114 protein-coding genes and 2 tRNA genes (2 of these 116 cut by a window edge) are annotated in these 113,154 nt (G+C 56.0%); 84 read left to right on the forward strand and 32 right to left on the reverse strand.

What is annotated here, in order from left to right; translation table 11 throughout:
* The 5 genes in view from HNR64_RS13240 to HNR64_RS13260 are tightly spaced (at most 51 nt apart) and all read left to right on the forward strand, a layout consistent with a single transcriptional unit that may run on beyond the window.
* A protein-coding gene (locus HNR64_RS13240) for an oxidoreductase (protein WP_204996922.1) crosses the window boundary here: on the forward strand, positions 1–1,235 show its 3' portion. The gene continues 904 nt to the left of window position 1, outside the view; the window shows 1,235 of its 2,139 coding nt (coding positions 905–2,139); the start codon falls outside the window, past its left edge; it ends in the stop codon at positions 1,233–1,235.
* A gap of 51 nt (positions 1,236–1,286) precedes the next feature.
* Entirely contained in the window at positions 1,287–3,014 is a 1,728-nt protein-coding gene (locus tag HNR64_RS13245; RefSeq protein ID WP_204996923.1) for an amidohydrolase, read from the forward strand.
* Between the two features lie 27 nt (positions 3,015–3,041).
* Entirely contained in the window at positions 3,042–3,827 is a 786-nt protein-coding gene (locus HNR64_RS13250) for an SDR family NAD(P)-dependent oxidoreductase (RefSeq protein WP_027872923.1), read from the forward strand.
* Positions 3,824–4,444: a nuclear transport factor 2 family protein gene (locus HNR64_RS13255; protein ID WP_204996924.1), complete on the forward strand. Its 621-nt coding sequence runs from the start codon at positions 3,824–3,826 to the stop codon at positions 4,442–4,444. Before HNR64_RS13250 ends, HNR64_RS13255 begins: the two co-directional genes overlap by 4 nt.
* Positions 4,444–5,508 (forward strand): alkene reductase, encoded by a 1,065-nt coding sequence (locus HNR64_RS13260; RefSeq protein WP_204996925.1) that lies wholly within the window; start codon positions 4,444–4,446, stop codon positions 5,506–5,508. Before HNR64_RS13255 ends, HNR64_RS13260 begins: the two co-directional genes overlap by 1 nt.
* Positions 5,509–5,566: 58 nt before the next feature.
* Here the strand turns inward: HNR64_RS13260 and HNR64_RS13265 are convergent, their stop codons facing one another.
* The 5 genes from HNR64_RS13265 to HNR64_RS13285 form a co-directional block, all read right to left on the reverse strand.
* The gene (locus tag HNR64_RS13265; RefSeq protein WP_275587365.1) at positions 5,567–6,331 is read right to left on the reverse strand and encodes a putative porin; all 765 of its coding nucleotides are present in this window, start codon (positions 6,329–6,331) and stop codon (positions 5,567–5,569) included.
* A gap of 220 nt (positions 6,332–6,551) precedes the next feature.
* Positions 6,552–7,202 carry a class II aldolase/adducin family protein gene (locus HNR64_RS13270; protein ID WP_204996927.1) on the reverse strand — a complete coding sequence of 217 codons (651 nt, stop codon included), beginning with the start codon at positions 7,200–7,202 and terminating at the stop codon, positions 6,552–6,554.
* A 2-nt stretch (positions 7,203–7,204) separates the two neighbouring features.
* Positions 7,205–8,092, reverse strand: coding sequence for a protease HtpX (htpX, locus tag HNR64_RS13275; RefSeq protein WP_204996928.1), 888 nt, complete (start codon positions 8,090–8,092; stop codon positions 7,205–7,207).
* Between the two features lie 84 nt (positions 8,093–8,176).
* On the reverse strand, positions 8,177–8,461 hold the full coding sequence (locus HNR64_RS13280) for a hypothetical protein (RefSeq protein WP_204996929.1): 285 nt from the start codon (positions 8,459–8,461) through the stop codon (positions 8,177–8,179).
* A 168-nt stretch (positions 8,462–8,629) separates the two neighbouring features.
* The gene (locus tag HNR64_RS13285; RefSeq protein ID WP_204996930.1) at positions 8,630–9,115 is read right to left on the reverse strand and encodes a DnaJ domain-containing protein; all 486 of its coding nucleotides are present in this window, start codon (positions 9,113–9,115) and stop codon (positions 8,630–8,632) included.
* 124 nt (positions 9,116–9,239) lie between these two features.
* On the opposite strand from HNR64_RS13285, the gene HNR64_RS13290 reads away from it, so the two are divergent.
* The gene (locus HNR64_RS13290) at positions 9,240–10,175 is read left to right on the forward strand and encodes a type II secretion system F family protein (protein ID WP_204996931.1); all 936 of its coding nucleotides are present in this window, start codon (positions 9,240–9,242) and stop codon (positions 10,173–10,175) included.
* On the opposite strand, the gene HNR64_RS13295 is transcribed toward HNR64_RS13290, so the two are convergent.
* A complete protein-coding gene (locus tag HNR64_RS13295) occupies positions 10,150–10,332 on the reverse strand; it encodes a hypothetical protein (RefSeq protein ID WP_204996932.1) in 183 nt (60 codons plus the stop codon). The genes HNR64_RS13290 and HNR64_RS13295 overlap by 26 nt on opposite strands.
* A gap of 177 nt (positions 10,333–10,509) precedes the next feature.
* Between HNR64_RS13295 and HNR64_RS13300 the strand changes: the two genes are divergently transcribed.
* Positions 10,510–11,673, forward strand: a complete 1,164-nt coding sequence (locus tag HNR64_RS13300; RefSeq protein ID WP_204996933.1) for a type III PLP-dependent enzyme — start codon at positions 10,510–10,512, stop codon at positions 11,671–11,673.
* A 71-nt stretch (positions 11,674–11,744) separates the two neighbouring features.
* Here HNR64_RS13300 and HNR64_RS13305 read toward each other — a convergent pair whose 3' ends face one another.
* The 5 genes from HNR64_RS13305 to speD all read right to left on the reverse strand — a co-directional run bounded on the left by HNR64_RS13305 (position 11,745) and on the right by speD (position 19,680).
* Entirely contained in the window at positions 11,745–13,430 is a 1,686-nt protein-coding gene (locus tag HNR64_RS13305) for a ShlB/FhaC/HecB family hemolysin secretion/activation protein (RefSeq protein ID WP_204996934.1), read from the reverse strand.
* Positions 13,431–13,486: 56 nt separating this feature from the next.
* Entirely contained in the window at positions 13,487–15,469 is a 1,983-nt protein-coding gene (locus tag HNR64_RS13310) for an OmpA family protein (protein ID WP_204996935.1), read from the reverse strand.
* A gap of 488 nt (positions 15,470–15,957) precedes the next feature.
* Positions 15,958–18,222, reverse strand: a complete 2,265-nt coding sequence (locus HNR64_RS13315; RefSeq protein WP_204996936.1) for an Orn/Lys/Arg family decarboxylase — start codon at positions 18,220–18,222, stop codon at positions 15,958–15,960.
* Positions 18,223–18,377: 155 nt separating this feature from the next.
* Positions 18,378–19,232, reverse strand: a complete 855-nt coding sequence (gene speE, locus HNR64_RS13320; RefSeq protein WP_204996937.1) for a polyamine aminopropyltransferase — start codon at positions 19,230–19,232, stop codon at positions 18,378–18,380.
* A complete protein-coding gene (gene speD / locus HNR64_RS13325; protein WP_027872911.1) occupies positions 19,225–19,680 on the reverse strand; it encodes an adenosylmethionine decarboxylase in 456 nt (151 codons plus the stop codon). Before speD ends, speE begins: the two co-directional genes overlap by 8 nt.
* Positions 19,681–19,894: 214 nt before the next feature.
* On the opposite strand from speD, the gene msrA reads away from it, so the two are divergent.
* A complete protein-coding gene (gene msrA / locus HNR64_RS13330; protein ID WP_204996938.1) occupies positions 19,895–20,536 on the forward strand; it encodes a peptide-methionine (S)-S-oxide reductase MsrA in 642 nt (213 codons plus the stop codon).
* A 77-nt stretch (positions 20,537–20,613) separates the two neighbouring features.
* Here the strand turns inward: msrA and HNR64_RS13335 are convergent, their stop codons facing one another.
* Positions 20,614–21,801, reverse strand: coding sequence for a lipid-transfer protein (locus tag HNR64_RS13335; RefSeq protein WP_204996939.1), 1,188 nt, complete (start codon positions 21,799–21,801; stop codon positions 20,614–20,616).
* A 28-nt stretch (positions 21,802–21,829) separates the two neighbouring features.
* A complete protein-coding gene (locus tag HNR64_RS13340; protein ID WP_027872908.1) occupies positions 21,830–22,264 on the reverse strand; it encodes a Zn-ribbon domain-containing OB-fold protein in 435 nt (144 codons plus the stop codon).
* Between the two features lie 248 nt (positions 22,265–22,512).
* Here HNR64_RS13340 and HNR64_RS13345 point away from each other — a divergent pair, with 248 nt between their 5' ends.
* The 3 genes from HNR64_RS13345 to HNR64_RS13355 all read left to right on the forward strand — a co-directional run bounded on the left by HNR64_RS13345 (position 22,513) and on the right by HNR64_RS13355 (position 25,418).
* Positions 22,513–23,700, forward strand: a complete 1,188-nt coding sequence (locus tag HNR64_RS13345) for an acyl-CoA dehydrogenase family protein (protein ID WP_204996940.1) — start codon at positions 22,513–22,515, stop codon at positions 23,698–23,700.
* 51 nt (positions 23,701–23,751) lie between these two features.
* Complete coding sequence (locus HNR64_RS13350) at positions 23,752–24,888, forward strand: acyl-CoA dehydrogenase family protein (RefSeq protein ID WP_204996941.1); 1,137 nt, start codon at positions 23,752–23,754, stop codon at positions 24,886–24,888.
* Positions 24,889–24,977: 89 nt separating this feature from the next.
* Positions 24,978–25,418 (forward strand): hypothetical protein, encoded by a 441-nt coding sequence (locus tag HNR64_RS13355; RefSeq protein WP_204996942.1) that lies wholly within the window; start codon positions 24,978–24,980, stop codon positions 25,416–25,418.
* A 79-nt stretch (positions 25,419–25,497) separates the two neighbouring features.
* Here the strand turns inward: HNR64_RS13355 and HNR64_RS13360 are convergent, their stop codons facing one another.
* Complete coding sequence (locus tag HNR64_RS13360; protein WP_204996943.1) at positions 25,498–26,301, reverse strand: acyl-CoA thioesterase; 804 nt, start codon at positions 26,299–26,301, stop codon at positions 25,498–25,500.
* 207 nt (positions 26,302–26,508) lie between these two features.
* On the opposite strand from HNR64_RS13360, the gene HNR64_RS13365 reads away from it, so the two are divergent.
* The 4 genes from HNR64_RS13365 (at position 26,509) to HNR64_RS13380 (ending at position 32,177) form a co-directional block, all read left to right on the forward strand.
* Positions 26,509–28,053: an acyl-CoA synthetase gene (locus HNR64_RS13365; RefSeq protein ID WP_338061858.1), complete on the forward strand. Its 1,545-nt coding sequence runs from the start codon at positions 26,509–26,511 to the stop codon at positions 28,051–28,053.
* A gap of 106 nt (positions 28,054–28,159) precedes the next feature.
* On the forward strand, positions 28,160–30,073 hold the full coding sequence (locus HNR64_RS13370; RefSeq protein ID WP_204996944.1) for a TonB-dependent receptor plug domain-containing protein: 1,914 nt from the start codon (positions 28,160–28,162) through the stop codon (positions 30,071–30,073).
* Entirely contained in the window at positions 30,073–30,624 is a 552-nt protein-coding gene (locus HNR64_RS13375) for a YfiR family protein (protein WP_204996945.1), read from the forward strand. Before HNR64_RS13370 ends, HNR64_RS13375 begins: the two co-directional genes overlap by 1 nt.
* Positions 30,624–32,177 (forward strand): ATP-binding protein, encoded by a 1,554-nt coding sequence (locus HNR64_RS13380; RefSeq protein ID WP_204996946.1) that lies wholly within the window; start codon positions 30,624–30,626, stop codon positions 32,175–32,177. The genes HNR64_RS13375 and HNR64_RS13380 overlap by 1 nt, the downstream gene beginning before the upstream one ends.
* A gap of 15 nt (positions 32,178–32,192) precedes the next feature.
* On the opposite strand, the gene HNR64_RS13385 is transcribed toward HNR64_RS13380, so the two are convergent.
* On the reverse strand, positions 32,193–32,891 hold the full coding sequence (locus HNR64_RS13385) for a hypothetical protein (RefSeq protein ID WP_204996947.1): 699 nt from the start codon (positions 32,889–32,891) through the stop codon (positions 32,193–32,195).
* A gap of 117 nt (positions 32,892–33,008) precedes the next feature.
* Between HNR64_RS13385 and HNR64_RS13390 the strand changes: the two genes are divergently transcribed.
* On the forward strand, positions 33,009–33,797 hold the full coding sequence (locus tag HNR64_RS13390) for an SDR family oxidoreductase (protein WP_204996948.1): 789 nt from the start codon (positions 33,009–33,011) through the stop codon (positions 33,795–33,797).
* Positions 33,798–33,888: 91 nt separating this feature from the next.
* A complete protein-coding gene (locus HNR64_RS13395) occupies positions 33,889–35,043 on the forward strand; it encodes a helix-turn-helix transcriptional regulator (RefSeq protein WP_204996949.1) in 1,155 nt (384 codons plus the stop codon).
* Here HNR64_RS13395 and HNR64_RS13400 read toward each other — a convergent pair.
* Entirely contained in the window at positions 35,040–35,618 is a 579-nt protein-coding gene (locus HNR64_RS13400) for a hypothetical protein (RefSeq protein ID WP_204996950.1), read from the reverse strand. The two genes, HNR64_RS13395 and HNR64_RS13400, sit on opposite strands and share 4 nt — an antisense overlap.
* 105 nt (positions 35,619–35,723) lie before the next feature.
* On the opposite strand from HNR64_RS13400, the gene HNR64_RS13405 reads away from it, so the two are divergent.
* The gene (locus HNR64_RS13405) at positions 35,724–36,029 is read left to right on the forward strand and encodes a DUF1244 domain-containing protein (RefSeq protein ID WP_420853751.1); all 306 of its coding nucleotides are present in this window, start codon (positions 35,724–35,726) and stop codon (positions 36,027–36,029) included.
* 6 nt (positions 36,030–36,035) lie between these two features.
* On the opposite strand, the gene HNR64_RS13410 is transcribed toward HNR64_RS13405, so the two are convergent.
* Positions 36,036–36,437, reverse strand: coding sequence for a hypothetical protein (locus HNR64_RS13410; RefSeq protein ID WP_204996951.1), 402 nt, complete (start codon positions 36,435–36,437; stop codon positions 36,036–36,038).
* A 102-nt stretch (positions 36,438–36,539) separates the two neighbouring features.
* On the opposite strand from HNR64_RS13410, the gene dinB reads away from it, so the two are divergent.
* Complete coding sequence (gene dinB / locus HNR64_RS13415; protein WP_239547852.1) at positions 36,540–37,640, forward strand: DNA polymerase IV; 1,101 nt, start codon at positions 36,540–36,542, stop codon at positions 37,638–37,640.
* Positions 37,641–37,687: 47 nt separating this feature from the next.
* Here dinB and HNR64_RS13420 read toward each other — a convergent pair whose 3' ends face one another.
* From HNR64_RS13420 to flgA, 3 genes are all read right to left on the reverse strand, one after another.
* Positions 37,688–38,080 (reverse strand): flagella synthesis protein FlgN, encoded by a 393-nt coding sequence (locus HNR64_RS13420; RefSeq protein ID WP_204996952.1) that lies wholly within the window; start codon positions 38,078–38,080, stop codon positions 37,688–37,690.
* A complete protein-coding gene (flgM, locus tag HNR64_RS13425) occupies positions 38,077–38,382 on the reverse strand; it encodes a flagellar biosynthesis anti-sigma factor FlgM (RefSeq protein WP_204996953.1) in 306 nt (101 codons plus the stop codon). Before flgM ends, HNR64_RS13420 begins: the two co-directional genes overlap by 4 nt.
* Before the next feature lie 78 nt (positions 38,383–38,460).
* Complete coding sequence (gene flgA, locus HNR64_RS13430; protein ID WP_204996954.1) at positions 38,461–39,156, reverse strand: flagellar basal body P-ring formation chaperone FlgA; 696 nt, start codon at positions 39,154–39,156, stop codon at positions 38,461–38,463.
* 328 nt (positions 39,157–39,484) lie between these two features.
* Here flgA and flgB point away from each other — a divergent pair, with 328 nt between their 5' ends.
* The 39 genes from flgB to HNR64_RS13625 all read left to right on the forward strand — a co-directional run bounded on the left by flgB (position 39,485) and on the right by HNR64_RS13625 (position 74,496).
* Positions 39,485–39,889 (forward strand): flagellar basal body rod protein FlgB, encoded by a 405-nt coding sequence (gene flgB, locus HNR64_RS13435; RefSeq protein ID WP_204996955.1) that lies wholly within the window; start codon positions 39,485–39,487, stop codon positions 39,887–39,889.
* A gap of 3 nt (positions 39,890–39,892) precedes the next feature.
* Positions 39,893–40,294 (forward strand): flagellar basal body rod protein FlgC, encoded by a 402-nt coding sequence (gene flgC, locus HNR64_RS13440; protein ID WP_204996956.1) that lies wholly within the window; start codon positions 39,893–39,895, stop codon positions 40,292–40,294.
* Positions 40,295–40,301: 7 nt separating this feature from the next.
* Positions 40,302–40,970 (forward strand): flagellar hook assembly protein FlgD, encoded by a 669-nt coding sequence (locus tag HNR64_RS13445; RefSeq protein WP_204996957.1) that lies wholly within the window; start codon positions 40,302–40,304, stop codon positions 40,968–40,970.
* 55 nt (positions 40,971–41,025) lie between these two features.
* Positions 41,026–42,243, forward strand: coding sequence for a flagellar hook protein FlgE (gene flgE / locus HNR64_RS13450; protein WP_204996958.1), 1,218 nt, complete (start codon positions 41,026–41,028; stop codon positions 42,241–42,243).
* A gap of 30 nt (positions 42,244–42,273) precedes the next feature.
* Entirely contained in the window at positions 42,274–43,014 is a 741-nt protein-coding gene (locus tag HNR64_RS13455) for a flagellar basal body rod protein FlgF (protein ID WP_027872890.1), read from the forward strand.
* A 12-nt stretch (positions 43,015–43,026) separates the two neighbouring features.
* Positions 43,027–43,812, forward strand: coding sequence for a flagellar basal-body rod protein FlgG (gene flgG / locus HNR64_RS13460; RefSeq protein ID WP_027872889.1), 786 nt, complete (start codon positions 43,027–43,029; stop codon positions 43,810–43,812).
* Positions 43,813–43,824: 12 nt separating this feature from the next.
* Positions 43,825–44,508, forward strand: coding sequence for a flagellar basal body L-ring protein FlgH (gene flgH, locus HNR64_RS13465; RefSeq protein ID WP_204996959.1), 684 nt, complete (start codon positions 43,825–43,827; stop codon positions 44,506–44,508).
* A 65-nt stretch (positions 44,509–44,573) separates the two neighbouring features.
* Complete coding sequence (locus tag HNR64_RS13470) at positions 44,574–45,638, forward strand: flagellar basal body P-ring protein FlgI (RefSeq protein ID WP_420853752.1); 1,065 nt, start codon at positions 44,574–44,576, stop codon at positions 45,636–45,638.
* Positions 45,639–46,055 (forward strand): rod-binding protein, encoded by a 417-nt coding sequence (locus tag HNR64_RS13475; RefSeq protein ID WP_204996961.1) that lies wholly within the window; start codon positions 45,639–45,641, stop codon positions 46,053–46,055.
* A gap of 1 nt (position 46,056) precedes the next feature.
* On the forward strand, positions 46,057–47,943 hold the full coding sequence (flgK, locus tag HNR64_RS13480) for a flagellar hook-associated protein FlgK (RefSeq protein ID WP_204996962.1): 1,887 nt from the start codon (positions 46,057–46,059) through the stop codon (positions 47,941–47,943).
* Positions 47,944–47,955: 12 nt separating this feature from the next.
* Entirely contained in the window at positions 47,956–49,149 is a 1,194-nt protein-coding gene (gene flgL / locus HNR64_RS13485; RefSeq protein ID WP_338061859.1) for a flagellar hook-associated protein FlgL, read from the forward strand.
* 241 nt (positions 49,150–49,390) lie between these two features.
* On the forward strand, positions 49,391–50,824 hold the full coding sequence (locus HNR64_RS17410) for a flagellin (RefSeq protein WP_204996963.1): 1,434 nt from the start codon (positions 49,391–49,393) through the stop codon (positions 50,822–50,824).
* A gap of 127 nt (positions 50,825–50,951) precedes the next feature.
* Positions 50,952–51,401: a flagellar protein FlaG gene (locus HNR64_RS13495; protein WP_204996964.1), complete on the forward strand. Its 450-nt coding sequence runs from the start codon at positions 50,952–50,954 to the stop codon at positions 51,399–51,401.
* Positions 51,402–51,536: 135 nt separating this feature from the next.
* Positions 51,537–52,931: a flagellar filament capping protein FliD gene (gene fliD, locus HNR64_RS13500; RefSeq protein WP_204996965.1), complete on the forward strand. Its 1,395-nt coding sequence runs from the start codon at positions 51,537–51,539 to the stop codon at positions 52,929–52,931.
* 106 nt (positions 52,932–53,037) lie between these two features.
* The gene (gene fliS, locus HNR64_RS13505; protein WP_204996966.1) at positions 53,038–53,469 is read left to right on the forward strand and encodes a flagellar export chaperone FliS; all 432 of its coding nucleotides are present in this window, start codon (positions 53,038–53,040) and stop codon (positions 53,467–53,469) included.
* Positions 53,470–53,826, forward strand: coding sequence for a flagellar protein FliT (gene fliT, locus HNR64_RS13510; RefSeq protein WP_204996967.1), 357 nt, complete (start codon positions 53,470–53,472; stop codon positions 53,824–53,826).
* Positions 53,827–54,095: 269 nt separating this feature from the next.
* A complete protein-coding gene (locus tag HNR64_RS13515) occupies positions 54,096–55,160 on the forward strand; it encodes a sigma-54 interaction domain-containing protein (protein WP_239547853.1) in 1,065 nt (354 codons plus the stop codon).
* Positions 55,161–55,469: 309 nt separating this feature from the next.
* Positions 55,470–55,646 (forward strand): hypothetical protein, encoded by a 177-nt coding sequence (locus HNR64_RS13520; RefSeq protein ID WP_204996968.1) that lies wholly within the window; start codon positions 55,470–55,472, stop codon positions 55,644–55,646.
* Entirely contained in the window at positions 55,643–56,593 is a 951-nt protein-coding gene (locus tag HNR64_RS13525; RefSeq protein ID WP_204996969.1) for a sigma-54 interaction domain-containing protein, read from the forward strand. The genes HNR64_RS13520 and HNR64_RS13525 overlap by 4 nt, the downstream gene beginning before the upstream one ends.
* A gap of 12 nt (positions 56,594–56,605) precedes the next feature.
* Positions 56,606–56,947: a flagellar hook-basal body complex protein FliE gene (fliE, locus tag HNR64_RS13530; RefSeq protein WP_027872879.1), complete on the forward strand. Its 342-nt coding sequence runs from the start codon at positions 56,606–56,608 to the stop codon at positions 56,945–56,947.
* A gap of 36 nt (positions 56,948–56,983) precedes the next feature.
* Positions 56,984–58,609, forward strand: coding sequence for a flagellar basal-body MS-ring/collar protein FliF (gene fliF, locus HNR64_RS13535; RefSeq protein ID WP_204996970.1), 1,626 nt, complete (start codon positions 56,984–56,986; stop codon positions 58,607–58,609).
* Positions 58,602–59,630 carry a flagellar motor switch protein FliG gene (fliG, locus tag HNR64_RS13540; protein ID WP_204996971.1) on the forward strand — a complete coding sequence of 343 codons (1,029 nt, stop codon included), beginning with the start codon at positions 58,602–58,604 and terminating at the stop codon, positions 59,628–59,630. Before fliF ends, fliG begins: the two co-directional genes overlap by 8 nt.
* 24 nt (positions 59,631–59,654) lie before the next feature.
* On the forward strand, positions 59,655–60,344 hold the full coding sequence (locus HNR64_RS17220) for a FliH/SctL family protein (RefSeq protein WP_204996972.1): 690 nt from the start codon (positions 59,655–59,657) through the stop codon (positions 60,342–60,344).
* On the forward strand, positions 60,325–61,722 hold the full coding sequence (fliI, locus tag HNR64_RS13550) for a flagellar protein export ATPase FliI (RefSeq protein ID WP_204996973.1): 1,398 nt from the start codon (positions 60,325–60,327) through the stop codon (positions 61,720–61,722). Before HNR64_RS17220 ends, fliI begins: the two co-directional genes overlap by 20 nt.
* A gap of 31 nt (positions 61,723–61,753) precedes the next feature.
* Positions 61,754–62,203: a flagellar export protein FliJ gene (fliJ, locus tag HNR64_RS13555; protein ID WP_204996974.1), complete on the forward strand. Its 450-nt coding sequence runs from the start codon at positions 61,754–61,756 to the stop codon at positions 62,201–62,203.
* Between the two features lie 242 nt (positions 62,204–62,445).
* A complete protein-coding gene (locus HNR64_RS13560; RefSeq protein WP_204996975.1) occupies positions 62,446–63,636 on the forward strand; it encodes a flagellar hook-length control protein FliK in 1,191 nt (396 codons plus the stop codon).
* Between the two features lie 344 nt (positions 63,637–63,980).
* Complete coding sequence (locus tag HNR64_RS13565) at positions 63,981–64,433, forward strand: flagellar basal body-associated FliL family protein (RefSeq protein WP_204996976.1); 453 nt, start codon at positions 63,981–63,983, stop codon at positions 64,431–64,433.
* Positions 64,434–64,443: 10 nt separating this feature from the next.
* Positions 64,444–65,397 (forward strand): flagellar motor switch protein FliM, encoded by a 954-nt coding sequence (locus HNR64_RS13570; protein ID WP_204996977.1) that lies wholly within the window; start codon positions 64,444–64,446, stop codon positions 65,395–65,397.
* Between the two features lie 9 nt (positions 65,398–65,406).
* Positions 65,407–65,676 (forward strand): flagellar motor switch protein FliN, encoded by a 270-nt coding sequence (gene fliN / locus HNR64_RS13575; RefSeq protein ID WP_051170889.1) that lies wholly within the window; start codon positions 65,407–65,409, stop codon positions 65,674–65,676.
* Positions 65,673–66,104, forward strand: coding sequence for a flagellar biosynthetic protein FliO (fliO, locus tag HNR64_RS13580; RefSeq protein ID WP_204996978.1), 432 nt, complete (start codon positions 65,673–65,675; stop codon positions 66,102–66,104). The genes fliN and fliO overlap by 4 nt, the downstream gene beginning before the upstream one ends.
* Positions 66,094–66,840 carry a flagellar type III secretion system pore protein FliP gene (gene fliP / locus HNR64_RS13585; RefSeq protein WP_204996979.1) on the forward strand — a complete coding sequence of 249 codons (747 nt, stop codon included), beginning with the start codon at positions 66,094–66,096 and terminating at the stop codon, positions 66,838–66,840. The genes fliO and fliP overlap by 11 nt, the downstream gene beginning before the upstream one ends.
* Positions 66,841–66,847: 7 nt before the next feature.
* Positions 66,848–67,117 carry a flagellar biosynthesis protein FliQ gene (gene fliQ / locus HNR64_RS13590; protein WP_027872870.1) on the forward strand — a complete coding sequence of 90 codons (270 nt, stop codon included), beginning with the start codon at positions 66,848–66,850 and terminating at the stop codon, positions 67,115–67,117.
* A 7-nt stretch (positions 67,118–67,124) separates the two neighbouring features.
* The gene (fliR, locus tag HNR64_RS13595; RefSeq protein ID WP_239547870.1) at positions 67,125–67,901 is read left to right on the forward strand and encodes a flagellar biosynthetic protein FliR; all 777 of its coding nucleotides are present in this window, start codon (positions 67,125–67,127) and stop codon (positions 67,899–67,901) included.
* A gap of 1 nt (position 67,902) precedes the next feature.
* A complete protein-coding gene (flhB, locus tag HNR64_RS13600; RefSeq protein ID WP_204996981.1) occupies positions 67,903–69,027 on the forward strand; it encodes a flagellar biosynthesis protein FlhB in 1,125 nt (374 codons plus the stop codon).
* A gap of 32 nt (positions 69,028–69,059) precedes the next feature.
* Complete coding sequence (flhA, locus tag HNR64_RS13605) at positions 69,060–71,162, forward strand: flagellar biosynthesis protein FlhA (RefSeq protein ID WP_204996982.1); 2,103 nt, start codon at positions 69,060–69,062, stop codon at positions 71,160–71,162.
* A 27-nt stretch (positions 71,163–71,189) separates the two neighbouring features.
* Complete coding sequence (gene flhF / locus HNR64_RS13610) at positions 71,190–72,407, forward strand: flagellar biosynthesis GTPase FlhF (RefSeq protein ID WP_204996983.1); 1,218 nt, start codon at positions 71,190–71,192, stop codon at positions 72,405–72,407.
* Between the two features lie 98 nt (positions 72,408–72,505).
* Positions 72,506–73,333 (forward strand): MinD/ParA family protein, encoded by an 828-nt coding sequence (locus HNR64_RS13615; RefSeq protein ID WP_204996984.1) that lies wholly within the window; start codon positions 72,506–72,508, stop codon positions 73,331–73,333.
* Positions 73,330–74,055 (forward strand): RNA polymerase sigma factor FliA, encoded by a 726-nt coding sequence (locus HNR64_RS13620; protein ID WP_204996985.1) that lies wholly within the window; start codon positions 73,330–73,332, stop codon positions 74,053–74,055. The genes HNR64_RS13615 and HNR64_RS13620 overlap by 4 nt, the downstream gene beginning before the upstream one ends.
* 15 nt (positions 74,056–74,070) lie before the next feature.
* Positions 74,071–74,496, forward strand: coding sequence for a DUF2802 domain-containing protein (locus tag HNR64_RS13625; RefSeq protein WP_204996986.1), 426 nt, complete (start codon positions 74,071–74,073; stop codon positions 74,494–74,496).
* Here the strand turns inward: HNR64_RS13625 and HNR64_RS13630 are convergent.
* Together HNR64_RS13630 and fliK are read right to left on the reverse strand one after the other, a co-directional pair.
* The gene (locus tag HNR64_RS13630) at positions 74,493–74,831 is read right to left on the reverse strand and encodes an EscU/YscU/HrcU family type III secretion system export apparatus switch protein (RefSeq protein ID WP_204996987.1); all 339 of its coding nucleotides are present in this window, start codon (positions 74,829–74,831) and stop codon (positions 74,493–74,495) included. The genes HNR64_RS13625 and HNR64_RS13630 overlap by 4 nt on opposite strands.
* Positions 74,828–76,072 (reverse strand): flagellar hook-length control protein FliK, encoded by a 1,245-nt coding sequence (gene fliK, locus HNR64_RS13635; RefSeq protein WP_204996988.1) that lies wholly within the window; start codon positions 76,070–76,072, stop codon positions 74,828–74,830. The genes HNR64_RS13630 and fliK overlap by 4 nt, the downstream gene beginning before the upstream one ends.
* A 263-nt stretch (positions 76,073–76,335) precedes the next feature.
* Here fliK and HNR64_RS13640 point away from each other — a divergent pair, with 263 nt between their 5' ends.
* Positions 76,336–76,818, forward strand: a complete 483-nt coding sequence (locus HNR64_RS13640; RefSeq protein ID WP_204997067.1) for a glutathione peroxidase — start codon at positions 76,336–76,338, stop codon at positions 76,816–76,818.
* 11 nt (positions 76,819–76,829) lie between these two features.
* Complete coding sequence (locus HNR64_RS13645; RefSeq protein WP_204996989.1) at positions 76,830–77,303, forward strand: MarR family winged helix-turn-helix transcriptional regulator; 474 nt, start codon at positions 76,830–76,832, stop codon at positions 77,301–77,303.
* Positions 77,304–77,403: 100 nt separating this feature from the next.
* Here the strand turns inward: HNR64_RS13645 and HNR64_RS13650 are convergent, their stop codons facing one another.
* The 3 genes from HNR64_RS13650 to HNR64_RS13660 are packed head-to-tail and all read right to left on the reverse strand — an operon-like array spanning position 77,404 to position 80,202.
* Positions 77,404–78,771: an NAD(P)(+) transhydrogenase (Re/Si-specific) subunit beta gene (locus HNR64_RS13650; protein WP_204996990.1), complete on the reverse strand. Its 1,368-nt coding sequence runs from the start codon at positions 78,769–78,771 to the stop codon at positions 77,404–77,406.
* A gap of 3 nt (positions 78,772–78,774) precedes the next feature.
* On the reverse strand, positions 78,775–79,059 hold the full coding sequence (locus HNR64_RS13655) for an NAD(P) transhydrogenase subunit alpha part 2 (RefSeq protein ID WP_204996991.1): 285 nt from the start codon (positions 79,057–79,059) through the stop codon (positions 78,775–78,777).
* A gap of 9 nt (positions 79,060–79,068) precedes the next feature.
* Positions 79,069–80,202, reverse strand: a complete 1,134-nt coding sequence (locus HNR64_RS13660) for an NAD(P) transhydrogenase subunit alpha (RefSeq protein ID WP_027872857.1) — start codon at positions 80,200–80,202, stop codon at positions 79,069–79,071.
* A gap of 360 nt (positions 80,203–80,562) precedes the next feature.
* On the opposite strand from HNR64_RS13660, the gene HNR64_RS13665 reads away from it, so the two are divergent.
* Entirely contained in the window at positions 80,563–82,947 is a 2,385-nt protein-coding gene (locus HNR64_RS13665) for a CHASE domain-containing protein (RefSeq protein WP_204996992.1), read from the forward strand.
* Positions 82,948–82,967: 20 nt separating this feature from the next.
* Here the strand turns inward: HNR64_RS13665 and HNR64_RS13670 are convergent, their stop codons facing one another.
* Positions 82,968–83,591, reverse strand: a complete 624-nt coding sequence (locus tag HNR64_RS13670; RefSeq protein WP_204996993.1) for a TetR family transcriptional regulator — start codon at positions 83,589–83,591, stop codon at positions 82,968–82,970.
* A gap of 112 nt (positions 83,592–83,703) precedes the next feature.
* On the opposite strand from HNR64_RS13670, the gene HNR64_RS13675 reads away from it, so the two are divergent.
* Positions 83,704–84,954 carry an efflux RND transporter periplasmic adaptor subunit gene (locus HNR64_RS13675; RefSeq protein ID WP_204996994.1) on the forward strand — a complete coding sequence of 417 codons (1,251 nt, stop codon included), beginning with the start codon at positions 83,704–83,706 and terminating at the stop codon, positions 84,952–84,954.
* On the forward strand, positions 84,951–88,073 hold the full coding sequence (locus HNR64_RS13680; RefSeq protein ID WP_204996995.1) for an efflux RND transporter permease subunit: 3,123 nt from the start codon (positions 84,951–84,953) through the stop codon (positions 88,071–88,073). Before HNR64_RS13675 ends, HNR64_RS13680 begins: the two co-directional genes overlap by 4 nt.
* Positions 88,074–88,103: 30 nt before the next feature.
* On the opposite strand, the gene HNR64_RS13685 is transcribed toward HNR64_RS13680, so the two are convergent.
* From HNR64_RS13685 to HNR64_RS13695, 3 genes are all read right to left on the reverse strand, one after another.
* Positions 88,104–88,550, reverse strand: a complete 447-nt coding sequence (locus HNR64_RS13685; protein ID WP_204996996.1) for a pyridoxamine 5'-phosphate oxidase family protein — start codon at positions 88,548–88,550, stop codon at positions 88,104–88,106.
* Positions 88,547–89,407 (reverse strand): CvfB family protein, encoded by an 861-nt coding sequence (locus tag HNR64_RS13690; RefSeq protein ID WP_204996997.1) that lies wholly within the window; start codon positions 89,405–89,407, stop codon positions 88,547–88,549. Before HNR64_RS13690 ends, HNR64_RS13685 begins: the two co-directional genes overlap by 4 nt.
* An 88-nt stretch (positions 89,408–89,495) precedes the next feature.
* Positions 89,496–90,515 carry a GlxA family transcriptional regulator gene (locus HNR64_RS13695; RefSeq protein WP_204996998.1) on the reverse strand — a complete coding sequence of 340 codons (1,020 nt, stop codon included), beginning with the start codon at positions 90,513–90,515 and terminating at the stop codon, positions 89,496–89,498.
* Between the two features lie 121 nt (positions 90,516–90,636).
* Between HNR64_RS13695 and HNR64_RS13700 the strand changes: the two genes are divergently transcribed.
* The 8 genes from HNR64_RS13700 to HNR64_RS13735 all read left to right on the forward strand — a co-directional run bounded on the left by HNR64_RS13700 (position 90,637) and on the right by HNR64_RS13735 (position 99,125).
* Positions 90,637–92,517, forward strand: a complete 1,881-nt coding sequence (locus HNR64_RS13700) for a beta-ketoacyl synthase N-terminal-like domain-containing protein (protein WP_204996999.1) — start codon at positions 90,637–90,639, stop codon at positions 92,515–92,517.
* Positions 92,518–92,631: 114 nt separating this feature from the next.
* Positions 92,632–93,054: a PilZ domain-containing protein gene (locus tag HNR64_RS13705; protein ID WP_204997000.1), complete on the forward strand. Its 423-nt coding sequence runs from the start codon at positions 92,632–92,634 to the stop codon at positions 93,052–93,054.
* 149 nt (positions 93,055–93,203) lie between these two features.
* A complete protein-coding gene (locus HNR64_RS13710; RefSeq protein WP_204997001.1) occupies positions 93,204–93,716 on the forward strand; it encodes an SRPBCC family protein in 513 nt (170 codons plus the stop codon).
* Positions 93,716–94,279, forward strand: a complete 564-nt coding sequence (locus tag HNR64_RS13715; RefSeq protein WP_204997002.1) for a nitroreductase family protein — start codon at positions 93,716–93,718, stop codon at positions 94,277–94,279. Before HNR64_RS13710 ends, HNR64_RS13715 begins: the two co-directional genes overlap by 1 nt.
* Entirely contained in the window at positions 94,276–95,106 is an 831-nt protein-coding gene (locus HNR64_RS13720; protein ID WP_204997003.1) for a crotonase/enoyl-CoA hydratase family protein, read from the forward strand. Before HNR64_RS13715 ends, HNR64_RS13720 begins: the two co-directional genes overlap by 4 nt.
* A 126-nt stretch (positions 95,107–95,232) precedes the next feature.
* Positions 95,233–95,808 carry a lysophospholipid acyltransferase family protein gene (locus HNR64_RS13725; protein WP_204997004.1) on the forward strand — a complete coding sequence of 192 codons (576 nt, stop codon included), beginning with the start codon at positions 95,233–95,235 and terminating at the stop codon, positions 95,806–95,808.
* A gap of 65 nt (positions 95,809–95,873) precedes the next feature.
* Complete coding sequence (locus HNR64_RS13730; RefSeq protein WP_204997005.1) at positions 95,874–98,030, forward strand: PQQ-dependent dehydrogenase, methanol/ethanol family; 2,157 nt, start codon at positions 95,874–95,876, stop codon at positions 98,028–98,030.
* A gap of 75 nt (positions 98,031–98,105) precedes the next feature.
* Positions 98,106–99,125, forward strand: coding sequence for a medium chain dehydrogenase/reductase family protein (locus HNR64_RS13735; protein WP_204997006.1), 1,020 nt, complete (start codon positions 98,106–98,108; stop codon positions 99,123–99,125).
* A gap of 464 nt (positions 99,126–99,589) precedes the next feature.
* Here HNR64_RS13735 and queD read toward each other — a convergent pair whose 3' ends face one another.
* Positions 99,590–99,955, reverse strand: a complete 366-nt coding sequence (gene queD, locus HNR64_RS13740) for a 6-carboxytetrahydropterin synthase QueD (protein WP_204997007.1) — start codon at positions 99,953–99,955, stop codon at positions 99,590–99,592.
* 245 nt (positions 99,956–100,200) lie between these two features.
* Here queD and HNR64_RS13745 point away from each other — a divergent pair.
* From HNR64_RS13745 to HNR64_RS13760, 4 genes are all read left to right on the forward strand, one after another.
* Positions 100,201–100,276: transfer RNA gene (locus tag HNR64_RS13745), tRNA-Val, on the forward strand.
* A 23-nt stretch (positions 100,277–100,299) separates the two neighbouring features.
* Positions 100,300–100,376: transfer RNA gene (locus HNR64_RS13750), tRNA-Asp, on the forward strand.
* A gap of 182 nt (positions 100,377–100,558) precedes the next feature.
* Positions 100,559–101,905 (forward strand): hypothetical protein, encoded by a 1,347-nt coding sequence (locus HNR64_RS13755; protein WP_204997008.1) that lies wholly within the window; start codon positions 100,559–100,561, stop codon positions 101,903–101,905.
* Positions 101,898–102,842 carry a pyridoxal-phosphate dependent enzyme gene (locus HNR64_RS13760; protein WP_204997009.1) on the forward strand — a complete coding sequence of 315 codons (945 nt, stop codon included), beginning with the start codon at positions 101,898–101,900 and terminating at the stop codon, positions 102,840–102,842. The genes HNR64_RS13755 and HNR64_RS13760 overlap by 8 nt, the downstream gene beginning before the upstream one ends.
* On the opposite strand, the gene HNR64_RS13765 is transcribed toward HNR64_RS13760, so the two are convergent.
* The gene (locus HNR64_RS13765; protein WP_204997010.1) at positions 102,779–103,672 is read right to left on the reverse strand and encodes a DUF1853 family protein; all 894 of its coding nucleotides are present in this window, start codon (positions 103,670–103,672) and stop codon (positions 102,779–102,781) included. The genes HNR64_RS13760 and HNR64_RS13765 overlap by 64 nt on opposite strands.
* A 66-nt stretch (positions 103,673–103,738) precedes the next feature.
* Here HNR64_RS13765 and HNR64_RS13770 point away from each other — a divergent pair, with 66 nt between their 5' ends.
* The 8 genes from HNR64_RS13770 (at position 103,739) to HNR64_RS13805 (ending at position 111,844) form a co-directional block, all read left to right on the forward strand.
* Positions 103,739–104,632: an NAD(+) kinase gene (locus HNR64_RS13770; RefSeq protein WP_204997068.1), complete on the forward strand. Its 894-nt coding sequence runs from the start codon at positions 103,739–103,741 to the stop codon at positions 104,630–104,632.
* Positions 104,625–105,467: a rhomboid family intramembrane serine protease gene (locus tag HNR64_RS13775; RefSeq protein ID WP_204997011.1), complete on the forward strand. Its 843-nt coding sequence runs from the start codon at positions 104,625–104,627 to the stop codon at positions 105,465–105,467. Before HNR64_RS13770 ends, HNR64_RS13775 begins: the two co-directional genes overlap by 8 nt.
* Positions 105,468–105,527: 60 nt before the next feature.
* Positions 105,528–105,800, forward strand: a complete 273-nt coding sequence (locus HNR64_RS13780) for a YeaC family protein (RefSeq protein WP_027872841.1) — start codon at positions 105,528–105,530, stop codon at positions 105,798–105,800.
* The gene (locus HNR64_RS13785; RefSeq protein ID WP_239547854.1) at positions 105,800–106,642 is read left to right on the forward strand and encodes a DUF2797 domain-containing protein; all 843 of its coding nucleotides are present in this window, start codon (positions 105,800–105,802) and stop codon (positions 106,640–106,642) included. The genes HNR64_RS13780 and HNR64_RS13785 overlap by 1 nt, the downstream gene beginning before the upstream one ends.
* A gap of 25 nt (positions 106,643–106,667) precedes the next feature.
* Positions 106,668–109,319, forward strand: a complete 2,652-nt coding sequence (pepN, locus tag HNR64_RS13790) for an aminopeptidase N (RefSeq protein ID WP_204997012.1) — start codon at positions 106,668–106,670, stop codon at positions 109,317–109,319.
* A gap of 133 nt (positions 109,320–109,452) precedes the next feature.
* Positions 109,453–110,082: a phosphoadenosine phosphosulfate reductase domain-containing protein gene (locus HNR64_RS13795; protein ID WP_204997013.1), complete on the forward strand. Its 630-nt coding sequence runs from the start codon at positions 109,453–109,455 to the stop codon at positions 110,080–110,082.
* A gap of 69 nt (positions 110,083–110,151) precedes the next feature.
* On the forward strand, positions 110,152–111,180 hold the full coding sequence (locus HNR64_RS13800; RefSeq protein ID WP_204997014.1) for a quinone-dependent dihydroorotate dehydrogenase: 1,029 nt from the start codon (positions 110,152–110,154) through the stop codon (positions 111,178–111,180).
* A complete protein-coding gene (locus HNR64_RS13805; RefSeq protein WP_338061860.1) occupies positions 111,173–111,844 on the forward strand; it encodes a MarC family protein in 672 nt (223 codons plus the stop codon). Before HNR64_RS13800 ends, HNR64_RS13805 begins: the two co-directional genes overlap by 8 nt.
* Here HNR64_RS13805 and HNR64_RS13810 read toward each other — a convergent pair.
* Entirely contained in the window at positions 111,834–112,664 is an 831-nt protein-coding gene (locus HNR64_RS13810; protein ID WP_204997015.1) for an acetoacetate decarboxylase family protein, read from the reverse strand. The two genes, HNR64_RS13805 and HNR64_RS13810, sit on opposite strands and share 11 nt — an antisense overlap.
* 176 nt (positions 112,665–112,840) lie before the next feature.
* Between HNR64_RS13810 and HNR64_RS13815 the strand changes: the two genes are divergently transcribed.
* Positions 112,841–113,154: the 5' end (the start) of an ABC1 kinase family protein gene (locus HNR64_RS13815; RefSeq protein WP_204997016.1), read on the forward strand. Its footprint extends 1,009 nt past the window's final position; the window shows 314 of its 1,323 coding nt (coding positions 1–314); the start codon lies at positions 112,841–112,843; its stop codon lies off the right edge, out of view.

The raw sequence follows: 113,154 nt of genomic DNA on the forward strand, positions 1-113,154 counted from the left end.
GCCCGCTGGTTCACCAGCCCGGTGGCTATATCGATTTTGCCAAGGCGATTCGCTCGGCGGTCACCATTCCCGTTATTGCGGTGGGTCGCATAGAGCCAGATGTTGCGGAGCGGCACATTGCCCAAGGCGATTTTGATTTTTTGGCTATGGGACGCAAATTGCTTGCCGACCCAGAGCTGCCCAATAAACTGCGCGACGGCCGTCAGCAGGATATTCGCCCCTGTATTTACTGCTACGTTTGCGTCAGTCAGATTTTTATCAACAAGGCGCTGTGCTGCGCAGTAAACCCCGCGACGGGTGACGAGGCGAGCCTGATGCGCAGCGTGCCGGCGTCTCAGCCGAGGAGCATATTGGTTGTCGGCGGCGGCCCCGCAGGAATGGAGGCCGCGCGGGTACTGGCCGAGCGCGGTCATACGGTGACCCTGTGGGAGAAAGACGACCAGCTCGGCGGCACCTTGCGCGTGGCGGCGCTCGCCTATGAGCCCAATGGCAAACTCATCGATTATCTTGCGCGGGGGCTTGAGGCCTCTGCTGCTCAGGTGGTGCTGAATAAAATGGCAAGTGCTGACGATATTCGAGCGGCGCGCCCGGATTCCGTTGTGCTCGCGGTGGGCGCACGTCGCCAGGCACCGCCGCTGCAAGGTAAGGAGCTACCACACGTTTTGGATGGTGAGGCGCTACGCGATATGTTGTTTGCAGGGGATGCCCACGGCAAGCTGACGCTTGTGCAGCGGTTGATGCTGCGGTTGATGCACGCGTTTCGCCTGAACCGCAATATTGAACGGATGCGCCGTCTCAGCCGCTTGTATATGCCCATTGGCCGCCGCGTGGTGATCATTGGCGGCGGTCTGGTTGGTGTGGAAGTGGCGGAACTGCTGGTAGAGCGTGGCCGGGATGTCACCGTGCTTGAGCCCAGCAGGGACTTTGGCTCTGAGCTCAGCATAGTGCGCCGCTGGCGGGTGTTGCACGGCCTGTCTGAGCACGGCGTGCGTTTGTTGGCGCATGCCACGGTGAGTGCCATCACGCCCAGTGAGGTGGTGTTTGAGCAGGAAGGTGAGAGCCAGTGCGTCGCTGCCGACACCGTCATTATTGCTCAGGGCGCAGACGCGAACACCGCACTTGAAGAAGCGCTGCGTGCAAGCGGGCTGGATGTGCACAATATTGGCGACAGCGCGCAGATCGGCTACATCGAAGGCGCGGTGCGCAGTGCACGTGAGTTGGCGGTTTCTCTGTGAGTGAACTATTGCTAGTTGATCGAGATTAGGTCGGCATAAGGAGAAGCGCTGATGCGTTTAGTGATAAAGAGCTTGTCGTTGCTGCTGGGTTTACTCGCCTTACTGGCGGCGGCATTGTGGTTCAGTTGGCGGGGGCCGCAACCACCATTACCGAGCCAGCAAGCGTTCGTTAACGGCCACATTCTCACGATGGATGCGGAAAATCGCATTGCCGAAGCGTTGCTGCTTAACGGCGAGCGCATTGAGGCCGTAGGGAGCAACGCGGAAATCCGCGCGTTGATCAATGACGATGTCACCGTTCACGACTTGCAGGGCCGAACCTTGCTTCCCGGCTTTATTGACGCCCACGGACATTTTCCTGGCACCGGACTGTCCGCGCGGGGTGTCGATTTAAGCAGCCCGCCAATCGGCCACGTGAATTCGATTGCCGATATTCAATCGCGGTTGCGCGCCGCGGAGTCGGCCTTGAAAGAGGGGCAGTGGTTGTTTGGCTTCGGCTACGATGATTCGCTGTTGACCGAAGCGCGCCACCCCACCCGCGACGAATTAGATGCTGTGTCAACGCAGCGGCCGATCTATCTGATGCACAGCTCCGGTCACTTGGCGGTGACCAATAGTGCCGGGATGGCATTGGCGGGGATTGGTTCAGAGACTCCCGACCCCGAGGGCGGCGAAATTCAACGCGATGAGAGTGGTCGCGCTACCGGCCTATTGCTAGAGCATGCAACGGATCTGGTTGCGCCGCTGGCGATGGATTTCACCTTGCTGGATTTTGTCGCCATGGCAGACGTGGCGACCCAACAATACCTGCAAGCGGGTGTCACCACGGTGCAGAGCGGCGGTGTGGATGGTCGAATGTTGCAGGGACTTTATGGTTTGTCGATGCTGAACCGCGTTCCCCAGCGTGTGATTGCCTGGCCGATGGGGCAGCAGGTGGGTGATCAGCTGTTGTCGGGTGAATTAAACCTACAGCGTTTTCAGTCAAATAAATTCGCGACACCGGCAGTTAAGTTAGTGGCGGATGGCTCTATTCAGGGCTACACCGCATATCTGGCAATGCCGTATCACCGTCATAGCGATGCCGATTTTGTTGGCTTCGCCCGTTATACCCAGCAGCAGCTCGACGACGATGTGGCTGCGTATCACTGCCGCGGTTATCAATTGGCCATCCACGGCAATGGCGATGCGGCTATCGATATGCTGTTGGACGCCTTCGAGCGTGCCCAGCAGAAATGCCCAAACGCCGACCCCAGAGCCATCGTGGTTCACGCGCAAACAGCGAGGCCCGACCAGTTAGACCGGATGAAGTCATTGGGAATGACGCCGAGTTTCTTTGTGGCGCATACCTTCTTCTGGGGCGACCGGCACCGTGATCAATTTCTTGGGCCAGCGCGCGCCGCCGCGATCAGCCCACTGAAAAACGCCTTGGATCGCGAGCTGCGATTCACCACCCACTTAGACTCCCCCGTAGTGCCAATGGATATTGGCCGCCTGTTGTGGTCAGCCGTTACACGGGAAACCCGCAGCGGCAAGGTGTTGGGTGACGATCAGCGAGTCTCCATTATGCAGGCTCTGCGCTCGGTAACGATCGATGCCGCATGGCAGAGCTTCCAAGAAGAACAACTGGGCTCATTGGAGCCCGGCAAACTGGCCGACATGGTGTTGCTTGATCGCGACCCTCTGCGAGGCCCTGAGCAATTACTCAATTTCAATGTGGACCAGTTGTGGATTGGTGGGCGCTGTTATTACCAGCGCGATCAGCAGCAGTGCCTGCGTTGAAATATCGATTTATTTAAGGAGAGAGACATGGCGGATAGACTGCACAACAAGGTGGCGATTATCACTGGCGGCGGGCAGGGCATTGGTGCCGCGACGGCGCTGCGCTTTGCCGAGGAAGGCGCGAAGGTGGTGATTTGCAGCCGCCGCCTGGAGCCGCTGGAAGTCGTTGCCCAGCAAATTCGTGAGGCCGGTGGTGAGTGCCTGCCCTTGTCGGTGGATGTGAGTGATGAAGAGGCTGTAAAGCGGTTGGTGGCAGATACACTCGCGCAGTTCGGCCGCATCGATATTGTGGTGAATAATGCGGTACTGATGGTGCCCGGTATGTTGGCAAATCACAGCACTAGGGCCTGGCATCAAAACTTTCAGGTTTCCCTGGATGGCGCGATGTTTCTGATGCGCGAGGCTTACAGCGAGCTCAAGAAACACCGCGGGGCCGTGGTCAATGTGTCGTCGGTATGCGGTTTGGCGGGCTCGGTGGCTACGGCTGGTTACAGCGCGGCCAAGGCGGGCGTTATTGCCCTGAGTAAGAGCGCATCGATTGAATGGGCGCCTGCGATCCGCGTCAACACGGTGGTACCGGGCGCGTTTCTCACACCGGCCTTGGAAACGGTGAACCCTGACGAAGAGACTCAGCGCGCCACGGGGAAAACGATTCCACTGGGCCGCATTGGCGACCCGCGTGAATGTGCCAACGCGATTTTATTTCTCGCCAGTGACGAGGCGTCCTACATAACCGGGGCCGTGTTGAATGTCGACGGCGGGCGCATGGCAGAACTGAATACCGGTAGCGCGCGCTGGGAGGACAAGGCGTGACACACTCTCTGGAACAACGTATTGACCGCCTTGAGTCGCTGGATGAGATTCGCCAGCTGGTGGCGAAGTATGCCCTATCGCTGGATATGCGCGACCTGGACGCCCATGTGAATCTATTTGCTGAGGATATTCGTGTGAGCCGCGAGCACAGCGGTCGCGCGCATTTGAAGGCGTGGGTTGATGATACCCTACGTTTGCAGTTTACCGGCACGTCTCACCATACCGGCAACCACATTATCGAGTTCAGTGACCCCGACCATGCCCACGGCGTGCTGTATTCCAAGAACGAGCACGAATGCGGCGGTGAGTGGGTAATTATGCAAATGCTCTACTGGGACGATTACGAGCGCAAAGACGGCCGCTGGTTTTTCCGTCGCCGCTTGCCGTGCTACTGGTATGCCACAGATCTGAATAAACCACCGATTGGGGATATGAAAATGCGTTGGCCCGGCCGCGAACCCTATGAAGGGGCGTTCCATGAGCTCTTTCCCAGCTGGAAGGAGTTTTGGCTAAACCGCCCTGAGGGTCTGGCCGAAGTGGCCGAGCCTGCGCCGGTAAATGAGTTTTTAAATCGCATGCGGCGCGGCGCGCCTGCACCGAAAATTCGGGTGAGATGATGAAGTTATTAAGCGAGGTGCAACTGGGCGGTTTAGCGCTCAGCAACCGTGTTGTGATGGCGCCCATGACGCGCTCGCGCGCCGATGAGCGTGGTGACATGCCCAATGACCTGATGCGCGAATACTACCGCCAACGCGCCACAGCGGGTTTGATTATCACCGAGGGTACCCACCCCAGTGCCGAGGGTAAGGGCTACTGCCGAACCCCGGGAATATACACTGACGCGCAGCAGGCCGCGTGGGCCGAAATTTGTGAGGCGGTGCACGGCGAGGGCGGTAAAATTGTTCTGCAATTAATGCACTGTGGTCGCGTGGCTCACCCGGACAATAAAGCACCGGGTGTGCGTACCGTGGCGCCGTCGGCCATTGCCGCAAAAGGGCAGATATATACCGAGCAAGGTATGCAGGATTTCCCTCTGCCCGAGGAGATGAGTCGCGCGGATATCCGGCGTACGATTAACGATTATGCGTCGGCGACACGGCGCGCCTATGCGGCAGGTTTTGACGGTGTGGAGCTGCATTGCACCAGCGGTTATCTGCCCGCGCAGTTTCTCTCCACAGGCACCAATCAGCGTGACGATGACTACGGTGGCACCTTGGCTAATCGTTTGCGGTTTGTACTGGAAGTGCTCGAAGCGATGGCGGAGGTCGGCGGAGCATCAAGGGTTGGCATGCGAATCTGTCCGGGGAACCCCTTTAACGACTTACACGACGAGGATTACCAGCAGACGTTTGCGGCGCTGTTAAAAGCGGTGGACGCGATCGGTCTGGCCTACCTGCATGTGATTCGCATGCCCAAGATTGGCGATCACATTGCGTTGGCCAAAGAGAATTTCTCCGGTCCATTGATCGTTAACGACAGCTATACCGCTGACGAAGCCGAGGGTGCCTTGTGTGGCGATTCGCAGATCGCAGCGGTATCGTTTGGTCGGGCATTTATTGCCAACCCTGATTTACCGCGGTGTTTTGCGATGGGAGGGACGTTGGCCAATATTGACCCTAAAACGCTATATACGCCGGGGCCCGCAGGTTATATCGATTACCCAAATCGGATAACGGAATAGGTTTTTATCGGCATAAAAAGGGCTGCGCGAGAGCAGCCCTTTTTCGTTGCGCTAGCGTTTAGAAACGCACTGCAGCGCCGAACATAATGCCGTCGGCGTCAACGTCACCGCCTTGGTCAAAGTACGCAGCCATCAGCTCGACATTTGGCTGGGGGAAGTAGCTTACGTCCAGAGACACGGTGTCAGTGTTGTAGTCACCCACTTCCGTCAGGTCGGCTGACAGGCCAACACCGAGGTCTTTGTTGAAGTAGTAAGTTGCACCCAGTTCGATCATGTGACCGCTGTCATCGTCAGTGTCGACGTAAGACAGTGCCGCGTCATAGGCCAGTGTTGCGCCCTGAGTCAGAGGGTTTACACCGTGAACGGCGACATTGAGCTGGTCGATATCTTCGCCGTCATCGTCAGTAGTTTGGTAGCTAACAACGATGTCGGTGTTGTCATTCAGGTAGGTACCCACACCCACGCCGAATGTATCAGATTCGTCGTCACCGGCTTCAGACTCTTCGTAGGCCGCTTCAATAATCAGGTTGGTATCTGTAACGACACGAACATCAAAGTCGAAGCTGTCTACGTCGTCGGCACCTGCGACATCAGGCTCCAGGCTGTTGTAGCCAAAACCAACAGATGAACTCTTATCCAGGAACGCGGCTTCAGCGTGAGGACCTTTGCTAGTGTCTACAGATTCGAAGTTGTAGCGGCCGGCAACACCCATTACATCGTAGTCAACGGCATCACCCACTTCACCCTGACCGTAGAAAGCGCCCGCTTCCATTTGGTAATCAGCGCTCGCTGCGGCAGCAGCAGTTGAAATGGCGATAGCCAGAGCGTTTTTTTCATGTCTTTCCCCGTTTTGGTTTTACTGTCGGCACCAGTTTGGCCCGTTACATTTCTTGTTGTGTTTATACTGATCAAAGATGAACGCCTTGTTACGGTGCATTACCTGCACGCTATTAGTGCGTCCGAGACTGAGCTTACCACTGTTTTATAGCAGTGCAACAGTCGATGTAAGGGTGAAAGTAAGGCAGATTAAAAATAGCTAGCGACTATTTCAGGCGTTGGCCATAGTGAGAAAAAGCGTTCGTGACCTCAGCCATTTGTTGGTCGCTCAACAGCACGGGCTCACCGCTTTGCAGGCACAGTAAATAGCTTGCTGCTAATGCCTCGACTTCTTTGGCGAGGGCAAGGGCGCGAGTGGCATCGTCAGCGATACAGATCTGCCCGTGGTTGGCCATCAGGCAAGCGTGGCGATGCTCCAGCGTTTGGCAAACCGCTGTCGACAATGCTTCGCTGCCAAACAAGGCGTAGTCGCAACAAGGAATATCGTCGCCGCCAGCAACACTGACCATGTAGTGGAAGGCGGGAATCGGGCGGCGCATGCAGGCCAGCGCGGTAGCGTGGGTGGAGTGGCAGTGCACGACAGCGTTGATATGCGGGTGGCTGCGATACAGGGCCTGGTGCATTTGCCATTCGCTGGAAGGGCGGGGCTGATCGTCCGGCCAGTCGACAAGGCTGGTGGTTTGTTCGGCAACAAAAACGATGTCGTTGTCAGTGGCCTTACCGGCAACGGCGCCGCTGGCACTGATTACCATCCCATCGTCGACCCGCACAGAGATATTGCCCGATGCTCCTGGGCTCAGGCCCGCCGCACCCATTTCATGGAGCGCATCTAACAGGGCGCGGTGGCCGGCAATCACCGTTAGCTACCGTTGCGAAGCGCTTCAATACGCTTCTCAAGCGGCGGGTGGGAGCTGAACAGGGCGGCAAAGTCTTTTTTAGCGCCCGTGCGGATGCCAAACGCGGTAAGTTCGTCGGGCATATCGTTGGGCAAGCCTTGTTGCGCCTGTAGGCGTTGCAGGGCCGCAATCATATCTTGCCTGCCCGCCAGGTGAGCGCCCGCCGCGTCGGCGCGGAACTCGCGCCAGCGAGAGAACCACATGACGATGGTTGATGCCAGAATACCCAACACCATTTCTGTAATGAAGGTGACCACGTAAAAGCCGATGCCGTGACCGCGCTCGGTTTTAAATACCACTCGGTCGACGGTGTGACCAATAATCCGCGCAAAGAACATCACAAAAGTGTTTACGACCCCTTGTATCAGGCTCAGGGTGATCATGTCGCCGTTGGCAACGTGACCGATTTCATGGGCCAGCACAGCGCGAACCTCATTGGGGCGCATTTGTCGCACCAGACCTTCAGAAACCGCCACCAGCGCGGCATTTTTATTCCAGCCGGTGGCGAACGCATTGGCAGCCGGAGAGGGGAATATGCCTACCTCTGGCATGTTGATGCCGGCTTTCTGGGAGAGTTCGGCAACGGTTTCCAGTAGCCAGCGCTCTTCGCTGTTGCGCGGCTGTGTTATTACCTGCGTACGCGTTGAGCGCTTGGCCATCCACTTAGAGATGAGCAGTGATACCAGTGAGCCACTCATGCCGAATACCGCGCAGAAGATCAACAGTGCGCGAAGGTCGAGATCGACATTGTTCGACGCCATGTAGCTGTCGACACCGAGTAAACTCAGCGAAATACTCGCCACGGCCAAAATAGCGATGTTGGTGGCAAGAAAGAGAAAAATGCGCATCATGGTTGCGTGGACCCTCGAATTAAAAACTCTTGGTTTAGATGGGGGGGAGTGCTCTGGGTTTCAAGTATAAGGATGAATTATCGTTTAGTTTTCACCCTCTACTATCGCGCTTTCTGGTGAGTCCACCTCGGTGTCATCGGGAATCGCTGGCCCGGGTTCAACGTCCGGCTGGCGATGCTCATCAAGCGGGCATGCCAGGGCATTGGCGCGCAGCCAGATATCCTTACTGCTTAATTCAAAGACGGTGTTTATCGCCTCGTCGTGGTGCTCGGTTCGGTAAAGCAGTTTTCGGTCTCGGCCGTCCAGCCACTGTTGCTGTTTGCCCAGGTAGTGGCCGTGTTGATTTTGAATAACGAAAACGTTGGTCATGGCCTGTTCCACAGATACAAAGTCGGAGGGCCCCATTTTAGCGCGGCGGTGGGGTGACTCAAGTGCTGGGGAGCCGCGTCCGCCCGGCTGGGGTTTCCGAGCGTGAGTGATTGTGTAGCCGCTACGAGCAAGAGCGAGCCCGCGTCGCACAATTCGGTAGCGTTTTCCTCAGCCCGTTCTTTTATTAAGCAGGACGTCTTTGGCTGCATTCAGTTGGCTGGCGAGGTAGTCGTTTCCGCCTCTGTCGGGGTGCAACTTCTGCATTAGGCTGCGATGGGCGGCGATGATGTCGTCGTCACTAGCGCCTGCCTTCAGCCCCAAAATAGAAAGGGCTTGGGACTCATCCATATCCATTTGGGGTGGTGGCGGTGTGGTGGCGTTTGGCTCTGCCTCACCCTGCGGTTTGTTGCTGATTTTATGATAGATATGCTGCAGCACATACTGTCGCACGAAGGGCATGGCGCCACCAACCAGCCCAGCCAGCCAGTGGACGCGACCGGTTATGGAAAGCAATATCAAGCCGGCGGCGGCCATACTGACTAGCAGGGTGATGTAGTAGGAACGCCGTTGCTGTGGTGGTTTGCTCTGCACTAGCTTCACAAAGCGGTACAGGGCGTAGAGGATGGCGGCGGCGATGAGTAAACGAATGATCATTGTGGTTCCGTTCGCAGTGCTGGCCAGCGGGCGGGCCGATTAAAAACAAGCTGTGGTAGAGTATAGGGCTTTCTCGGCCGCAACCCTACCGTCGCAGCTGCAAACACAATAATTATGGGATGCTATGGGCTCAGCCTCTTCCTCGGCGCAGCGTTTTATGCTGTTTCAGTCGCTGCACACAGCCAGCCAGTCAGGTGACAATAACTGGGATCAACTAATTGCCCTGCTTAGCAAGGGCGAGCAGGCTGCGCACCGCGCTCAGCTCGATGCCTTGGCACAAAAGTTTGCCAGTGGCCAGCAGGTGGTATTAGACGAGCTGCGCAGCGGCGGGCTGTTCCTGGATTGGGAGCTGCGCTTTATGCAGCTGGGCTTGGCGGTCGGGAATTTGGCGAATGTATATCGACGCCTGGCCGAGCATTATCGATTGCTTACCGAGTTTCAGCAGCGCTTTCGTCGCGCGTCACGCCTACCGCTTCTGTTGGTGGGTGGTTTTATTTTGCTGGTGCCCTTACTGCTGTTGGTATCGCGTCAACTGCAGCCGAGTGAGGCGCTGGTGGCAATAGTGTTTGGCCTGGCGCCGTTGGGGCTGTTGAGTGCTATTGCTGCAGGGCTTTGGCATCGCCGTGAGTCGCCGTGTGTGCAGCGTTTTTGTTACCGGCTGCCGGGCATCGGCCGGGCGCTAGCCGGCTATCAAAGTTATCATTATGTGAATCACTTGGGTGAATGTATCGCCGCGGGAATGCCGCTGGCGCAGGCGCTAAAGCAAGCGGCCCGCCGTATGCCCGATAGCCCGGTGAGAGCGCGCTATGAGCGCATTGCCAGTGAGGTGGGCGCGGGAGAAAAGTTCTCTGTCGCTCTCATGAGAAGTGGCGCGTTAGCGGGGGTGGCATTGCCCGCAGCGGGGGCGGGGGATGCTCGGCAAGTGCCGGCGCAATTAAGCCTGGCGATACATCAGAGCTGTGAAGAGCAGTTAAACTTTTGGGCGTCTAGCCTGCCCTTCTTGCTGTTGGGGTTGATCCCCTATTTAGTGGTACTTAATGCCTGGTTTCTTTTGCGGTAAGGGTCTCCAGCTCATCAATATAGTGACGACGGCCGGACAGCTCCTGCTCAATGGCAAATTTTTCGCTAGAATTCTGCCACTCGGCATTTTTAAGCAGCTCCCAAAGCTTGCGGCTGCATAGGTTTTTAACGTCTATCTCAGTATTCTGGTTGTTCACTTTTGTTCTCCTGGCAGCGCTTATTCGCTGCGTTACTTTCCTTTCTTTGTCTTTCTGTTTCCAGCGTGACTAATCATGGCGGCTGTGCATTGCAGTGTTATGACAACCGAGCAACTTGTGTCACTTTGCGCTAGACTGCGCGTTTTTTCGCCCTGTACTCTGGAGAGGCGACCTGCCATGTCTCAACAATTGCTGGCGGCTGCGACTTGGCAGCGCATTCAGCGTTTTTCCTGCGATAAGCCGACGCCGTGTTTGATCTTCGATCTGCCCACCTTGCGGGAAAAGTACGCCGAACTGGAGGGTGCTTTCCCGTTTGCCGATATTTACTACGCCGTCAAGGCTAACCCCGATGCCGATATTATTCGCTGCTTGGACGCACTGGGTGCGAACTTTGACATCGCCTCCATCTATGAGTTGCAAAAACTCCGCGGCTTAAATATCGACAGTGCCCGAATCAGTTACGGCAACACCATTAAAAAAGCCACAGATATTGCCTTTGCTTACGAGCAGGGCGTGCGCCTCTTTGCCAGCGACTGTGAATCGGACATTCGTAAGCTAGCAAAATTTGCGCCAGGCAGTCGAGTGTGTGTGCGAGTGCTAACTGAGGGCTCGGAGACCGCTGATTGGCCCTTGTCGAGAAAATTTGGCTGCCAGCGTGATATGGCCATAGAACTGATCCTACTTGCGCGGGAGCTGGGCCTGGAGCCTTATGGCATTTCATTTCATGTGGGCAGCCAGCAGCGGGATATTAGTAGCTGGGACGCAGCGATTGCGAAGGTGCATTTTATTTTCGACCAGCTCCGCGAGGCCGGGATTGCGCTAAAAATGGTCAATATGGGCGGCGGTATGCCAGCCAATTACAAACAACGCTCGCAGGACTTGCAGACCTACGGTCGCGCCATTGCGCGTTTCTTGGAGGAAGATTTTGGTGATTCGCCCCCTCAAGTGATCATTGAGCCCGGTCGCTCTCTGGTTGCAGAAGCGGGGGTGTTGGTGAGCGAAGTGGTGCAGGTGTCCTATAAATCACACGACTCACTCGACCGGTGGGTGTATCTGGATGTTGGCTTATTTGGTGGCCTTATTGAGGCCCTCGGTGAGGCGATACAGTATCCCGTGTTGTGGGAACTGGACAGTGACGGCGAGGATGAAGTCATTCTTGCCGGGCCCACCTGCGACAGTATGGACATTCTTTACGAGGATCATCGCTATCAGCTACCCGTAAACCTTCAGGAAGGTGACCGCTTGTACTGGTTGTCTACGGGCGCTTACACCACCAGCTATAGTTCAGTGGAGTTTAACGGCATTCCGCCGCTGCGGAGCTATATTTTGGATGCGCCATAAAAAAACCACCGGCTGCTTGGCAGGCGGTGGTTTTTAATAAGACGCCCGGCGAACCGAGCGTTATCTCTATCTTAGAAGGTTAGACGAAGGCGCCAGTAGAAGTCGGCCTCCAGTTCTTCGATAAAGTCATCGTTAACCACATCGTCGTAGATGGATTTGGCGGCAACCAGCTCAGAGTAAAGGAAGTCGCCGTATTCCAGCTTCAGACGCAGACCGGCATCGGCAAGCGCTTGCTCGTCACCAAAGTCGCTGTTGGTATTGTTGTACCAGCTGCCACCGTATTCAGCGAACAGCGAAGGCGTAAGTTTCAGGCCTTCAGCGGCTTTAATGGCCTTGTTCAGCGATACCTTGAGGTGATAACCCTCATCACCAATCAGTACGCCTGGCAGATACGCGCTCATGCTGTCCATGCCACCCAACACAAACTGCTGTTGCTGTGGCAGCTGCTCGTCGGCGAACTGGCCTCGGGCGGTGGTTTTCATGGTTACACCATCGCTAATGCGCTGCTCGTAGCTAAGCGATGGCAGCAGGGCAATGAACTCTGCCGTGCGCGCAGGCGCTACGATGTCGGGTACGGGCTGCCCGGGGTTTTGCTGCTGGTAGGCAGCGCGATATTCGTCGTAGCGGTCAAGAGTACCGCCGTCACCAAAGCCGGCTCGCAGTTTCAACGACGCGTTCAGTCTGGCGGCGTTTTGCTCTTCGCTCTGGAAGCGGTTGAGCGTGTAGCGACCACCCAGCTCGACGACTTGGTAATTTTCGTCGAGTAGCTTCTCGCTGCGACCCTCCTGGTTGATGGTTGAGTCGATGAACTCAATGCGTTCAGTCAGGCTGAACTGCTGCCAAGGCGTGCTGTAAAGCACCTGCTCGCCGCGCAGGCTGGCCTGCAGGATTTCTGCGTCCAGTTCGATACCCATCATTGAGCTTTGGGCAGGTGTACAACCCAGGTTGAGCAGTGGGATCAAGCATGAGCCTGCTGTTGTGACGCGCGCTTGGGGCTCGCGCAGATAGTCAACATAGTTGATATCAATGCCGTAGAGGCCGCTAGCAAAAGGGTGGTCAACGCTGATGCTGACTTGGTTGAGCTCTTCGCCGTCGCGCGATTCACCCAAATCGGTGAAGGCGGTTTGGTAAGAGACCGAGGCCTGGGTGCCGGACTCAAACTTGTGCTTAACACCAGCCAAGCCGAAGTAGCGACCAAGGAAGCGGCTGCCTTTGTTGTTGGCTTCGACGATGATTTCGGTGGCATCGTGATTTTCGATCGCCTTGCGGCTCAGTTGAATGTCGACGGCGTCGTCGCCCTGTTCAACATAGCTGATGTCATAGTCGTAGCCAGCGCGGCGAGAGCGCAGGTCGGCAAGCACTTTAGCACGATGGAACTCGGCAATGCTGAGGTCTGCATCGCCACTCAGGCCTGCGAAATACGGCTGCATTTCTTCGGCGCCGGTCACTTCATTGAGTTTTAGCTGCTTGACTATGATCGCAACGCTGTCGAGCATGCGTGCGTAGTCCACTTTCATCAGCAGGTGGCCATCTTGATAGTAGCGCTTTGCAAGGCCGATAACGGCTTCTGCTGGGGTTTTTGCGCTGGCCAACAACTCGCGCAGATCGCTATCACTCAGGTACTCATTGCCGTAAACACGCACAGTGGTCCCGTTGACGTCAGCTTCTACTACGGTAGCCGACGCGCTTTTTGCCGCTTGCACTTGTGCAACGCTGGCATTGACCGGTGGCATTACGGGTGGCAGATCGATTGCCATGTGATTTTCTCCTAAACTGTATTCAGCAAATTATGGGTAGCGCGATGAACGCGCTATCAATTCAAAACCTTGAGTTCTACGCGGCGATTTTGTGCACGACCTTCTTCGCTGTCGTTGTCGCTGGTAGGTTGACTCTCACCGTAGCCACGAGCCTGTAAGCGCTCGCTTTCAATACCGTGTTCAATGAAATACAGCTGCACAGCAGCGGCGCGGCGGTGTGACAAGTCCATGTTGTAGTCATCGCTGCCCTTGCTGTCAGTGTGGCCAGCAACTTCCAGGCGCTCGGCGCCTGAAGCCTGGATGACCTTGATCGCGGCGTCGAGTGTTGCTACCGACTCTGGGGTCAGTACTGCCTTATCAAACTCGAAGAACACGCCTTCCAGACGCAGCGGTTGCAGGTCGTCGAGGTGGCAGCCATTTGGCAGAACGGCAGCGCCAGCTGGCGTATCGGCACATTTGTCGCGGCTGTCGCAGACGCCGTCGGCATCGGCGTCAGCACACTGGCCGCCATTGAGGCTGTCGGCACCTGCTAAACCAATTAGCGCGGGATTATTGTTGCCGTTGAGGTCGTTGCCATTGTCGATAGCGTCAACATCGCCGCCCAGGGTGTCGTTTAGCAAACCGTTGCCATCGGCGGTGTTGTCATCGTTGTTGGTCAGGGCGTCTTCCAGGCTACCGCCGGTGACATCGCCAATCAGTCCGTCAACAGGGTCGGTAACGGGCTCCAGCAGGTCGGTAACCGGGTCAACAACGGGGCTCAGCGCTCCCAGCAGCGGCTCACCAATTTGGTTGTCGATAACATTGGTGAGTGGGTCAAGCAATGTGTCGACAGTTTCCAGCAGCGGGTCAAGGGCTTCACCCAAGCCAGCCGTGAGGGGTAGCGGTGAGGCTTCACCCGCTTCGGTGCCGCTGTTCGGATCTTCAGGGCCACCCAACAGGTCGTTAACAACACCGTTACCATCGCTGGTGTTGTCATCGTTGTTGGTCAGGGCGTCTTCCAGGCTGCCGCCGGTGACTTCTGCTAACAGGCCATCGACAGGGTCGGTCACCGGCGCCAGGGTATCAAGCAGCGGTTCTGTCACAGGGTTCAAACCGTCTAGCAAAGGCTCTAACAAGGTGTCGTCGAGGGCGTCTGTCACTGGGTCGAGTGTTTTGTCCAGCGCATCAACCAGAGGTGTCAATGCTTTGCCGAGTGGGCCGGTTACTAAGGGAAGCGGTGACGCCTCGCCCGCTTCGGTACCGCTGTTCGGATCTTGCGGGCCACCCAGCAGGTCGTTTACCACGCCATTGCCGTCGCCTGGGTTGTCGCCATTATTGGTTAACGCATCTTCGAGGCTGCCACCGGTGAGGTCGGAAACCAGGCCGTCAACGGGGTCGGTCACGGGCTCTAGTACATCCAGCAGCGGCGTTGTAACCGGGCTCAGGCCGTCCAGGACCGGCTCAAGCAGGGTGTCATCCAGCGCGTCGGTGAGCGGGTCGAGAGTGCTGTCGAGTGCGTCGATCAGTGGAGTGAGCGCTTTACCCAGGGGGCCAGTGATTGCCGGTAGAGGGGAAAGTTCTCCCGCCTCAGTGCCGCTATTGGGATTCTCGTCGGCGCCGAGTAAGTCGTTGACCAGGCCATCACCATCGCCGGGATTAAACATGTCGTCATTCGTGAGAGCGTCTCTCAGTGAACCGCCGGTGAGATCTTCAACAATACCGTCTACGGGTGCCACAATGGGGTCGAGTCCGGTGAGAAGAGGGCTGGTCAACGGGCTCAGAGCGCCCAATAAGGGTTGTGCGAGTTGCTGGTCTATAGTGTCGGTGACCGGGTCTAGCGTGGTATCCAGTGCGTCGACTAAGGGGTTTAAGGACTCTCCGAGGGGTTCGGTAATGGGCCCGAGCAGTGCTGGCAAGTCGATAAGCACGGCTCCTTTACCGTCGTTGCCAATGCCGATGATGCCCAATAGCTGCGCGTTCGCTAACTGGCTGGCGCCAAGGCTGCAAACCGCGGTGGCGATCAGCAATTTGCGTAGCTTAAAACGTGATGGGGGGAACATATCCGTTGCCTCTCTGGTCATTCTGCAGCATGCGCTGCGCTTTAATGTAAAACGAAACTGATATTGCGCCCGCTGAGAATAAGGAGCGAGCAGTCAAAAATTTGTATTTAGCAATCGTTGCTGCCAACAAGTCTTCCTGACGGTGGTGGCACGTGGTGATTCTGGCCAGCGGCGCATTGGGGTAGCGTTGTAATGTATCACCGCAGCTTAGTAAAAGTGTTAAAGCTCTCTCTCTCTACTTTATAAGTATTTTCCGCAGTAATTAAAAGCTTGCCTGTGAAAAATACCGACTTGTGTCGCATATTGTGTGTCATACGCAGCCCAGAATAACTCAGGGCTTGGGGTTTGGGTATTTGTGGAAGGGCGTAATCGCGAAAAAAGCGGTAGCGCCCTGCATACGCTGTGAGTGCGATTATCGCTGCGTTTTGTGACGTAGTGAGGGCGCTGGAGGAATAAGGGCTATCTAAGGTAATAAAGTGTGATCTTTATCACGTTTTATCCTCGTTAATGACGACGTCGACGAAGTAATGATCTGCACCGTCAATGTTTTCTCGCACAAGCCCGTGGCAATCTGTTTCAAAGCCGGGGAAGCGTGAGTTGAAGTCCCTGACAAACTGCAGGTAGCGAACAATGGTTCGGTTGAAGCGCTCGCCGGGAATCAGCAACGGAATGCCTGGGGGGTAGGGCGTTACCAGCATGGCGGTCGTGCGCCCTTCCAGTTCGTCAATGGCGACGCGCTCAATTTGGCGGTGTGCCATTTTTGCCCACGCATCAGCAGGTATCATCGCGGGCTCGATTTTCGAGGTATACATATCCGTTGTGATGCGAGCTAGGTCGTACTCCTTGTATACGCTGTGAATATCGTTGCATAAGTCCCGTAAGCCGACCTTGTCGTATTGCGGATGTTTGCGAGCGAAAGCAGGCATCACACGCCACAGAGGAAGGTTGGCGTCGTAGTCATCTTTGAATTGCTGTAACTCTGTCACCATGGAGTTCCAGCGGCCTTTGGTAATGCCGATGGTGAACATGATGAAGAACGAGTACAGGCCGGTTTTTTCTATGATGATGCCGTGTTCCGCCAGGTACTTACTCACGATCGACGCTGGTATGCCGGTATCGTCGAAGTTGCCGTCGACATCCAATCCCGGGGTGATGATTGTCGCTTTGATTGGGTCGAGCATGTTGAAGCCCGAGTCGATATCACCGAAGCCGTGCCAGCGATCGCCGGAGTGAATCACCCAGTCGTCGCGCTCGCCGATCCCTTCTTCAGCCAGATACTCCGGTCCCCAGACTTTAAACCACCAGTCGTCACCGTGATCGGCATCGACTTTGCGCATAGCGCGCCGAAAGTCGATGGCTTCCAGAATGGACTCCTCGACCAGCGCTGTGCCCCCGGGCGGTTCCATCATGGCGGCAGCAACATCGCAGGAGGCGATAATGGCGTACTGCGGGCTGGTGGATGAATGCATCAAATAAGATTCATTAAAGCGGTGAGTGTCCAGCTTTCTGTGTTCGGCGTTTTGCACCAGAATTTGTGAAGCCTGCGACAAACCCGCTAATAGCTTGTGCGTGGATTGCGTGGCGAAGACCAGTGTGTCATCGGCGCGAGGGCGATCATTGGCGATGGCGTGCATGTTCTTGTAGAACGGATGGAAGGCCGCGTGAGGCAGCCAGGCCTCGTCGAAATGCAGGGTGTCGATGGTCGCGCCGAGGATGCCTTTAATTTCCTCTACGTTGTAGACAATGCCGTCATAGGTGCTCTGTGTGATGGTTAAAATGCGCGGCTTGCGGTCGGCAAAATCACGGGCGAAGGGGTGGTTTTCAATTTTTTTACGAATTTCATCCGGGCAAAATTCGCTTTTTGGAATTGGCCCGATGATGCCGTAGTGGTTGCGTGTTGGCGTGAGGAATACCGGGATCGCACCCGTCATAATAATGCTGTGTAGAATCGATTTATGGCAGTTGCGGTCAACCACCACGATATCGCCAGGCGCGACTACAGAATGCCAAACAACCTTGTTCGACGTCGAGGTGCCATTGGTGACAAAAAACAGATGATCGCAGCCGAATATCCGCGCGGCGTTGTGCTCACTGTCGCTCACCGGCCCGGTGTGGTCGAGTAACTGGCCGAGCTCTTCTACCGCGTTACACACATCGGCACGCAATAAGTTTTCTCCGAAAAACTGGTGAAACATTTGCCCAACAGGGTTCTTCAGGAAGGCAACGCCGCCCGAGTGACCCGGGCAGTGCCAGCTGTATGAGCTGTCGCTGGCGTAATTCATCAGCGCATTGAAAAACGGTGGTGCCAGTGATTCCAGGTACTTGTTGGCCTCGCGAATGATATGCCGGGCAACAAACTCCGGCGTATCTTCAAACATATGGATGAAGCCATGTAGCTCGCGCAGAATCTCATTGGGTAAATGGCGCGAGGTGCGTGTTTCGCCGTATAAAAAAACCGGAATATCGGTGTTGCGATGACGAACAGCCTGCAAGAAATCCTGAATTGCACTCAGCGCGTGACTGGCTGCTTCGTCGCTGCCGTCGCAGAATTCCTCATCGTCTATTGAAAGGATAAAACAAGACGCGCGGCTCGCCTGTTGGGCGAAGGCCGTGAGGTCGCCATAGCTTGTAAAGCCGACGACCTCCATACCCTCGCGGCCGATAGCGTCAGCGAGGTCGCGAATGCCGGAGCCGGAGATATTCTCCGAGCGGAAGTCTTCATCAATGACAACAACGGGAAAACGAAATTTCATAGCGGGTGCTCTTTAAAATATCAGTGCTCGTCGACGGGCGATGCTGTCACTAGACTAGTCGATTTGCAAAAAAAATGAGAGGGCGGCGCGATATTTCAGCGGCCGCCTAAATTTGGCTGGGCCTGCCAGCTGGACGCAGTGGACAGGCCGGGGCTTTAGTCGCCTTTCAATATATTGAGAATATATTGCGGAAGGGCAAAGCTGCCGTGATGCAGGGCCGGCGTGTAGTAGCGGCTGGTGATGCCGCTGTCAGCGAAACGCTGTTGCAGCGTTTCCAGGTCGAGCTCTCGTAAGCTGGGGTCATCGCTGGCCCAAGCGAAAGTCATAATGCCACCAACGTAGGTGGGCACAGCGGCAGCATAGAAGTGACAGTCCGCGAATAAGGGCGAGAGGCGCTGGTGGGTAGTGCGCACTTCCTCGGGTTGCATAAAGGCAACACCGTTTTGCGCAGCGAATACACCACCGGGTTTTAAGCAGCGCTTAATCCCTTCGTAGAAGGGTGAGGTGAAGAGCACCTCGCCAGGCCCGATGGGGTCGGTGCTGTCTGACAAAATAACATCGAACTGGCGGCCACAATTTTGCACGTAGTCGATGCCATCGCCAATGACGATTTCAGCGCGCGGGTCATCGTAGGCACCGCTGGAGTGCCGCGGCAGGTACTCGACACACATATCGATAACCGCTTGGTCAATCTCGACCTGCACGGCGCGCTCAACGCTGGCATGGCGAAGCACTTCGCGAAGCAGGCCGCCGTCACCGCCGCCGATGATCAGCACGTCTTTCGCCTTACCGTGGGCCAAAAGTGGCACGTGGGCGAGCATTTCATGGTAGACGAACTCGTCGCGCTCGGTGGTCTGAATAACGCCGTCCAAGGCCATCACACGGCCAAAATCGACAGAGTCGAAGATGACGAGATGCTGGTGCTCGGTTTTGCTTTCGAACAGCACCTTTTTAACGCGGAATCCTTGGTGGTATCCGCTGTGAAGGGTCTCGTCGAACCATTCAGACATCGTCCATTCTCCCGCGCAGGTTTTCCCCGACCTCAATGCGTGAGGGGGAGAAGGCTTTTTGCAGGATGCCGACAGCTAATTCGGGTTTGGCGTCACCGCACATAAAGACGTCGAAGGCGGCGTAGTCGCGCTCCGGCCAGGTATGTACGCTGATATGAGACTCCGCCAAGACCGCAACACCGGACACGCCGCCGTTGGGCGTGAAATGATGCATATGAATATGCAGCAGGGTTGCACCACATTCTTTAACGCAGTCCAGAAAGGCTTTTTCCATACGGGGGATATCATCGAGATGGGAGGCTCCCCAGAGGTCGATGATCAGGTGTGTGCCGGCGTAGGCAACGCCATCGCGCACGATGAAGTGATCGAGATTTTCATCCGATGCAGTGATCGGGTTAGTCGTGGCAGCGCCCGCCTCCAGAGAAGGCATAAGATCCAAGCTTTTCATCTAGCATAAATCCTCCGCAGGGTTGAAAGAGGCGGCGATTTAAACCGTTTTATTGGCAAATAGCAATAAAAAAACTGGGTGAATTTTAGGCGTTTATTTCAATGTCGGCCAATGTTGCCCAGCGCCAGGGGGCTAGCGGGTTTCAGGGCTAGTCAGGGCCATGTGAATCAGGGCATAGTGGGCCTACCCACAAGTGACTGACAGGAGCATTTTGATGAGTATTTTCGACCGTTTGCGCAAACCCAGTGCGATTCCAGCGGCGGGCGAAGCACTGCCCGGTCGCAGTGAGGAAATGCCTGTGCCGGAGCGGCACACGGTGTTGGGGGCACCGCTTAAGGGGCCGTTTCCCGACCATTTGCAGTCAGTGGTTGTGGGGCTGGGCTGTTTTTGGGGGGCGGAGCGAAAGTTTTGGCAACTACCCGGCGTGTACACCACAGCGGTGGGCTACAGCGGTGGGCATACGCCGAATCCCACCTACGAAGAGGTGTGCTCGGGGATGACCGGCCACAACGAGGTGGTGTTGGTGGTATTTGATCCGGCGGTATTAAGTCTTGATGCCCTACTGCGCTGCTTTTGGGAGAGCCATGACCCGACGCAGGGAATGCGTCAGGGCAATGATGTGGGCACGCAATACCGCTCGGGCATTTATACCTACCAGGACGCGCAGCGCGCTGCTGCCGAGCAAAGCCGCGAGACGTATCAGGAAAAGCTGACCGCAGCGGGCTATGGCGAGATCACGACCGAGATTGTGCCAGCGGGGCCGTTTTATTATGCGGAGGCCTATCACCAGCAATATCTGGATAAGAATCCCGGGGGGTATTGCGGCTTGGGTGGCACAGGTGTGTCGTGTTCGTAGTGGGCTCTGTCGGACTGAAATAATACGCATAAAAAAACGGGGCCTGAGCCCCGTTTTTTTATGGTTTGCCGTCGTGGCTATTTCTTAACAATTACCGATGAGCCGTGGCCGAACAGGCCCTGGTTGGCGGTAATGCCCACCCGGGCGCCTTCAACCTGGCGCTCACCCGCCTCGCCGCGCAGCTGCCACGTCAGCTCACAGACCTGTGCCAGCGCTTGAGCGGGCACAGCCTCGCCAAAGCATGCCAGACCGCCCGAGGGGTTAACAGGCAGACGGCCGCCGAGCTTGGTGTCGCCATTGCGCACCAGTTGTGCGGCTTCACCGCGAGGGCAAAGCTGCAAGTCTTCATACCAGTCCATTTCCAGTGCAGAAGAGAGGTCGTAGACTTCGGCAACGTTGACGTCTTCCGGGCCGATTCCCGCTTGCTCATAGGCCTTTGCTGGCAATGCCGCGCGGAAGCGGTGGGCTTCTACGCCCGCTGCGGCCGCTGAGTCGGTGGCGATATCGGGCATTTCCACCACGGCGCTGGCAAAGGTGGGTGTGACGGTTGATACGGCCGCCACGCGAACGGCGTCGGCTTTGCCCAGGCGCTTTGCGTAGTCCATGCTAGATACAATCATTGCCGCGCCGCCATCCGATGTGGCGCAAATTTGCAGCAAGCGCAATGGATCAGCCACCATGGCCGAGTTCATCACATCTTCCATGGTGAATTTTTTCTTGTAGCGGGCATTGGGGTTGGTGAAACCGTGCTCGCTGTTTTTAATTTTTACCCGTGCAAAGTCTTCTTCTGTGTCGCCAAACAAATCCATGCGACGGCGGGCATACAGTGCAAAGTAGGTGGGGTTGGTAATTCCCAGGTAAAAACGCAGCCAATCCGGGTCTTCCGGGCGGTAGCCTTTGGCCGGCGCGAGGAAGCCCTTGGGGGTGGTGTCGGCGCCGACAACTAAGGCAACTTCGCATTCGCCGGCAAGAATTTTTGCTTGTGCGGCGGCGAGCGCCTGAGAGCCGGAGGCACAGGCGGCGTAAGACGTATTTACTTGCGCACCCTGCCAGCCCAATGCCTGGGCGAAGGTCGCCCCGGCAACATAACCGGGATAGCCGCAGCGCATGGTTGCTGCGCCCGAAACAAAGCCCACATCCTGCCAGGGAATGCCGGCGTCTTTCAGTGCCGCGCGCGCAGCGTGCACGCCGTACTCGCTGAAGTTCTTGCCCCATTTGCCCCAGGGGTGCATGCCGACGCCCAAGATGGCGATATCGTTACTCATTGAATTCTCCCGTCATCGAGTCTGCGGCTCAGCCCAGTGGCTTCCACTTCCAAGTAATTTTTACCGACTCGTCGTCTTCGTGCAGTGGTTCTAATACCAATTCGACTTCCTGGCCGACTTTCAGGTCTTTGGGGCCGACGCCTTTGACCGTTTGTCCCAGAATGATCATCTGTTCTTTTTCCAGTTCCACTGCGGCAATGCCGTAGGGAACGAAGGGCTCTTCGGCGACAAAGGGCTCGGGTGGCTTGTAGCACGCATCGGTATACGACCAAATTTTTCCGGTGCGACTGAGCTGTACCTCGCTAAATGTCTCGCCTTCGCAGTTGGGGTTGCGACAGAAGGACAAATTTTTGGGGAAGTAGTAGGTGCCGCAATCGTCGCACTTTGCGCCGATAAGGTGGGGCGTATCAGTATCGAGGGTATACCAACCTTCGATTGCCGCCTGTACAGGCTTGTCACTCATGCCGAATCTCCGCTTGAGGGTGCAACCTTGGCACCATTGAGTGAGGGGTAAACAGCCGCAAATGATCGCAAGTGTTGCTGGCGCGAGCTATCGTCTGAATGGTTGAGTGGCAGCGTAAAGGCGTTATGAACGCATATGTCATGTGGGTGACGGCTTTTGCAATTGTCGCAGTGACCCGGCCGCTTATTATGGTGACAAGCGTCAACCAAAACTGCCAACGACTGGCGGCGACACAGAGGAAGGCAACAATGAAAGTTGAGTTTAGCGCAGAGCAGAATGCGCTGCGCAAAGAATTACGCGCGTATTTCGAGGCATTGATGACGCCGGAGCTCAAGGCCGAGTGCGACGAGAGCATGGGAGAGGGCGGTGGCCCGCTATGGCGCGAGGCGCTCAAGCAAATGGGGCGCGATGGCTGGATAGGTGTTGGCTGGCCAAAAGAGCTCGGTGGTCGCGGTATGAGCCCCATCGAGCAGTTTATTTTCGTAGAAGAAGTCATGCGTGCGGGTTACCCCTTCCCGTTCCTGACAACCGAGTCGGTCGGGCCGCAGCTGGCCGAGCACGGCAATGAATGGCAGAAGCGAGAGATCGTACCCAAGATTCTCGCCGGTGAATGTTTGATCGCGATTGGCTACTCCGAGCCGGGCGCCGGCACCGATCTGGCGAGTTTGAAAACATCGGCGGTGCGCGACGGCGACGGCTGGCTGATCAACGGTCAAAAAATGTGGACCAGCCTCGCGCATTTTTGCGACTACGTTTGGCTTGCCTGCCGAACGGATCCCGACGCAGCGAAACCGCACAAAGGTATTTCCATGTTTTTGGTGCCCACTAACGATCCAGGCTGGTCGTGCAGTCCGGTGGTCACCCTGGGTGGTGTGCGCACAAACGCAACCTACTACGACAATATTCGTGTGAATGACGACGCGCTGGTGGGCGAGGAAAACGCGGGCTGGAAGCTGATTACCAGCCAGCTGAACCGCGAGCGTCTCAGTTTGGTGAACTTTGGACCCACTGCAGAAATGTTTAATAACGTAGTGCGCTGGGCCCAGCAAACTGACCTGCCCGAAGGTGGAAAAATCATCGACCAACCCTGGGTGCAGATCAACCTGGCGAAAGTCCGTGCCGGTGTCGAGGCGCTTAAACTGGTGTGCTACAAGCAGGCGTGGGCAATGACAGAAGGCCAGCTGGATATGGCCGATGCCTCGGCGGCGAAAGTCTACGGGTCTGAGTTTTTCATCGAGGTGTATCGCCTGTTGGGCGAGGTCATTGGTCAAGCGTCACTGATTAATCGTCGCACGCCGGGTGCCGACCCCATCGCATCGCGAATTGAGCGCCTGTATCGCACGGCATCAATTATTACGTTTGGTGGCGGCACCAACGAAATTCAGCGTGACATCATTTCCGCCGCCGGTTTGTGGATGCCCCGGGCATCGCGCTAGATGCGTCGTGTTTACCCCGGCGAAGAGTGAACGAATAGAGAGAAAACAGTTATGGATTTCGGACTTTCAGAACAGCAGCGCGATGTGCAAAACCTTGCGCGCGAAATTCTCGGTGAACAGGTAACAGCGGAAAAGCTCGCCAAGTACGACAGCTACGCGGCAGAGCGTTTTGACCGCGAACTATGGCAGCAGGTTGCTCAGGCGGGGCTGCTGGGTGTTGCCATTGAAGAGCAATATGGCGGAATGGGTTTCGGTTTTTTTGAAGCGGCCCTGATTGCAGAAGAAGTCGGGCGAAATATTGCTCCGCTGCCATTTATTTCTCACTGTATTTCGGCGGCGATGCCGGTGCAGCAATTCGGCAGTGCCGAGCAAAAGCAGCGCTTACTGCCCGGAGTGGTGAGCGGTGAACAGTTGCTCACAGCCGCGTTGATGGAAGCGAACAATGAGGACCCCACTCAGCCGCGTGTATGCAGTACGCGGGCTGACGGCGAGGCGGTGCTGATCAGCGGTGAGAAGCTCTGCGTTCCCTTTGCGGCGCAAGCTGACTATGTACTGCTGGCCGCGACCGACGGTGACGGGGCCGTTGTTGTAATGCTGCCTCGTCAGGCAGAGGGTGTTGCGCTTGAAGCGATGGAAGTGACGACTTACGAGCCACAATACCGGCTGACGCTCAGTAATGTGCGTGTGGGCGCAGAGAATATTCTGGCCCGCGGGGAGCAGGCGCAGCAGTTGCTCGCTTCGGTCGCCGAACATACGACGGCAGCATTGTGCGCGCATCAACTCGGTGCCAGTGATAAAGCGATGCGGATGACCGCGTCTTACACGGCCGAGCGCCAGCAGTTTGGCGTGCCGATTGCGACATTTCAGGCAGTGGGCCACCGCGCGGCTAATTGTTTTATCGACGTGGAATGCCTGCGTTTGAATTGCTATCAGGCGATCAGTCGTCTCGACGATGGCGTCGACGCGAGTGTCGAAGTGGCGATTGCGAAAGTGTGGGCAGGGGATGTTGGTCATCGAGTTAGCTACGCCGCCCAGCACTTGCACGGTGGCACGGGCATTGACCGCGACTACCCGCTGTGGCGCTACTGTACGTGGTTGCGTCACAACGAAATGATGCTGGGTAGCTCCGCACGCAGCCTTGCCGCGCTGGGCAGCAAAATAGCCGTGGGCGAGGCTTTTTGCGCCTAGCGATAGCGCGGGAACGCAAATAGCTGGCTGTTATTCCTTTGGCCAGGTGTTAGCATTCCCGCATTATCGGTATAAAAAGGAATGCGCCCATGTCTATGCGTCATAGCTTGTCTTGCGCCGGTTTATTGTTGCTGGGGGTGGCAGTTACCGCCTGCGCTCAGCCGCAGCCGTCGGCACAAACGGTTTCACGACAAAGCGGTATTATTGAAAGCCAAGTAGGATTTATTGATACGGTCTCGGGTGCGCGCGTTGAGGCGGTGGAGAATGTCCCCGGCAAGACAGAATATCGTGTACTGGTGTCGCTACCGGCATCGGGCGATCAACCGCCAACCGAGATAGAGGAAGTGCTGGTTACTGCCCCTCGGGTTGACCCGGAGGCACCAGCGATCAGCCCTCGCTATGAGTTCGTTCAGGACTATGCCAACGACCGCTACGGTTTTTACATCTATCTGGGCAAGCAGCGCAACGTGCCATTTCGTCTTTACTTTAAAGACCATTCGGCACAGAGCATTCAGAACACTCAGCCGTAAATAACGACTCAATGCGAGTCTGCCATGTGTGACAGGCTCGCTCTTTTTCTTCTGGTTACGACTCTACTGGCCTACGCCATTACTTCTCGAACACTGTAGCGACTTGGCGGCTAAACATTATGGGCACGCCGCTCGGTGACCAAATTGTTGCGTAGTTGCAAAAGTAACCATTACTCCCGGCTTGGCTGCGGTAGTCCATAAACCACCAGTTGTCGGCTGTATCGCCGGCACTTACCGCATTGGGAAACTCCAAATACCAGCTCAACGAACTGCCAACCCCAGGCGGTTTGATCATATTCAGGCCTGGCATTGGCGGTGCATCTGCCAGGGCAATCAGCGCACTTTCGGTAAGCGCAGTGGTATCGCGAAAACGCAGCCACAGTGAAAAATCAGCGCTGTCTCCCCCCGATAATGGCAGGTGACCGCTGGCGAGCGCCATATCAAAGTGTTGCGTAAACGCGGGCGTCAGGCCGTCAATGAAAGGCAGTAACATGCAGTCCTGCGGCGCCGGAATCGAGGTCGGCATCGCCGGTCCCTCGACAACGACCGCAGATTGACGATCCTTGCCATACGTCGCATTGATCGCGGTAGCCACTTCACCCTCACAGCGCAGCTCTCCTTGAATGTGGGTAACCGAGCCGCCGTCGCGTAAGTGGCGAAGTGCCACTTGGTGATTGCCAGCGGGGGCCGGGCCAACAAAGCTTACCGCCAGGGAGCGCAAGCGGCGGGCTGGCTCTATCTCACTGCGCATGGCTTGGGCGATCAGGGCACTGCTAAGCCCCCCAAATGCGGTGCGGCCCTGCAGCCAGCTTTCGTCAACATTTGCTGTGTAAAGGCCGTCGCTGCCTCGCACGGCTGCCATGAGTTGGTCAAAAGCGCTCATTTGCCGATTCCCTGTGTTTGAATACATAGTGCTTGCCAGTATAGGTAATGTGTTCACTGACAACAACGGCCGTGCATTCCCGCTTGTCTTGGCTCGTGTTTTTGGTATGAGCAAGGCTTGATCCCAGAGCGCTGCGCGCTTATCGTCAGCAAGCTACTTAGAAAAGTAGTGAGCGAAAACAATAATAATTTTTATGGAGTGACTATCGTGCAGCACCCGCAATTTCACGCCCAGAAACAACCGCAAAAAGCCGCTTGTATCCTTGCCAACACGGGTGAGGTAATGACTTATGCCGAGTTGGATGCCCGGTCCAACCAGCTCGCCCAACTGTTTTACAGGCGCGGTTTACGTGCCGGGGACCACATTGCCTATCAAATGGAAAATAGCCACTGCTTTCTTCAAATTGCCTGGGCAGCCCAGCGCAGCGGCTTGGTGTTCACGCCACTGCACAGTCATTTGCGGCCTGCCGAAGTGGCGTACATCTTGGAAAATTCAGGGGCCAAGCTGTTTATCTGTTCACCTCGCTACCTTGAAACGGCGCAGCAACTAGACAGGTCGGCATTGCCGGCCGTACAGCACTGGTTTATCAGCACTGGTGAGGCGCCCAATTTTGACTCCCTGCAAGCGGCGATGGCCGAGTGTCCGTCGGTACCGCTAGCGCAGCAATGCGCGGGGGTTCCGATGCTGTACTCTTCGGGAACGACCGGCCAGCCAAAAGGCATTAAACCCAGCCTACCCGAGCAAACCTTTGACGAGGTGCCAGCCGTTATGCAGGGTATTGCTGCGTTCCTGGAGATTAATAGTGAGTCGACGTATCTGACGCCGGCGCCGCTTTACCACGCGGCCCCCATGCACAGCGTTATGGCGGCAATGGCCCTGGGCGGTACGGTGGTAATGATGGACGGTTTTGACCCAGAGCTGTCGCTTCAAGCGATCGAAAAATACCGTGTGGATTGCAGTCAGTGGGTACCCATTATGTTTATCCGCCTGCTGAAACTGCCTGAAGCGGTGCGCAGTAAATACGATCTCAGCTCATTGAAGGCGGCGACGCACGCGGCGGCGCCGTGCCCCGCTGATGTGAAGCGCAAGATGATCGAATGGTGGGGGCCGATTATCAACGAGTATTACGCCGCCAGTGAAGGTATAGGTATGACCGCCATTGATAGCGCGCAGTGGCTCGCACACCCAGGCTCAGTGGGCCAGTCTTTGATGGGCGAGGTACACATCGTCGACGACGATGGCAATGAATTGCCCTGCGGCGAAACCGGGATGATTTACTTCTCTGGCTTTGGCGACTTTGAATACCACAATGAGCCGGAGAAGACCGCTGGTGCTCACCACCGCGAGGGCTGGGCTACGGTTGGTGATATGGGCTATGTCGATGACGAGGGTTATCTCTATCTGGCCGATCGCCGCGACTTTATGATTATTTCAGGTGGAGTGAACATCTATCCTCAAGAAGTGGAGAATACCCTGATTGCTCACCCCGAGGTCGCTGATGTCGCCGTGTTTGGGCTTCCAGATGAGGAGTTTGGCGAACGAGTGGTCGCGGTGGTTCAGCCAGAGCAGGGGTGCACTGGTAATGCAGAGCTGGCTGACCGGTTGCGAGGCTGGTGTCGTGACTCTGTCTCGGCATTGAAGTGTCCGAAGGCGTTTTTCTTTGAGGCGCAGTTACCGAGGAAGGACAACGGGAAAATGTATAAAAAACCCCTCCAAGAAAAATACCGTCAAGCCGCAGCAGTGGAGGCTTGAGTAGGTAAAAGCTGCAATGGTGCAGTAGGCGCTTTTGTCCTAGTTTGAAAAGTGGATGCAATAGTCATCCACTAAGCAAATAACAACAATGACGCGGACAATGGTTATGCGCCTTTTATTGCAAACGGGTATTGCGCTCGGCCTGGTCACTTTCTCGTTGAGCGCCGCCTCGTCAACAATCCAGCTAGCGTCGTTGGAAACACTTGGCGAACTCAGTCTCGAAGACCTAATGGATATCGAGGTGGTCTCGGCTTCGCGGCGGGCGGAGCCGTTGCAAGATACTGCCGCGGCAGTGTTTGTACTGGACGCGGAGGATATTCGCCGCAGCGGCGTGCGCACACTTGCCGAGGCCCTGCGCTTGGTGCCAGGGCTGCAGGTAGCAAGGGTTGATTCGCATAGCTGGGCAGTAACCGCTCGCGGTTTCAACAGCACGCTTGCCGATAAGCTCGAAGTATTAATGGACGGTCGCAGCTTATATACGCCGTTATTTTCGGGCGTATTTTGGTATACCCAAGACACAGTGATGCGCGACATCGAGCGCATTGAGGTTATACGTGGCCCCGGCGCTGCGCTATGGGGGGCGAATGCTGTCAATGGCGTGGTGAATATCGTTACGCGCTCAGCCAAGGATACGCTCGGAGGGTGGGTTGCCGCGGGCGGCGGTGGAAACTATCGAGGCTATACCGAGGCGAGGTACGGCGATGAGTTTGCTGGCGACGGTTTCTATCGTGTCTATGCCAAAAGTCAGTGGCACAGCGAACAGCAGGCTGCCAGTGGCGGGGATAGCGGTGATGAGTGGGTACACCGCCAAGCGGGATTTCGCACTGATAATAAATTATCGGATGCGCTGCGCTTAACCGTTCAGGGTGATGCCTACCGCGGCCACGTGGCTGTGCCGACAGGGGGCAAGCAAGAATACCACCGCGGCGAAAATCTGATCATGCGTCTAAGTCAGCAACATGCCGGTACGGCGAATTCAGAATACCAACTCGTCTATGATCGCAGCGCTTTTAACAATCGACTGAATTTCTCTGAGCAGCGACGCCTGCTGGATTTTGAAGTGAAGCATAATCGCCAGATCGGGCAGCGGCAGGAGCTGGTGATCGGCGGTGGCTTTAGGTTTAGTCGCGATCACATCGGCGATGTTAACCCCTTCCTCACCGACTTTAGCCCTCGCAAGCGCGAGGACGAAACCTATGATTTGTTTATCCAGGATCAAATCAATTTTTTAAACAAGCGCCTGCGCCTCACTCTGGGCGCTAAACTCGAGCACAACGATTACAGTGGCGATGAGTTTCAACCAAGTATTCGGGCTCGCTATAAAATTAATCCCGATAGCACCGTATGGGCAGCCTGGTCTCAGGCGGTTCGTATTCCCAACCGTCTGGATCAAGATGTCTCGTTTTCGGGTGGCTTTTTTGGCGGTGATCGCAGTTTCCACTCCGAGGAATTGACCGCGCTGGAGGCGGGGTATCGTCAGCAGTTGAGCGGCAGTTTGTCCATAGACATCGCCGGCTTTTATAACGAGTACGAGGAGCTGCGTGGACTCACTGATGACCTGACTAACCCTCAGATGCCGCCACCGATATTAATCGATAACGTCGGCAGCGCGCGCAGCCATGGTGTTGAGCTGACCGCGCGATGGCGAGCAAGAGCAAACATCGAGTTACTGACCAGCTATCGCTATTTCGACCTGGATGCCTCCACTCCGCCGGGCAGTTTGGATCAGTCTATTGCCGATGCCGATGCCAATGATCCCAGTCATCAGCTGAAAACGCGCCTGGATTGGGATATCAATGACCGCTGGTCGCTGTTCCTTGCGGCACGGTGGATTGGCCCTCTGGACGATCAAAATGTTGATGCCTACGCGGCAATTGATATGAATGTGATGTGGCGTATCAACGACCAGCTCGAAGCGTCTGTGCGTGTGAGTAACCTCAATGACGATGCCCATGCGGAGTTTGGTGGCGGCGTAGAGATACGGCGCAGTGTGCAAGCGCAATTGAGCTGGATGTTCTAATGATTTGGGGCAGGCGGTTCTGTGCAATAGCCTTGGTGTTGGGCCTGGCCGGCAATACGTTTGGGCAAGGCCTGGAGCAGCGCGTTAAGGCGGCGTATCTGGTTAACTTCACGCGCTTTATCAGTTGGCCCCCAGCGGCGATACGGGGTGGCGAGGAGGCAATTGATATATGCGTGGTCGGTGACCGCGACATTGCCATTGCGCTTTCCGCATTAATCAAGTCGAAATCGAGCAATGACCTCGGCATACGCAGCCGATTGATACTCCTCCCCGAAGAGAGTGAGGGGTGCGAGGTGCTATACCTTGCTGATAATAGCGGAGAGCTACAGCGCTACTGGCTGCAAAAATTACCACAGGACCACATCTTAACCATCGCCGATAACGGCGACTTTATCGACGCGGGTGGCATGATCAGTTTTGTTATTGTGTCGGGTAAGCTGCGCTTTGATATCAATCAGGCCAATATCCACCGCTCCGGTATGTCGGTGAGTTCGCGGCTTTTGAGCTTGGCGAGAACGGTGCGCCGCTCTGCTGCGAAGGGTAGTTCCTGATGCTAAGGGATTTGCCGATACAGCGAAAAATACTGGTGTCGATTGTCGGCACGGTCACGGTCGTGTTGGTGATGATCGAAACGGTTTTCGTGCTGTATAACTGGATTAGCGTGCGGGAAACCGTCCAGAAGAATTTACTGGCCGTTGCAGAGGTTTTTTCGCTCAATACAACGGCGGCAATGAGTTTTTCAGACTCCCAGGCCGCTGAGGAAATATTGTCATCGCTGCGTGGCATGCCGGAAATCCATCGCGCGTGTTTGTATCAAGGGGAAACCAAACAAGCGCAGCTATTTGCCAGTTATGTGCGCGGCAGTGATGCCAAGGACTGCCCGCTAAGCCTGTTAGACGTGAAGGCCTCCAAGCTGCAGGTGCTTACAGTGAATCGCGATGTCTGGCTCGGCAGCGAGCGCCTGGGGCGCCTGGTGATTGAACGTCAGCTATCCGACCTGTGGGCAAGCACCCGCCTCGATATTATGTTGCTGCTGCTTATGCTGCTGCTCAGTGTGGGTATTGCTTTTGTTATATCCAATGCCTTGCAGAAGCTAATTGCTGGGCCGATTCTTGCGTTGCTCGATACCACGCGAAAAGTGTCGCTGTCGGGTGACTATAGTTTGCGCGCCGACAAGCATGGCGACGACGAAGTCGGAGAATTAATCGATGGCTTTAATGTCATGCTCTCCCACATTGCCACCCGTGATACCGACTTGGCGAGAGCGAAGGAAGAGCTGACGCTCCGTATACATCAGGCCGATGCGGCGAATACTGAACTTCGCAAGGCCGTAGAGGACTTGAACCGAACGCAGAAACAGTTGGTCGCCACTGAAAAAATGGCCTCACTGGGTGGCCTGGTGGCCGGTGTGGCGCATGAGGTGAATACCCCTGTTGGCGTGAGTGTCACGGCCGCGTCGACGCTGCGCGCCGAGAGTATAGAAGCGGAGCAGGCCTACAACGAAGGGAAATTGACCGGCAGTGGTCTGAAGCATTACTTCGAACACTGCATGCAATCCACCGAGATTATTCTCAATAATCTACGCAGAGCGGCAGACTTAGTGCACAGCTTTAAACAGGTAGCGGTGGATCAAACCAGCTTTGAACGCAGGAAATTTAATCTTAAAAGCTATTTTGATGAAACTCTGCTAAGTCTGCGACCAAACTTGAAGAATACGCAGATCGCTGTAGAAATAGACTGTGAGGCGTCACTGGAAGCCAACTCCGTGCCGGGTGCGATCTCGCAGATATTTACCAACTTGCTGATGAATTCCCTTATGCATGCCTTTCCAGGCGGTGAAGCCGGCCGCATACGCGTGGTGGTAACCGAATGCGACGGCGATATTGAAATCTGCTATAGCGATGATGGCTGCGGTATGGATGAAGAGGCGCGAGAAAAGATTTTTGAACCGTTTTTCACCACCAAGCGCGGCGCAGGCGGGAGTGGTCTGGGTATGCATATTGTCTTTAATCTTGTCAGCCAACAGCTGAAAGGGCAGGTTGAGGTTTTGTCTGCCGTAGGGGAAGGAACTGAAGTGCGTATTCGCTTCCCGTCGGGTCTTTAAATATCTAACTTGGCCTTAGAACCGATAACTCAGCGCGAGCATCGCGATAGGCAACAGGTTCAAGTCATTCAGCTCATTTTCAACTTCACGCTGTTCGGCGGCCACTTCCTCCCGACATTGTTGGTTGCTGTTGCAGCTTCCCGTCGAGCGGATCTCAACGTTGGCGTCCCCGAGATAGGCTACACCCAGGTCGGCGCTGAAGTGAAAGCCTTGCCCGGTAGCCCTGGACCAACCGATACCCAGGTAGGGACTCACGGGTTCAAAGTCGATATTGGTAATAACATCGCCGAGTATCGCAGGCGAAAAGCGGCTGTTACCGAATTCGCAGCTGGTTGTGCCGGGTATGGGGGAGTTTTCTTCGCAGCGAGTAATGATCCTCGCGGAGCTGTTGTTAATCAATATGCCTGCACTTACCCGAAACCACTTGCCGCTGGGGTGCCAGTCCGTCAGCAGATAGGCATTGCGCAGATCGACATCGCTTTTGTAGCTGAGCTCATCGCCCTCAATACCGTTGTTGTCATCCCCTTCGAAGTCCAGTTTAAAACTGCCGTACAAGGCGCCGCCGCGAATGGCGAGTTGCGGCGAAAAACTGTACCCAAGCTCCGCGCCACCGCCAATCGTTGAAGCTTGTAGGCGCAGCGATGTGTCGGCGAGCGCAGGCGTGCTCACCGCCAGGCAGAGTAGTGCTGAGGTGGTATATCGACGTAGGTGCATGTTTCCTCACTGTATATTTTGACTTGGCGCTTCCACCCATTCGGGTGGTGCTGCTCGGGTCGAGCCTAGGTAGGCTTCAGGGACAAGTAATTCGAATAATTAAACAGGATAGTCAAAATGTTGCTTAGAGACAAAGTCGTCATTGTGTCGGGTATCGGCCCGGGCTTGGGACAGGAGCTGGCCCTTGAAGCCGCGCGCCAGGGAGCAAAAGTGGCGATGTGTGCCCGCACCGCAAGTAAGCTCGATGATGCTGAAGCTTTGATTCGCAGTGAGGGCCTGGACAATGCGGTATTGAAGGTGGCTACCGATATTAGTGACCGCAAACAATGTAAAGAGCTGGTTGCCAAGACAATTGCCGAATTTGGCCGTATCGACGTGTTGTTTAACAGTGCCTACAACCCCGGAAACTTTGGGCCTATCGCTGAGGCAGATTTGGACAGCTGGCGAGACGCCATGGATGTGAACTTCTTCGGCACCATGGGGCTGACGCTTGAAGTCGTGCCGCAAATGAAGAAGCAGGGCGGCGGCGCGATCGTGATGATCAACACCATGGTAACCCGCAAACCCATGCCGACTCAGGGCGGCTACGGCGCCTCCAAGGCGGCGCTTGCCAGTGCAACCGCTCACCTGGCGCTAGAACTGGGGCCTGACAATATTCGTGTGAATTCGGCCTATATGGGCTGGATGTGGGGGCCGTCGGTCGAGGGCTATTTCCAAATGAATGCAGAGGCTGGCGGCCCCAGTGTAGAAGAGCAAAAAGCTGCTGTAGCCGCCAATATCCCGCTGCGCCGTATCCCCGATGACGGCGATTGCGCCAAAGCCGCTGTATTTTTGGGGTCGGAGTATTCCCGCGCGCTGACCGGTGCCGCGCTCGATGTAAATGGTGGCGATTTCTTGCCACATTAAACCGCTGCGAGGATTTAGTGCGCGATAGATGAATTCCCCGCGGTCAGCGCTTAGAATCGAGGCTATTACATCACAATGGCCTCGATCTTCTATGTCTGAGATTTCTATCTCGCCGCGTATGGACGCTCTGCTGCGCGCGCTCTACGGTGGCACTTTGGAAACGCCCCCCTGGCAGGCCTTTCTGGATCAGCTCAGGGACGCCTTGGGCGGTAACTATGCGACCTTGCTACTGCGACCGCCGAATGAGCACGACCCCGGCGTGATACTCAATGCGCTGGTGGTCTCGCCGGAAATCTATCGTGCCTACAACGAAACTTATTTTGCCTTAGACCCCTTTGTAAACCTCCCCGATGGCGATGTTGTTACCGTTGCTGAGTACATGTCGGCAGAGGAGTTCGAGGCGTCTGAGTACTATCAAAATTATATAGAGCCAGCCAATGTGCGGCATATCCTGGGTGCCGATTTATGGCACGGCGAGGAGCTGTTGGCACGGCTGCGCGTTACGCGGCCGGAGAGCCGCGAAGATTTTGGCGCGCGGGAGAAGGCCCTGTGCAAGCAACTGCTGCCGCATATTAAACAAGCGGTGCAAATCCACTCCCGGTTACGTGAAAGTGAGCGCGAGCGGGTGCTTTATGCCAATACCATCGACAGCTTGTCGGTGGGCGTGATTACCCTGGATGCCAACGGCGATAGCTTAAATAGCAACCCGGTCGCCGAGCGGCTGTTAGCACAAGGTCGGGGTGTCGCATTGCAAGGAGGGCGCCTGAGTTTTGAAAATCGGCGTGAGCAGCAAGACTTCAAAATGCTGCTTGGCGAGGTAATACAGGCGCATCATCAGCGAGAGGCGGGCTGTGTTCGCGCCTTTCGTCTCGCAGATGCCAGTTCGTTGAGTGGTTTAAGCCTGCTGATACGACCACTGCCGCACAGTGACCACGGTGGTGAGCGGCGTCCGGCCGTTGCGGTGTTCATTAGTGACCCGATGGCACCGCGTCAGGCACCCAGTGATGTGTTAATCGAACTATTCGGTCTAACACCCGCTGAGTCTAAGTTAGCGGTGCGACTGGTTAACGGGCAAAGCCTGGATGAGGCATCGCTCAGTTTAAATATTTCTCGGAATACCGCTAAGTCGCACCTGAGCTCGGTATTTTCTAAAACCGGCGTCGCGCGGCAAACACAGTTAATTCAGTTGATTTTGAACAGTGTCGTCACGCTGGCCGGCGAGCCGGCCAGCGATCGTCACGACTAGCTGGTGGGCGCTTTTTTAGCGGCTGCCTTTTTGGCTGCGGCCTTTTTAGCGGGTGCTTTTTTTGCAGGGGCTTTTTTAGCAGCAGCTTTTTTGGCGGGCGCCTTCTTTGCTGCGGCCTTTTTAGCTGGGGCTTTCTTTGCCGCTGCTTTTTTGACGGCCGCTTTTTTCGGTGGGTTTTTCTTGTCGAAGTCGCGCGCAGCATTGCGGGCAGCTTTAGCCAGCGCCTTAGCACGCTGGTAGTCAGCCTTTAAATCCTGCATTTGTTCGCGGGCCATAATGACCAGCGCCTTGGCATCGACCTCAAGCTCGCGCGCAGAATCCACGGCCTTGTGAGCGCGCTCGACCTGACGCTGTATGCGAGCATCCATATTTTCCTTGGCTTTCTTTTGCAGTTCGCGCAGCTTTTCCTGCTCCTGGCGAATTTTCGCTCGCGCTTTTTCAGTTTGCGCCTTAGCGCGCTCCAGTGCTTTATCCGCGTCGGATATTAAGCGATCGCGTAGCTTTTCTACTTTATCTTCCAGAGATTCAATCTCCCGGTTGATCAGCGCTACAGGGTCTAGTTTTTGTTTAGCCATGCTTTCTGACTCCGTCATAAAGTGTTGGGGTACGTCGCGAGCAGGAAGTCTGTTCGTTGGCTTAACATAGCAAATTTCCTGATAATGAACAGGGTAATGCAGCGAATGAGTGAACAAATTATGAACAAGTCACAGAGTGATGCGATAGAAGCTGCGGTTTTTCGCCGCTTGCTCGAGCATTTAGACAGCCGAAAAGATGTGCAAAATATCGACTTAATGAACCTGGCGGGTTTTTGCCGTAACTGTTTGTCGAAGTGGTATGCGGCCGCAGCCGAGGAGCAGGGTATAGAGGTGGATTACGACGCGGCGCGCGAAAAAATCTATGGCATGCCGTATTCGCAATGGAAATCGAAATACCAAACGGAAGCCAGCCCCGAGGCGCTGGCAGCGTTCAATAAAGAGCAGAAGTGACGGCGCCTAGAGGCCCCCGTTGGGGATAAAGCGATTGCGGCTATTTGCGCGAATCCAGCGCAGTGTCTCAACAGATAGCTTTTCTCCGCGTTTGCGCAATACTTTGTTGATCCAAATGGCAGGGGATTCTGCGCCAGCTTCCCAGCCGCTAATTCGCTCTTCGGCAACAGTGAAGAAGCGAATGAGTGCCAGTAGTTCGGCGTTGTCGAAATCTGCTACAGCGAGTTGCCAGGGCTCATTAGGGAGTCGCATGACGGCGCTATAGCGCTGCTGCTCCTCCTCACTGAACGGCGCGGGTAGTTTTGCCAGGGACTGGTCGTCGCTCAGTGCTATGCAGCGCTCGAGAAAGTCTCGATCAATGGTGATAGCGGCTTTTTCAGAGTCCGGGGTCCAACTGCCAATACTCATTGCTACGGCATTCCTTTTTGATTCAACGTGGGTGGTGTGGCGCACAGTATACCTCACTACCATGAGTGACAAGCGCTAGCTGCTCACGTAAAGTCTGTATGTTTGTACAGTATTTTGCTTAAGCGGGTTTTCTGCGCCATGGTGTCGGTGCTCAACACGAGAAAGATCATTCATTGCGACTGCGATTGTTTTTACGCTTCGGTGGAGATGCGTGATGACCCGCGTTTGCGCGGTAGACCGATTGCCATTGGTGGCAAGGCCAGTCGGCGCGGCGTGATTGCTACCTGCAACTATGAGGCGCGCGCCTATGGTGTGCACTCGGCAATGCCGACCGCAACCGCATTGCAGCGCTGCCCGCAGCTGATTTTGGTCCCACCGAATATGGATAAGTACCGCCATGTTGCTGCGCAAATTCGTGAAATATTTAGTCGCTACAGCGAGCTGATCGAGCCGCTGTCCCTAGATGAGGCCTATCTGGATGTCAGCGAGTCGCGGCATTTTCAGGGCAGCGCCAGCCGTATTGCCGAAGCGATCCGGCAAGCGGTAGCCCGCGAAGTGGGAATCACTATTTCCGCGGGCGTTGCACCGAATAAATTTTTGGCGAAGATTGCCAGCGACTGGCAAAAACCTGACGGGCTTACGGTGATACGGCCCGATCAGGTCGATGACTTCGTTCGTGCGCTTCCGGTAACCAAGATTCACGGCGTCGGCAAAGTGATGGCGACGAAGTTGACGGCATTGGGCATCGAAAACTGCGAGCAGCTGCAAGGGTGGAGTGAGCTGGCCTTAGTGGAGCGTTTTGGTCGCTTTGGGCGGCAGTTATATGGTTATGCGCGCGGCGTGGATTCGCGGCCGGTAAAGGCCGAAAGGCAGCGCAAATCGTTAAGTGTTGAGCGCACGTTTGCCGAGGACCTGTCGCCAGGGGAGGCCGCAGATGCAGCGCTTGCTCAACTCATTGACGAACTACAGCGGCGTTTGCGGCCACATGCTGAACAGGCTATCGCGGGCGCTTTTGTTAAGTTGAAGAGCAGGGAATTTAAGGTAACTACCATCGAATTGCGCCAGGAAGGCAAGCTAGACCCCGCCTGCCTGCCACTGCTGATGATACAGGCCTGGGCGCGATTGCATTCCCCGGTTCGCTTGATTGGTGTGGGTGTTCGTTTCGCCGCGCCAGTAGAGCAACAGCAGCTCAGCCTTTTCTAGCGACGGCTGGCGCCGGCGCGGTGCTGATAAGATTGCGTTGTTCGTATTCAGGCTTCGCCAAGGCGTCTGCTGTAGGCTGAAGCGCCTGTTTGGCCATCGGCGCCATAGGTGCGCAGGGCAGGGCTGCCAAGCCCTAAAATTTGCATGGCCTGCTCGTTGTAGTCTTGCTGTCGGCTAAGCAGGCTGCCGATACGCTCATTCAGGTCGCGACAGCGGCGCAGGCTCTGAGTCACCTCCGCAGCCATTTCTCTGTCCGGCTGCTGCTGTTGGCGCAGGCGCTCGAGAGTCTCCAGTTGTTGGCAGCAATCCATTTTTTGTTCCGCAAGCTCGCGCAGGCGGTCGGCGTCGCCGTGGTCGCGCAGCACTGTGAGCTCTTCGTTTAGTAGAGATTCAAAGCGCTGGCTATGGGCCAGTAACTGTTGCTCGGTATCGGTCATCATGCGCTGGGGTCTGTAAGCCGTTCCAGGTCGACAAAGGCTTTTGCCACCTGCTCGCTGTCGACAGTGAACTCACCGTTGCGAATTGCGGTTTTAATCGCTTCCACTTTTTGGCGGTCGATGCCGTCGCTGCCGGCAATTGCGGTGCGGGCACGATCAACCAGGCTGCTATCAGCGGCTGACGCGGTTGCCGATTCTAGCGGCGAGTTGGCGCCGGTATCCGCGGCGTTGGTCGCATTGGGAGACGGATTACTGTCGAGCCTTTTGGGCTGGCCAAGTGGGCCGCCATTAATTCGATCGACCATGATAATTCCTCATTACATTGGCGTTGATGGTATGCCTTATTCCGGTTAACGGCAGCTACCGATAAAACTTTAACTTTTTTATTCGATTCTTACCGTATTACCGCTAATGACAATACCCTCTAACTGCTTGCCTGAACTGATATTTTCCACCCGTATTCGAGCACCCTTGGCTGCATCCTGCAGGGCGCGGCCCTTCATGCTGACGTTAATGGCAGTACTGCTGCTAATGAGCTTGAGCTCTTGTCCTTTCTTTATCATCGCTGGGGCATCCAGCATATTCACGGTGATAACCGCGCCCTGGGGGATGCTGCGTCGGCTGAGCATTCCCTGCCCACCAAGGCCCTTTTGGTATCCGTATGACAGGCTGGACACATCGCGCTCTGTCCAAGTGATATCCGCTTCAGTCACTCGCTGGCCGGCAGCGATAGGGTGCTTGCTCACCATGACCTTAGTGAAGGCCGCGATCGTTACCGGCAGGTACACCTTCCACGCCTTAACACCTTCGCAGCGCACGCCCACCGTCGTGCGCCGTCGGATGCTAGCGCCGGGCGGCAAAAAGGCCCGCAGTCGCTGACTACATTTTGCCAGACGGGTGCGCGGATCGAGTTCGCCCACGGTGATACGGGTGTTCTCATTTTGCCAGGGGTGGCGTTTGGTAATGAACTGGCTGGCAGTAGCGCTAATACGCTGCGCTGACTCCACCCCAGCGTTCGCCAGAGCGCTCGGGCAGACACTGCTCAGGAGGGCGATGGTGATTGCTACGCGCCAGATCATGACAACTTATTTCCTCACTACTAGTTTGCGGCGCCAAGTTTTTGTCAGCGCGGCGGCTTTATGACGTAAGCAGCAATTGCTATGCCAGTTTTGCAAATTAGGGGGAGTGTTAGAGAGCGCGACAAAGACTTGCCGCTTGTCAGTCAAACAGGCGGCAAGGGCTTGCCGAAAAACCGACGGTTTGTTGGCGTCGGTTTCGTAACGTATTGAAAAATATAGGAATAAAAAAGTGGCACGCGCTTTGCGTCGGACATGTCGAACGCCAAAGGCTTTGCGCCCTTATCCAGTGTATCGGCAGCGCAGCCCATAACTTTAGCGAGACAGATTTATGGCGATTAATTTTGATAAGGCACTCGGTATACACCAGCAGGCACTGCTGCTTCGCCAGCAGCGCACCGAACTGTTGGCGGCCAATATAGCCAATGCTGACACGCCCGGCTACAAGGCACGCGATATCGACTTTAAACAAGCACTGGGCCAGGCAGCACAGGGCCAGCAGTTATCGCTCAGTCGCAGCAATGCGGCGCATATTACCGAAGCGGTCGCTCCAGCGGCGGGGCAGGCGCCGGTGATGTACCGCATGCCTCAGCAGCCTTCAGTCGACGGCAATACGGTGGAGAGCCATGTAGAGCAAGCGGCATTTGCCGATAACAGCATGCGCTATCAGGCCACCATGAGTTTTCTGAGTAGTAAGTTCTCTGGAATTAAATCGATTCTTCAGGGAGGTCAATAAGCGATGGCGAATCCCCTTGATATTGCCGCTGCGGCGATGAACGCGCAAATGCTGCGTTTGAATACCACCGCCAGCAATATGGCAAATGCGGATACGGTGGCCGGCAGTGAACAGGCTGCCTACCGCGCAAAACAGCCGGTTTTTGCCACCGTGCTGGACCGTCAGCAGGGCGTCGCCGGTGTCGAGGTTGTGGGGATTAGCGAGAGCAATGCCCCTGTTCCCAAGCGTTATGAGCCGGGCCACCCGATGGCAGACGAGCAGGGCTATGTCTACGGCTCCAATGTGAACACCGTTGATGAAATGGCCAATATGCTGTCCGCCTCCCGTTCATACCAGAACAACGCCGAGGTGTTTTCCACGGTGAAGACCCTGACCCTGCGGGCCTTGCAGCTCGGTAAACAGTAGGAACTGAATGATGGAATTGCGAACGCTTGAACAATTGCAGCAGCAGAGTGCGGCGAGTACGGCAAAAAAAGAAGCCTCCTCGCTGGGGCAAGACGACTTCATGAAACTGATGCTGCAGCAGCTTAAGAATCAAGACCCGTTTAAACCCACCGACAACACGGAATTTATCAGCCAGATGGCGCAGCTAACGTCGGTGAGCGGCATCAGCGAAATGAATGACAACCTGGCTGCACTGACGAGTTCGCTGTACGGCGGTCAATTGCTGGATGCGTCCTCGCTGATCGGCAAAGAGGTGCTGGTTGGCAGTGATGTTGTCGCCCTGCCATCAGAGGGCGCGGTAAGCGGCCAGGTAACACTGCCGGTGAGCACGCAAGCGGTCGATGTCGAGATTTTGGCGCCCTCGGGTGAGGTGCTGGGCAAGGTGGCGTTAGGACCGCAGGCGGCGGGACCGGTGTCGTTTCGTTGGGATGGTAGCGGCCTGGACGGCGAGCGTTTGCCCGCAGGCAATTATTTAATTCGCGCGCAATACCTGAACGGCAACAGTGTAGAGGCCTTGCAAACGGATATTCGCAGCCCCGTACGCAGCGTGAGTTTGCCCAGTGGCGGCGGTAGCCCCACGGTGCAAATTGATGGTGTCGGTACGGTCTCAATGTCGCAAATAAAGGAAATTAGCTAGGCGCTTCGGCGCATTCATTGATCAATTCGCGAGTGATCGCAGCAGGAGTATAACTATGAGCTTTCGTATTGCATTGAGTGGACTGAACGCAGCGTCATCGCAGCTGGACGTCACCGCTGACAATATTGCCAACGTTAACACCACCGGCTTTAAAAGTTCCCGGACATCCTTTGCCGATGTGTATGCAACATCCAACAACGATGTGACAAAAACCACGCCCGGCGCAGGTGTTCGTTTGAATACCATTGTCCAGCAGTTCTCGCAGGGCAACATCGACTTCACCGACAACAACCTGGACCTGGCTATCAGTGGCGAAGGCTTCTTCACCATGAAGGGCTCAAGTGGCGTGACCTATACGCGCGCCGGCGCTTTCAGTGTCGACCGAGAAGGCTTTGTGGTGAACAACAATAACGACCGCTTGCAGGTCTACCCAGCAACCTCGAACGGCGATTTTGCCACCGGCTCGCTCTCAGATTTGCAGCTGCAGGTTACAGAGAATGCGCCGCAGGCCTCTAGCCGCGCTGATATAGGCGTGAACCTGCCCGGTGATGCGCCGATTCCCACTTCGACCCCATTCGACCCGACCGTGGCGTCCAGCTATAACCACGCCACGTCAATGACGGTGTATGACTCGCTGGGCACCTTGCACACAGCAACGCTGTACTTTGTGAAAGACCCCGCAGCGAACACCTGGCAGCAAAATGTCTATATCGACGACAACCCGGTGAGCCTGGGCAATACCCTGTCATTTGATAATACCGGTACCTTGCAAAGCCCCGCTTCGGGCATTGTGACGGTGCCTTCCTACGACCCTAACAACGGCGCGGCAGCGATTGACCTGTCGCTGGATTTCACCTCATCAACGCAGTACGGCAATGAGTTTGGCGTGAACAGCTTGCAGCAGGACGGCTTCACCACAGGGCGATTGACCGGTATTGAAGTGGCGAGCAACGGCGTCGTGTCGGCGCGCTTTACCAACGGTCAGTCATCACAGCTGGGTAAGGTCGCACTGGCGGGCTTCTCTAACCCCAATGGCTTGCAGCAACAGGGTGACACAGCGTGGGCAGAGACGTTTTCTTCAGGTAGCCCGCGTGTTGGCGAGCCGGGTAGCTCTAACTTTGGTCTGCTACAGGCGGGTGCATTGGAAAGCTCCAATGTCGATCTTACTGAGCAATTGGTGGAAATGATCACCGCGCAGCGTAACTTCCAGGCGAACGCCCAGATGATCCAGACATCTGACGCCGTTACTCAGGCGATTATTAATATCCGCTAAGGCGGGTATTCATCGCTTTAGGAGGCAGGTATGGACCGGCTACTTTATCTAGGCATGACCGCGGCCAAACACACGGAAATGGCGCAGGCCAGCAATGCCAATAACCTGGCAAATGCCAGCACGGCGGGTTTCCGGGCGGACTTCCATGCGCTGATGTCAAAGCCGGTAGAGGGAGCGGGCCATCAAACACGCGTCAACTCTGTGGTTGAGTCGCGGCTGAGCGACTTCAGTGAAGGCACCTTGATGACCACCGGTCGCGATCTGGATGTAGCGATTCGAGGTCAGGGCTGGTTTGTCGTGCAGGACGCCCAGGGTGAGGAGGCACTGAGCCGCCGTGGAGACCTTCACCTGACGGCCGACGGCATGCTGATCAATGGCGCCGGACAACCCGTGATGGGCGATGGCGGACCGTTGGCGGTGCCTGAACACGACAGTTTGACGATCGGCAGCGACGGCACGGTATCGATAGTGCCACTGGGTCTTGGCCCTGAGTCGTTAGTGACCGTCGACCGCATTCGTTTGGTCAGCGCCGAACCTGAACAGTTGCGCAAGGGCGAAGACGGTTTGATTCGAACGCTCGATGGCACCACGCCAGCCGCCGATGCCAGTGTGCGTGTTTCGCCGGGCACACTGGAAGGATCGAACGTGAATACCGTTGAGGCAATGGTCAATATGATCGAACTGGCCCGGCGTTTTGAAATGCAGGTGAAGGTGATGAATACCGCAAATACGGTATCCGAAGCCGGTGCGCGCCTGATGAGAATGGAATAAGAGGATAAGTTTATGAATTCATCATTGTGGGTAGCCAAAACCGGTCTCGATGCGCAGAACACGCGTATGCAGGTGGTCAGTAACAACCTGGCGAACGCCAATACCACTGGGTTCAAGCGCGACCGCGCGTCTTTTGAAGATCTGCTCTATCAAAACTACCGTCAGGTGGGCGGGCAATCTTCCCAGCAAACTCGTCTGCCCAGCGGTATGCAGGTAGGTACCGGGGTTCGGGTGGTGTCGACTGAGAAAATCTTTAACCAAGGCACGATGACGCAAACCAATAACAACCTGGATTTAGCGGTCAATGGCAACGGCTTTTTCCAGGTGCGGATGCCAGACGGCAGCCTGTCTTACACCCGCGATGGTTCATTCCAATTGGACGACCAGGGGCAGATCGTTACCAACAGCGGCTACATCGTCGAGCCGGGTATTACGGTGCCTGCCAATACGCGCAGCATTACCGTCGGCACCGATGGGGTTGTCAGCGCGATGATCGCTGGTGACTCCGCGCCGGTGCAATTGGGCAGCATACAGTTGGCAGACTTTATCAATCCGGCTGGCTTAGAAGCGCGCGGTGAAAACCTGTATCTGGAGTCGGCCTCCAGCGGCGCGCCGCAAACTGGTACGCCCGGCCTGAGCGGTTTGGGCACGCTGGCGCAAGGGGCGCTGGAAGGCTCCAATGTGAACGTGGTGGAAGAGCTGGTGAATATGATCGAGACCCAGCGCGCTTACGAGATGAACTCCAAAGCGATTTCCACCAGCGACCAAATGATGCAGTACGTGAATAACAACCTGTAAGTGGGTAATGCCATGAAGCTATCACGCTACTTCCGCCTTTTTCTGCTCGCTACTGTGGCTTTACTCACGGCCTGCGCCCAAGCACCAGAGCGCGACGAACAGGTGTGGGAGTCACAGTTGCCGGAGCAGCAATACAGCAATAGCGAAAATCCCGGTTCGATCTACCAGGCGGGCTATGGCATGAGCCTGTTTTTGGATCGCCGCGCCCGGCAGGTAGGCGATGTCATCACCGTTATTTTGTCCGAGAAGACAGACGCGAGTAAGCAGTCCAACACGGCGACGGCTAAAGAGAGCAATATCTCGGTACCTACTGTGACGCTACTCGGCAGAGGCGTGACTCATAACGGCACGCCAGTGCTGTCGACGGGTGTGTCCAGCGACCAGGATTTTGCCGGGCAGGGCAGCAGCAGCCAGAGCAACAGTCTGACCGGTAGTATCACCGTTACCGTGTCACAGGTGTTGCGCAATGGCAGTCTGCGGGTGCGCGGTGAGAAGTGGGTAACCATCAATCAAGGCGATGAGTTTATCCGCATTCAGGGCATTGTTCGCCCCGAAGACATTGCCGCCGACAATTCGGTGCCTTCGTTCAAAGTTGCCGACGCACGCATTACCTACAGCGGCAAAGGAGCGCTGGCCGATGCGAATTCCATGGGCTGGCTGGGGCGTTTGTTCCAGTCAGTGCTGTCACCATTTTGAGGGTGAGAACGATGAACAACCACCGCCCATCTCTATTTCCACGCCTGCTGGCAGTCGTACTTTTTATGCTGGCCGTACCCGCTTCAGCCGACCGCGTGAAAGACCTGGTCAATGTGGCCGGTGTGCGTGAAAACCAACTCGTCGGCTACGGCTTGGTGGTGGGATTAAGCGGCACCGGAGACCAGACCAGTCAGGCGCCGTTTACCATACAAAGCATTCGCAATATGTTGACCGGCTTTGGCGTTCGCGTTCCCGACAATGTGAACCCGCAGCTGAAAAATGTCGCGGCGGTAACCATTCACGCCAATCTTCCTGCCTTTGCCAAGCCGGGACAGACCATCGATGTGACGGTGTCATCGATCGGCAACGCCGCCAGCCTGCGCGGGGGCAGTTTGCTAATGGCGCCGATGATGGGCGCCGACGGCCAGGTGTATGCCGTCGCCCAGGGCAGCTTATTGGTCAGTGGGCTAGGGGTTGAAGGTAATGATGGCTCCCGCGTGACGGTGAACATACCCAGCGCTGGCCGCATCCCTAACGGCGCGATTGTCGAGCGACCTGCGCCGAGCCAAATGGCCAGCAATGGTGAGGTCATGCTGAATTTAAAAACGCCGGACTTCACCACTGCGCGTCGCCTGTCGGAAAAAATTAATGAGTTTTTTGGTGCCGGCACAGCCAGTGCAATGGACTCGGCGACGGTCAAAGTACTCGGCCCCTCCAGTGCTGACCGCCGCGTAACATTTATCTCCATGCTTGAAGAGCTTGAGGTCGATCCCGCCGAAGCCCGTGCCCGCGTGGTGGTTAATTCCCGCACCGGTACCATCGTGATTGGTGGCAATGTACGGGTGATGCCCACGGCGGTGACGCATGGCTCACTCACCGTGTCGGTGACCGAGCGGGTCGATATCAGTCAGCCCAATGCCTTTGCCGATGGCCAAACCGTTGCGGCCGGGCGCTCCAGTATTGATGTTGCAGAAAGCGGCTCGCGAATGTTTTTACTCGATGCCGGCGTCACCCTGGAAGAAATTGTTAAGGCGATCAATCAGGTCGGTGCGGCTCCCGGCGACTTGGTGGCGATTCTCGAAGCACTGAATCAGGCTGGCGCGCTGCGCGCCGAGTTGCTGGTGATTTAAATGGATATTTCAAAGGCGGGTAATTACCACGACTTCTCTGGCCTGGCTGCGCTGCGCAGTGAGGCGCAAGCCGACAGTGAACAGGCAATTGCGCCAGTGGCTCGCCAGTTTGAAGCACTGTTTTTACAAATGATGCTAAAAAGCATGCGCGACGCCGTGCCCGAGGGTGGGCTCTTCGACAGTAATGGCGGTGAGCTCTACCAGGAAATGCACGATAAACAGCTTTCCGTCACGCTCTCAGAGCAGGGCGGCATTGGCTTGGCCGACGCCATTGCACAGCAGCTCAGTGGCCGTGGTGTCGCCCCTGGCGCCGCGTTAACGGAGCAGGGCGCGCAACTTCGTCAGCAGCTGTTAACAAAAGCCGCTCAAGTGTCGCCGCAAACGGCCGATAACTTGGCAGCGAAACGAGGAATTTAACATGGCAGATATGTTGGGTAATGCGCTATCTGCTCTGGTGTCATATCAGCGGGCGCTGGCGACCACTAGCAACAATATCGCCAACGCCGACACAGAGGGCTATAGCCGCCAGCGGGTCGATTTTGCGACGCGAATCCCCCAGCAATCGGGTGACCTGTCTATTGGCTCCGGTGTGAAGGTGAGCGATGTACGCCGCGTATACGATGAGTTTGCCAACTTGCAAATGCGCAACGCTAGCGGCTCATTTAGCCAGCTCGATAATTTCTATCAATTGGCAACGCAACTGGATAACAGTCTGTCCGACCCGGAACTGGGGATCAGCGCCGCGCTATCGCGCTTTTATGACAGCGTGCAGAATCTTGCTGACGACCCCGCCTCAATTCCCTCTAGGCAATTGTTGTTGTCTGAAGCTGAGAGCCTCGGTGGTCGATTCGCTGAATTTTCGGCGCAACTGGAGGGGTTGAGCAAGGAGGTAAACGCGCGCATTCAGAGCGATGTGAACGATATTAATGACCTCGCTCAGGAGTTGGCCGACATCAACGGTTTGGTTGTCGAAGCGCAAGGAAAGTTTGGCGCTGCGCCCAATGACCTGCTCGACCAGCGCGATTTGGCCTTGCAGCGCCTGAATGATCTCGTTTCCATCAAGACAGTGGAGCAGGATGACGGCGCCACCAATGTGTTTATTGGCAACGGCCAATCGTTGGTGCTCGGCGAAGAGTCCCGGTCAATGACCACCACTCGCAGCCCTTTTGGTTCAGATCGGCTGGAGCTGGCGATGGCGTCGAGCCCACAGTCGCCGATCAGTGAGGTGCTTTCAGGCGGCAGTCTCGGCGCGTCGCTGAGCTTTCGGGACGGCCTACTCGATACCACAAAAAATGAACTTGGGCGCATTGCAACGGCGCTAACAACCTCACTCAATCAGCAAAATGGTCAGGGGCTGGATCTTGATGACAACCTGGGCGCGGATATCTTTAATACGTTGAGTCCGTCGGCAATTGCGGCCACCGGTAATGCGAGTAGCGCCCAGCTCTCGGCAACGATTGAAGACATTTCGGCCTTAGACGGCCGAAATCTGCTGGTGCAATTTGACGGGGCTGCCTGGTCGTTTCGCAATGCGGCCAATGGCCAACAAATTTCAGCCTGGAGTGGCAGCGGCACGGCGGCCGATCCCTTTCTGATTGATGGCGTGTCGCTGACCTTGGACGCCCCAGCGGCGGCGGGGGATCGCTTTTTGGTGACGCCGACCGCCGATGCCGCCGCGCAGGTATCGGTGATAATGAGTAACCCGGCGCAGCTGGCGGCTGCGGCGCCAACGCGCAGCGGCGCTGACGGCGCCAATACCGGCGCAGCGCAAATTACCGAAACGCGTATTGTCGATGCCAGCGATCCAAACTTGTCGGCCAGCGTTGCCATTGAGTTTTTGGATGCGAATACCTACCAAATTAATGGCAGCGGCAGTTTTAGTTACAGCCCCGGCGCAGAGATTGTCGTCAACGGCAATGCCGTGGCGATTACCGGTAGCCCCATTGCCGGTGATCGTTTTTACATTGAGGCCAACAGCGGGGCGAGCGGCGATAACCGAAATATGCTCGCCATGGCCGCCGTGGAAGACAGCAAACTGTTAGATGGCGGCGCCAGCAGTGTACAAAACGCGGTGAGCGGCTTGGTTGGTGATATTGCGGTGGCCACGCGCAGCGCGGAGCTGAACCGAGACTCACAGGAAAACCTGCTTCGTCAGACCCGAGAAAATGTCGAAGCCATCTCCGGCGTCAATCTCGATGAGGAGGCGGCCAATTTGTTGAAATATCAGCAGGCTTATCAGGCGGCTGCTCAGGCAACGAGTATCGCCAATCAATTATTCCAGAGCTTGATTAGCTCGTTTCGCTAGTGGGGGAGTAGGGTGAGAATTTCCACAGCGCAAATTTATGCCGGCGGCTTGAGTGCGATGCTCGAACAGCAGAGCAAGCTGCTTGATACCCAAACCCAGCTCGCGACCGGGGAAAAGCGCCTGTCGCCCGCCGACGACCCAGTGGGCGCCGTACGCAGCCTGGAACTCAGTCGCTCGCTGGACCGCAGCGAGCAGTTTCAGCGCAATGCAGTGATCCTGGACAACCGGCTGCGCATGGAAGAGTCCACCCTGGCGGAGAGCGTTGAAATTATGCAGCGGGTGCGCACCCTGGCCCTGCAGGCGAATAACGCCAGCCAGGACAATGATTCGCGAATGGCCATTGCTCGAGAATTAGAACAACAAGTCGACAGCTTGTTGGCGCTGGCCAATACCCGCGACAGCGACGGCCGCTATATCTTCTCCGGCTATCAGCAGGACACCCAGGCGTTTAGCCGAGATGTAAACGGCTTTCGTTACAATGGCGATGACGGCCAGCGTTTACTCCAGGTTGGGGCGAACCGCCAGCTGGCAGATACCAGCCCGGGCTCGGAGCTATTCACCGGTATTGCCAATGGCAATGGCCGTTTTCAGGCTATTGCAGGGGCTTCGAATACCGGCCAGGCGGTGATCGATGCGGGCGCTGTCAGCGATCAGCAGCTGTATAACGGCGATGCCATCGATATTGTTTTTATCGCGCCAGATCAATATGAGTTGCGTGACAGCTCCGCTGCAGTTATTGCAACGGCCAGCTATCGCAGTGGTGATAGTATCGATGTTGCAGGTATGACGGTGAGTATTCAGGGTGAGCCTGCGGCGGGAGACAGCTTCTCACTGCGTGCCAGTGAGGCCGAAGACGTGTTCTCAATGGTTGCCAATTTAGCGCAAACGCTTGCCGAGCCCCGCAGCGGCAGCGCCAGTCGCGCACTGCAAACTTCGTCGATAAACGGCGCCTTGGCGAACATTGACCAAGCCCTCGACCATCTTATCGCCAAGCAGGCGGACAGCGGTGCCAGAATGCAGGCGCTGGACCGGCAGCGCGAGGTGAATGAAAGCGTGAACCTGCAGGTTCAACAGAACCTGAGTGTGATTAATGACCTAGACTACGCCGAGGCGGTATCGCGGTTTGAGCAACAGCGCCTCGGTTTGCAGGCGGCTCAGCAAGCCTTTGCGAAAGTTCAGGGATTGTCATTGTTTAACTACCTTTAAGGCCTAGCGCCCCCAGAATTTTGGAAAATGCCAATGGCGGTAAAGCCCCGCCGTTGGCTGACTACGTAGCCCTACCTAGCTTCTCCTTCCTTTACTACGTAATTATCCGTAGAGAGCAAAAAAAACCTAAAGTTCGCTACGCCAGAGCCGTTATATAGGCTGAAAGCAACGCGCAGTCACTGCGGCTGGGCAAGATTAAAGACTAGCGTCTTTACCGAAATAAAGTGGAAGGAGAGTCATCATGGCCCTTAGCATCAATACAAATGTTGCCTCGTTGAACGCCCAGAGAAACCTGTCGCGCTCACAGGAAACCCTGAACACCTCACTGCAGCGCTTGTCTACAGGTCTGCGTATCAACAGCGCGAAGGACGATGCTGCCGGTCTGGCCATCTCCACCCGCTTTACTACGCAAATCAATGGTTTAGACCAAGCTGTGCGCAACGCCAACGACGGTATCTCACTGGCTCAAACTGGTGAAGCGGCGCTGGACGAAATCACTAACAACCTGCAGCGCATCCGCGAGCTAGCTGTTCAATCTGCCAACTCTACGTATTCGGCTTCTGACCGCGCGGCACTGGATGCAGAAGTTCAGCAGCGATTGGCGGAAATTGATCGTATCGGTAGCCAGACCAGCTTCAATGGCCAAAAAATTCTCGATGGTAGCTTTGGCAACGCCACTTTCCAAGTAGGGGCGAATGTTGGTGAAACCATCAGTGTTAACCTGACTAGCGGTGTGAAAACCAGCCAAATGGGCCAAATTGCCACCGCGACAAATACTGTCACTGCAGGTGCTTTGTCTGCTGGCGACTTGACACTGACTGTTGGTGACGGCGATACGGTAAGCGTAGGAGCTTCCAGTGCTGGTACCAAAGGTATTGACGGAACTCTGACCGAAGGTGGTCAGGCTGCTTCCAGTGCCTATGCCAAAGCTGAAGCGATCAATGCAGCGGGTATTTCCGGCTTGAGCGCGCTAGCGAGCACCGAAGCGACAATTGCTTTTGTCGATATCACTAGTGCTGGTGGTGCGGGTACGTACAGCTTGCAGATCAATGACGTGGATGTCTTCGACAATGCTGTGGTGTCTGCAACCTTTGATATCGACGATGTTGCTGCGGCAATCAACGCCAAGTCTGGCGAGCTGGGTATTTCAGCTGAAGTAGACGGTACGGATATTGTGCTGACGGCAGCGGATGGTCGTACCATTCAAATTGATGAAACGACAGGCGGAGATACTGCTGGCGGTGTGGGCGACTCGACCAACTACGGTGAAATCACGTTGGCTGCTTCTGAAGTCATTACTGTTGCGGGTTCTGCGCCAGGTACCACCGGCTTCTCAGCAGGCTCTATTGCTTTGAGCTCGGCTACCCTGTCCTCGACAAGTGTTTCCGATGTTGATGGCGCGAATGACGCTATCCAGCGCGTCGATGCGGCTCTGACGTCAGTCAGCAATTTGCGTAGTGACTTCGGTGCGGTACAGAATCGCTTTGAATCCACCATAACCAACCTGCAGACGATCTCTGAGAACCTGTCAGCGTCACGCGGCCGGATTCTGGATGCAGACTTCGCTGCAGAGACGGCTAACTTGACCAAGGCGCAGATCCTCCAGCAGGCCGGCACTGCGATCCTTGCTCAGGCAAACTCACTGCCCCAGGCAGCCCTGAGTCTGCTCCAGTAAGTCGCAAACCGCCCGCTCGAATGAGCGGGTAATTTGGCCCCGCACCGGGTGATGTATTTCGAATAAGGGCCGCAAGGCCCTTTACGTGCTTCGCAAAATCGGTGACGGGCTGAAAAGGTGAATGCATATGGATACCAGTCTGAATCTAGCAAGTGTTCGCAGTGTGGTTAGCCCCCTTACCGACGGGGTGGCAAAGCGCCCAGACAGCGGCAGAGGCTTACCTGCTAACGGACAAAGTTTGCCGCCTTCGGCGGTACCGCGCGGGGTGACTTCGGCAAATCCGGATAGCAAAGAAGGCGAAGAGCTGAGCAGAATAGCAAAGGCACTCGTTGCAGAATTTGACCCAGCAGAGCGTATCGAGCGCACTGAGCAGGCCCTGGAAAAGCTGAATGAGATCATGCGTGATCGCGAGCGAGACCTTGAGTTCTCTATCGATGAAGTGACCGGTAGAACCATTTTAAAGGTCATCCATGCAGAGTCGGGTGAGGTGATTCGGCAGATTCCGCCGGAAGAACTATTGAATATCACGCGCACGTTTATAGAAGGCACGGGAAGTTTAATTAACGACGAAGCCTAGAGCCCGGCTTATGGCGCGAAGCTTGCTTTGCTTCAGTAACGCGTCTCGGTGGTGTGGGGTATTGGCGCCGCCAAGGGCAAAACAAACAGCGCGAGCTTCGGTGCAAATCGCCGAAGCCGCAAGGCAGGAGGTGACATGGCGTCGCTCACCGTATCCGGGGCGGGCTCCGGTTTAGATATCAACAGCATTGTCTCGCAATTGGTAGAGGCAGAGCGTGCGCCGCAAGCGAATCGCCTGGCGTCAAAGGAAGCACGCATTCAGGCGCAGCTTTCCGCCTTTGGTACACTGAAATCCTCCCTGGAATCGTTTCAAAGCAGCCTGACCAAGCTGCAGAATGTCGACACCTATAATCAGCGTTCCTCCTCGCTCCCCTCGGATAGCCCCTTTAGTGTTTCCGTTGATGATACTGCTGCGGCCGGCAGCTACGAGGTAAGTGTCGAGCAACTTGCTACCAGAAATAAGATCGCATCCACCGCTTATGCCGACGCCCAGACCAGTGTCGGTACCGGCACGCTCAACATTACCGTAAACGGCGAAAGTTTCAGTGTCGATGTTGAAAGCGGCAGTGACTCGCTAGAAGCCATTCGCGCGGCGATTAATGATGCCGAGGACAATGTTGGCGTATTGGCAAGTATTGTAAATGATGAAAATGGCGCGCAGTTGGTCTTAACCAGTGATAACAGCGGCGTGGAAAATGCCATTGCGGTAAGCGTGACCACCGATCTTGCTGATACCGGTGACCTCAGTCAGTTGAGCTACGACCCCAATGCCGGCAGCAACCCCATGATCGAAAAGGTTGCCGCACTGGATTCCATCATCGAGGTTGACGGGTTTACGCAAACCAGTTCAGATCTCACCGTTGCGGGCATGATTGAAGGGGTCACTTTCAATCTCAGCGAAGCGCGCCCCGGCGAAAAAATTAATGTAGACGTCAGCCTCGACACCAACGCGGTCAAGCGGGCGGTAGAGGGCTTTGTCAAAGCCTACAATAATCTAAACACCACACTGAATGACCTGACAGCTTACGACCCGGAGGCCAATACCGCCGGTCTTTTACAAGGTGATTCGACGACGCGTGAGATCGCCACGCGGCTGCGCAGTGAAATCGGCTTAAACGTTGGCAGTATCAGCGGCGATATCAACTCTCTGGCACAAATCGGCATTACCACGGGTGACAACTCGCTGCTGGAGATTGACAGTGATGAGCTCGGCGACGTTATCAGTAGCAATTTTTCGGCGATTCAAAATCTTTTTGCCAACGACGACGGCTATGCAAATCGCTTAGATGACACTCTCGAGCGTTACACCCAGGGCGGGGGTATCTTAGATGTTCGTACAGAGGGCCTGAGTGGCCAAATTGAACGGATTAACGATCAGCGAGAAGCGCTTGATCGCCGCATTGCCTCGGTGGAGGAGCGCTACTTCAAACAGTTTACGGCGCTGGATAGCCTACTGGGGCAATTGACCAGCACCGGCGATTTCCTGACACAGCAATTGGCGAACCTGCCGGGCAGTGTCAAACAGGACTAGCATAGGTAGATTCCGAGGGCGGCTTTTAGCAAAACACCCTAAAGCGCCGTCGTGATATGCCGATAACTTGGATAGATCATCGGCAAGCAAGGCAAGAGGATAAAAAATGAGCTATTCAGCAGGTCGGGTTAGTCAAGCTTATGCCAGTGTTGGCACACATAGCCAGGTTGAGGCGGCCAGCCCTCATCGGCTTATTCAGTTATTGATGGACGGCGCGTTAGACAGACTTGCGCTGGCGCGGGGGCAAATACAGCGGGGAGAAATTTCGCTTAAGGCAAATAGCATTAGCCGAACCATGTCGATTATCGACGGCTTGCGTTTAAGTCTCGACCACAGCGTAGACAGTTCATTGAGCGAAAACCTCGAGGGTCTATACGACTACATGAATCGTCGTCTGCTATTGGCTAACGTCAAAAACGATACAGAGGCTTTAGACGAGGTATCAGGCTTGCTCCGCGAGTTAAAAGAGGCCTGGGATGCGATTCCTGATCCTACCCGCGAAAGCACAGCGTACTCAGCGGGCGAGGCGGTCGTATAAATGGCGGTGCCAGCAGACATTGACGCCCTTCGTGCTGCGGAGCTGTTAAGCCCGCGTCAACAGCAGCTTCGCGAGCTACTGCTTATGACCGAAGAGATTGGTTCTCTGGCGGAGCAGGGTGAGTGGAACGAGGCCCTGTCTCGCCAGCGCGACCGGCGGCTGGCGATGGAAGCCTTTTTTGCACAGGCCTGCAGTGCTGAAGAATCCGGGCTGGTTGCGCAGGTGATACAGCATATTTTGACGATTGATGACAACGTCTCCACTGCGCTGGCCAACAAACGCAATACGCTGAGCCACAAGCAGCTCGAGCATCGGCGGAAGGCCCAGAATGTGGGGCGCTACCTGTCAAATTGTTAGCGCCTTCCCACCACGCGTCTCTCGACGGCCGTTAGCGGGCAGCGCCGAGAGCGCTCCTCTCGCCACTTTCACAAGTGGCACGCTCTGCGACTCCGTACTTCTACTAACCTAGAGCTATTACGTATTAACAGCTCCGCTGGCCTCTCGCATTATGGTGACCACGCGGGTGGCAAATCGATCTTAGGTTCGTGCTTAATCCGCCACCATAGGTAGCGTTTTCGGAGACCCTCCGGCTACATCCACAATAACGAGTTCTAGTGAAGACGCTTATGGCATCACAAGCAGAACAATTCGGGGGTAGCGGGCCAGCGCCGTCTCGTATTATGCGGGCGCTGGATATTCTGATTAAACAGGTCGCTGAGTTCGACACCTTAGTGTTGATTCGCGGTGAATCAGGCAGCGGTAAGGAAGTGGTCGCGCGTAAGATCCACGAGTGTTCAGATCGCGCGGGTAAGGCCTTTATTCCTGTGAACTGCGGCGCCATCCCCGCTGACTTGCTCGAAAGCGAACTTTTCGGCCACGAAAAGGGTGCCTTTACCGGCGCAGTAGCCAATCGCCAGGGCCGTTTTGAAATGGCAGAGGGTGGCACCTTATTCCTCGATGAAATTGGCGATATGAGCTTGCCAATGCAGGTGAAGCTGCTTCGCGTTTTGCAGGAGCGTTGTTACGAGCGTGTTGGCAGCAATGAAACGCGCAAGTGCAATGTACGCATTCTCGCTGCGACTCACCGCAACTTGGAGTCGATGGTCGACGAGGGCACCTTCCGTCAAGATTTGTTCTTCCGGCTCGATGTTTTCCCTATAGAAGTTCCCTCTTTGCGTCAGCATCCGGAAGATATTGAAATGCTGACCAGAAACTTCGCTGAGCGCTTGACTGAGCGCGGCATGAAACCGCCCAGTTTTTCAGCCAGTGCATTGCGAGCCTTGCAGCGTTATAACTGGCCTGGCAATGTGCGCGAATTAGAGAACCTGGTGGAGCGCTTGGCCATCACTCACGGTGGGAAGCGTTTAGGCGTTAACGACCTGCCCGCCAAGTACCGCTTTGAGCTTGTCGACGACGATGGTGATCAGCCAGTCAACGAGCGCGAAGATCAAGACGTGCTGATGGAGCTATTGCTTCAGCGCGAAGACGACGATCCGCTCACCGCTAATGCTGGCGCAACGCTTCCTGAGGAAGGTATTGACCTAAAGCATCATCTTCAGGAATTGGAGCAGGCCTTCATTAACCAAGCTCTTGAGCGTGAGCAAGGCGTGATCACCCGCGCTGCGCAGTTATTAGGATTGCAGCGCACCACGCTGGCAGAAAAAATGAAGAAAATGGGTATTAGCCAGTAGGCTATTCTCTCGACAGAGCGCCTATGTTTCCTCGATGAGAGGTAGTCGCTTGATAACTCCCATCACTACTTTTTATCTTCCCTTCTTTACATCAATGCTGCGAATAGCGGTATCGAAATATTTTTCCTAACGCGGCGGAGTAGGCGCATTTATTTCGCCTGCCACAAGCTTGTCGCTACGCCTGTTTTTCGCCTGCCAAAATATTGTCGATTCAGTGTTTTAATGTCCTAAATTATTGAAAAATATAATTAAAATTTGTTGGTATGGCTGTTGCATTATACCCCCTGAGTTAAACGATAGGGCAGTAACATGGCAGAAATACTCACATTCGGTTCCTCAGCGTCTCCTGCGACAGAGTCCCTCGCGATAGAGGCCTGCATGCGCGAGTTCGCGTCAACGCGTGTATTCCTGGAGCATTGCCATGCGACCTTGCCCGGTGTTGTCGGTGCTCTGCATCGTCGCATCGATGGGGGGGAAGCGAAATGAAACAGTTAATCGCCAAAGACCCCGCATCAATTGCTGTTCGCGATCTGGCGACGCGCGTTGCCAGGACGGATGCCACGGTATTGATTTGTGGGCAGAGCGGCGTCGGCAAGGAAGTTTATGCCCGCTACATACATGCGCAATCGCGCCGTGCTGAGGGCCCCTTTGTTGCGGTGAACTGCGCCGCGATTCCGGAAAACATGCTCGAGGCCATGCTGTTTGGTTATGAGAAGGGCGCGTTCACCGGGGCGATAAGCAGCCACGCGGGCAAGTTTGAGCAAGCCCAGGGCGGAACGCTGCTGCTGGATGAAATCTCTGAAATGGATATTGGCTTGCAGGCCAAGTTATTACGTGTGCTGCAGGAAAAGGAAATTGAGCGCCTGGGTAGCCGACGAAGTATGAACCTGGACGTGCGCGTTATCGCGACCACTAACAGGGATCTGCGTGAGGCCGTATTGGCCGGCGAGTTTCGCGAGGACCTCTTTTACCGCTTGAATGTTTTTCCCCTTTGCCTGCCCTCCCTGTGTGAGCGCCGGGAAGATATCTTGCCGCTGGCCGAACACTTTCTCGAGCGCGATGAGTCTATAGACAGTGCGCAGTCGGTGCTCACTCACGATGCCCGCGAAAAACTACTTAGCTACGCGTGGCCGGGCAATGTTCGCGAGCTCGACAACGTTATTCAGCGGGCGTTGATTTTGCGCCAAGACCACCGTATTAGCGACAGAGATATCCAGTTTGAGCAGGGTATGCAGCTGTTTTCCACGGCGACGACTGGCAGCGCCAGCGCGCCGTTGGATGGTTTTATGCGAGATCAGGAACGCCAGAGAATTAGCGACGCCCTGCGCCAGGGCCGCTCAAAGAAAGAAGCGGCCGAAATTCTCGGTATTAGCCCGCGCACCTTGCGCTACAAATTAGCCCGGCTGCGCGAGCAGCAATGCCTGCAAGGTTAATGGAGAGTTGTCATGTCAGACGGAATGAAAGTTGACTCTATCCTCAACCAGATACGTGCGCTGCGCGAGCAAAGCGCGATGCCCGGTGCCGCCGATGTGCGGGATCCGGGTCGCATTGATGCAGCACCGAAGGTCGATTTTTCGCAGATGTTGCAGCAGTCACTTCAGGGGATTAACCAAACTCAGGCGAACGCCAGCCAGTTGGCAACGGCGTTTGAGCGCGGCGACCCGAATGTCAGCATCACAGAGGTGATGGTGAATATGCAAAAGGCCCAAGTCTCGTTTAAGGCCGCGGTGGAAGTGCGAAATAAGGTCGTTGACGCCTATAAAGAAGTGATGAGGATGTCAATGTGACAACGAGCGTGCTGCGTGTAAGAAAGGGTTTGAGTCATGGCTGATTCGCAAAGCATTTCTGTTAACAGTGTGTTGCAAAGCGCCGCCAAAAACGACGTGCTGCGTCAGCTGCTGATTCTGGTCGGTATCGCCGCTAGTGTTGCGCTGGGTGTTGCAGCAGTGTTGTGGTCGCAAAGTGGTGACTATCGTGCGTTGTACTCCTCACTACCGCCGGAGCGCGCATCGTCGGTTGTCGATGCGCTGAATGTGGCGGGAATTCCTTATCGTATTCAGGATTCAACCGGCGCAATAATGGTTCCAGCGGAGCAAATTTATGACGCGAGAATCCGTCTTGCCGGACAAGGCCTGGGTAAAGACGGCAGCGGTATGGCCATGCTGGAGAAGGAGCAGGGCTTTGGCGTTAGCGAATTTATGCAGTCAAAAAAATACCACTACGCGCTGGAGCAGGAGCTCGCCAGTACGATAGAAAGCCTGCAGCAGGTGCGCAGAGCTCGGGTGCATTTGGCGATCCCCAAGCAATCGGTATTTGTGCGTGACCGCAAAGCGCCGAGCGCATCGATTATGTTGGATGTGTACCCCGGCAGCGAAGTCTCTAAACGCAATGTCTCGGCCATTATCAATCTGGTGGCGAGCAGCATCGGTGGCTTGAATGCCGAGGATGTCACCGTGGTGGATCAGCTGGGGCAGCAGCTCAATGAAAGCCGCAGTGATGGTGACCAACTGGAACTGAGTGATAGGCAGTTCACCTATCGCCGTCGCATTGAGCAGGCGTACGAAGAGCGGATCGCCGATTTGATCCGGCCCATCGCCGGCTCCGGCCGCGTTAGGGTAACGGTTGCCGCGGATGTGGATTTCAGCAGTGAGCAGGAAAGCCGGGAAAGCTGGAACCCCGACCGACAGGTGGTGCGCAGTGAACAGATTAACGAACAGCTCAATGGCGGCGCCGCCCAGGGGCGCGGTGTGCCGGGTGCTCTGTCGAATCAACCGCCGCCGGCGGGCGTAGACGGCGAGGGCGGTGAGCAGGCGAATGCTGACGCCGGTAATCGCTCGGTTATTCGCAACTACGAAATCGAGCGGGTGCTTGCCCATAGCAGTAACCCAAGCGGCAGCTTGAAGAAACTCTCGGTCGCGGTGCTGGTGGACAATCACCGCCGCGTCAACGAGGCAGGGGAAGTCGTCGTGGAGCCCATGACCAACCCAGAACTTGAGCGCATGACGTTATTGGTGAAAGACGCCGTGGGCTTCGAAGAACAGCGCGGCGATCGGGTGACGGTGATGGCGGCAGATTTTCGCGAAACCGTAACCTTCGACGAAGAGGCGACGGGTCCTGCGATCTGGGAGCAGCCCTGGTTTGCGAATTTGGTGCGGCAGGTGTTGGTTGGCGTTGCCTTGCTATTCATCGTGTTTGCAGTGCTGCGGCCCAGCGTGAAAACCTTACTGCAACACAAGGCGCCCGCGCCGGTGGCGAGCACGGACGAGCCGGGAATAAGCGGCGAGCTGCAACAGCAGCCGGTGGCTGCTCTTGGGGCGCCGAACGCGGGGGGCTACCCTCAAGGCATTAGCTTTGAGCAGCAGTTAGGCGATGTTCGTGGAATGGTTGAAGAAGATCCGCGCCGCGTGGCGCAGGTCGTTAACAGATGGGTGACTGAAGACAATGGCTAATGCAAACGCCAGTGGCGCGACGGCGGCGCCAGCAATTCCCGGCTGTGAAAAGGCTGCGTTGTTATTGCTAATGATGGGCGAGAGCTACGCGGCCAAGGTGCTGCAACATATCTCGCCCGACGATGTCGAGCGTATCGGTTCGGCAATGGCAAATATTAAACGTGTTGATAACCAGCGAGCGGTGGAGGTTGTTAAGGACTTCCACGAGAGTGCGGCGTCTGAAAATTCGCTCGCGGTTGGCGTTCAGTCCTATGTTCGCAAGATGTTCACCAATGCCTTGGGTGAGCAAAAAGGCGGCAGTTTGGCCAAGCGCGTACTCGGCGACGAGGCTGGCAGTGAGATGGATGAACTGCGCTGGGTTGAGCCTGAAGCACTGATGCAAATGCTCAAAGACGAACACCCGCAAATGATCGCCATTACCCTCGCTCATCTGGAGCAGGAGCAAGCAGGAAAAGTACTGGCGCAGTTTCCCGAGGCGGTGCAAAACGATGTGGTGTATCGCGTCGCGAATATGAAAACGATTCCCGATGCGGCGATGACCCAGCTGCAAAATGTATTGAAGAAAAAACTGTCAGTAACGGCCAAATTAAAGAGCCGGGATATCGACGGCGCGGCGGCAGCGGCGGGCATTATCAACGGCTTGGACAGCGACGCCGAGACACGCATTCTCGATAGTGTTGCAAAAAATAATCAGGAGCTGTCGACCAAGATTCAAGACCTGATGTTTGTCTTTAGCAACCTGATTAACATCAGTGACAAGGGCATGCAGCAGTTACTTCGTGAAGTGTCTTCTGACCTGCTGCCAATTGCCTTAAAAGGCGCCTCAGAAGAGGTGCGCGAAAAAATTCTGCGCAATATGTCCAAGCGCGCACGAGAGATGTTAGTCGACGATATGGAAGCGCGTGGGCCAATAAAAATCAGCGAGGTTGAACAGGCGCAAAAAGAGATCCTCACGATCGCGCGTAGCCTGGCCGATAGCGGCCAAATTGATTTGGGTCGCGGCGGTGATGACTACATTTAAGCAGCGACAGGCTGAGGTGGAACGGTGACAGCGGGCTTCCAGCAATTTATTCCCAGAGACGTCGAGACGCCGGTGGCTGAGCCACCAGTCGACCAGACAACGCGACCAGCCAACAGTTGGCAGCTACCTGAAATGCGCGGTGGCGCCAGCAATCGTAGTCGGCCGGCCCCAGCGACTGACGCGCCAGCGGCGCTCGCCGATGAGGTCGTTGACGAGCTGGCCGCGCTGCGTGAGCAAGCGCGACAGGAAGGCTTTGCCAAGGGTGAGGCCGAAGCGCGTACGCTGCTCGCTGAACAGAGCCAACAACTGCAGTTGGCAATGGCGGCGCTGCGCGAGGCGCAGGCCTGGCTAGAGGGCGAGGTGCAACAAGAGCTCATATTGCTGGCCCAGGAGTTGGCGCAGGCGCTGATTGCGAAAGAGATCGACGCTGATCCCGAGATTGTAACCCTGGCGGTAGAGCGTGCCGTTGCCATGCTGCCCTCGGCTGAGGGACATATTCAGCTGCAACTGCACCCCGCGGATGCGCAGCTGCTCAGGGACCACGCGGCCGTTGCCGAGCCACTCGCAGCTGCTTGGGACATTAGCGAAGACGCTGATATTCGCCGCGGCGGCTGCGTGATCAAAAGCCGAACCTCGCAGGTGGATCAGCGCACCGACAAGCGCTTGCAGGCCTTGCTTGAACAGGTACTCATTGATGAATCTGGTCAAAACTAAAGTCGAAACACAGCACGCTCTGGTCTCGCAACTGCGTGGCTTGCGCGAGCGCTTACATCACATTGAAGACACCGAACCCGCCGCTGAAGGGCAGTTGCGGCGTATTGTTGGCACTTTGCTAGAGGCAGAAGGCTGCAAGGCCGCTATCGGTGCCTATTGCGAGGTGGAGACCCTCGACGGCCAGTGGCTGGAAACCGAAGTGGTTGGCTTTGCCAGCGATCATCTGTTGCTAATGCCCACCGGCGAACTCCGCGGGGTGATGCCCCACGCCCGGGTGAGGCCGATTCGTAAAAGCTCCAACATCGCCGTCGGTGATGGCCTGTTGGGCAGGGTGATCGACGGTGCCGGCGAACCGCTGGACGGTCGCGGCCCGCTGCGCTGCGAACAGCAGCGCCCGCTAAATTCTCCCCCGATCAATCCACTGGTCAGACGCCCCATACACCAGCCCCTGGATGTTGGCGTGCGAGCGATAAACGCCATGCTTACCGTGGGGCAGGGGCAGCGACTGGGCCTGTTTGCCGGCAGTGGTGTGGGTAAGAGTGTGCTGCTGGGAATGATGACGCGTTACACCAATGCAGATGTAGTGGTGGTTGCCCTGATCGGTGAGCGCGGGCGCGAAGTGAAGGATTTTATCGACAATATTCTCGGTGGCGATGAAATGCGCAAAGCGGTGGTGATCGCAACACCTGCCGACCACCCGCCGCTGATGCGTTTGCGGGCAGCGTGGCTGGCCAGTGCGGTGGCCGAACACTTTCGCGACCAGGGTAAGCAGGTGTTATTACTGATGGATTCGCTAACGCGCTTCGCGCAAGCTCAGAGGGAAATTGCCCTGGCGACCGGAGAGCCGCCGGCTACAAAGGGCTACCCGCCATCGGTGTTTGCTCGCTTGCCTGCCCTCGTAGAACGGGCAGGTAATGGTCGAGAGGGTGGTGGCTCCATTACGGCGTTTTATACCGTGTTGGCAGAAGGGGATGATCAAAACGACCCCATTGTCGATTCTGCCCGGGCAATTTTGGATGGGCACATTGTGCTGTCCCGAAGTTTGGCGGATGCGGGGCATTTTCCCGCGATTGATGTAGAGCGTTCGGTGAGCCGCGCAATGAACGACATCACCGACAAGGCTCATCAGTCGATGGTGCGTCAGCTGCGGCAGCTGATTTCGCTGTACCAGCAAAATCGCGACCTGATTAGCATAGGTGCCTACCAGCGTGGTACCGACAGTCGAGTCGATCAGGCAATAGCGCTGTGGCCACGCATACAGGCGTTTTTGCAGCAGGATTTTGATGAGTCGGAGGGCTTTGACCAATCCCTCGATAAACTCGCTGAAATTGTCACCTTCAATGATGACAGCAATATGCAGGACACTATCGTTCAATAGTGCACTGCGCCGGTAACCGGGGACGTTCGCTATGAGTCATGCCAAGAAGTCACAACGCCTCAAGCCCGTGCAGGAATTTGCCGAGCGCGAAGAGCAGGAAGTGGCGCAGCGCTATGCCGCGGTTCAACAGCAGCATCAGCAACAGCGAGATAAATTGACCGAGCTACAGCAGTATTACGACGATTACCGTCGCTCGACGGAAAGTCGTCACTGTGACCTTAAACATCTCCAGGAAAGCCGTTTGTTTCTCTCCCGCCTGGCTCAGGCCATTCGTCAGCAGAGCGATACAGTGGCGCGCTGTGCCGCGCAGCTCGACGACATACGCCAACAGTGGATGACTGCGCGCCAACACAGTATGAGCATGGAGCAGCTGCTGGAGCGTTATAAGCGCGTCGAGCGTCGAGAACAGGATGCCCGCGAGCAGCGAGAGAGTGATGAGCTGTCATCGCAACGCTTCGTGTGGCGCCAGCGTCACGCCTAATCTGGACGGGCCAGTCAGCCTTACTATTATTCCCCTCTATCCTACCCCTTGCTCGGGCTTTGATACTCGCGCCAGCCAATCACTTTGCGGAGCCATTGTGCGCGGTATGCCGAAAGTCCGCATTGGCACATCAATTGCTGTAATCCACTCAGTGACGATAACTTGGCAGCCGCCATTATCGCTGTGTCGACGCCATGCGGGACGTTTCCGCGCAGGGCTATCGGACAAAATGGGATGAAAATATGAATACTGTACAGGCCATTTTTGCATCACTTACCCCATCTGCTACGGGAACATCGCCGGACCTGGAGGGCCTGCCTCTGGCCGACGGCGACGCCTCGCCACTAGCGGCTTTCAGCGATTTACTAGCCGCGCAGCAAGCTCCTGACGCGCCGATAGAGGGAATTAGTTTTGACCATTTGTCCGCCCAGGCGCTGGCGCGATTGGCGGGTGACGAGGCCGAGCTGCCGAGCCCTCAGGATGAACGAGTTCAGTCGGCCGATTTACTGAAGACCGACAGCGGGGAGGGCGGCCAGCCCTTGCCGCTAATCGGCCAGCCCTTGCCGCAGAGCAGCAGCGTGCTGCCGCCGCAGTTATCCGCTTTTGGCGCGGTGGCTGAAGCAATTCGCAGCCAGCGTCCTGTTACGCAGAATATAGAGGCGCAAGTGGTCGATGCAGCAAGTATCTCGCCCAGTGCGCCGGTTAGCCCATCGCCCGGTGCATTGCAGGCCAAACCGCAAATACCCAGTGTTGTCATAGCTGCGGACCCGGCTGCTCAACATGCTGCAGCGTCAATGGCGTCGGCGCCCTTGGTGAATGCGCCAGTGACGCCGCGCATCGCCAGCGCGCCACCGGCCATTGAGGTCGCGAGTGTCGAAGCGGGTGCCGACAGCCTGGAGTTTGCGGATCTGACGCGGCAGTTAACTATTCGACCAGCGCCGCCAGCAGATCGGGCCGCCGTACAGTTCACCATTAGTCAAAACCCCATTGACGACCCCGCGTGGAGCCAAGCGGTGGCATCGCGCATACAGTGGATGGGCAGTACCGGAACGCAAACCGCACAACTGCAGCTGAACCCGGAGGAGCTGGGAGGCATCCACGTGCAGTTGAGTATGCAGGGCGACAAGGCGTCGGTGCAGTTCCAAGCTCAGCACAGCGAAACCAGCGAGTTGATCGAACGTTTGATGCCGCGGTTAAGCCAGGCAATGGAACAACAGGGCATGCGCCTGGAAGAGGTCAAGGTGAGTCACCAATCCGCCTGGGCCGATGCACAGCAACAGCAGCAAAGTCAGCAGTTTTCTGACCGCGCTCAGCGCGGCGTGGTGCACTTCTCCGGCGATGCGGAACCCGCTAGTGAGCCAGAGGCCAGCCGAGAAGACAGCGCGCCTAGAAGAGCCCCAAGAGGGGATTCGGCGGTAGATGATTATGCGTAGCTAACCCCGGCCCAGCTAATACCGGTACAGCGAACCCCGGTATAGTTAATTCCGACTTAGCTCTCTCCGGCGTAGTGAATGCTAGCGCTGGATAATCTTCTCGCGCCTGTCTCCACCACTTAGGTATAGACAGGCGCCGATCTGTTTGAACGCCTTTTCTTCACTTGCCGCCAATGGGCGGCCGCTGGCCTGCCAAATTCTTGGCGCGAGGGCCAAAAGCTTGCTTAACCTAATGAAATAAAAGCAAAAAAATATCTGGCATAGCCTTTGCAATTTTCTCTCTACGCGACATGTATTCGTTGGTTTTTTGGCACCTCACCGGTGAGAGAGAAGGGCAAAACGCAATGTTTAAAAACAAATTCGTATTGATTGGCTTGGTCGTTGTGCTGCTGGCGGCAACCGCAGGGGGAACGTGGTTTGTGATGCGCGGCAGTAATGAACCTGCTGCAGAGGCAGAAGCTGCCGCACCGGCCGTGAAGGCGCCGATCATTCACAGCTTGTCACCTTCATTCGTGGTCAATCTCTTTAATGAGCGGTCTACGCGCTTCTTGCAGGTAGACGTTGAGGTTATGAGCCGCGATGAAGAAGTGATCTCAAAACTTGAAGACTACGAAGTTCGCATTCGCCACGAACTCATCATGATGTTCAGCAGTTTGACGAAGGAAATGATTAACAGCCTCGAAGGCCGCAAGGAAATACAGGCCAAGACAGTGGCGACCATCAACAGTGTGCTCGAAGCGGAAACCGGCAAGGGCGGCATTGAAGATGTGTATTTCACCAAATTTGTGATGCAGTGAGGGCGCTGCCATGAGCGGTGTACTGGACCCCGAAGAACTCGAAGCGCTGATGGACGAAGAGCCAAAGGCGAGCGATGACGGCAAATACAACCTCGCGCGACAGGATTACGCCGTTCAGCGCCTGATCCCCACCTTGTCGCTCATTCAATCCCAATTTGGTAACGCGGCGGTTGAGCGCGTGCGAGAGTTTGTTAGCAGCGTTGAGAGCATTCGCACCGATCGCATTACGGTGATGAAATTCGACGAGCTGCAAAACACGCTACCCGCGCCCTGCAGCATTTCATTGATCTCGGGTATGCCGCTGAGCAGCGACTTGTTGATTGCCTTTGAATCGGAGCTGGTCTTTAACCTGGTGGATCGCTATTTCGGCGGTCATGGCGGCGAAGCCGATGCCGCGCGGGAGCAGTTTTCCACATCCGAAATCAGCTTTATGGAAATTCTGGTCGGCGCATTGCTACCGGATATCGCGGTGGCGTGGAAGTCGGTGATGAAGTCTGCCCCCGCCGTGTCCAGCCAGTGTACCGACCCGCGCTTACTCGAAGGCTTTAACGAAGCGGACTCACTGGTCGCGACACGATTTGAGGTTTCCATTGGCGAATTTACCGGCGGGCTGTGGTCGGTGGTGCCCTGGAGCGCCATTGATGCCGTACGCGACAGCCTGGCAGACAGCGGCGCATCCACAGGCAAGAAGCCCGCTAGTGAAGAGTGGCGCAGCCGTCTTTCGCAGCGGGTGGAGGAGGTGCCGGTTGAGCTGGTTGCCCAGCTTCCCAAAACGCAGCTGAGCCTCCAGCGTGTTGCAAACCTTAAGAAAGGCGATGTGATCCCGCTGGTCAGTGCCGAGGATGTGCTGCTCTGCGTGGCCGGGCAGGCGCTATTGAAAGGGCATTTTGGCAGTCACCAAGGTCAACTGGCCGTGCAGATTACAGGTTCTGCCAGCGCCAAAAAACCGATGCAGGAAGGGTAGGAAAGGACTATGGCAAACGATTTGAATCTGGACAAAATCCTCGACGTCAATGTGGATGTATCGGTGGAAGTCGGCCGGACGCGCATGAGCATTCGGGATATCAAAGCGCTCAATCAAGGCGCGATTATCGAACTGGACCGGGCAGCCGGCACCCCCTTGGACGTGCTGGTAAATGGCACCTTGGTGGCGCGTGGTGAGATCGTCGTGGTCAAAGAGAAATTTGGCATCATGCTGACTGAGGTGCTCGGGCAGGATGATGAGGAGGAGGCGGCGTCATGATCCGCGCCCTCATGCTTCCCGTCGCGCTCGCAACGCCGGTTTGGGCTGAGGAGACCCAGGCGCCTGCCGCGGTAAATTTGCCCATTGCCGGCGGTGAAGACGTGATTGGGTTGCTGGGCAGCCTGATGCTGATGGCGGCCCTGCTAATAGCGGGGATGTGGTTTTTGCGCCGTTTGCGCGCCGCACAGGCGCCCAAGTTAAGTGGTATTGCTGTGGTGTCGCAAATCCCCCTTGGCGTAAAGGAAAAGCTGTTGGTTGTGCAGGTGGGCGATCAGAGTTTGCTGGTGGGGTGTACGCCCTCGTCAATGCAAACCTTGCACAGCTGGCCGACGGCGGAGCTGCCGGATGCGGAGAAAAGCAAGGACTTCGCCGCGCTACTCAAAGAAAAAGCGGGCCATCTTCGCGAGGGTTTCAGCCATGCGCCTTAAGCCCCTGTTATTCCTCCTTGCTCTGACAATCCCCTCGCTGGCCTTAGCGTCTGACCCCCTGTCTCTGTCGGCGGTGAATAGCACGCCCAATGCGGCAGGCGGGCAGGAGTACAGCGTGTCGCTGCAGTTGCTGGCGATAATGACGGCGCTGACCATGCTGCCGGCGCTATTGCTGGGAATGACGGCCTTTACTCGCATCATGATCGTGTTGTCGATTTTGCGTCAGGCGCTGGGCACCGGGCAAACGCCGTCGAATCAGGTGCTGTTAAGTCTCGCGCTGTTTCTTACCCTGTTCATTATGTATCCGGTGGGCGAAGTTGCCTATACCCAGGCGATCGGCCCCTACATCGCCGAAGAAATGCCGTTTCAGGAAGCGGTCACACAGGGCTTTGCGCCATTTCGCGAATTCATGCTCAGCCAGACTCGCGAAGATGACATCGCACGCTTTGCTGCGATTGCCGGCCACGAGGCGTATCAACAGCCCGAAGATGTACCCTTCACCGTGTTGATGGCGGCGTTTTTAACCAGCGAGCTAAAAACGGCGTTTCAAATTGGCTTCCTCGTGTTCATTCCCTTCGTTGTTATCGACCTGGTTGTGGCTAGTGTGCTGATGTCGATGGGGATGATGATGCTGTCGCCGATGATGATTTCGCTGCCTTTCAAAATCATGTTGTTTGTCCTGGTCGATGGCTGGAGCCTGATTATGGGTTCGCTGGCAGCCAGTTTCTTCCGGTGAGGTGCCTATGAATCCCGATACGGTTATTGAATTGGGTCGCCAGAGCATGAATATCACCGTGCTGTTGGCGGCGCCATTGTTGCTGGCAGCCCTGGCGGCCGGCCTGTTGATCGGTATGTTTCAGGCGGCGACACAAATTCAGGATATGACCCTGAGTTTTATCCCGAAGCTGGTGGTGCTGGTGGCGGTGTTGGGGATAACCGGCCCGTGGATGCTGCGGCACTTGCTCGATTACACCCGCCAGCTGTTTGAAATGATTCCGGTCTTAGTGGGATGAACGCGTGATGATTGCGGTCAACGAGGCGCAAATATTATCGTGGATGGCCAGCCTGTGGCTGCCATTTGCGCGGGTGAGTGGCGTTATGCTCACCGCGCCGCTGTTTAGCGCTTCCTACATCCCCAATCGCGCTAAGGCACTGTTCTGCGTGGTGCTATGCATGTTGCTGCTGCCGGTATTACCGCCGATGCCAGCGATTAATATTCTCAGTATTGAGGGCATGCTGATACTGAGCAACGAGTTGCTGATTGGCCTGTGCATTGGCTTTATTGTGCAGTTGGTTTTCGACGGCATTATTTTGGCTGGGCAATTGACCGCCAACGGCATGGGCCTGGGTTTTGCGATGATGGTCGACCCGCAACGCGGTATTCAGGTGCCGGTGCTGTCCCAGTATTTGCTGATCATCTGCATGTTGTTGTTTGTTGCGCTGGAAGGTCACTTGGACCTGATCAGCTTGTTGGCACGCAGCTTTGAAATCTGGCCCGCAGGCGGTCGCCTGGTCTCGCCGGAGTCGCTAAGCGTTGTCTACCAATGGGGCAGCGAGTTGTTTTCGGCGGCGGTGCGCGTGTCTATCCCTGCGGTCATTGCCCTGCTGGTTGTACAGGTTGCCGTCGGCGTGATCAGCCGTGCAGCGCCGACCCTCAACTTGTTTGCCGTGGGTTTCCCGTTGGCCATGCTTATGGGCTACCTGATTGTCGATCAATTAATCCCGAATTTACTTCCGGTTCTCAGCCAGTTGCTTGATCGCGCGCTGGCCCAGCTGTCACTGTTTATAGGGGGCTGACATGGCAGAGAATCAGGACGGACAAGAACGCACAGAAGAGGCCTCCGCCAAGAAACTGGCCGATGCCCGCAAAAAAGGCCAGGTTGCTCGCTCCAAGGAATTAGCCACGATGATGGTCACCATGGCCGGTGCGCTCATGCTGATTGCCACAGGAGGGCAACTGGCGCAGTCCATGCAGGGCATTATGCGCGGTAGCTTCTCACCGTCGTTTTTGCTCAGCCCCACGGAAAGCCTTCCCAGCCAACTCTACGGGTTGTTGGTGCATGGGCTGCTGTCGATCTGGCCGCTGATGTTGGCGACCCTGTTGGCGGCCATTATCGCCAATGTGGTGCTGGGCGGCTGGACCTTCAACCTGAGTTTCAAGTTCGATCGCCTCGACCCGGTCAAGGGGCTGGGCAAGCTGTTTTCCGTGCGCAGCCTGGGCGAGCTGGTGAAGTCCATTGCCAAAATGGCCTTTATCGGTCTGGCCGCCTTCTTAGTGCTGCAATTCATGGCCGAGGATATTCTCGGCCTGGGTTTGCAAGACCCTCGGCAGAGTATTGCCAACAGTGCGGCCTTGCTGGACTGGTTCTTTCTTATTGTCAGTTTGCCCCTGGTGGTTATCGCCGCGATCGATGTGCCCTGGCAGCTCTGGAATTACAAGAAGGAACTGCGCATGACGCGCCAGGAAGTTCGCGATGAGCACAAAGAGTCAGATGGCCGCCCGGAAGTGAAAGCCAAGCTTCGGGAGATGCAGCAGGCCGCGGCGCGTCAGCGCATGATGGAGAAAGTGCCAACGGCCGACGTGGTCATTACCAACCCAACCCACTTCGCCGTGGCGCTGCGCTACGACGAAGCCCGCTCTTCCGCGCCGGTGTTGGTGGCCAAAGGCGCCGATCAGGTCGCCGCGCGAATTCGCGAACTGGCCAAGGACAATGCGGTAACCATCGTGGAATCACCGCGATTAGCCCGGGCGGTATTCGCCAGTACAGAGCTGGATGCAGAAATTCCTGCCGGGCTGTATTTGGCGGTCGCGCAAATATTGACCTACGTCTATCAACTGCGCAGCTGGCAGACCATGGGTGGTGAATACCCTGCGGCGCCCGAGCCTGAAATAGATGATGTGTATTTAAAGGATCTGCTCTAGGGCAGTGATCAACCGATAATCGAGAGTATGTGATGGCGACTCAACAACTGACCATGCCCAACTGGGCACAGGGCATCGCAAGTAGCGGAATCGGCGTGTTGGCACTGATGATGGCCTGCTTGGCCATGTTGGTTATCCCCATGCCGCCGTTCCTGCTGGACTTGCTGTTTACCTTCAATATCGCCTTGTCACTGGTCATTATTCTGGCGGTCATTTACATCGAGCGGCCGATTGATTTCTCGGTGTTCCCAACGGTGTTGCTGTTGGCAACGCTGCTGAGACTGGCCCTCAATGTGGCATCTACCCGCGTGGTATTGCTCGAGGGGCACACTGGGCCTGGGGCCGCTGGCAAAGTGATTGAGTCCTTTGGCGAGTTCGTTATTGGCGGCAATTACGTTGTCGGGATGGTGGTATTTATCATTCTGGTGGTGATCAACTTTGTCGTCGTGACCAAGGGTGCCGGCCGGGTGTCTGAAGTGACGGCGCGCTTTACCCTCGATGCCATGCCGGGAAAACAAATGGCCATCGATTCCGATTTGAATGCCGGTATTCTCAGCCAAGAAGAGGCCAGCATTCGCCGCGAGGAAGTGCGAACGGAAGCTGACTTCTACGGCTCCATGGACGGTGCCAGTAAGTTCGTTCGCGGCGATGCGGTCGCCGGGATCCTGATTCTATTTATCAACGTGATCGGCGGCTTGGGGGTGGGCGTTGGTCAGCACGACCTGAGCTTTTCCCAGGCGATGCATAACTACACCCTGCTGACCATCGGTGACGGTCTGGTCGCGCAGTTGCCCTCGCTGCTGCTGTCGACCGCCGTTGCGATCATCGTGACGCGTATCTCCCGGCCGCAAAATATGGGTGAGCAAGTCGTCGGGCAAATGGCGGCCAAGCCCGAAGTGCTCTACCTGTCTGCGGCGGTGCTGGGCATGATCGGCATCATTCCCGGCATGCCCAATGTGGTGTTTTTGCTGCTGGCCGGTACTTGCGGCGGCGCAGGCTGGTTAATTGCCCAGCGCGCCAAAAAACCGGCGGTGGTGGAGGAGCTTCCCGATACTGAGCCTGCGCCTGAGGCACAGGAGCCCAGCGAGCTGAACTGGGATGAGGTCACGCAGATGGATGTGGTGAGCCTGGAAGTGGGCTATCGCCTTATTCCTCTGGTTGACCGAAACCAAGGCGGTGAGCTGATCACCCGTATTACCGGGGTGCGCAAAAAGCTATCTAAGGACCTGGGTTTCTTGGTTCAGCCGGTTCACATTCGCGACAACCTGGAACTGTCGCCGGGCAGCTACCGCGTGCAATTGCTCGGTGACAGCGTCGCCCAGGGCGAAATACAAGTGGGCAAGGAATTGGCGATAAACCCCGGTGGTGCTCAGCCCGGATTAACCGGCATGCCAACCAAAGACCCCGCCTTCGGTATGGATGCAATATGGATTGACCCCAGCCAGCGCGATCAGGCGCAGACTCTCGGCTACACCGTTGTCGACCCCTGCACCGTGGTGGCGACCCACCTCAGCCAGGTGGTGAAGCAACACGCTCACGAGCTACTGGGGCACGAGGAAGTTCAGCAACTGCTTGATCGCCTGGCGAGCAGCGATCCTAAATTGGTTGAATCGCTGGTTCCCCAGCAACTGCCACTCAGCGTGGTTGTGAAGGTGTTGCAAAACCTCCTGAAAGAGAACGTATCGATTCGCAGTATTCGCCTGATCGCCGAATCTTTGGCGGAGCAAGCGCCGCGTAGCAAAAATCCTGACGAATTATTGGAGGGGGTTCGGGTCTCGCTTGGGCGGATGATTGTCCAGGAAATCAATGGCTTAGAGGAAGAATTGCCCGTTGTGGCGCTGGACGCAGATCTGGAACAGATGTTGCAGGATATGGTGAGAGGTGGCGCTGGCGCCATTGGTTTGGAACCCGGCATTGCCGAGCGGATTCAACGCGAGTTGGCGGAATTCAGCAATCGTCAGGAACTGGCCGGTCAGCCCTCGGTGGTATTGGTATCACCCTCGATTCGGGCATGGTTGTCGCGCTTTACGCGACGCAGTGTACCGGCACTTCACGTGCTGTCGTACAACGAGGTGCCAGACAGTAAAGAGGTTCACCTGCTATCGACGATCGGACAGCAGGCGCGACTGACCTAAAAGGTGTTAGCTCAGCGGGAGCGGTAGATGAACGTTAAAAAATATCGGGCAGCAGACAGTGAACAGGCCATGCGGATGATTCGCGCGGCACATGGCCCCGATGCGGTAATCCTCGACTGCCAGTCTGTGGCCGGCGGTGTGGAGCTGGTGGTGAGCTGGGAGGGTGAACCCTCGCTGCCGACCGCGACTGAAGCCGACAAAGAACGAACCGCGTTAGATGCCTTGCGCTCACGTCGCGAACAGGCCGAGAGCCCCGCACCCGCCGCTCGCCAGGAGGCAGTGAGCGGCGCTTCCGGGCCGCAATTGGCGTGGTCGCAAAACGATGAGTTGCACGACTTGAAACAAGAGCTGGCTGCTATGAAATCGATGCTGATGAGCCAGCTCAAGGACAACAATTGGCAGCAGCTAACCGCCAAGCAGCCGGCCCAGAAGTCGAGCCACCAAATGCTGTCGGCCATGGACATCGACCCCAGCATTGCTGAGAGCCTGCAGCGTGAATTACCCAGCGATGAAAGCGAGGCGGTGCAGCGAGAAATGCTAAAAATGCTGCTGGTGCGCCAGCTGCCGATTAGTGCGCCGCCGCGCACCGGCGCCATTTGCCTGTTGGGCCCCCAGGGCGCGGGCAAGACCACCACGATTGCGAAGTTGGCGGCTCAGCACGTGATGCAGCACGGCCGTGATGATATCGCTATTTTAACCACCGACAGTGGTCGCGTAGGCGCTCAGGAGCAGCTGCGCGCCTACGGTCGAATTTTACAAATTCCGGTTCACAGTGCAGACAGCCCGCAAGAAGCGGCGCGAACATTTCGGGTGTTGCAGAAGAAGTCGCTGGTATTGATTGATACCGCTGGGCTGTCCTTCCGCGACCACGAGGGCCTGGACGAACTCGAAAAATTACTTGCAGGACTCGGTGGCGCCCATTGTTACCTGACGCTGCCTGCCGATGTGGAAGCCTATGTTCAAAGTGAAATTATCGATGCCTACAGTCGCTTCAATTTAGCGGGGGTGGTGATTAGTCGTATCGATGAGGCAATGCGACTGGGCGGATTACTGTCGAACCTGATTCAGCACCGCCTGCCGGCGGTGTGGTGTACCAACGGGCCGAAAGTGCCGCAAAACCTCTGTGTTGCCGACGCGGGCAAGTTGGTGAATATGGCCATGAAAATGGCGATGAGCTTTACCCCGCCAGCGCGCCGCCAGGCCGCTGATAGCGGTCGCGCTCAGCATATTGGTGTGCAGGCATGACTCGGGTAAATACCGATGTTCAAGCTATAGTTGCTAGGGCAGGCTTTGGACATTGCCTCAGTGCTGCCTAGGTCTCAGTGACACAACAAGGACAAAACATGAACCCAGTAAAAGTAATTGCAGTAAGTAGCGGAAAGGGCGGTGTGGGAAAAACCAATGTTTCCGTTAACCTGGCTTGCCAACTGGCACGGCGCAACCGCCGCGTGTTACTGATGGATGCCGACCTGGGCTTGGCGAATGTAGACATCATGCTCGGCTTGCGGCCCAAGTGGAATCTTTCCCATGTGCTGGAAGGCCAGTGCGATATTCAGGATATTTTGATGCCGGGACCCAGCGGCATATCCATTATTCCTGCGGCCTCGGGCATTAAGAAAATGGCTGAGCTGGGCAGCGACCAGCACGGTGCCATTGTCCGAGCGCTCAGCGGCTTGAACGATGACTACGACGTATTGGTTGTCGATACCGCGGCGGGTATTTCCGACAGTGTGATTACCTTTAGCCAGGCCAGCCAGTATGTGTTGGTTGTGGTGACTGACGAGCTCACGTCGATGGCTGATGCCTATGCGTTGATTAAAGTGATGAGCCGCGACGCGGGCATCAAGCGCTTCAAAGTGCTGCGTAACATGGTGGATAGCCACGATCAGGCACGCGACGGCTTCGAGCGCCTCAACGAAGTGGCGCAACGCTTTCTGGATGTCACACTTGATTACGCGGGCTTTATCCCCCGAGACCGTTTTCTGGTGAAGGCGGATGCCAAGCAGCAGGCAGTGAGTGAGCTCTATCCGGGTGCCGATGCCTCACTGGCCTTTCGCAAACTTGCGGAAACCGTCGACAAATGGCCCATTCCAAGCGGCCCCAGTGGCAACCTGGAATTCTTCGTCGATAGAATGATGCAGCCCGAAGCTCTGAGAGGAGTTGCCGTGTGAGTGGTCACGCTGCTTACCTCGATGTGCAGGTGGGCAATCGCGACGAGTTAGTGACGCGTCATGCGCCGTTGGTAAAGCGCATCGCCTATCACCTTGTCAGCCGCCTGCCAGCCAGTGTGGAGGTCGATGACCTGATCCAGGCGGGGATGATCGGCTTGCTTGAAGCCGCCAGTCATTTTCAAGCGGGGCAGGGGGCGAGTTTCGAAACCTACGCGAGTATTCGCATTCGCGGTGCCATGATCGATCAAATGCGCCAGGGCGCCTGGGCGCCGCGCTCGGTAAGCCGCCAATTGCGCGAACTGTCAGCGGCGGTGACACGCGCCGAAGCCAAATTGGGGCGCGAAGCCCAGGCCGCCGATATTGCCGCAGAGATGGGCATTGATATTAACGAATACCACGAGCTACTGCGCGATACGTCTGGCGTGCGCTTGTTTAGCCTGGAGCAAGCCGGGGAGGGCGGCCAGGAATTCAGCGCCGATGCCGAACTGGATGAAAACCCGTTGCGCGACCTTGAAGATGAAGGCTTGCAGCGCGCCTTGGCGTCTCAGATTGACGCGCTGCCAGAGCGAGAGAAGCTGGTCATGGCGCTGTATTACGACAAGGGCCTGAACTTGAAAGAAATTGGCGAGGTCCTGGAAGTGAGCGAGTCGCGTGTCTGCCAAATTCATAGTCAGGCAGTCGTGCGATTAAAAAGCCGCCTCGGCGACTGGCTGGCAGCATAGGACGCGGAGGTCGCAATGCAAGAAGCCCCACAAGCAATGTTGGTCGCCTGGTTTAGTCAGCTGGATGACCTGACGGTGTTAGGCATTTTAATGAGCGTGGCCGGTGCGGCCATTCTGCTTTACCTGTGGCAGGGGCGGCGCTCCAAGGCCGAACATATTGAGCTGGCTTTACGTGAGGAGATCGGCAGCCTGCAGCGTAAAATCGATGACCAGGCCAGTGCACTGTCGGTTCTCGGTGAGCGGGTATTGGCGCTGGAAGAATATTTAGAGTTAGTGGGGCATCGCCAGCAGCAGATCGAAAGCGAAAAGCGCGATCCGCGCTTTTACCAACAGGCGATTCGCATGGCGGACCAAGGGCTCGATGTTCAGGCTTTGATCGAGCGCTGCGGAGTGAGCCGCTCAGAAGCCGAGTTAATTGCAGCCATGCGCAGTACGCGCTAAGGCTCGCGTTCGCTGTCATCCGCTGCCTGATAGACCGTCCCGCTGTCGTGACGGTAGTAGTAATCCTTCGGTACTTGTCCTTTCAGGCGGTAGGCAAAGGCGATGATTTCCGCCACGGCCACGTACATAAATGGCGGCACTTCGCTATCTAAATCCACTCTGCTAAGCAGCTGCAAGAGCTGTGTGTCTTGGTAGATGGGAACATCATTTTCCTCCGCTAACGCAAGAATCTTCGCCGCGACGCTGCCTTCGCCTTTGGCGCTGACCGTGGGGGCATTACTGCCGTCGTAATGGAGGGAAACGGCGATACTGCCGTGATTATCCTGTGTGCTCATGCGTGGTCATCCAGTAGAGATGACACGAACGAACGGCTGCCTGAAGCGCTTGGGTTTCCGCACTGGCAAACAATATCGGCAACGGGCACTTCCTGGTTTTGTAATTGTTCCCGGAGTACATGCTGATGCCGGTTTAACAGTGCCAGAGTTTCGGCATTGCTGGCGGTGAAACGTATCTCGAGTTGTTGGTTTACTTCTGCGAGCGCCACTTTCATCGCCCCGAGGCCGGGAAGGTCAAAGCACAAATTCAGGGCCCAACCGCGTTGTTGATTGTCATCTCCGGGGGCATGCGGGTGCTGGGACGTTTCGCCTGCGTCTCGCTGCCTGGGGGGCTGAAACTGAAACTGCCAGATGTCGATGCCGTCGTGGTCCTTGATCGGCAGTTCCACCACTCCAGTGGCCTCTCGGCCGGTTTGCAGTTGCACCAGTTGCTGCACATCCAGCCGGGCCAGAGCGCCGCGAACGTCGCGAAGCAGCCCCTGCTGCGTGACTTCGTGCTGGTTAGCGGCGCTGGGTGGGGTTCGTGGCTGGGGGGAAAGCTGCCCGGGCAGGTCGGCCATTTTGCTCGCGCTCAGCGTGCCCTGGTAGGCGCGGTTGCCCTCATTGCGCGGTATGGGTGCGCCTGGCGCTGCAAGGGGGGCGGACGGGGCTGCCTTGGGGGCGATGTTTGCTCCGGGCTGGGGGCTTGCAGTGTCGGCAGTTGCCTTGCCTGCAACAGTAGCGGTTGGCAGCGGGTAGTTCTTGGCAAGTGATGCTTTCGGCGGCGCGGCAGCCTGCTGGTCGAGCTGCGCGGCGAGCTTCAATAGTGCGGCTTTGAAATCGAGGTTTCTCGGTGCATTTTTTAGCAGCTTGGCCTCAAAAAACTGGCCGCTATTTTGCAACGCTGTTTTAACGCGCTCACCGTCGCTGAGTTGTTTGCGATGGGGAATGCTGGCCAGTACGGGCGCCAATAACTTTTGCACTGACGGGGACAGCTGTTGGCTGAGCTGACTGAGGGTGGCCATTAACTGGTTCAAGCCCTGTTGCTGCGGCAGGCGGTCGCGAAGAATAGGCGCGATATTCACGTCGCCGCGTTGCATAATTCGCAGCTCCGGGCGCTGCTGCGCGTCCCGGCCGACGACCTGAAGCTGGAGTTGCTCGCCTTTTCTCAGCGGCGTCTGACTTTCGGCCATCATCCGCAAACTGCCCGACGCAAGCTCGTATAGGTGCTGAGCGCGCTCGCCCAGCACGACCGCATTCATCACTCGGTCCGGCGCGAGCACCGGGGCAGGGCCTGCAGGCCTCAGAAGGGCGGCGGGCTGAGTGTTGTGGGTAGGATTAATGATCACCATACCGTGGCCTGGTTGCGTTAAGGGATTATCGGCAGTCGCCAGTCATGATAACGGCGCGTAATTCTGAAACTTTAATTTTACTGGCAAATTATGTCGCGCACGATATAATCGAGTTGTTGTTTGATTTTTAGGCTATGTATAAGCGTAGCCCCTTATGCGAGGAAGGTAAGATTATGAGTAGTCTTTACGATTTCACAATTAATAGCCTGCAGGGCAAAGAAATGAACCTGGCCGATTACGCGGGCAAGGTTGTCCTGGTGGTGAATACCGCCAGTAAGTGCGGTTTAACCCCGCAATATGAAGGCTTGCAGGCGCTCTATGATAAATATGCAGATAAGGGCTTGGTGATTATTGGTTCGCCGTGTAACCAATTTGCCAACCAGGAGCCGGGGGATTCTGAGGCAATTCAGGGCAACTGCCTCATCAATTACGGTGTGAGTTTTCCCATTACCGAGAAAATCGAGGTCAATGGTAAGGGCGCGCACCCATTATTCGCTTATTTGAAAAAGGCGGCTCCTGGCACTTTGACGAATGCAGTAAAATGGAACTTTACTAAGTTCTTGGTGGGTAAAGATGGGCAGCCCATTAAGCGTTATTCCCCAACAACAAAGCCCGAGCAGCTAGAGGCCGATATTGAAGCTGCGCTACAGGCCTAACGAGGTAGAAGATGTCCGACGACGCCGGCTTTCAGGAAAGCATGCCCGAGGAGCTAAAGCTCGATAATCAGCTGTGCTTCCCGCTTTATGCGGCATCGCGCTTAGTGACGCGTTTGTACAAGGACCGCCTGGAGCCGCTGGGTATTACCTACCCCCAGTACATCGTATTGATGATCCTGTGGGAGGAGGCACCGTGCCCCGTCAAAACGATTAGTCGCCGGGCAATACTCAATACCAATACCTTGACGCCATTACTTAAGCGTTTGGAACAGCAGGGGTATATTAGCCGTCAGCGCGATGGTCAGGACGAGCGACAGGTGATGGTGCACCTTACCCTGGCGGGACGGGCATTGCGAGACCGCTGCGCCTGTGTGCCGTGGGAGCTGTTGCAGTCGTCAGGGGTATCGCTGGAGAAGCTAGTTGCGCTGCGCGAAATGCTCAATGAGGTTCTGCCTGACCTAAAACAAACGCTAGAGGGCAATTAGTGTTAACAGGCTCTGGTTCGCAATTATTGTGATTGCGGTAATGAGGGTATAAAAAAAGGGCGACTGCTAAGCAGTCGCCCTTTTTTCATTGCTGCAGAACTTAGCTGAACGCTTTGATGATATTGCTCAGCATTTCTTTGGCGTCGCCGAACAACATCCGCGTGTTCTCTTTGAAGAACAGTGGGTTATCGATGCCGGCAAAACCGGAAGCCATGGAACGCTTCATAACAAATACGTTGCGCGCCATGTCGACGTTGATAACAGGCATGCCGTAGATCGGGCTACCTTCCATCTCGCGAGCAGCCGGGTTAACCACGTCGTTCGCACCGATAACGATGGCAACATCGAAGGTTTCCATGCGTGGGTTAACGGCGTCCATTTCAAGAAGCAAGTCGTAAGAGACATCCGCCTCGGCAAGCAGCACGTTCATGTGGCCAGGCATACGACCGGCAACGGGGTGAATGGCGTAAACCACTTCCGCGCCGTTCTTTTCCAGAATCTCTTGAAGCTCTTTTACCACGTGTTGGGCTTGCGCAACGGCCATACCGTAACCGGGAACAATCACCACGCTAGAAGCGGCTTCCAGAACGTAGTAGGCATCGTCTGCTGACATGGCCTTGGCTTCGCCTTCAATTTTGGCAGCGCCACCACCACCTGCAACCGCACTGAAGCCGCTGAACAATACATTGCTCAGTGAACGGTTCATGGCTTTACACATGATTTGAGTCAGGATGATACCGCTTGCGCCAACCAGCGAACCGGCAACGATCAAGATGATGTTGTTGATCGCGAAACCCGCGGCACAGGCCGCAAGGCCCGAGTAGCTGTTAAGCAGGGAGATAACCACTGGCATATCGGCACCGCCGATGGGGATTACCAGCATGACACCCAGCAAACACGACAGGCCGATTACCAAGTAGAGGTAAAGGCTTACGTCGGGATTCATGGCAAACAATACTGAGCAAGCAATGATGGCAATAATCAGCGCGATGTTGAAAAAGCGCTGGCCAGCAAATACCAGTGGGCGCCCAGGCATTCTCTCGCTCAGCTTGCCGTAGGCAATCAAAGAGCCAGTGAAAGTGATGCCACCGATCAGGATCGACAGAACGATCGTAATCATTTGGAAGGTGCTGGCGTCCATACCGTACAGAGCGGCCCAGCCAACCAGCAAACTGGCGATACCGCCAAAGCCGTTAAACAGCGCAACCATCTCAGGCATAGACGTCATGGCGACAGAGCGCGCAACAACGGCGCCGATAATACCGCCAACGGCGATACCAACGGCGATCCACTTGTAATCGATAATGCTTTGGTCGAGCAGGGTGACGACCACAGCGATAAACATACCTACCGCTGATACAAGGTTACCTTTACGTGCTGTGGCGGGTGAGCCCAGCATTTTAAGGCCAAAAATAAACAGTACGGCCGCTGCCACATAGGACAGATTGACCAGCAATTCAGTACCCATGGTTTATGCGTCCTCTTTTTTCTTAAACATGGCCAGCATACGGTCGGTAACCATATAGCCGCCGATAACGTTGATGGTGGCAAACGCGACAGCGGCAGTACCAAGAATGGTTGCCAGCTGGGTGTGCTCGGCACCAGCTGAGGTCAGTGCACCGACCAGGGTGATCCCGGAAATAGCGTTTGAGCCCGACATCAGCGGAGTGTGCAGCGTTGCGGGTACTTTGTTGATCAGCTCGAAGCCGAGAAATATCGACAGCATCAAGATGAAAGCAAGAAATACAATTTCCATCTTTGTCTCCTACTTAATCAGGTTTTTGATGGTGTCGTTAACGATTTCGCCGCTGTGAGTAATCACACAGCCCTGCAGAATGTCGTTTTCGAAGTCGATAACCATCGCTTGTTTTTCTTTGTCCCAGCCTTCGTCAACCAAGTTGAAAAGGTTGGATGAGTACATTTGGCTGGCGTCGCGGCTAACGTAGTTAGCCCAGTTGCCATTACCAATGATTGTTACGCCGTCCACTTCAACGGTTTCGCCGGCTACAGAGCCCTCGACGTTACCGCCGGTTTCTGCGGCCATATCGACAATCACGCTGCCGGGCTTCATGCCAGCAACCATGTCTTTGGTGACCAGTACAGGCGGCTTGCGACCGAATACCTGGGCAGTGGTGATAACGATGTCGGACTCGGCAATCTGTTTCTTCTGACCTTCGAGCTGCAGTTGACGCTGCTCTTCAGTGAGCTCGACGGCATAACCATCTTTGGTTTGCCCGGTTTCACCGAGGTCGATTTCGAGGAACTTGCCGCCCAGCGAGCGAACTTGCTCGGCAACGACGTCGCGGGTATCAAAGGCAACGACTTTGGCGCCCAGGCGTTTTGCGGTGGCAATGGCTTGCAGACCGGCAACACCGGCACCGATGATGAATACGGTAGCGGGCTTCAATGTACCGGCTGGCGTCATCATCATTGGCAGGATACGTGGCAGTTTAGTGGTTGCCAGCAGCACCATCACATAACCAGCCAGGCTGGCCTGCGAGCTGAGCGCGTCCATTTTTTGTGAGCGCGTGCTGCGTGGAATCATTTCCATGCTGATCGCCGTCACTTGCTGGTCGCGGAAGGCCTTAATCAGCTCGTGCTCGTTGAAAGGGTCCAGATAGCTGACGTGAATGCAGCCGGCTTTGAGTTGCTTGATTTCTTCAATAGAGGGCTTGCTAATGCGCAAGACAACGTCTGCTGAAGAGAGTACCGCATTGCGGTCTGCGACAACGGTTGCGCCGGCATCGACGTATTCCTGATCGCTAAAACCGCTGCCCAAGCCGAGCCCCGCTTCAATCTGAACTGCGGCTCCCGCGCGGACCAATTTCTTGGCGTCGCTCGGAATGATCGCAACTCGATTCTCCCCAGAGGCGAGTTCTTTTGGAATTCCTAAGAGCATCTTTAAAGATCCATTGTTGATTTTGGTTTGGTGTTGCGTTTTGTAAAAGCGGCATAGCATATTACATTGAGCGCCAAGAAGCGATAAAACCGCGGTGCGCTAATTTAAGCTAATTGCTTCAATTTGTTATAAATTTTCATTATGGCCTAATTCATTTGGCTGATGGCGTCGATCCTCGATGTCGATACCCCCGAGGGTGTTTTAAGCGAATTTACCTATTAGTTCGCTGGGGGCTTTTCTCTAGACTACGGTTGTATTAACGGTTTGTGGTGGGCGAAAGCTCGGCGGCAGCGGCATTGCCGCGTGCGCGGTAGGAGGAAGGTCAATCATGCGTCTGAGCGCTCAACGTGCAGACATCTAATGCAGATATCTAAAGCGTCGCTGCAGGTCTTCGTGCTCACGGCGCTCGGCTATTTTCTAGCTGGGCGGTTGGCATTGTTGCTGGCGATCCCGCCTGGGTATGCCACGGCGATTTCGCCCTCGGCGGGTATTGCGCTGGTGGTGATACTCCTGCACGGCTACCGATTTTGGCCTGCCGTCGCGCTGGGCTCGTTCGCGGTAAATAGCTACGGGGCTCTGGTGTGGGGGGAAGGCATAGCGGCGTGGGCAGCGTCCGCCCAGCTGCCTTTTATTATTGCGCTGGGTGCCGCCGTGCAGGCGGTGGTGTCGGTGTATTTGTTGCGCCGCTTTATTGGTTACCCCATCACCCTGGATACCAGTAGCGATGTGCTGAAGTTTATTGTGTTGGTGTGCGGCGGTGGCAGCATGCTCAACGCCAGTGTGGGGACTGCGGCACTGTGGCAGGCTGGCGCGCTAGCGGCAGGAAACATTCCCTACAACTGGTTTACCTGGTGGGTGGGGGACGGCCTCGGGGTGATGCTGGTGGCCCCGTTGATATTTGTCTACCGAGCCCAGCCCAGAGGAATTTGGCGAAGTCGAAACCGTGTGCTCCCTTGGGTGCAGTTATTGGCATCTGTTGTCATTGTTCTTTTATACGTATTCGCCAGCCGTTGGGAGCTGGCTCGTCAGGAAACGGCCTTTGAGCGACACGCAGGGCAGCTGTATCAGCGTAGCGATGCGGTGTTGAACAGTTATTTTGAGAGCTTGTACGCGGCGCAGGCGTTCTTTGTGTCGTCATCTGAGGTGACGCCGGAGGACTTCAGGCGTTTTGTTCAGGGGGCCTTGCAGCGCAACCCTGGCTTCCAGGGTATTGCCTGGAATCGGGTGATAGCTCATTCAGAAAGGGGTGAGCTCGAGCGCCTAATGAGCCAGGAGCTTGGCGAGCCCGTGGTGTTTACGGAGGTCGATCGCAATGGCACGCGGATGCGGGCGTCGCGCCGCGAAAGTTATGTGGTGATTCGCTATATACAACCGCTAAGCAACAACCGCCGTGCCTATGGCTACGATATCAGCTCTAATCCGATTGCCCGCAATGCCTTAATGAAGGCCGCCACCAGTGGTGAGCCCTCGGCGACAGCGCCGATACGCTTGATACAAGAGCGGGGGCAACAGCTGGGCGAGGTTGTCTATTTCCCGGTGATAAAAAATGGGGCGTTGGAAGGCTATGTTGCCGGCGTGTTTCGCCTGGGGGATTTGATGTCCGCGGCCCTACAGGGCGAGAGTTTGCAGGGTATTTCCCTGCGGCTATTGAGTGCTGAAAGCAAGCCCCAGCTGCTTTTTGCCGCAGATGGCCGAGAGAGTGATGGCAAAGGCGAGATATTTCGGCGTGTGTGGGAGCTGGGCTTCGCCGATCAAACCTGGCGTCTCGAGATCAGTGGCAATCAGCAATTCTTGGTCGACAGCCGTTCGGTGATGCCCTGGGGGGTGTTGGCCACCGGGTTATTGTTTGTTGGATTGTTGGGGATGTCGCTGCTGGTGTTGACCGGGGCCAAGTATCACTCTGATGAATCCGGGCGCGAGCTGGCGGAAACCGTCAAACAGTTGCGCGATGCGCAAGGGCAGCTGGTCGAGGCAGAAAAACTGGCGGCGCTGGGCGGCATGGTTGCCGGTTTTGCTCATGAATTGAATACCCCCATCGGTATTGCCATCACCGCGCAGTCCACATTTAAGGCCGACCTGGAGCGACTTGAGGCCTTTACAGAGCTGGTGCCTGACGAAGCGGACAAGCAGCGCCGCAATGCCATTTTGCTGCGCATGAATGAAGCGGCAACCATGGTGCTGGATAACCTGCAGCGCGCCGGAAATTTGATAGGCAGTTTTAAGCAGGTGTCTGTGGACCAGTCCTCCGAGGATCGCCGGAAAATTAACCTGCATGACTACCTTCACGATGTGTTGCTGCACCTGTCTCCGAGTTATCGTCGCGCAGGACACGAAGTGAAGTTCGAGTGCCCCCGCGACATTTACATAGAAACGGTCCCGGGAGGATTGACTCAGGTTATCGTCAACTTGATGAACAATGCGCTGAGTCACGCGTTTGTTGCGGGGCAGCAGGGGAGAATTACCCTGTCGGTGGAGCGCGCGGAGCAAGCCGTTGTCTTGCGCTTCAGTGATGATGGTCAGGGGATGGCGGATGCGGTGCGTGAGCGTATCTTTGAGCCGTTCTTTACTACCCGTCGCGGCTCCAATGCGGCGAGCGCTGGACTCGGCTTGCATCTGGTTTACAGTATCGTTCGCCAACAACTCGACGGTGAAATTGCCGTCTCTTCAACCCCGGGCGAGGGCAGTATTTTCACTATCAGTTTGCCATTGAGCCTGGAGGCTTCGGCGCCCCCTGGGAAGGCATAACAAGCCCCCGGCGCGACACATTACGCGTCGGCTTTCAGGCCTTCGAACAGCAGGTTGATCGACAAGCGAATATCCTCGAGTCCATTGGGGTAAAGCTCCGATGAGGACAGGTGTTGATGATAGATGCCCATAATGTGCGCGCGAATATAAAGTGCCAATTGGCGGGCGCTGCGATCCTTGCGCACAAGCTCGTGCTGCTGCGCGTAACCGATAATCTGCGTTAGCCGGGCGATATTTTGGTCCCGATTTCGAGTGAGCTGGGCGCTGACAACCGGCGATTCATTGCAGAGGCTGTAGCGCATGGTGAAACGGGTGATTTTTTCTGCCGCCGGCACTTCCAGTAAGCGTTGGTAAGAAAACACCAGGGTCTCTGCCAGCGCGTCCAGGGTCATTGTGCCCGAGGCCGCCTCCTTGAGCAGTGCCTGCATCGCCGTTTCCAGTGGCGTGCTCAGGCGATCAATGATTGCGCTGATCAATTCATCCTTATTTTTAAAGTGCCAGTAAATGGCCCCTCGTGTCACGCCAACTGCCTTTGCCACATCGCTGAGCCGGGTGTTGTGAATACCCTGTTCCGCAAACATCTGTTCGGCGGCGCCTAGCAGGCTTTCTCGGGTGGCTTCCGCGTCTTCTTTCGAACGTCTCATAGGGTGTGCTTGCCGTTGAAAATAACCGTTTTGTAATTGCCGGGTACTTTACATACGTGCACGCATGTATGTAAAGTACCCGGCCTGATTGATTGGCTCGGAAGTCCCCCCTATGAACGCTTATGCGCCGCTGCTCAGCATCGGAAATTCACGCCATTTTCGCCACGTGCTGGTTGCCGTAACAACGCTGTTGCTTGTTGCTGCGTGCGATCAAACGCCGCCGCCAGCGCCAGAGGAGCGCGCACAGCCCGTGAAGACGGTCGTTCTGAAAGCTGAAGATGTTCCCGTTGGAGGGCAGTACCCGGGCAGCATGGAAAGCTCGAAAGAGGTTCAGGTTCGCGCGCGGGTAGAGGGCATCTTATTGCACCGGCGCTATACCGAGGGCGCGCGGGTCGAGGCAGGCCAATTACTGTACGAGATCGATGCGGCGCCTTTTGAAGTTGCGCTGAGCCGCAGCCGTGCTCAGCTGGCGAACGCGCGAGCCAGTTTGTCGTCGGCAGAGCGCCGTTGGCGACGTGCCAGCGAGCTGATTCAAAGCAACGCCATTAGCCAGCGCGACCGGGACGATGCCGAGTCCGGGCTGGAGCAGGCCCGGGCAGCAGTGCAGCTGGCAGAGGCCGAAGTGCGCGCTGCGCAGATCAATGTAGATTATTGCAAAGTGAGGGCGCCAATATCAGGCATGACCAGTCGTGAGCGGGTTTCCGAGGGCTCGCTGGTCGGGCCGAATAACAGCCTGCTCACAACCATTACCCAGTTAGACCCGCTGTGGGTAAACATTTCGCTGCCAGATGAAATGGTGCTGCTACTGCGGCGTATGCTCAAGGATGGTGAGTTGAGTTACGACGAGAGCCAGCGCGCCGTGCTGATAGAGACGGCCGGTAACCAGCAGCACCCACACCTGGGGCATATCGATTTTAGCGACAGCACCATTGATCGGCGTACGGGTACTGTGCAGTTTCGCGCGACCGTGGCTAACCCAGACGGCAGCTTGCTACCTGGGCAATTTGTACGAGTGCGATTGCAGGGGTTGTACAGCCGCAATGCCCTGGTGTTGCCCGAACGGGCCGTGCTGCAAAATGCGAAGGGCAGCTTCGTTTATGTAGTGAATGCGCAGCAACGCGCCGAGGTAAGACAGGTGCGACTCGGTTTGGAAGTGGACGGTGGGCGCATTGTCGATGCCGGCTTAAAGGCGGGTGAAGAAGTGGTGGTAGAGGGCTTGGTGCGCGTGCGACCGTCATCGTTACTGGCGCCTCAGCGAATAGAATTAGCCCACAACTACGGCCCCACGCCCAACTTTGCAGACCAACGCGCCCGATTGAAAGTGGGGGCACTGTCTCAGCCAGCCAGTGAGGTCGTGCAATGAGCGCGCGTTTTTTCATCGAACGGCCGGTATTATCGATTGTTCTGTCACTGCTAATTTTGATCGCCGGTGCCACGGCGGTCGGTCAGTTGCCGATCTCGCTATACCCGCAAATCCTGCCGCCACAGATCGTTGTTACCGCCGCCTATCCCGGCGCGAATGCGGAAACCCTGGCCGAGACCGTTGCCGCCCCGTTGGAGCAGGAGCTGAACGGGGTTGAAGGGATGTTGTACATGAATACCCAGGCCTCTGCGGCGGGCCGGGTCAGTATCAATATCACCTTCGCGACTGGCACCGACCCAGACCAGGCTGCGATTGATGTGAGTAACCGTGTTGCGGTTGCCGAAAACCGCCTTCCCGAGGCCGTAAAGCGTTTGGGTATTACGGTGGATAAACGCTCGACCGATATCCTGATGATATTTTCGCTGTCGTCAGAATTGCCCCAGTACGATGCCATCTATTTAAGCAACTATGCGCTGCTCAATGTTATCGACGAGCTGCGCCGCCTGCCGGGTATTGGCAGCGCACGGTTGATGGGCGCGCGCGACTATTCCATGCGTATTTGGCTTCAGCCTGACCGACTGGCTGAGTTGGGCCTGACACCGGCAGATGTCGCCAGAGCCATTCGCGAGCAAAATGCCAATTTTGCGGCGGGCAGTTTTGGCGCCGAGCCCGTGTCCAGCGATCAACCCTTTACTTATGCCGTGAGCACGCAAGGGCGGCTGGCGACGGTAGAAGAGTTTGAAAACATCATTATTCGCGCCGAGCCAAATTCTGCCAGCCTGCATTTGGGGGACATTGCCAGGGTTGAGCTGGGCGCGAAAGATTACTCCTTTCGCGGCAGTTTCAACGGCGAACCGGCGGTCCCCGTGGCGATGTATCTTCGCCCCGGCGCCAATGCTCTGGAAACTGCCAAGGCCGCTCAACAGGTCATGGCCAAGGTTAAAGAAAACGCACCGGATGGTGTGGATATAGAACTGGCTTTTGACGCGACGGTATTTGTAGAGCATTCGATCAAGGAGGTAGTTGCCACGTTTTTCGAGGCATTGCTGCTGGTGATCCTGGTAATGTTTTTGTTCCTGCAAAATGTGCGCGCCACGTTTATTCCGCTGTTGGCGATCCCCGTATCGATAGTGGGAACCTTTGCCGGGCTGTATATTCTCGGCTACTCGATCAATCTGCTAACGCTGTTCGGCTTGATCCTGGCCATCGGTATTGTTGTCGACGACGCGATTATCGTGATTGAAAACGTCGAGCGTATTATGGCGGAGCAAAAATGCTCGGCCATGGACGCCGTGCGCCAGGCGATGGAAGAGGTTAGCGGCCCCCTGGTGGCCATCGTGTTAGTGCTATCTGCGGTGTTCCTGCCGGTGATTTTTGTCGACGGTTTAACGGGGGAAATGTACCGGCAGTTTGCTGTGGCGATCACGGTGTCGGTGGTGCTCTCCGGGATCGTGGCGCTCACCCTGACTCCGGCACTTTGCGCGCTAATGTTAAAGCAACACGCTCACAGCGAGGAGCCGCGCCACGGCTTCCTTGCCGGGTTTGAGCGCGCCTTTGACTGGCTGCGTGAGCTATATATTCGTATTACCGCCAGTTTTCTGCGTCATCGTTGGCGGGCGTCTGGCCTGTTTGTCCTGCTTGTGGCGGTCACATTGTTGGTCTTCTCACGTATGCCAGCGGGCTTGGTGCCTGCCGAAGATCAAGGCTATGTGATGATGGCCTACAGCACGCCTCCGGCGGCTTCCCTGTCGCGCACCAGTGCGGTAGCAGACGCGATGGCTACGCGCGTTCTGGATCAGCCGGGGGTCAAGTCCATCATGACCTTCTCCGGCTTCGATATTCTCGCCTCCACGCTGAAGACGAATGCTGCAGCGTCTTTCATAATGTTTGACGACTGGTCCGAGCGCGAGCAACCGGGCCTGGACTCTATTTCGCAAGCCCGCGCTATACCTGCTTTGGGTGCGGACCTGCTCGACGGGCGAATGATGGCGTTCAACCCGCCGCCCATTATCGGCTTGAGCAGCACAGGGGGCTTTGAGTTTTACCTGCAAAATCGGGGCGACGGCAGCCTGCAAGACTTAAACGCCGCCGTTTGGCGCTTGGTGGCGGCGGCGAACCAGCAGCCGGAGTTGAGCCGCGTATACAGCACATTCCAAATGGATACACCGCAGTACAAGCTGACGCTAGACCGGGAAAAAGCCATGAGTCTGGGTGTTCCTGTTGCCGATGTGTTCAGCACAATGCAGGCGACCTTTGGCAGTTTGTACGTGAATGACTTCACGCTATTTGGGCGCAGCTTTCAGGTGAATTTGCAGTCCGAAGAGGAATTTCGGCAGTCCCCGGACGATTTGGGGAAAGTCTTTGTGCGCTCGCAGGAAGGCAGCTTGATTCCATTGGGCTCGCTATTAACTGTAGAGCGGGTAGTGGGCCCCGATGCGGTCACCCGTTTCAACGGCTTTAATGCCGCCAAAGTGCTGGGGTCGGCTGCACCCGGTTACAGCTCCGGTGAGGCCATTGCGGCGCTAGAGCGCGTTGCTGCGGAGGTGCTGGGTCGGGACTTTAACATTGGCTGGGTGGGCAGCGCTTACCAGGAGAAGTCGTCGAGCGGTAATTCCAGCAAGGCCTTCATCCTGGCGATTGTGATCGTCTTTCTCATTTTGGCGGCGCAGTACGAACGCTGGTTGATGCCGACCGCGGTGGTAATGTCGGTGCCCTTTGCCCTGCTTGGGGCGGTACTTGCGGCATGGCTGAGCGGCCTGGATAACGATATTTACTTCCAGATCGGCATGGTGTGTTTGATAGGCTTGGCGAGTAAGAACGCCATTTTGATTGTTGAGTTTGCCATGCAGCAGCGCGACAAAGGCATGGCTATTGTGGACGCCGCAATGGAAGCGGTTCGCCTGCGTTTTCGTCCTATTGTTATGACCTCACTGGCCTTTACTCTGGGCTGCTTGCCGCTGGCGCTGTCCAGTGGTGCCGGCGCCGCTAGCCGTATCGCGCTGGGGACAAGTGTGATCGGCGGCATGCTGATGGCCACCTTTGTGGCCACGGTTTTTGTGCCGTTGTTTTACGTACTGATGGCCAGCCTGGGCGAACGCTTGAAGCGCGGTGGTGAGTAATCGCTGTGGTAAATAAAAACGCTTCGCGATTTAGTCTGTCATGCGCGCGCTGAAATCCCAGCTGGAGAAGGTTTTGGGGTGCAGACAGATCGCCACTTCATCGGCCTTGCGGCTTAGCAGCCAATTGGCCAGGTCGCGGTTGCTGTCGCCGAGATAGCGCTCGATTAGTGACGACAGTACTTCGCCCTGGCTGTCGCTGGTCAGCTCGGCAACGGCCTTGCCTCTCACGCCGCGATAAGGAATGGAGTTCACCGCGACTTCAAAGCCGCAGTTGGGGTTGGCTTCCAGCAGCCGGATAATTTTCGATGAACGATGGCTGGCGCAGTAGAAGCAGCCATTGCGATAGTAAAACCACAGTGAGCAAACCACCGGAAACCCATCGCTATCGATGGCGCTCAGGCGCAGGGGAATGGTGGCGGTCTCGACAAAGCTGGTGTCCTGCATGGGAAGGGTGCCCTCTATACAATCGCGATTCACTCACCCTTGTTAAGGGTGATTCCGCGGTCGCTGATAATAATTTTTCGTTCTTTATATAGTCGGCTCAGGCCTTGCTTAAAGGCTTTTTTACTGACGCCAAAAATGCGCTTGATCGCCTCGGGGGGGCTTTTGTCACCGAGCGCAAGGAAGCCGTCATTGGCGTCTAGCTGCCGCAATATGAGTTCGGCGATATCGGGCGCGCGTTCCCGGGCTGGCTTGTTCAGCGTCAAATCCAGGCGCTGGTCCGGGCGAACGCGCTGTATCCACCCCGATAAGCGCTCGCCGCGACGCAGAGGCTTATTCAGTTCACTGTCGTACAGCAGTCCCCAGACGCAATGGTTTACGACACATTTATAGCCTAACTCGGTTTTGTTCGCGACGTGAATGCTAACGCGGTCGCCGCTGCTTAGCCGCTGTTTTGCATTATCGGGGAGGCTGTGCAGGCTGTCGGCAATATGTTTGTCCAGTCGCATCGTGGCGACCAGTCTGCCGCGCAGGTCAGTGTATACCATGACTAATACCGCCTGACCCTCTCGCACGGTGCCAAGCTGTTCGCTGTGTGGGAGCAATAGCTCCTTATTCAGCCCCCAGTCGAGGAAGGCGCCCACAGTAGTGATCGCGCTAACCCGCAGCAGTCCCACTTCATTGCACAACAGCTCGGGGCGTTGTAGGGAGGCGATTAAGCTGCCGTCGTTGTCGTGCAGCACGAAAACCTCCAATACGTCGCCAACGCTGCAGTCCTGCGGGCTTTGGCGGGCATTGAGAAAAATATCGCCGAGTTGGCCGCCGTCCAGATAGGTGCCGTCACTGGTAATACGGCTGACGGTGAGTGTGTTCATGCGTCCGATAGCGGGCATGGTATTTCCTCGGCGGTTCAATGGATCGCGATTATGACGCTAGATAGAGGGCGTCGCCAGTGTTGTTCTGCTCTGTGTTGATGAGTATTCAGTCGCCGCTATCGATGGCAAAGAGCTTGCGTCGCACGCTGCGGCGAAACTGCCCCGGCGTCATGGAATAGTACTGCCTGAATAGTTTGCCAAAGTAACTGACGTCGCTATAGCCGCACAGCGGGCTGATATCCTCGATAGCCAAGTTGGTATTCTTGAGTAATTCTCGCGCGGCATCCAGCCTAAGACGCTGCAGATACTGCAGGGGTGACTGACCACAGGCGTGGTGAAAGCGGCGCTGAAAACTGCGCTGACTTAGCCCGCTGCGCTCAGCCAGTTCTTTCATGTTGATCGTGTCGGCGAGGTGTCGATGCATCCAGCTTTGGGCCAGGGCGATCACTTCGTCGCCGTGGCGTGCGCTGTGTTCGCCCCGGTAGGCCTGATTGGCGAAGGGCTGGCGGCTTTCTGGCGAAAATTGCTGTGTTGCCCGCTGTGCAATCTCCGGCCCCCAGTGTCGATCGATGAGGTGGATAATTAGGTCGGCGGCGCTATTCACGCTGCCGGTGCAGTACAGCGAGCCAGCCTGGGTGATTAAGTGGTCGCGCTGCATTTGAATATTGGGGTAGCGTTGCTCGAAGTCGTCGAAATAGTGCCAGTGTGTGGTCGCCGGTCGGTTGTCGAGCAAACCGGCCTCGGCGAGAAAGTAGCTGGCGTTACCAACGGCGCAAATTTCGCAGCCGCGCAAGGCCAGCTGGCGAAGCCATTGCTGTACATCCCGGCGCTGCGGGCCACCGCGAAGCGGGTGACGCCAGCGACTGGCAATAATCAAAATATCGGGCTGAGGCCAGTCGTTTAGCGGGCGCTCGTCGCTCAATACCTCATCGACGTCCAGCTGAATTCCCCCGGAAACCCTAATAGGGGAGGGCTCCAGGCTAATCGTCGATAGTTTGGCAGGGGCGCTCTGCCGCCGGCTGAGAAATAGGTGGTTGCAGGACTGCAGCAGCTCCATTGGCAGGCAGAGGCTGGTGGCTAAGGCATGATTAAAGCCGAGTAGGCCTATATGTCGTTGACGTTGCATAATGTTGACACTGTTGTCGTTAATGCCATATTTAATGGCCAATTTATCACTATATGCCGGGGATTGGCTACGTACACTGCTGGCTTGAAAATTCGAGTCGTGTTGTTGAGGTGGTGTGTCAGTGAGTCATTTACCCGTGGTTGTTGGTTTTGGCGGCGTTAATCCTGCAGGGCGCAGTTCTTTTCATCACGGCTATCGCCGTCTGGTGCTTGATGCACTGCCGCTGGCGGCGCAGCAGCGCACCCTGCAAAGCCTTGCTGCCTTGATGGGAATGGATGAACGCATGCCAGAGGCAGAACGCCGCCAACATATACTGGCGCATACCCTGATTCGCAAAATCGAGTCCGCGGCGTTTGATGTCGAGCAGGTGGCCTGGAACAAGCGACTGCACCTAGAGGGGGGAGCGGGGCAGTTTGAGTTTGTGACCTCCGCCAAGCAATTGCCCGAGTGTGTGCCTGAGGGCTGGGCGCTGCGTGATATCGGTGGCGGTAAGGTGGCGGTTACCCTCGACGGTGGACTGGATATGCTGTTGCCGACGCATCGCAAAATGGATGTTTCCAGTGCGGGGCAACTGCCAACGGGCTTTGATCCCAGCAATTACTACAGTGCCCGCAATCATCCGCGGGGCTTGCAATTATCAGTATTCGGGGCGTCCGATGCCTTGCAGTCGATGGGGATCGATTGGGATACGGTGCGCGCCAGTGTCCACCCTGACCAAATATCTGTGTACGCCAGCTCGGCAATGGCGCAGCTCGATGATGCTGGCTTTGGCGGTCTGCTGGCCGCGCGTGCCAACGGTGGCCGCGTTAGCTCCAAGCAACTGGCACTGGGCTTAGCCGATATGCCCGCCGATTTTGTCAGTGCCTATGTGTTGGGGAATGTCGGTGGCACTGGGCCCAGCTTGGGAGCTTGTGCGACGTTTTTCTACAACCTGCGTCAGGCCGTGCAAGACATCCGCAGTGGTGCCGTGCGCGTTGCGGTGGTGGGGGCAGCGGAAGCGGGAATAGATCCACGGGTGATGGATGGTTACGCCACCATGGGGGCCTTGGCCACGGATGCTGACTTGCTTAAGCTGGATGCCGGTTCGGGGCGTAGCGAAGCGGATTACCGCAGGGCAAGTCGACCGTTCAGCAGCAACTGCGGGTTTACCATTGCTGAGGCGAGTCAGTTCGTCGTGTTGTTTGACGACGCGCTGGCCCTTGAGTTGGGCGCGCAGGTGCATGCCGCGGTGCCCGAGGTCTTTGTAAATGCCGATGGCTATAAGAAGTCCATTTCATCGCCGGGCGTGGGGAATTACCTTACTGTTGCCAAGGCAACCTCAGCGGCGGGGGCGATTATTGGCGAGCACGCGCTTAAGACGCGCTCATTCGTTCAGGCGCATGGCACCAGCACGCCGCAGAACCGTGTGAGTGAGTCGCATATCCTTAACGAAACCGCCAAGGCCTTCGGGATTGAGCGCTGGCCTGTCGCCGCTATTAAAGCCTACCTTGGTCACAGTATCGGCGCGGCCTCCGGCGATCAGTTAGTCTCCAGCCTGGGGATATGGCGCGACAATATCCTGCCGGGTATCACCACCATTGACCACATTGCCGACGATGTGCAGCGCAGCAACCTGCACTTGCCCATGTCGCACCTCGAACTTGAAGAAGACAGCATGGATGCGGCAATTCTTAATGCCAAAGGCTTTGGTGGTAACAACGCCAGTGTGTGCCTGTTGTCGCCGCAATTCACTGAACGCCTATTGCGGGGGCGTCACGGCAGCCACGCCTGGAAAGGCTACTGCGAGCGCCGAGAAGAGTCTGTCGCTCAAGCGAATGCCTATGATGAGGCGGCGCTTCGCGGTGAGTTGTCGGTGCGTTACCAGTTTGGCGAGGGAGTGCTTGAATCTGACGACCTGGATATACAGGCCGATAGTATCGGCATTGCCGGCTGGCTGAAGCGCGTGGAACTGCCCAATACATCGCCCTACACATCCTGGCTGGCCAGTGAGGATGCGCAGTAAGAATCGTTACCCCTCGGATATCGGCTAAATACCCTCCGGCAACTACGGATGCTGCTGTGCGTTTTTTTCTGGCCAACTGACGGTGTAGAAATCGGCAGATAAAGGGGGAGCATGATGCGAGAGTATTTACGCCACCCAAGTAATATTCCGGTTGATGTCGAAGTTATCGAAGAGCCGGGCGTTTGTCCTGCTCAAGCATGCGATGTCAGTGTTGCGGGCCTGTGTTGCCAGGTGGAAACGCCGGTAAAGCCCGGTTGTGATATCCGGTTTCGCGTGCCGTCGCTGTCGTTTGACTACACCGGCTTGGGCCGCGTGGTGTGGTGTCGCCGTCGTGGCCAACAATACCAATTGGGTATTGAGTTTTGCTCGGGTCGCGACGCCTACCGGGCTCGTATGGTGGAACAGGTCTGTCAGATAGAGGCCTATCGCCAACAGGTCGCCGAAAATGAAGGGCGCATACTCACTGGTGAAGAGGCTGCGGCCGAGTGGATAGACCGTTTTGCAGCCGATTTCGATAAACGCTTTGCCATGGGCTGAGATCGTCCTCCCCGCCATTTCCCCAAAAAAACCTCCTATCGCCAGATGTCGTCAAGATGTCGGTACATTTGTGTCGAGCAAGACAGAACGCGGGATTCATGATTGAATACTCGTCCCGTCAGGGATGCGAGAATAGAGGACGTTAATAGATGAATCACGAAGCGAGCTCTCGGGTGCTGATTAAACTGCCCAGAGATCGAGCCTGGGCGCTGCTGCAAGATCTGACGCTGGCCCATCACTATGTTCCCGGTGTGCTGCGCTGTGAGCTCCATGGTGAACAGCGGCATGGCGTCGGTGCTAGCCGTCGGGTACACCAAAAAATGGGCCGTTGGATGGATGAAACCGTTACCGAGTGGAGTGAAGGTAGTGGCTTTGTTATCCGCTTGCACCGCGAGAATAAAGGGCCTGCCGCGCCCTTTAAAAAAGCCCAGTTTCGCTATCGCCTCGAAGACGCCGGACACGGCCAAACCGCGCTGACGACCAGTCTCATGTTTGATATGCGGTGGGGAGGTTTTGGGCGACTCCTGTATCGTCGCCTGATGGCCGGCGCCTTTCGCGGAATCATCCGCACCATTAGCCTCAATATGAAAGCCTATTATGAATCCCGGGCTGACGAGCCGGTTAACCACGCTGAGACTCAGGCAGTCGGAGAGGGGCAGTGATGGACGCGTTACAGTTGTTGCAACAGCGAAACTCTGCCAGCAAATTAGCTGAGCCGGCGCCGAGTGAAAGCGAAATGGCCGACGTGTTTGCCGCAGCGGCCCGTGCCCCCGATCACGCCCGCCTGCGGCCGTGGCGCTTCAGAGTGATAGAGGGTGATGCGCGCGCACGGCTTGGCGAGCTCTACGCCGATGCTGCCAAACGCCGAAACCCGACACTTGGCGAAGCGGATTTGCAGCGTTTTCGCCGCCAACCCCTACGTGCACCAATGATTCTGGTGGTATCGGCGCTCGTGCAAGCGCACCCAAAGGTGCCCAAAATTGAGCAATTACTTTCCGCTGGCTGCGCGGCACATGCGAGTCTGTTGGCGCTCGAGGCGATGGGCTACGCGGCTATTTGGCGCACCGGCGACCACGCCTTCGACCCCCAGGTTATGGCTGGTCTGGGTATGCAAGAAAACGAAGAAGTCATTGGATTTTTATACGTCGGCAGTCGCGATGGCGCAGCCAAACCCTTGCCCGCAGTGGCGCCGAACGAATTTGTTGAGAAGTGGACTGGACTATGAATATTGTTGAACCCCCCGTGTATGAAACCCTGGCGCTGCGTATGGAGCAGCATGTGGCGTGGGTTGCGCTAAACCGCCCCGACAAAGCCAACGCCATGAATGAGGCGATGTGGAGTGAGCTTCAAGCGTGCTTTGAGTGGTGTGATGGTGAGAGTAGCGTTCGGGCTGTTGTATTGTGCGGCGAGGGCAAGAATTTCTGTGCGGGTATCGATCTGGGAATGTTTGCCGGTTTGGCTGAGGTCATGGCGAAACAGCCCGAGTTGGGTCGCCGCATCGAATGGTTTCGGCGCCATATCAAGTCCCTACAGGCCAATTTAACGGCCATTGAGCTGTGTCGAAAGCCGGTAATCGCGGCGATTCAGGGAAACTGTGTCGGCGGCGGTATCGACATGGTCAGCGCCTGTGATATGCGCTTCTGTGCTGATAATGCACAGTTCTCTATCAAGGAAATCGATATCGGCATCGTTGCCGATGTAGGCACCCTGCAGCGTCTTCCCAAGCTCATTTCCCCTGGCCGTGTTAGCGAGTTGGCGCTGAGCGGTCGCAACGTGGGTGCGGCGGAAGCGGAGCGCATCGGGCTGGTCAATACCGCCTATAACTCCTACGAGGAAATGATCGAGGCGGTATCAGAGCTGGCGCAGAGTATTGCTCGCAAGTCACCCCTGGCCGTGCGGGGCACCAAGGAAATGATCCGTTACAGTCGCGACCACAGTGTCGAAGATGCCTTGAACTACGTCGCCACATGGAATGCGGGAATGCTCAGCCAAGAAGACGCGATGCTGGCAATCTCCGCGGCAAACGGCGAGTCGCCAGATTTTAAAGACTAGTCAGCCAAGATTACTATTCGTTTAGGAAAGGGGGATTTTGCTCGACCGAGCTTGTTCCCCTTTCTTCTGTTGGTAAACTACCTGTAACCTGCAGCGCCTTAGATGCTGCCTCGGTGATAATAATCAATGCAAAAAAATACGATTTTCAAGAGTGCGCTGATCCGCTTTTTCCTCCGGCCGTTTTTCAAGCTCACCACGCGTCTTTTGGGGTGGAAAATATTGGGTGAAAAGCCAGAGCACAAAAAATGTGTGCTGATCGCGGTGCCGCATACCAGCAACTGGGACTTTCCAACCATGATGGTGATCGCCTTCGTTCTGGGGCTGGATGTCCACTGGATGGGAAAACACACCCTGTTTCCCCGCGGCCCCCTCGGCGCCATTATGAAGTGGTTCGGTGGTATCGCTGTCGACCGTCGCAAAAACCACAATATGGTTGAGCAGATGGCTGAAGAATTCAGTCAGCGCGACGAGATGATGTTGATTATTACCCCGGAGGGCACACGCAGCGCGGTGAACCGGTGGAAAGGCGGCTTTTACCATATCGCGCAAGCCGCCGGTGTACCGGTGATCTTGGGCTATGTGGATAGCAATACAAAAACAATGGGCTTGGGCCCGGCATTTTTCCCTACCGGGGATTACGATGCTGACTTGGCAGAAATTGCCAATTTTTATAAGGGAATGCGCGGGCTTAAAAAGCAGTAGACGCGAGCGTCACGGCCCCATTCTCGACATAAATCAATAATAAACGACAGTCACTGGGGCTCACTATGACAGATCGATATCGCTGGGCAGCGTTACTGCTGACCTTCGCTAGTATGGTAGTAGGTAGCTCGGCATTTGCCCTTACCGCCAAAGAGGTGGGTACCGCCGAGATCGCCAGTAATCCTGATGAAAACTGGCTCAGCTACGGCAAGGACTACCGAGAGCAACGCTACAGCGAACTTGCGCAGATTAACCGCGACAATGTCAGCGATCTCGGGCTCGCCTGGTCGTTTGACACAGAATACAACCGGGGCTTGGAAGCAACGCCCATCACTGTTGATGGCGTGATGTACGTAACAGGCAACTGGAGTGTGGTCTACGCACTCGATGCGCGCAGTGGCGAGCTGCTGTGGAAGTACGACCCGAAAGTGCCTCGCGAATGGGCAAAAATGGCCTGCTGCGATGTCGTTAACCGAGGTGTTGCCGTTTACGAAGGTAAAGTCTTCGTAGGCAGTCTGGATGCGCGCTTGATCGCCTTGGACGCTGCCAGCGGCGAGGTGATTTGGGAGGTGCAAAGCGCCGATATCAAGGCCTACCCCTATACCGTTACTGGAGCGCCTCGCGTTGCGAAAGGCTTGGTATTTATTGGTAACGGCGGCGCTGAATATGGCGTGCGCGGATTTGTCAGTGCGTTTGATGCCGACACCGGTGAGTTGCGCTGGCGCTTTTATACCGTTCCCGGCAACCCGGCCGATGGCTTTGAAAACGATGCAATGCGCAAAGCTGCCGAGAGCTGGACGGGCAAGTGGTGGGAGTACGGCGGTGGTGGCACCGTGTGGGACAGCATTGTCTACGACGATGAGTTAGATCAGCTCTACATTGGCGTGGGTAACGGCTCCCCCTGGAATCACCGCGTTCGCAGCCCCGAAGGGGGTGACAACCTCTACCTCTCGTCCATTGTTGCCCTGGACCCCGACAGTGGTGAATACCTCTGGCATTACCAAGAGACGCCTGCTGAAACATGGGACTACACGGCGACTCAGCACATTATGCTTGCCGATATGGAGGTGGATGGCGCAACGCGTAAAGTGATCTGGCACGCGCCGAAAAATGGCTTCTTCTTCGTGATTGATCGCGAGAATGGCCAATTACTCTCTGCCGAGCCCTATGCCGATGTGAATTGGGCAACGCATTACGATATGGCGACAGGGCGGCCGGTAGAAACCGACATTGCCCGCTACCCAGACGGCCCTGAATTGATTCGTCCCTCATCAATGGGGGCGCACAACTGGCAGCCAATGGCCTACAGCCCCGAGACGGGTTATGTGTATATTCCTGCGATCAGCAGCTTGTTCCAGTACGAGGACGTGCAGGACTACTTGCATCGCTGGGGGCAGTGGAACCTCGGTATTCCCCTGCAACAGCCGCCGTTGCCGGACCCAATTTTGGCGCAGCTGATGACCACCAAAATGACGCGTGGCTCGCTGCTGGCGTGGGATCCGAAGACCCAAAGTGCGGCGTGGGAGCTGCCTCATAAATTGACGTGGAACGGCGGATTGTTGGCGACCGCAGGCGGCCTTGTCTTCCAGGGCACTGCCGAGGGCGAGGTGATTGCCGTCGATGCTAAAACCGGTGACAAACTGTGGACCTTCGATGCGAAAACCGGCGTTATGGCGCCCCCGGTCAGCTACCAAATAGACGGTGAGCAGTACGTAACTATTTTGGTCGGATGGGGCGGTGCCTTCGGCTTGATTGCCGGCCTGGAAAGAGAGCATGCGCCGCCACCGAGCCGGGTGCTTACGTTTAAGCTGGGCGCCTCGGGTGCCTTGCCCGACAATCCTGAAAAGCAGCTTCACGAGCCGCCGCCGAGACTGACCGAAGACGAGGCCGTATTAAACGAAGGCCGTGAACTCTATTACGCCTATTGCAGCGCGTGCCACGGCACAGAAGTTATTTCGAATGGCGCGATCCCTGATCTTCGTCACTTGCCTCGTGCATTTCATGACAATTTCAATGCCATCGTGCTTGATGGGGTAATGAGTAAGCTCGGGATGGTCGGCTTTGGCGATGTACTCAACGAGGAGCAGGCCTACGCCGTTCACGCGTATATTCTTGAACAGGCGAATATCAATAAAGAGCTTCGTGAGCAACCACAGTGGTGGCGCGATATTAAAGCCTGGTTCTTTTCTGGTTTGGCCTGGTTGGTTGGCTTACTGACGTAGCGTCGTTTAGCAAGCCCTTATGAAGAGGCCGAATGGCCTCTTTTTAGTTTGAGTGTCAGCGACAGGAGAAAAGGTATGTACCGGCGAGTGGAATTAACAGCCTTTGGTGGCCCGGAGAAACTGGTCATCAAAAGAGAAACGGCACTCCCTGAGCCCGGCGTCGGCGAATTACGCGTGAAAGTGCTGGCTGCTGGCACCGGCTTTACAGACACCATTATTCGCCAGGGGCAATACGTTGGTGTGAAGGAGAAGCCGCCTTTTACACCCGGTTACGACTGGTTCGGTGTTGTTGATGCCGTGGGTGACGGGGTTAGCGACTTTGCGGTGGGCGATGCGGTGGCGGATATGCCAGTGATCGGCGGCTACACCGAGTATCTCTGTGTTCCCGCAAGCCAGGTCGTGCCCGCGCCGCCTAATTTAGATGCGGCGTCGGCAGTGTGCATGATCCTGTCATATACAACGGCCTACCAAATGTTGACCCGCGAGGCCAATATGCGCGAGGGGCAGAGCTGCCTTATTCACGCTGCCGGCGGTGCCGTGGGCACGGCGTTATTGGAGCTGGGGCGCCATATGGGGCTAAAAATGTATGGCACGGGCTCAGCGTCTAAAAAAGAGGTGATTGAGCGTTTTGGGGCAACCCATATTGATTACCGCAGCAGTGACTTTGAGGCGGAGATAAAGCGTTTAACCGGTGGCGAAGGCGTCGATGCGGTCTTTGACACCATCGGCGGCAAAAACTGGTCGCGCTCATACCGCTGCCTTAAGTCAGGGGGATGTCTGGTGGGCTTTGGTGCCCTGCAACTGACAACGGGAGAGGAGAGCGTGCCCAGTGTGATATTTGGCTTTGCCAAATTACTGGGTCTGTGGAAGTTGCTGCCCGATGGCAAGAAAACGCGGTTCTACAATATTCAAACCCGGCGTGAGAAACAGCCCGATGATTTTATCGCCGATGTAAGGGCCTTGTTTGCCATGCTGGCCGCGGGAGAGTTGCAGCCGGTAATCGCCGAGCGCGCACGCTTGGATGACATTATTGAGATCCATCAGCGTCTTGACCGGGGTGAGATTGCCGGAAAAGTCGTGCTCGAGATGGCCTGATCCCCCTCTATCATCGCCGGGGCCCCCGTCGCCCCGGCTTATCCGTATTTACCCTTACATGCGCTGCCCATATAACAAATTTGTTGAATAAATTCGGGGCGCGCGATTGTGTCTAACGCATTCCCTATGGTAACGCCTGAAGTTTTGCACTGAGGTTACCAGTTTTCCACATAATCTGTGGATAAGTTAGTGGGTAAGTTGTCAGTTTGTGGCGCTAGGTACGATGGAATCGGCCTTGTAACAAATTGTTCAAAATTTAGCCATTATTGCAAAAGTCAATAAAAACAATAGCTTGTGATGTTTTTGTGATTTTTTGTATGACTTTTGAGCGCTAAGCTTGTCACATTTGCTACAGCAGCCCTAACTGTGAATAAGTGTTACGTCAATAGTTGATTTATGTAACGTGTTACCAAACGCCACCATGTTGCAGTGTGGCGCACGGTAATGCTCATAGATGGTGCATTTCAGTGCGCGCCAGGGCCCGCATAGCTGCAACCGCTGGTGCAGGTTTCACGCATTTCGACCCGAAGTAGCGCAGGCAATTGCGGCTTGAGCTTCTGCCAAATCCAGATCGCCAGGTTTTCACTTGTCGGATTCTCTAGGCCGGGGATGTCGTTGAGATAGTAGTGATCCAATTGGTCGATAATCGGCTTAACGGCAGCTTTGATATCACCGAAGTCCATAATCCAGCCAGTGTGGCTATCAGGTTCCCCGCCGACCACTATGCGTAGTAGAAAACTGTGCCCATGCAGTCGTGCACATTTGTGCCCTTCGGGAACGTTGGGTAGGCGGTGAGCGGCTTCAAAAGTAAATTCTTTGAAAATTTCCACAGATTAATCTCTGGCTGAACGAGTGGGGCGGCTATGGTAATCAGCTGTGTATAAGCTGTACAGCATGCCGCTAAATCCAATTGTTCATTTGCTGTGCAGAATGAACAATTAATGAGCTTCTTTTTGTACGAAAAATAAGCGAAATCAGTTGGATAGCGTTTTTTTCATAAAATTTTAAAAAAACTTATCGGAGAGGTTTGACAAGAAAAGCGATTACTGTAGAATGCGCCTCACTCGATTGAGAGGGGTGATTAGCTCAGCTGGGAGAGCATCTGCCTTACAAGCAGAGGGTCGGCGGTTCGATCCCGTCATCACCCACCAAATCGAGGTTGTTTAAAGTATGCGGACCGGTAGTTCAGTTGGTTAGAATGCCGGCCTGTCACGCCGGAGGTCGCGGGTTCGAGTCCCGTCCGGTCCGCCAACTTTAACACGCTAAAGCCTCTCTTTAGCGCCATGTAAAAGACCTCCTTTCTTCTATACCTATCTTCTTTTTCAAGTTGTAAACTCCGCAATCTGTTGTGTCACAATTCTATGTCGTGTGCCCTTTGTGTCGCCGATTTAGCGCTATATTACTGCTAGTGAAGATTTGTTGTGGAGAGTTCTGTGTCGGCACTTACCGAAGCCATTATGTTTATTCGCGACGGCGAGGTTGTGAAGGAGATGTTCTTCGCCGAGTTCGAAGCGGTGCTGGACGACGTTGTCGGTGTGCCAGATTTTGCCGGCCAGCAATTGCAGGCGGTGTTCGTACAAATCAACACAGAAATGAAAATTACCGGAGCGGTTTTTTTTGTCATCAGCTTTGACAAGCGCGGCCGTATCACCGGAAATTGGAACATCCCGCTTCGCCACTTACTTGATCATGCCAGCTTCGGCCCCGATCTTGGTGGGGGTGTAACGAAAGTTGCTTGTCACAGCGCTTGCCCGGTGTCTTGGTATCGCAATCAACTCTGGGATCCAGTAATGGAAGGGCACCAGACCTTTTCGGCTCTGGTCGCCGCGGTGCAGCGCAACCGCTTGGGTATTGTCAGCGATGTCCTGAACACCGGGCCCGAGCAAACAACGGTATCGGATTTTTTTCGCCGTCATGTACCCCCGCAGGGGGGGGATGCGGAGCCGTCGGTTTCCGTGGCGGCGGACTCGGCTACCCCCATCTTCCATCGTCGCTATCGGGAGCGACTCAAGGCCTTAAAGAGCGCGGAGCAGTTGCGCCTGGCAACAGTGCAGCAAAAGCATCAGTCACGTTTTGAGACCGCTGAAGAGGAGTTCAGTCGCCAACTAGCGGAAAAAAATGACGAGCTTGCGGCGTTAAAAGAGATGCTAGCGGGCGAGGTGGCGCAGCGGCGTCAACTTGAGGCCAGCCTAAATAAGCAGCAACAGCTGCTCGATGAGCAAAAAACCGAATATGAAGGTTTACTGGAGTCGGCAGGCAGCCAGGGTGCTTATTCCGAAGAATTAGAAAAATTGCGCAAGAGCTATGAGAAGGAACTAAAGCTTAAACTGCAGCAGCAGGCGGTGGAATTTGAAGAGCGCTTGAATCGCCGTGAAAATGAGCTCTATCAGCGCTCCACGGAGATTGTGGAGCTGCGCAGTGAGCTGAGCCGATTGCGAGAGCAGAATCGAGAGCTGTTGCTCAATGACGACAGCAAAATGCTGCAAGATATGGCTGAGAAAGGCGTTGTGTTTGTTGCCTATCACCCGGGTATTGAGCACCTGGTGATCGACCGAGAAGAAATGCCATCGTATTTGCGCGACCCGCAGTCATTTGCCGCCCACCGCTGCGAGGTGAGTGTGGAGCGCTATCAGCGTTGGTTGCAGCATTACCGGCTGCCGATTTGTCGCCACCAAAATCCCGCCGGCGAATACTGTGGGCAACCGCTGATTAAAGTAATGCGCCCCAAGTTATTCCGCGAAGGGGAGAGCGACCGCTGCAAAGATCATCGCGGTGGCTGAGCCCCTTATTCAACCGCTTGATGCTTATCACTCTCCCAAAGTGGATATGCTGCGTCTGGATCGCTTTGATGCGCTGGCCCCTGGGAATAAGTGGTTCAAGCTGCGCGAAAATATTGCCGTAGCCCGAAAGCAGGGTGCGCGGTGTTTGGTGAGCCTGGGTGGCGCGTATTCCAATCATTTGCATGCCCTGGCGGCATGGGGGCACCACAATCGCTGGCCGACGGCGGCATTCATTCGCGCGGATGAGGCTCAAGTGACGCCCTGCATGGCAGACCTTCGGCGCTGGGGTATGCGCCTGGTTCATCTGAGCCGCAGTGACTACCGTCGACGGCATGATCCTGAATATATCGCCAGTCTCCTGCGCGGCTTTGATCGTCCGTATTTTATTCCTGAGGGCGGTGCCAATGCGCTCGGCGCATCGGGTTGCGCGGATATCGCGGCGCTGCTGCCAGACTGTGGTGCTGACTATTCATTGATTGTTACGGCCTGTGGAACGGGCGCAACGCTTGCGGGATTGGCGTCGGCGGTTGCGGGCTCGACACGTATATTGGGTATACCCGTTCTCAAGGCCGAGGCTTTTATGGCGCGCGATATTGCGCAAATACTTGACGACTTAGGTTCGCCGCGAAAAAACTGGCATCTGGACCATCGTTTTGCGGGTAAGGGCTTTGGTCGTGTCAGTGATGAGCTGAGCGAGTTTATTCTGCGCTTTGAAGCACAGCAGCGCGTGCCCCTTGATCCGGTTTATACCGCAAAGCTTTGCTTTGCCGTCGACGCGATGCATAAGCGCGGTGAGTTAGCGGGGGAGTCCCGGGTGCTGGTTATTCACTCGGGGGGCTTGCAGGGGAGAAGTGGCCACCCAGCACTCTTTAATCAATCTGTGTTGGGGATTAGCGGCCAATGCTCGGGGACAACGAAGCAGCGCTCTAACTTTTGATTTATCAACATTTGCGGGCGCTTGGTCGCCAGCGCGAGCGCTTTCTCGATGCCCTGGGTTTGCTGGTAGTCTGCCGATAGCCAGTGAGGCTTTTCTAATAGGCGCCATGTTGCTTGCTCTTTTTCGGTTTTCTGCGTGGTGAATTGCTGAACCGAAAACCACGTTCCCTTGGGGTGGTCGTTATTGAGACAGGCGCTTGTTGCGCGTTTCCCTTGTGGATAAAACAGGACGCCAGCCACCCTCAGTTGCGCTTTGCAGTGCTCGATACCGACATTTGACATGGCTAACGCCCCCTCCGGGCTGTTAGCTAGCGGTAGCTGGTGTGTTTGCAGTCTCTCGAGCTTGCGGTCGAGGCGATCTGCGCTATTGGGCCCCAGCCACGCCGATAGCGGAATGTCACCCGGGCGCATGGCGAGAAAGAACTTAACCGCCAGCTCCAGGTGGAAGCTCTGCTGCAGGGTGTGGTCGTGATAGAGGATATCGAACTCGCCCAGGGTTCTGCCGCGGGCATTTCGGACGGGTAAGTTGTGAGCGATCAGTTCGGTGCTGCGATCCTGTTCGAGAAAAAAGTGCCACAAGGACTCGAAGACCAGCCCTAAGCGTGGGCTTTTGCAGCGCTCTTGTAGGTGTTTTCGCAGTGGTTGGTCGTCGTTGTCCAGCGACTGCAGCCATGCCATTCGCTCGGGGGTGAGCGCAAGCGCTGGGTGGTCGCCGATGTTGACCAGCGGCGCTGAAAAACAAGCCCATGCCAGGGCGCGAGTATAGGGCGAGACGAAGTGCTGTAGGTCTAATGGCTTGATAGATCGGTATCCTGGTTTGCTCAGACGCACACAAGGTTTGCATTGTATTCACGTGGGCTGGTTATAATGGCGGCCCCGCGCATGGCAGCAGTAATTATGGAACAGTTCCGCAATATAGGGGTCATCGGCCGAGAAGGCAACGGTGTCGCCGTCACGCTTAAACGCCTGTTGGATTATCTCCAGCAGAGAGAGCTCAGCGCCGTACTCGACGAGCAAATCGCCGGTTTAATGTCTGGTCATGGCCTCCGGGTTTGCAGTCGCCGGATGATCGGTGAAATTTGCGACTTGATCATTGTGGTGGGCGGCGACGGTAGCTTGTTGGGCGCCGCGCGGACCTTGGCGCGACACAATGCCCCTGTGCTTGGCGTGAACCGCGGCCGCTTGGGGTTTCTCACCGACATTTCACCCGATGAAATAGAGAGCCAAGTTGGCGCGGTATTGGATGGCCATTACCGCCTGGAAAAGCGCTTCCTGTTGGACGTGGAACTGATGCGCGGTGGTGAGCGCGTAGGTAAAGGCGACGCCCTCAATGATGTAGTGCTCAACTCGGGCACCAGCGGCCATATGATGGAGTTCGAGCTATTTGTCGACGGCGAGTTTGTCTACCGCCAGCGCTCCGATGGTTTAATTATCTCAACACCCACGGGGTCTACCGCGTACTCGCTGTCTGCCGGTGGCCCCATTATGCACCCGCGTTTGGATGCAATCGTCATCGTGCCAATGTTCCCGCACACCCTGAGCAGTCGCCCTATCGTCATTGATGGTAAAAGCGAAATAAGCATGGTGGTGTGCGACTGCAACACCGCGAAGCCACCGGTGACGTGCGACGGCCAGTTGCGCATGACCAGTCAGCCGGGCGATGTGATTACGGTGCGTAAAAAGCCGCACCGTATGAAGCTCATCCATCCCCTTGATCACAGCTTTTATGCCAGTTGTCGCGATAAATTGGGCTGGGGGGCGCATCTGCCTGCCGGGGATGACGATGACTGAGTACTATATCGCGCTACGCCTTCCTCTCGATGAGAATTTAGCCGACTTTTCTGCTTTGCTGTGGCAACAGGGCGTTGCTCACCACATTGCTGAAGAGGGAGGGAGTCAAATTCTTCGCGTCGGTGATGAGGAGCAGGTTGCCGTTGTGGCAGAGCTCTACCAAAAGTTGCGCAGTGGCGAGCTGCACATTACTCGCCACTCAGTGGCAGCGCCTCAGCCAGTGCAGTCGCGCTCACTTCGCCAGCGGCCTGCGGTGGCGGTGTTGTTGTTACTCAGTATTCTTGGGGCGCTGTTACCGGTTGTGGATAGCAGCTTTCGTGCGGTGTCTTCGCTGAGCTTTTACCCCTTGGATCTCGGCGCGGGTAAGATTGTCGCCGACTGGCCAGTTGGGCAGTGGTGGCGGCTGTTAACCCCGATGTTTCTTCATTTCGGCCTGCTGCATATTGCCTTTAATGGCCTGTGGCTATGGGAATTGGGCGGGATGATTGAGCAGCGGCAGGGCAGTGTGACGCTGCTGGCGATAGTGATACTTATTGCAGCGGCTTCAAACATGGCGCAGGCGATGATGTCGGTGTCGCTATTTGGCGGTATGTCGGGCGTTATCTACGGCTTGCTTGGCTATATCATTGTTTGGAATCGACTGCGGCCAGCTGAGTCACTGCCACTGGTAAAGGGCGTTGCCGTGGTCATGCTGGTGTGGCTTGTGGTGTGTATGGCAGGCTTTACCCGCCTGCTCGGGCTGGGGGAAATCGCCAACACTGCTCACCTTTCCGGCCTGATTATGGGCGTATTGCTCGGCATTGGCGCATCGTTTTTGCGGCGCAAAAGCGTATAAGCTAGCACTACTCACTCTGTTATAATTCTCGTCTTTCACGAGCGGCCTGTGGAGGGCGCTATGGATTTTGAAAAACTCATCGATAACTTGGATCCGGCAATTTATGCCTCGCTTAAGCGCGCGCTGGAAATTGGCAAATGGCCGGATGGCCGCGTGTTAACCGACGAGCAGCGAGCGCATTGTATGGATGCGGTTATCGCCTACGACCACCGCCGCAAGCCCGAAGAGCAGCGGGTGGGGTACATTGATAAAGGCAGTAAATCCGAGGGGGATAGCTGCGACGGACACGGCGATAATGGCGCTGAAAAGCCGATAAAGTGGGCCGACTCCTGATGGCTTTATCGAATGTAGCCGGGGCCGCATCGAAAATGCGTACCGCTCTGGAAGATAACGAAGCCCAGTACACGCTGACGCTGGGGCAGCAGTCGGTGCCAATGAATCCGCTTATTGGCAGTCGTTTGACGCTGGCCTACCAACAGCAAATTCACTGTGTGCACTGCGGCCGCTTGTCCAAGAAAAGTTTCAGCCAGGGGTACTGCTATCCCTGTTTTCAGCGCCTGGCGCAGTGCGACAGCTGTATTGTCAGCCCCGAAAAGTGCCACTATTTTGAAGGCAGTTGCCGAGAGCCTGAGTGGGGCGAAGCGCACTGCATGATCGACCACATTGTGTACTTGGCGAATTCGTCGGGGGTGAAGGTGGGAATCACCCGTGGTACTCAGCTACCGACGCGCTGGATCGATCAAGGTGCAGTGGCGGCGCTGCCGATTTTTCGGGTGAGCAATCGATTGCAGTCCGGCCTGGTCGAAAGCGCTTACAAGGCGCATGTGGCCGATAAAACCAGCTGGCAGGCGATGTTGAAGGGCACCCCTCCTGAACAGGACCTGTACGCGCGCCGCGACCAGCTCGCGGAAGTCTGTGGCGACGAGATCGACGCACTGCAGAAGCGCTTCGGTCTGCAGGCTATCCAAACCATCGATGATGCGGACGTTCAGCATATTCGCTATCCCGTGGTGGAATATCCCACCAAGGTGAAGTCATTTAATCTCGACAAAGTCCCCCTTGCAGAAGGCACCTTAATGGGAATTAAAGGTCAGTATCTGATCTTCGATACCGGTGTGATTAATATTCGTAAATACGGCGGTTACCAGCTGGAGTTGAGCAGTCCGGCTCTGTAGATCATCCGCCTTTGAGGAGAGCAGTATGCGCGACGCGCAGCCCAGTACGATTTACCTGAAAGACTATCGCGTTCCCGACTATCTGATCGACAAAACGTCCCTCAGTTTTCACCTGGGTGAGCGCTCTACCGAGGTAACATCGCGCCTGACAATGCGGCGCAACCCCGCCGCGGAGACGGCTTCGCAGAGCCTGGAGTTGCACGGTGCTGAGCTGGAGTTATTGTCACTGGCGATTAATGGGGATGTTTTACCCGAGGGCGACTGGGAGCAACAGGGCGAGCTGCTTTGTATCCATCGTGTGCCCGAGGCCTTTGAGCTGGAGTGCAAAACGCGAATATATCCCCAAAAAAATACCTCGCTGGAGGGGCTGTATAAATCCAGCGGTATGTTTTGCACACAGTGCGAGGCAGAGGGCTTTCGCAAAATTACCTATTATCTGGATCGACCCGATGTGATGTCGGTGTTTGATGTAGAAATTATTGCTGACGCGGATGCCTACCCGGTGTTGCTGTCCAACGGCAACTGCACCGCTACCGAAACACTCGACAACGGCCTTCACCGCAGCGTGTGGCACGACCCGTTTCCGAAACCCGCCTATTTATTTGCCCTGGTGGCTGGAAAGCTGTCGCGTATCAGCGACAGTTTCACCACCATGAGTGGTCGTGATGTTGCCCTGCATATTTATGTAGAAGAGAAAGACCTCGATAAGTGCGATCACGCCATGCAGTCGCTGAAAAATGCGATGCGTTGGGACGAGGAGGTCTATGGTCGGGAGTACGATCTCGAGCTGTTTAATATCGTCGCCGTTGATGACTTCAATATGGGCGCGATGGAAAACAAGAGCCTGAATATCTTCAATACCTCCTGCGTGTTGGCAAAGCCGGAAACGACGACCGACGCAGGCTTTCAGCGTGTGGAAGGGGTTGTTGCCCACGAGTATTTCCACAATTGGTCCGGGAATCGTGTGACGTGCCGGGATTGGTTTCAGCTTAGTTTGAAGGAAGGCTTCACCGTTTTCCGGGATGCGGAATTTTCCGCTGACATGGGATCGCCGACCGTAAAACGCGTCGAAGACGTTACGCTGCTGCGTACCGCCCAGTTTGCCGAGGATGCGGGCCCGATGGCCCACCCCGTGCGCCCCGACTCGTTTATTGAAATCTCCAATTTCTACACGGTCACCGTCTACGAGAAGGGTGCCGAAGTCGTTCGCATGATTCATACCTTGCTGGGACCTGAGCCCTTCCGCGCAGGTAGTGATTTGTATTTTGCGCGCCACGACGGCCAGGCGGTTACTTGCGAAGACTTTGTTAAGGCAATGGAAGATGCCAGTGGCGTGGACCTAAGCCAATTCCGCCTTTGGTATTCTCAGGCGGGTACTCCCCAGCTTTCAGTGCAGGGCGACTATGATGCGCAGGCCCAACGCTACACGCTCAGCGTTACGCAGTCCTGCCCTGCCACGCCCGGGCAGGCGGAAAAGGCGCCTTTTCATATCCCTCTTAAAGTGGCCTTACTCGGCGAAGCAGGGCAGCTTCCACTGCAGCTTAAGGGGCAGCCACAAGATACTGAGACGGCGGACAACACTGAGATGGTGCTCGATGTTACCGAGGCCAAACAGCAGTTTGTCTTTGAGAATGTCATCGAGTCGCCGGTTGCCAGTTTATTGCGCGGTTTCTCGGCACCAGTGAAGTTAAGCATGAATTATCAGCGTGCTGACCTGTTGCGTATCATGCAGAGCGACAGCGATGGTTTTTGTCGTTGGGACGCCAGCCAGCAGCTCGGGTTGGCGGAAATTCGCAATGCCCTTGCGGCGCAAGCTGCTGGAGAGGCCGCTGAGGTTGCGCAAGATTACCTGGATGCCTGCCAGCAACTTTTAGAGGACACACAGCTCGACCCCGCAATGGTAGCGCTGATGTTGCAGTTGCCCTCGGAAGCGTACTTGGCAGAGTTGATTTCGCCGGTCAATGTGCATGCTATCCACCAGGCCCGTGAAGCCTTGCGCAAGGGTATTGCTACCGCGCTTGTTGAACCGCTGCAGGCGGCCTATCGCCGTTGTGCAAGTGATGAGGCCTATCGACCAAGTGCTGAGCAAATTGCTCGCCGAAGCCTGAAAAATGCGGCGCTGTCCTATTTGATGTATACCTCGCATGGGCCAGAAATGGCGCGCGAGCAATTTGAAACCAGTCGTAATATGACCGACCGAAGTGCGGCATTAAATGCGATTGTAAACAGCGATATGCCCTACAAGTCAGACGCCTTGCAGCGCTTTTATCAAGACTGGCAGCACGAGCCCTTGGTGATTAATCAGTGGTTCCAGGTACAGGCGATGTGCCGCCTGCCCGGCACCCTTGAGCGGGTAGTCGAATTGATGTCACATCCCGCCTACGATGCCGCCAATCCCAATAAAGTGCGGGCATTGGTGGGGGCGTTCTGTGGTCAAAATGCGGTGAATTTCCACAGCGAAGACGGCGCAGGCTATGCCTTTCTCGCCGACAGAGTCATCGAACTCAATCGGCGTAACCCACAGATCGCCTCGCGGTTATTGGGGCCACTGAGCAAGTGGCGGAAATATACGCCTGAGGTACAACAACGTATGAGGGGCCAGCTGGAGCGTATTCTGGCAGAGCCGGAACTGAGCAGCGATGTCTATGAGGTTGTGTCTAAAAGCCTGAAAGACTAGTGCGCTATAAAAATTGATTTTGTTATAACAATATTCGCATTTGTTATAACTGACTGATTTTTATAGGTTTTTATTGTTTTTCTGCAATCATGTGGTAAAGTTGCCAACCGTAATATTGGCAGTGAAGACGATCATGGACATTGATATAGACACATTGAATGCAGAGCTGCGCGACCGGCCCGCGGAAGAGATTATCCGCTGGGCGGTATCGCTGGGGCAGCCGGCGATGTCGTCTACGAGCTTCTCGCCGAATGCCGCTGTGATGCTGAAGCTGATCACCGATGTGGATCCGAGCATGCCGATTGTGTGGGCCGACAGTGGCTACAACGTGCCGGACACCTATCGCGTGGCGGAAAAATTGATCAAGCTGCTAAAGCCCAACTTGAAGGTGTATATCCCTGAAATGACGGCAGAGCGTCGCAACGCCTTGATGGGGGGCATTCCACACCCGGACGATAACCCCGAGCTACATCGCGAATTTACGCGACAGGTGAAGCTTGAACCGTTTAATCGTGCTTTCGAAGAGATTAAACCGAAAATTTGGCTCACCGGAATTCGAAAAGAAGAGACGGCGTTTCGTCAAAGTTTGGACGTTTTATCCTGGGACGGGCGGGGCATCTTGAAAGTGGCGCCAATTTTTTATTGGACAGAAGACGACGTTCAGGCCTATATGGCCGAGAACCAGCTGCCCAGCTGCAAGCATTATTTTGACCCCACCAAGGTCGCGGAAAACCGCGAGTGTGGTCTGCATACCTCGGCGTGATCGAGGCTCGGGCTTTTTCCCGGCGCCGCATTTCGCTATGCTGGCGCCAAATTTTATAAGGGCCCCCACATGTATTCGTTGATTCGCCCCTTGTTGTTCCGCCTGTCAGCGGAGACTGCCCACAATTTTTCCCTAAAGTCGTTAGACCTTGCCCACCGCCTGGGTCTTACCGCGGTACTCAGTGCTAAGCCGGAATCGTGTCCTGTTGAGGTTATGGGTATTCGCTTCCCCAACCCGGTTGGCCTTGCGGCGGGTCTCGATAAAAATGCTCGCCATATCGACGCACTGGCAGCGCTGGGCTTTGGTTTTATTGAAGTGGGTACGGTCACCCCGCGTGCCCAGCCCGGTAACCCCTTGCCGAGGTTATTTCGTTTGCCCGCCGCCCAGGCCATTATCAATCGTATGGGCTTTAATAACGACGGTGTCGATGCGCTGGTTAACGCCGTCAAGGCAAGCCGTTACGACGGTGTGCTCGGTATTAATATTGGGAAAAATAAAGATACGCCTGCCGAGCAAGCGGTAGATGACTATTTGCATTGCCTGCGCAAAGTCTATCCATTGGCCAGTTATGTAACGGTGAACTTGTCGTCCCCGAATACACCCGGGCTGCGAGACCTTCAATTTGGTGAACCCCTGCGCGAGCTGTTGAAGGCGCTAAAGAGTGCGCAAGCTGAGCTGGCAGCAGAGCACGGTCGCTATGTGCCGATCGCGGTGAAGATCGCACCGGATATGGCTGAGGGTGATGTTCGAGATGTTGCCAAGGCGTTTGTTGAAGCGGGCATCGACGCGGTGATCGCCACAAACACCACGATCGCCCGTGAGCGGGTGGCTGGGCTGCCCCACGGTGATGAGGCGGGTGGTTTGAGTGGTGCACCCGTGCGTGAGGCATCCACCGCGGTGGTGAGAATATTAAGCGACGAGTTGGCCGGACGTCTGCCCATCATCGGGGTAGGCGGTATTAGTGACGATGCGTCGGCGGCCGAAAAAGTGGCGGCGGGTGCGTCCCTGCTGCAAGTGTATACCGGGTTTATTTACCGCGGCCCCGCATTGATTCGCGATGCGGTGAGCGGCGCCAAGCGAGCGATCACTCGTGCCTAGTGGTGTGTTAGAAGCATTCAGTGTTGCGTTTACCACCTTCTTCGCAACAATCGGCCCCATTGATGTCGCGGCGATGTTCGCCATTTTCTCTGGGGACCTGGATGCGAAAGAACGCCGCCTGACGGCCACGCGAGGCGTGTTAGTGGCCTCGGTCATTTTGTTTCTTTTCGCGCTGCTCGGTGAGTGGATTCTGAGTATTCTCGGCATATCTCTTGCCGCGCTGCGGGCTGCCGGTGGTGTGCTATTGCTGCTGATTGGTATTGATATGGTGGCGGCAAATGGCAGCGGCGCCACCACAACAACGCGAGAAGAGCGGAAAGAGGCGGAAGCGAAGGCAGATATTGCCGTGTTCCCCCTGGCAACACCATTAATTGCCGGACCTGGAGCAATTGGCGCGGTGATTCTGCTTATGGCCCACGCCGAGGGAGATTATCTCCAGCAGGGCGCGGTGGCGCTTGCGCTACTATTGGTGTTACTGGTGACACTGGCGGCGCTATTGCTGGCGAGCCGTTTGCAAACACTGCTTGGCGTCACCGGTATGCACATGGTGAGCCGTGTGTTTGGGGTTCTGTTGTGTGCCTTGGCAATGCAGTTTCTATTTGACGGCATTGCCCAAAGTGGTCTGTTGGGCGCCGTGTCAGCGCCCCAGCAGATTAGCGGCTGAAAGGCTGGCCGATCGCCACTGCCTCGGGGCCCTCAAAGCGAAGTTTGGCGCGTGCCATCGACACACTACACAGCGGTTTTTTCGGTAAGCCCAGTGCGCGCAAAGTCTTCGCCAATGAGTGCTCTTCGCCAATTCTAGGCGGGTTTCCCCCCATGCTGAATCGCAGGCCTTCGCCTTCGGTAATGCCCACGGTCTTCCAGGCTTTGCCGTTGCGCACGGCTAGCGATGGCGCTTCTTGTGCCGGCGCTTTGCTCTTTCCACCGGCTTTTGCACTGATTTCGAAGACCAGTTGATCGTCGTCGTTAAAGCGGGCGCGTGCCTCGTGCTCATTGAAGTGCACATCAACATCGGTAACCCATTTGGGAAAGCCCCAAATATAGCGCCCGGCATGGGTGGTAAAGCCTTGGTTTACCGGCATTCTGTAGACGTAGTTGGCGAGTTTGCCGCGCATAACGCGCCACATTGCGCCGAAAACCGGCAATGGCTGCGACTCTCCTGGCGTTAGCACCGGGAAGACAATGGCCGCCTCGTTGTAGTCCCCCAGATCGTTTTCCCGATAATCCACGGCAAGAAGCTGCATGAGTGCTTTGCCAGGCCAGAGCTCCACCACTTTGAAACCGGTATCTGCTATCAATGCCTGCGCTTTTTGGCTGTCTACGGTATAGATGTTCATCAACATAGCGGCGTCGTTAACCAGCACAGGCAGGTCGACCTGCTTACCGTTAATGTCGTAGCAGCCGTCGCTAATGTGCTTGCATACATCGTCGGTGTGTTTGCCCTCAACCTCTTGTTCGGTTGCGTGGATAGCGGTGTCTTGCATGTCTGAGCCCAGTTTATTGTTATTTCGGTGGCTAGATTGTAGCCAGTCGATGAGTGTTACGACATTACAGTGCTGTAATGGCACTTTGTCATGGGCTGTTCGCTATGCCGCAGGAGTGCAATAGGCGATAATAACGCTGAGATCCCTGTGCTCACGCAGGTAGAGAGGATGCATTGATGGCTACAATTCCCCGCTTTAAACCACTGATTCCCGAGCTTTCCGCTGGCCGCAATATCGGTATCGCGGAATTGGGGCTTCGCGGATCACTGCGGTTTGCGCAAACGGTCGCCACCGTGTGCCCTCAGGCGCTGAAATGGTTGCTTCAGTGGCGCCAGCCGAAACCGGCGGAGTTGCGCGAGCTGTTCGAAGCGTTGGGCGCTACGTACATAAAGTTTGGTCAGTTCATTGCGAGTTCACCGTCCATTTTCCCGAAAGATTATGTCGATGAGTTCCAGGCCTGCCTGGATCAAACCCCGGCGATCCCATTCAC

The organism is Spongiibacter marinus (genome assembly GCF_016906995.1).
In the GTDB taxonomy this organism is placed as follows: Bacteria; Pseudomonadota; Gammaproteobacteria; order Pseudomonadales; family Spongiibacteraceae; genus Spongiibacter; species Spongiibacter marinus.

Excerpts from the sequence above, each read along its gene's own strand:
- HNR64_RS13245 (WP_204996923.1), top strand. The coding sequence starts at position 1,287 with ATGCGTTTAGTGATAAAGAGCTTGTCGTTGCTGCTGGGTTTACTCGCC.
- HNR64_RS13250 (WP_027872923.1), top strand. The coding sequence starts at position 3,042 with ATGGCGGATAGACTGCACAACAAGGTGGCGATTATCACTGGCGGCGGG.
- HNR64_RS13260 (WP_204996925.1), top strand. The coding sequence starts at position 4,444 with ATGAAGTTATTAAGCGAGGTGCAACTGGGCGGTTTAGCGCTCAGCAAC.
- htpX (WP_204996928.1), bottom strand. The coding sequence starts at position 8,092 with ATGATGCGCATTTTTCTCTTTCTTGCCACCAACATCGCTATTTTGGCC.
- HNR64_RS13280 (WP_204996929.1), bottom strand. The coding sequence starts at position 8,461 with ATGACCAACGTTTTCGTTATTCAAAATCAACACGGCCACTACCTGGGC.
- HNR64_RS13285 (WP_204996930.1), bottom strand. The coding sequence starts at position 9,115 with ATGATCATTCGTTTACTCATCGCCGCCGCCATCCTCTACGCCCTGTAC.
- HNR64_RS13290 (WP_204996931.1), top strand. The coding sequence starts at position 9,240 with ATGGGCTCAGCCTCTTCCTCGGCGCAGCGTTTTATGCTGTTTCAGTCG.
- HNR64_RS13300 (WP_204996933.1), top strand. The coding sequence starts at position 10,510 with ATGTCTCAACAATTGCTGGCGGCTGCGACTTGGCAGCGCATTCAGCGT.
- HNR64_RS13305 (WP_204996934.1), bottom strand. The coding sequence starts at position 13,430 with ATGGCAATCGATCTGCCACCCGTAATGCCACCGGTCAATGCCAGCGTT.
- HNR64_RS13310 (WP_204996935.1), bottom strand. The coding sequence starts at position 15,469 with ATGTTCCCCCCATCACGTTTTAAGCTACGCAAATTGCTGATCGCCACC.
- HNR64_RS13315 (WP_204996936.1), bottom strand. The coding sequence starts at position 18,222 with ATGAAATTTCGTTTTCCCGTTGTTGTCATTGATGAAGACTTCCGCTCG.
- speE (WP_204996937.1), bottom strand. The coding sequence starts at position 19,232 with ATGTCTGAATGGTTCGACGAGACCCTTCACAGCGGATACCACCAAGGA.
- speD (WP_027872911.1), bottom strand. The coding sequence starts at position 19,680 with ATGAAAAGCTTGGATCTTATGCCTTCTCTGGAGGCGGGCGCTGCCACG.
- msrA (WP_204996938.1), top strand. The coding sequence starts at position 19,895 with ATGAGTATTTTCGACCGTTTGCGCAAACCCAGTGCGATTCCAGCGGCG.
- HNR64_RS13335 (WP_204996939.1), bottom strand. The coding sequence starts at position 21,801 with ATGAGTAACGATATCGCCATCTTGGGCGTCGGCATGCACCCCTGGGGC.
- HNR64_RS13340 (WP_027872908.1), bottom strand. The coding sequence starts at position 22,264 with ATGAGTGACAAGCCTGTACAGGCGGCAATCGAAGGTTGGTATACCCTC.
- HNR64_RS13345 (WP_204996940.1), top strand. The coding sequence starts at position 22,513 with ATGAAAGTTGAGTTTAGCGCAGAGCAGAATGCGCTGCGCAAAGAATTA.
- HNR64_RS13350 (WP_204996941.1), top strand. The coding sequence starts at position 23,752 with ATGGATTTCGGACTTTCAGAACAGCAGCGCGATGTGCAAAACCTTGCG.
- HNR64_RS13355 (WP_204996942.1), top strand. The coding sequence starts at position 24,978 with ATGTCTATGCGTCATAGCTTGTCTTGCGCCGGTTTATTGTTGCTGGGG.
- HNR64_RS13360 (WP_204996943.1), bottom strand. The coding sequence starts at position 26,301 with ATGAGCGCTTTTGACCAACTCATGGCAGCCGTGCGAGGCAGCGACGGC.
- HNR64_RS13370 (WP_204996944.1), top strand. The coding sequence starts at position 28,160 with ATGCGCCTTTTATTGCAAACGGGTATTGCGCTCGGCCTGGTCACTTTC.
- HNR64_RS13375 (WP_204996945.1), top strand. The coding sequence starts at position 30,073 with ATGATTTGGGGCAGGCGGTTCTGTGCAATAGCCTTGGTGTTGGGCCTG.
- HNR64_RS13380 (WP_204996946.1), top strand. The coding sequence starts at position 30,624 with ATGCTAAGGGATTTGCCGATACAGCGAAAAATACTGGTGTCGATTGTC.
- HNR64_RS13385 (WP_204996947.1), bottom strand. The coding sequence starts at position 32,891 with ATGCACCTACGTCGATATACCACCTCAGCACTACTCTGCCTGGCGGTG.
- HNR64_RS13390 (WP_204996948.1), top strand. The coding sequence starts at position 33,009 with ATGTTGCTTAGAGACAAAGTCGTCATTGTGTCGGGTATCGGCCCGGGC.
- HNR64_RS13395 (WP_204996949.1), top strand. The coding sequence starts at position 33,889 with ATGTCTGAGATTTCTATCTCGCCGCGTATGGACGCTCTGCTGCGCGCG.
- HNR64_RS13400 (WP_204996950.1), bottom strand. The coding sequence starts at position 35,618 with ATGGCTAAACAAAAACTAGACCCTGTAGCGCTGATCAACCGGGAGATT.
- HNR64_RS13405 (WP_420853751.1), top strand. The coding sequence starts at position 35,724 with ATGAGTGAACAAATTATGAACAAGTCACAGAGTGATGCGATAGAAGCT.
- HNR64_RS13410 (WP_204996951.1), bottom strand. The coding sequence starts at position 36,437 with ATGAGTATTGGCAGTTGGACCCCGGACTCTGAAAAAGCCGCTATCACC.
- HNR64_RS13420 (WP_204996952.1), bottom strand. The coding sequence starts at position 38,080 with ATGATGACCGATACCGAGCAACAGTTACTGGCCCATAGCCAGCGCTTT.
- flgM (WP_204996953.1), bottom strand. The coding sequence starts at position 38,382 with ATGGTCGATCGAATTAATGGCGGCCCACTTGGCCAGCCCAAAAGGCTC.
- flgA (WP_204996954.1), bottom strand. The coding sequence starts at position 39,156 with ATGATCTGGCGCGTAGCAATCACCATCGCCCTCCTGAGCAGTGTCTGC.
- flgB (WP_204996955.1), top strand. The coding sequence starts at position 39,485 with ATGGCGATTAATTTTGATAAGGCACTCGGTATACACCAGCAGGCACTG.
- flgC (WP_204996956.1), top strand. The coding sequence starts at position 39,893 with ATGGCGAATCCCCTTGATATTGCCGCTGCGGCGATGAACGCGCAAATG.
- HNR64_RS13445 (WP_204996957.1), top strand. The coding sequence starts at position 40,302 with ATGATGGAATTGCGAACGCTTGAACAATTGCAGCAGCAGAGTGCGGCG.
- flgE (WP_204996958.1), top strand. The coding sequence starts at position 41,026 with ATGAGCTTTCGTATTGCATTGAGTGGACTGAACGCAGCGTCATCGCAG.
- HNR64_RS13455 (WP_027872890.1), top strand. The coding sequence starts at position 42,274 with ATGGACCGGCTACTTTATCTAGGCATGACCGCGGCCAAACACACGGAA.
- flgG (WP_027872889.1), top strand. The coding sequence starts at position 43,027 with ATGAATTCATCATTGTGGGTAGCCAAAACCGGTCTCGATGCGCAGAAC.
- flgH (WP_204996959.1), top strand. The coding sequence starts at position 43,825 with ATGAAGCTATCACGCTACTTCCGCCTTTTTCTGCTCGCTACTGTGGCT.
- HNR64_RS13470 (WP_420853752.1), top strand. The coding sequence starts at position 44,574 with ATGCTGGCCGTACCCGCTTCAGCCGACCGCGTGAAAGACCTGGTCAAT.
- HNR64_RS13475 (WP_204996961.1), top strand. The coding sequence starts at position 45,639 with ATGGATATTTCAAAGGCGGGTAATTACCACGACTTCTCTGGCCTGGCT.
- flgK (WP_204996962.1), top strand. The coding sequence starts at position 46,057 with ATGGCAGATATGTTGGGTAATGCGCTATCTGCTCTGGTGTCATATCAG.
- HNR64_RS17410 (WP_204996963.1), top strand. The coding sequence starts at position 49,391 with ATGGCCCTTAGCATCAATACAAATGTTGCCTCGTTGAACGCCCAGAGA.
- HNR64_RS13495 (WP_204996964.1), top strand. The coding sequence starts at position 50,952 with ATGGATACCAGTCTGAATCTAGCAAGTGTTCGCAGTGTGGTTAGCCCC.
- fliD (WP_204996965.1), top strand. The coding sequence starts at position 51,537 with ATGGCGTCGCTCACCGTATCCGGGGCGGGCTCCGGTTTAGATATCAAC.
- fliS (WP_204996966.1), top strand. The coding sequence starts at position 53,038 with ATGAGCTATTCAGCAGGTCGGGTTAGTCAAGCTTATGCCAGTGTTGGC.
- fliT (WP_204996967.1), top strand. The coding sequence starts at position 53,470 with ATGGCGGTGCCAGCAGACATTGACGCCCTTCGTGCTGCGGAGCTGTTA.
- HNR64_RS13515 (WP_239547853.1), top strand. The coding sequence starts at position 54,096 with ATGGCATCACAAGCAGAACAATTCGGGGGTAGCGGGCCAGCGCCGTCT.
- HNR64_RS13520 (WP_204996968.1), top strand. The coding sequence starts at position 55,470 with ATGGCAGAAATACTCACATTCGGTTCCTCAGCGTCTCCTGCGACAGAG.
- HNR64_RS13525 (WP_204996969.1), top strand. The coding sequence starts at position 55,643 with ATGAAACAGTTAATCGCCAAAGACCCCGCATCAATTGCTGTTCGCGAT.
- fliE (WP_027872879.1), top strand. The coding sequence starts at position 56,606 with ATGTCAGACGGAATGAAAGTTGACTCTATCCTCAACCAGATACGTGCG.
- fliF (WP_204996970.1), top strand. The coding sequence starts at position 56,984 with ATGGCTGATTCGCAAAGCATTTCTGTTAACAGTGTGTTGCAAAGCGCC.
- fliG (WP_204996971.1), top strand. The coding sequence starts at position 58,602 with ATGGCTAATGCAAACGCCAGTGGCGCGACGGCGGCGCCAGCAATTCCC.
- fliI (WP_204996973.1), top strand. The coding sequence starts at position 60,325 with ATGAATCTGGTCAAAACTAAAGTCGAAACACAGCACGCTCTGGTCTCG.
- fliJ (WP_204996974.1), top strand. The coding sequence starts at position 61,754 with ATGAGTCATGCCAAGAAGTCACAACGCCTCAAGCCCGTGCAGGAATTT.
- HNR64_RS13560 (WP_204996975.1), top strand. The coding sequence starts at position 62,446 with ATGAATACTGTACAGGCCATTTTTGCATCACTTACCCCATCTGCTACG.
- HNR64_RS13565 (WP_204996976.1), top strand. The coding sequence starts at position 63,981 with ATGTTTAAAAACAAATTCGTATTGATTGGCTTGGTCGTTGTGCTGCTG.
- HNR64_RS13570 (WP_204996977.1), top strand. The coding sequence starts at position 64,444 with ATGAGCGGTGTACTGGACCCCGAAGAACTCGAAGCGCTGATGGACGAA.
- fliN (WP_051170889.1), top strand. The coding sequence starts at position 65,407 with ATGGCAAACGATTTGAATCTGGACAAAATCCTCGACGTCAATGTGGAT.
- fliO (WP_204996978.1), top strand. The coding sequence starts at position 65,673 with ATGATCCGCGCCCTCATGCTTCCCGTCGCGCTCGCAACGCCGGTTTGG.
- fliP (WP_204996979.1), top strand. The coding sequence starts at position 66,094 with ATGCGCCTTAAGCCCCTGTTATTCCTCCTTGCTCTGACAATCCCCTCG.
- fliQ (WP_027872870.1), top strand. The coding sequence starts at position 66,848 with ATGAATCCCGATACGGTTATTGAATTGGGTCGCCAGAGCATGAATATC.
- fliR (WP_239547870.1), top strand. The coding sequence starts at position 67,125 with ATGATTGCGGTCAACGAGGCGCAAATATTATCGTGGATGGCCAGCCTG.
- flhB (WP_204996981.1), top strand. The coding sequence starts at position 67,903 with ATGGCAGAGAATCAGGACGGACAAGAACGCACAGAAGAGGCCTCCGCC.
- flhA (WP_204996982.1), top strand. The coding sequence starts at position 69,060 with ATGGCGACTCAACAACTGACCATGCCCAACTGGGCACAGGGCATCGCA.
- flhF (WP_204996983.1), top strand. The coding sequence starts at position 71,190 with ATGAACGTTAAAAAATATCGGGCAGCAGACAGTGAACAGGCCATGCGG.
- HNR64_RS13615 (WP_204996984.1), top strand. The coding sequence starts at position 72,506 with ATGAACCCAGTAAAAGTAATTGCAGTAAGTAGCGGAAAGGGCGGTGTG.
- HNR64_RS13625 (WP_204996986.1), top strand. The coding sequence starts at position 74,071 with ATGCAAGAAGCCCCACAAGCAATGTTGGTCGCCTGGTTTAGTCAGCTG.
- HNR64_RS13630 (WP_204996987.1), bottom strand. The coding sequence starts at position 74,831 with ATGAGCACACAGGATAATCACGGCAGTATCGCCGTTTCCCTCCATTAC.
- fliK (WP_204996988.1), bottom strand. The coding sequence starts at position 76,072 with ATGAATGCGGTCGTGCTGGGCGAGCGCGCTCAGCACCTATACGAGCTT.
- HNR64_RS13640 (WP_204997067.1), top strand. The coding sequence starts at position 76,336 with ATGAGTAGTCTTTACGATTTCACAATTAATAGCCTGCAGGGCAAAGAA.
- HNR64_RS13645 (WP_204996989.1), top strand. The coding sequence starts at position 76,830 with ATGTCCGACGACGCCGGCTTTCAGGAAAGCATGCCCGAGGAGCTAAAG.
- HNR64_RS13650 (WP_204996990.1), bottom strand. The coding sequence starts at position 78,771 with ATGGGTACTGAATTGCTGGTCAATCTGTCCTATGTGGCAGCGGCCGTA.
- HNR64_RS13655 (WP_204996991.1), bottom strand. The coding sequence starts at position 79,059 with ATGGAAATTGTATTTCTTGCTTTCATCTTGATGCTGTCGATATTTCTC.
- HNR64_RS13660 (WP_027872857.1), bottom strand. The coding sequence starts at position 80,202 with ATGCTCTTAGGAATTCCAAAAGAACTCGCCTCTGGGGAGAATCGAGTT.
- HNR64_RS13665 (WP_204996992.1), top strand. The coding sequence starts at position 80,563 with ATGCAGATATCTAAAGCGTCGCTGCAGGTCTTCGTGCTCACGGCGCTC.
- HNR64_RS13670 (WP_204996993.1), bottom strand. The coding sequence starts at position 83,591 with ATGAGACGTTCGAAAGAAGACGCGGAAGCCACCCGAGAAAGCCTGCTA.
- HNR64_RS13675 (WP_204996994.1), top strand. The coding sequence starts at position 83,704 with ATGAACGCTTATGCGCCGCTGCTCAGCATCGGAAATTCACGCCATTTT.
- HNR64_RS13680 (WP_204996995.1), top strand. The coding sequence starts at position 84,951 with ATGAGCGCGCGTTTTTTCATCGAACGGCCGGTATTATCGATTGTTCTG.
- HNR64_RS13690 (WP_204996997.1), bottom strand. The coding sequence starts at position 89,407 with ATGCCCGCTATCGGACGCATGAACACACTCACCGTCAGCCGTATTACC.
- HNR64_RS13695 (WP_204996998.1), bottom strand. The coding sequence starts at position 90,515 with ATGCAACGTCAACGACATATAGGCCTACTCGGCTTTAATCATGCCTTA.
- HNR64_RS13705 (WP_204997000.1), top strand. The coding sequence starts at position 92,632 with ATGCGAGAGTATTTACGCCACCCAAGTAATATTCCGGTTGATGTCGAA.
- HNR64_RS13710 (WP_204997001.1), top strand. The coding sequence starts at position 93,204 with ATGAATCACGAAGCGAGCTCTCGGGTGCTGATTAAACTGCCCAGAGAT.
- HNR64_RS13715 (WP_204997002.1), top strand. The coding sequence starts at position 93,716 with ATGGACGCGTTACAGTTGTTGCAACAGCGAAACTCTGCCAGCAAATTA.
- HNR64_RS13720 (WP_204997003.1), top strand. The coding sequence starts at position 94,276 with ATGAATATTGTTGAACCCCCCGTGTATGAAACCCTGGCGCTGCGTATG.
- HNR64_RS13725 (WP_204997004.1), top strand. The coding sequence starts at position 95,233 with ATGCAAAAAAATACGATTTTCAAGAGTGCGCTGATCCGCTTTTTCCTC.
- HNR64_RS13730 (WP_204997005.1), top strand. The coding sequence starts at position 95,874 with ATGACAGATCGATATCGCTGGGCAGCGTTACTGCTGACCTTCGCTAGT.
- HNR64_RS13735 (WP_204997006.1), top strand. The coding sequence starts at position 98,106 with ATGTACCGGCGAGTGGAATTAACAGCCTTTGGTGGCCCGGAGAAACTG.
- HNR64_RS13770 (WP_204997068.1), top strand. The coding sequence starts at position 103,739 with ATGGAACAGTTCCGCAATATAGGGGTCATCGGCCGAGAAGGCAACGGT.
- HNR64_RS13775 (WP_204997011.1), top strand. The coding sequence starts at position 104,625 with ATGACTGAGTACTATATCGCGCTACGCCTTCCTCTCGATGAGAATTTA.
- HNR64_RS13780 (WP_027872841.1), top strand. The coding sequence starts at position 105,528 with ATGGATTTTGAAAAACTCATCGATAACTTGGATCCGGCAATTTATGCC.
- HNR64_RS13785 (WP_239547854.1), top strand. The coding sequence starts at position 105,800 with ATGGCTTTATCGAATGTAGCCGGGGCCGCATCGAAAATGCGTACCGCT.
- pepN (WP_204997012.1), top strand. The coding sequence starts at position 106,668 with ATGCGCGACGCGCAGCCCAGTACGATTTACCTGAAAGACTATCGCGTT.
- HNR64_RS13795 (WP_204997013.1), top strand. The coding sequence starts at position 109,453 with ATGGACATTGATATAGACACATTGAATGCAGAGCTGCGCGACCGGCCC.
- HNR64_RS13800 (WP_204997014.1), top strand. The coding sequence starts at position 110,152 with ATGTATTCGTTGATTCGCCCCTTGTTGTTCCGCCTGTCAGCGGAGACT.
- HNR64_RS13810 (WP_204997015.1), bottom strand. The coding sequence starts at position 112,664 with ATGCAAGACACCGCTATCCACGCAACCGAACAAGAGGTTGAGGGCAAA.